Origin of the sequence: Pseudomonas sp. PA-1-3F, assembly GCF_021609665.1 — a bacterium.
Lineage (GTDB): Bacteria > Pseudomonadota > Gammaproteobacteria > Pseudomonadales > Pseudomonadaceae > Aquipseudomonas > Aquipseudomonas paracarnis.
Window position 1 is genome coordinate 1 of the sequence record NZ_WJZD01000013.1, and the last position, 114,928, is coordinate 114,928.

Here is a 114,928-nt window from a genome sequence, read left to right on the forward strand (position 1 = left end):
AAAACCCAAGCCCAAGCCCGTGCCTAAACCTGAGCCCAAGCCGGCCCCCAAGGCCGTCGAGCAGCCACCTGCACCACCGACGCCAGCGCCACCTGCACCGCCCGCACCTGCGGCGCCAGCGCCGGTGACGCCTGCTTCGGCCAACGCCGCGTACCTGAAAAACCCGGCGCCGGAATACCCGTCACTGGCTCAGCGTCGCGGTTGGGAAGGCACGGTGTTGCTGCGGGTGCAGGTGCTGGCCAGCGGTAAACCGGGTGAGATCCAGGTGCAAAAAAGCAGTGGTCGCCAGCAGTTGGATGACGCGGCATTGGCGGCGGTGAAGCGCTGGAGTTTCGTGCCTGCCAAGCAGGGCGATGTGGCCCAGAACGGCTGGGTGAGCGTGCCCATCGATTTCAAGATTCATTAATTATTCAGCGGCGCAGAGGGAAAACATCATGGCATTGGCATCTCCACTTGAATCCATCGAAAGCACGGTGATCTGGCTGCTGGTGGCCTTTTCGGTCGCCACTTGGGGCCTGGCCTTGCTCAAGGGCGTGCAGTTCGGTCGCCTCAAGGCCCAGGATCGCAAGTTTCACAAACAGTTCTGGGCGGCATCGAGCCTCGACTCGGCCGCCGAACTCGCCGAAACCCAGCCTGGCGCCGCCGCCCGTGTAGCCCAGGCCGGTTATGCCGCGATCCAGGTGGGCGATACCACCCACGCTGCGGATTTGAGCCAGGCGATCAATCACCAGGATCGCCTCGAACGCGCGCTGCGCCAGCAAATCGTGCGTGAACGTCGCTCCCTGGAAACCGGTCTGGCTGTAGTCGCCAGTATCGGCAGCACCTCGCCGTTTATCGGCCTGTTTGGCACCGTGTGGGGGATCATGGAAGCGCTGAAGGGGATCAGTGCTGCCGGGTCCGCCAGCCTGGAAACCGTGGCCGGGCCCATCGGCGCGGCACTGGTGGCGACCGGCGTGGGGATCGCCGTCGCGGTGCCTGCGGTGCTGGTCTACAACTACTTTTTGCGCCGCCTGAAGCTGACGGCGGCAGACCTGGATGACTTTGCCCACGACTTCTACAGCCTGGCGCAGAAAAACGCGTTCCGCGTGCTGCTGCACCCGGCGCTGACCAAGGCCGGCGCCGGCAGCCCGCAGAAAGTGAAGGAGGCGTCCTGACATGGCCTTCTCCACGCAAGACAGTGATGAGGTGCTGAGCGAGATCAACGTCACGCCGCTGGTGGACGTGATGCTGGTGCTGCTGGTGGTGTTTATCGTCACCGCGCCGCTGTTGACCAACTCGATCCCGATCAACCTGCCCAAGACCCAGGCCGTGGCACCGGTTGAGCAGAAGGATCCATTGGTGGTGAGCATCGACGGCGCCGGCAAATTGTTTATCAACAAGGACGAAATCCAGCCGGATCTGCTGGAGTTCAACCTGCAGGCGGCGAAGGCCAAGGACCCCGATGTGCGGGTGCAACTGCAGGCTGACGATGGAGTGAACTACGGCGAAGTGGCACGAGCCATGGCGTCGATTGAGCGTGCGGGCATCACCAAGTTGTCGGTGATCACTGCACGTTAGTTTCAAAAAGTCTCGACAGTTTTTGGGCCGCTTTCCTTGGCAGGGTGCGGCCCTTTTTTTATCTAAGCATTGCATGTTTACAGATGTTGCACAGGAAAAGAATTTACATGTATCCGAGCGTGCAATTCTCGGCTGCATGCTTATTCTGGTCGGCGCATAGAGTGATTTAATTAATGGAGTAATTGCATGTCTATACGCGTTCCTGTCCGAGTCGTGAATACGTTCGTTAATCCCAATTTAACGGTTGAAAAGCCTGAAGAAAAGCCTGCGGTAATGGCATCTTCGAACGATCGTATGGCCGGCCTGAGACATCCATCAGCCTGTATTTTGCCCACGCTGGCTGACTATAAGAGAAAACAGAGTTTACTGCAGGGCGCTGAAGCAAGCCCTACGCCAGGAAGTGGGAGCAACTCGGCATTCAAAAAAATGCTCGTTTAGAATCTTATATCAGCAAGCAAACCGCCGACTTTGTAACGCCCGAAAAAGAAATTTCCACTATTTTATCTGCAAAGATAAAGCAGCAATGGGGTGTGGATATTGATCCAGATAAAACCTATCTGGTGACATTTAAAGATGACAGTGAGGATGAAAAAGAGGTGGTAGAAAAAATCACCCTGACACAAGCGGCATTGAAAAACAGGCAAGATGTAACAATTAAGAAAGATGAAAGCTGGTTCGTAAAGATTGGCAAGTACTTTTCGCCAGCGATATATATTTACAACCAGATTGACGGTTGGGTGCAGGAAGCAAACACTCGACAAGGTATTTATCGGGAGCCCAGTGCGCCGGGCGATGCCCCCTATAACGACGACACCCGCGTTTCCATACCGGTGGATGACTTCAAGGCATTAGTCTGGGATACAGACCGGACCCAACTGTATAAGAAGACCCTTGATGGGTTTTGGGACAAGCACAGCGAATCTTATACGGCATTGAGTAAAATCTCGTTTGTCAAAGCCATCAATCTGCAGCGCCTGGAAGGGAGCCTTGGCCCTGCCGAGACGGCACTCGCTCAGCGAGCGTTGGGGCCTGTTGCGCAAAAGGATTGGTCCAAGCTGACGGTCCAGGATTTTGAAGGGCCTGCCGTGAAGGACCCGGATCTGGACATCGGGCTGCTGAGCATCAATGGGTTTGAGTCGACCGACTTGATGTGTGTGACCGATCGGAAAACCCAGTTGACGTTGCTTTACATCCCTGGCAACTCCTCGCCAATACATCGCTTCGATAATCCGCAGCAAATGACAACGTGGCTGGCCGGGCAAGCCTCGGACCCCGTAAAGCGCGCGTCCTTGTTGACGCACTTTTCCCTCAAGGATCAAGCTGACAGAACGTTTTCAGACGGCGTACGTCAGACCCTGCAAGGGATGGGAAACTGGTCCGATGCGCAGGCATCAGGCAATGCTTTCCTTGCGAGCCTCAACGGTTGGGTGCCGGATCGTTTCATCGCTGTTGAGCAGTTGCACGGCGATCCTTTCGAAGCGGTCAAGGTTCGGCAAAAAGCACGGTCCTATTCGGACGCCGACAATGCGATTGTCAGTGACGGGGACTACACCAAGAACCAGGTGCTGCATGTCGTGGAAGAGGCTACCAAGGTCGCTATGTTCATGACGCCGCTGGCGCTGGTGATGCCCGAAGTCGCTATAGGGCTGGATGTTTTCTTCCTCGCCGCCGGTGCTGCCCAGACAGGTATCGGTATTGATGACGCCGTCCAGGGAAAAGCAACGGCTTCCGACCGCATTGTGTTTGGCGTGTTGAACGCCGTACCGCCGTTGGCCACTCACGCGGGGGCACCACTGGCGAAAGCGCTGACAGAGAGGGTGTCCGGCGGTGGCGTTGCAGCAGGGGTTGATGCTGCAACCCGCACACCCACCCAAGTGACTGAACAAGCGCGCCCATTCTTCAGGCCACCACAACGTGTCAATGGGCATATCGGATACCCGATGGGGCCCGTCTCACCTCCAGTGATCCTTGAGGAGGTCAGGGTTCCCATGGATGACGTGAGGCGCATGATCGGGAAAGACTATATGGTTTATGTCGGTCAATACGGCACCAAAGTTACGTATGACGTCGAAGCGGGTCTTTGGCGCGGGCTCCAAGCCAATGGTCAGGTGAACGACATCTTTTATTGGCGTAAAGGTCAGGGACGGTGGCTGGGTGGCACTCAAGCCGAAGCGATTGAGGCCAGTAAAAATGCGCCTGCTTCGATGACAACCAAAGTACTGAAACTACCGAGAATGCCGGTACTGCCGTCCGGTGCTACAGACGTGCCGAAAGTGATCCACTATTTTTGGGCCGGCAATGAAATGCCGGAAAATCTACTCAATAATATTATGGAAAATTCCCGGAAAAGCCCCGGGTATAAATCGATTGTTCACGTTGATGCCAATGACGCGGATACTTTTCAGAAAATACATTCAGCGTTGGATCATAAAGTGGGCGGGCTTGAAGTTCATGATTTAAAGGCCGATGAAAGTTTTCAGGCTCTGAATGCAGGTCAATACGGCGAGATGTATCAGTTTTTCCGTTCAGGGCGTGGGCAGAATTTAGCGGCGTCATCGGACGTCATGCGCGCTGTGCTAATGAAAAAGTACGGTGGCATCTATCTGGATACGGATGATGCGCTGACCTTTAATGTGGGCGAGGTCACATTGAAAGCCACGCCTAATGATATCTTGATGAACGTGCCGGTTACTTACGAACCTACGGACTTCAATGGCTTCAACACCAGTAATTTTGCCAGTCATCCAGACAACCCTGTATTTGACGAGATTCTGGAGACGGCGTATGAGCGATACAAGGCAAACGAAGAATGGCTAAACGCTAATCGTCCCTTTCTGAAGGAAAACTCGACAGCCGCAGAGCGGCAAATTTATAACGAGTATGAAAAGAAAATTTTCGAGATCACTGGGCCGAGAATGTTTGGTGATGTATTGGCGCAAAAAGAGTATGGATTTTTTTCAGAAGTTGAGGAACTGACGGATCTGATGAATGCGCGTATTTTACTTCCGCAAGCGTATGCGGAAAAACTTACACAAGTGCGTGATTATTATATGGCGATGAATCATAAGCTCGGAGTTGCTATCGGCTCGGAACACTCTATGCATCATTCTCGCTGAGGTTGGCTCGGTCATTGCGCCGCGGTGGCAGGGGCGCAATGGCCGGTTTTAATGAAGGGCTTGGTAAAAGCAAGTTCTGAAAAGGGTGCAAATTCCTTTTGGTTATTAATAAATTCTTTTTTATTCCTTATTTGTGCGTGAGCCTCACCCTATACTGACCAGCAACGTTAAACGCTGCAGGAGGGCACACCCATGCACAGCGAGTCGATTCGTTATCTGATCGTGCCGGGCTGGCAAGGATCGCCAGAAGATCATTGGCAAACCCATTGGCAAAACAGCTTGCCCAACAGCGCACGGGTGGAACAGGCCGATTGGCTGACGCCGCGTCGCGAGGATTGGGTCGCCGCACTGGCCGAGGCCATCGCTGCCGACAGCACGCCGGTCATCCTGATCGCTCATAGCCTGGGTTGCATCACCGTGGCCCACTGGGCCGCCACTGCCCCCGTGCACTTCTTGCGGCAGGTACGCGGCGCATTGCTGGTGGCACCGGCGGATGTCGAGCGTCCTGCGTGTGCCCCTGCACTGCGCAATTTCGCCCCTATTCCAACTGACCTGCTGCCATTTCCCAGCCAGGTGGTCAGCTCCGACAACGACAGTGCCGTAAGCGCCCCCAGGGCTCTGGAACTGGCGCGTCAGTGGGGCGCCGAAGCCGGCATCTTGTCGGGCGCCGGGCATATCAATGTGAAGTCCGGCCACCGGCGCTGGGAGCAAGGGTTTGCTTACCTCTATCGCCTGCAACATCGCCTCGAGCACCACGCTCGGCGCAGCGCCTAATATTTTTCAACGCCCCGTCCCTGTGTGGATTGGGGCGGGAGCCTGCCATGAGTCTGCATGAAACCTTCGGCCAGCCGCTGCTGACCTTTCCAGATGCTGAAAAAAGCCCGTTGAGCATTCGCGCCAAGGCGCTGGTGTTCGTCGACCCACGCTCACGCCAACTGCGTGAAGAGTTGGAAAGCCTTGCGCCGCGCGCCTTACCCGTATTGATTCGAGGAGAAACCGGCAGCGGTAAAGAGTTGCTGGCGCGGCACATCCACCGTGGCAGTGACCGTACAGGCCTGTTTGTCCCGGTCAACTGTGGCGCCATCAGCCCCACCTATGCCGATGCCGAGTTGTTTGGCTATGCCGCCGGCAGTCACAGTGGCGCGGCGAGCAGCCGCGCGGGCTGGTTTGGCTCGGCCAATGGCGGCACCTTGTATCTGGATGAAATTGGTGACTTGCCGCTGCCGATCCAGGTGAAATTGCTCGCGGCCCTGGAGAACCACGAAGTCACCCGTGTCGGTGCCCAACAGCCCAGCCCGGTGGATGTGCGCCTGGTGGCCGCCACCAGCATCGACCTGGCCCAGGCCGTGGCCGTGGGCAAGTTTCACGAGCGTCTGTTCCATTATTTGAGTGAGGGCCGGTTGGACCTGCCGGCGTTGCGCGAGCGGGTGGGGGATATCTTGTCCCTGGCCGAATATTTCCTCGGCATCTACAGCCAGCGCCTGGACCTGCCGGTGCCACTGATCAGCGACGCCGCCCAGCAGGTGCTGGAACACCACACTTGGCCGGGTAACACCCGCGAACTGGAAAACGTCATTCACTTTGCCTTGCTGGTGAGCAGCGGCGATGAAATCTTGCCCGAGCATTTGAACTTGCCAGCGGCGGGTTCGCCGCTGGAGCAAGTGCGACGAATTTTGGCCAGCGCCAGCCCGGCCGAGCAGGAATCGGTGCGTAAAATCCTGTATGAGCAAAATGGAATATCAACGTGAATAAAAGATATTGTTCGGGAATAAAAAATCTAGGTATTGTCCTTTCCACGCCGCGATAGCACTTCGCTGGCACCTCACATAAAAACGGTCGTTAGAAGGACATTGCATGAAAAAGGTTCTGTTGTTTACCGCTCTGGCGGCTGCCCTGACTGCTGGCTTTGCCCAGGCCAGCGAGAAACTGGTGGTGGCTGCTACGCCGATTCCCCACGCCGAAATCCTCGAGCTGATCAAGCCGACCCTGGCTAAGGAAGGTGTGGACCTGCAGATCAAAGTCTTTACCGACTACGTACAGCCAAACGTGCAAGTCGCTGAGAAACGCCTGGATGCCAACTATTTCCAGACCCTGCCGTACCTAGAAAACTTCAACAAGGGTAAAGGCACCAATCTGATTACCGTGGTGGGCGTGCACGTTGAACCCTTCGGCGGCTACTCGAAAAAGATCAAGAAAATCGAAGATCTGAAAGATGGCGCCACCGTGGCGATTCCGAACGAAGGCTCCAACAGCGGCCGCGCCCTGTTGCTGCTGCAAAAGGCCGGTGTGATCACCCTCAAAGACCCGACCAACGCCCTGGCCACGCCGAAAGACATCGCCAGCAACCCGAAGAACCTGAAGTTCAAAGAGCTGGAATCGGCCCTGCTGCCACGGGTGCTGGACCAGGTTGACCTCGACCTGATCAACACCAACTACGCCCTGGAAGCTGGCCTGAACCCGGCCAAGGACGCGTTGATCATCGAAGACGCCAAATCACCTTACGTAAACTTCCTGGTGGCCCGCCCGGACAACAAGGACAGCGATGCTATCCAGAAGTTGGCCAAGGCCCTGACCAGCCCGGAAGTCAAAGCTTTCATCGAGAAGAAGTACAACGGCGCGGTGGTGCCAGCGTTCTGATGTAAGCCAAAACCCCCTTCAAGGTTTCAACGCCGACGGCTACTACAGCGTCGGCGTTTTTTTATCTGAAATACAGTCAAAACTGTGCGATTGCTCGTTCCCACGCTCCGCGTGGGAACGTCTCCTGTGACGCTCTGCGTCACGACTTTAGAGCGGACGCAGAGCGTCCTGGGCTGCATTCCCACGCAGAGCGTGGGAATGATCGACAGCTCCCGCAGGGGTTAGGTTTTTGGGTGATATCAATATGCTATTTTGGTATTTAAATTTTGATTTTTATACCTTTAAAGTTCGCGCTAGCTGACGTTATCCACGTCGGCACGGACTGCGCTCGCGGCATTACCCATGCGGCGATATGGACTGCACATGACCTTCGATTTCGCTTTTATCCTCAGCACCCTGCCGGCGTTTCTCAAGGCCGTGGGTGTGACGCTGCAAGTCGGCCTGATCGCCATTGCCACGTCCTTGCTGGTGGCGCTGATCAACGCTGCGCTGCTGGTGTTTCGCACGCCTTACCTGTCGCGCCTGGTGGCGCTCTATGTGGAGCTGGCGCGTAACACGCCGCTGTTGATCCAACTGTTCTTCGTCTACTTCGCGCTGCCGGCCCTGGGTTTCAATATTTCCGGGTTCTGGGCGGCGATCATCACCATGACCTTTCTGGGCGGCGCCTATCTCACCGAGGTGCTGCGCGCTGGTGTGGAAGCGGTGCCGCTGGCGCAAATCGAGTCGGGCAAGTCCATTGGCCTGTCCGATTGGCAGCTGTTGCGCCATGTGATCCTGCCCCAGGCCGGCATCCTCAGCCTGCCGGCGCTGTTCGCCAATTTCATCTTTCTGCTCAAGGAAACTACGGTGGTTTCCGCCGTGGCGGTGCCGGAAATTCTCTACACCACCAAGAGCTACATCGCCCTCTACTACAAGACCTACGAAATGCTCGCTGTGCTGACGCTGATTTGCGTGCTGTTGTTCCTGCCGTTGTCGCTGTTGCTCAGCCGCCTGGAAAGGAGGCTCCAGCATGGCCAGTTCGGGTCTTGAGTTGCTCTGGGTGTCGTTGCCGCAACTGGGCAAGGGCGCTGCGCAAACCCTGTCGATTTCGTTTTTGAGCATCGCCTTCAGTACGGTTGGCGGCGTGCTCTACGGCGTGCTGCGCACTTTGAATAACAAAGCGATCAACGGCGTGCTGCGGGTCTACCTGGAACTGTTCCGCGCCATTCCGGTACTGGTGTGGTTGTACCTGCTGTTTTTTGGCGTGCCGATCTTCTTCGGCCTGAGCATCCCCAGTTTCTGGTGCGCGGTGCTGGTGCTGTCGTTGTGGGGCGTCAGCGAGGTGGGCGAAGTGGTGCGTGGCGCGTTGCATTCGCTGCCCCGTGGCCAGCGCGAAGCGGGCTTGTCGATTGGCCTGTCCGGCCCACAGTTGTACGGCTATGTACTGCTGCCCCAGGCCCTCAAGCGCATGACGCCGCCGACCATCAATGTGTACACGCGCATCATCAAGACCAGCTCCCTGGCGGTGCTGATCGGCGTGGTGGATGTGATCAAGGTCGGCCAGCAAATCATCGAGCGCACCTATGAGTCGGTATTGATCTACGGTGCGCTGTTCCTGTTTTTCTTCTTTATCTGCTACCCGTTGTCAGCCGCCTCCAAGGTGCTGGAACGGCGCTGGGCCCAAGCATGAGCGTATTGATCGAGTTCCAGGGTTTCAACAAATTCTTCGGCGAGGCGCAGGTGCTCAAGGGTATCGACCTGAGCGTGCAACGCGGCGAAGTGGTGGTGATCCTCGGCCCCAGCGGCTGTGGCAAAAGCACCTTGCTGCGTTGTTTGAACGGGTTGGAAGTGGCACACAGCGGCAGTCTGCGGTTCGCCGGCAAAGAGCTGCTGGATAAAACCACCGACTGGCGCCAGGTACGCCAGGACATCGGCATGGTGTTCCAGAGCTACCACCTGTTCCCGCACATGAGCGTGCTCGACAACATCCTGCTCGGCCCGCTCAAAGTGCAAAAGCGCGACCCCCGGGAGGCCCGTGAGCAGGCGGAAAAATTGCTGGAGCGCGTGGGCCTTGCCGACAAGCGCGACGCCTTCCCACGCCAGCTTTCCGGCGGCCAGCAGCAACGCATCGCCATCGTCCGCTCGTTGTGCATGAACCCCCAGGTCATGCTGTTTGACGAAGTCACCGCGGCCCTCGACCCGGAGATGGTCAAGGAAGTGCTGGAAGTGATCCAGGACCTGGCCCGCGATGGCATGACCCTGCTGATCGTTACCCACGAAATGGCCTTCGCCCGCGCCGTCGCCGACCGCGTGGTGTTCATGGAGGCCGGTCGCATCCTCGAACACAACACCCCCGAGGCATTCTTTACGAACCCGCAGACCGCGCGCGCGCAGCAGTTCCTGGAGAAGTTCTCCTTTGTTTCAACACTGCCCAAAAAGATCAAGGAACTGGAGCTGATATGAAAAAGTTACTGCTGCCACTGTTTGCCGTCGCCTTGCTGGCCGGCTGCGATAAAAAGGCCGAAGAGCCGGTAAAACCCGCGGCTGTGAGCTACATCGACAAAATCAAAGCGCGGGACAAGCTGATTGTCGGCGTGTTTACCGACAAGCCGCCATTCGGTTTTGTGGACGAAGCGGGTCGTTATGTCGGCTTCGATACCGACATCGGCCGTCAATTCGCCAAGGACCTGTTGGGCGACGAAAACAAGGTGGAATTTGTCGCCGTGGAACCGGCCAGCCGCATTCCGTTCCTGCAAAGCGACAAGGTCGACCTGATTCTCGCCAACATGACCGTGACGCCTGAACGCAAGGACGCGGTGGACTTCACCAACCCCAACCTGAAAGTCGCGGTGCAGGCTCTGGTGCCGAATGACAGCGCCGTCAAAAGCCTGGATGACCTGGCAACCCGCACGACCATCGTCACCACCGGCACCACGGCGGATATCTGGCTGACCAAGAACCATCCGGACTGGAAGCTGCTCAAGTTCGAGAAGAACTCCGAGTCGCTGCAGGCGTTGTCGGCTGGCCGTGGGGATGCCTATGCGCAAGACAACCTGGTGCTGTTCAGTTGGGCCAAGCAGAACCCGGGTTACCGCGTGCTGGAAGAGAAGCTGGGTGATGAAGCGCCGATTGCCCCGGCGGTGAAGAAGGGCAATACCGAGCTGCGTGACTGGGTGAATGCCGAGCTGGCGAAGTTGGGCGAGGAGAAGTTTCTGCTCAAGCTTTATGACCAATATGTGCGAAAAGAACTGAGCGATGACACCAAGCCTGAGAGTGTGATTGTCGAAGGCGGTAAGTGGCAGGGCTGATTGATCACCCCGTCCTTGTAGGAGCGAGCTTGCTCGCGAAGAACGCACAGGCAACGCGGGCTACCAGATAGCGCTGCGTTATCGTTGACGTTTTTCGCGAGCAAGCTCGCTCCTACTCCGGCCAATGCCACGCCGGCGCATCCAAAATGCCCTGCCCTACAATTCGCGTTTCCCCCATCACCTTCTCCAACACAATCGAGTTACACCCCTCATCCTGCTGCAACGCTGCAATCAAGCGGCTGGCATGGCTCACCACCCACACCTGGCACTGCTTCGACGCCTGGATAATCAAGCGCGCCAGTGCCGGCAACAGGTCGGGATGCAGGCTGGTCTCCGGCTCGTTCAGCACCATCATGGTCGGCGGGCGTGGGGTCAGCAGTGCTGCGATCAGCAGCAGGTAACGCAGGGTGCCGTCCGACAGCTCCGCCGCCGACAACGGGCGCAGTAAGCCTTCCTGATAGAACTCAATGGCAAAGCGTCCGCCCTGCAACGGTTCGATATGCAACCGTGCGCCGGGGAAGGCATCACTGACCGCGTGCTGCAACGCCTCGACATCGCCCACTTCGCGAATCGTCTGTAACGCGGCCGCCAAATCCCGACCGTCGTGATGCAGCACCGGCGTGCGCGTGCCTAATTGCGGCTGGCGTACCGGCGCATCCACATCGCTGCGAAAGTGATCATAAAAGCGCCAGCCACGGATGCTTTCGCGCAGCAGCAACACTTCCGGCGAACCGCGCAGGCTGCCGACCTGATCGAACAGGCTGTGATAGTTGGGCGTGTGTTGGGCCAGCACGTCCCAGGCGCGGCCATCACGGGCGCGTACCATCGGTCCCGAGCGCTGAACCAGCAGGCTGGCCGGGCGATAGAGAGGGCCGGCCCAGATACATTCCTTTTTAATCTCCGGGTCCAGTTTGAACTCGCTGCCGGGAACCGGGATGGGCATGCCCAGGGAGATGGCGTAGCTGAAGTCCTCCCCGGCAAAGCCCAGGCGCAAGCGTTTGACGCCTTGGGCGACCACGGCCTCCACCGGTACTTCGCCATTGCGCATGCGCCGGCTGATGTTTTCCGGCCCGGCCCAGAATGTGGAATCCAGCCCGCCTTCGCGGGCCAGCGCATTGATCACCCCGCCCTGGGCAGTTTCGGCCAGCAGGCGCAGGGCGCGATACAGGTTGGACTTGCCGCTGCCATTGGGCCCTGTCACCAGGTTCAGCCGGTCCAGGGGCACCACCAATTTGTTGATCGAGCGGTAATTGGCCACCGCGAGGGTTTTAAGCATGTGTATTTAGTCAGCATGGGAACCATTGGAGTATGGGATCCTCCATGCAGATAAGGAACCCTGATCTAAGCTCACAGTCGCATACACACTTGAACGTCGGCATCACGCAAAAGGAGCCTGCATGGGCGGTCGCACCTCGACATTTATTTTCAGCCTTGGCCTCCTGGCGCTGCTCAGCGGCTGTGGCCAGGACAAAGCCGAGCCCAAGCAGCATTCACGGGTGTTCGTGCAAACCGTGCAGTCGGCGGATTTCGCCGCGGCGGTGACGCTGACCGGTGATATCCAGGCGCGGGTGCAAACCGATCTGTCCTTTCGCGTGGGCGGCAAGATCATCCAGCGCATGGTCGACGTGGGCGACCGCGTCACAGCCAGGCAAGTCCTGGCCAAGCTCGACCCCAAGGACCTGCAAACCAACGTCGATTCGGCCCAGGCCCAGGTCGTGGCCGAACAGGCGCGGGTCAAGCAGACCGCCGCCGCCTTTGTGCGCCAGGAAAAACTGCTGCCCAAAGGCTATACCAGCCGCAGCGAATATGACGCCGCCCAGGCCGCGCTGCGCAGCAGCCAAAGTGCCCTGGCCGCCGCCCAGGCGCAGTTGGCCAATGCCCGCGAACAATTGGGCTACACCTCGCTGATTGCCGATGCCCCGGGGATCATCACGGCGCGCCAGGCCGAAGTCGGCCAAGTGGTACAGGCCACCGTGCCGATCTTCAGCCTCGCCCGCGATGGCGAACGTGACGCCGTGTTCAACGTGTATGAGTCCTTGCTGGTGGAGCCGCCGCCCGACGCGCCGATTACGGTGAGCCTGCTGGACAACCCGAGCATCAAGGCCGTGGGCAAAGTCCGCGAAGTCACGCCCGCCGTGGCCGCCAATACCGGCACCGTCCAAGTGAAGATCGCCCTGCAAAGCCTGCCCAAGGGCATGGAACTGGGGTCGGTGGTCAGCGCCACCGCCAATGGCCCGGCCAAGGCGAGCATCGAGCTGCCTTGGTCAGCGCTGACCAAAGACCTCAACGAGCCAGCCGTGTGGCTGGTGGACGGCGAAGGCAAGGCGCAGTTGCACAAGGTCACCGTGGCGCGCTACCTCACCGGCAAAGTGATCATCGGCGAGGGCCTCAAAGGCGGTGAAAAAGTCGTGATAGCCGGTGGGCAATTGCTGCACCCCGGCATGGTCGTCGAGATCGCCCAACCCGGAGCGCAGCCATGAAGCAATTGACGCTCATTGTCGCCGCCAGCCTGTTGCTGATGGCCTGCTCCAAGGAAGAGGCGCCGCCCGAACCCATACGCCCGGTGCTGTCCATGGAAGTGAAGGCTGAAGAACAGGAAAACCTCGGTCGTTTCGCCGGCACCATCCAGGCCCGCTATGAAAGCAACCTGGGTTTCCGCGTGCCGGGCCGCATCGCCCGTCGCGCCGTGGATGTCGGCGCCGAAGTGGAGAAGGGCGCGCTGCTCGCCGTGCTCGACCCCACCGACCAGCAGAACCAATTACGCGCTGCCCAGGGCGACCTGGCGCGTGTACAGGCGCAGTTCATCAACGCCCAGGCCAACGCTCGGCGGCAACAGGAGCTGTTCAACCGTGGCGTCGGCGCTCAGGCCCAGCTGGACGTGGCCCAGACCGACCTGAAAACCACCCAGGCGACCCTCGACCAGGCCCGTGCTTCGGTCAACCAGGCCAAGGACCAACTCAACTACGCCGAACTGCGTACCGACCATGCCGGCATCGTCACCGCCTGGAACGCTGAGGCCGGCCAAGTAGTCAGCGCCGGCCAGCAAGTGGTGACCCTGGCCCGTCCCGACATCAAGGAAGCGGTGATCGACCTGCCCGCCGGCCTGGCTGAACGCTTGCCTGCCGATGTGGTGTTCCTGGTCGCCGGCCAACTGGACCCCAGCGTGCACACCACTGCCGTGGTACGTGAGATCGAGCCTCAGGCCCAAAGCGCCACGCGCACCCGTCGCGCACGCCTGAGCCTGGCCGAAACCCCGCCGGCGTTCCGCCTGGGCACGGCAATCAGCGTGACTTTGAGCACCGCCATCGCCCCGCGTATCGAACTGCCCCTGAGCGCCTTGCAGGAACTCGACGGCAAGACCCGTATCTGGCTGCTCGACACCCAAAGCCAGACCGTACAACCCCGCGAGGTCACGGTTATCAGCCGTGATGCTCACAGCGCCTTGCTCAACGGCAGCGTCAAACCCGGCGAGCGTATTGTCACTGCCGGCGTGAACAGCCTGAAACCTGGGCAAAAAGTCAAAATCGACGAGGACAGCCCGCGATGAAAGGGAGCTTCAACTTATCCGACTGGGCCCTCAAGCATCAGTCCTTCGTCTGGTACCTGATGTTCGTCGCGCTGCTGATGGGCGTGTTCTCGTACATGAACCTGGGCCGTGAAGAAGACCCGTCGTTCACCATCAAGACCATGGTGATCCAGACCCGCTGGCCGGGCGCGACCCAGGAAGAAACCCTCAAGCAGGTCACCGACCGCATCGAGAAAAAACTCGAGGAACTCGACTCCCTCGACTACGTGAAAAGCTACACCCGGCCCGGCGAGTCCACGGTGTTCGTATTCCTCAAGGACACCACCAGTGCCAAGGCCATCCCGGAAATCTGGTACCAGGTTCGCAAGAAGATCGACGACATTCGCGGCACCTTCCCCCAGGGTTTGCAGGGGCCGTCGTTCAACGATGAATTCGGTGACGTGTTCGGCTCGGTGTATGCCTTTACCGGCGATGGCCTGTCGATGCGTCAACTGCGTGATTACGTGGAGCAGGTGCGCGCCGAAATCCGTTCGGTACCGGGGCTGGGCAAGGTCGAAATGATCGGCCAGCAGGACGAAGTGATCTACCTGAATTTCTCCACGCGCAAACTCGCGGCTCTGGGGATTGATCAGCGCCAGGTCGTGCAAAGCCTGCAATCGCAAAACGCCGTGACCCCCGCCGGGGTGATCGAGGCAGGGCCGGAACGCATCTCCGTGCGCACCTCCGGGCAGTTCGCCTCGGAGAAAGACCTGGCCAACGTCAACCTGCGGCTCAATGACCGTTTCTACCGGCTGGCGGATATTGCCGACATCAGTCGTGGCTATGTGGACCCGGCGCGGCCGATGTTTCGCTTCAACGGCAAACCGGCGATTGGCTTGGCCATCGCTATGCAGAAGGGCGGCAATATCCAGTCGTTCGGCAAGGCCCTGCACGGGCGCATGGACGAGCTGACCGCCGACCTGCCGGTGGGCGTCGGCGTGCACAAGGTCTCCGACCAGGCCGAAGTGGTGGAAGAGGCAGTCGGCGGCTTCACCAGCGCATTGTTCGAGGCGGTGATCATCGTGCTGGTGGTGAGCTTTATCAGTCTCGGCATGCGCGCCGGATTGGTGGTGGCGTGCTCGATTCCGTTGGTGCTGGCGCTGGTGTTCGTGTTCATGGAATACAGCGGCATCACCATGCAGCGCGTGTCGCTGGGCGCGTTGATCATCGCTCTCGGCCTGCTGGTGGATGACGCGATGATCACCGTGGAGATGATGATCACGCGCCTGGAAAAAGGCGAAACCAAGGAACAGGCGGCGACTTACGCCTATACCTCCACGGCGTTCCCGATGCTCACCGGCACGCTGGTGACCGTCGCCGGCTTCGTGCCGATTGGCCTCAACGCCAGTTCGGCGGGCGAGTACACCTTTACCTTGTTCGCGGTGATTGCCGTGGCGATGCTGGTGTCGTGGGTGGTGGCGGTGCTGTTTGCGCCGGTGATCGGCGTGCATATCCTCAGCGCCAATGTGAAACCGCACAACGCCGAGCCGGGGCGCATTGGCCGTGCCTTCAATGGCGGCATGCTGTGGGCCATGCGCAACCGTTGGTGGGCGATTGGTATCACCGTGGCGCTGTTCGTGGCCTCGGTGTTTTCCATGCAATTTGTGCAGAACCAGTTCTTCCCGTCGTCGGACCGTCCGGAAATCCTCGTCGACCTGAACCTGCCGCAAAACGCCTCGATCAACGAGACGCGCAAGGCGGTAGACCGCCTCGAAGCGATCATCAAGGACGACCCCGATATCGCCCGTTGGAGCACCTACATCGGCCAGGGCGCGATCCGTTTCTACCTGCCGCTGGACCAGCAGTTGGAAAACCCCTACTACGCGCAACTGGTGATTGTGAGCAAGGGCCTGGAAGAGCGTGGCGCCCTGATCGCCCGCCTGCAACAACGCTTGCGCGATGATTTTGTCGGTATCGGCAGCTACGTGCAGCCGCTGGAAATGGGCCCGCCGGTAGGGCGGCCGATCCAGTACCGCGTGTCCGGCAAAGACATCGACCAGGTGCGCAAACACGCCATTGAACTGGCGACCTTGCTGGATCAGAACACCCACCTGGGCGAGATCATCTACGACTGGAACGAGCCGGGCAAAGTGCTGCGCGTCGACATCGCCCAGGACAAGGCGCGGCAACTGGGGCTTTCGTCGGAAGACGTGGCGCAGTTGATGAACAGCGTGGTCAGCGGCGCGGCGGTGACCCAGGTGCACGACGATATCTACCTGATCAACGTGGTCGGCCGCGCCGAGGATGCCGAGCGCGGTACGCCGGAAACCTTGCAGAACCTGCAGATCGTCACGCCCAACGGCACCTCGATTCCACTGCTGGCGTTCGCCACCGTGCGTTACGAGCTGGAGCAGCCGCTGGTCTGGCGTCGTGACCGCAAGCCGACGATTACCATCAAGGCCGCGGTGCGCGATGAGATGCAGCCGACCGACCTGGTCAAGCAATTGGCGCCGACCATCGAGAAATTCAGCGAAGGCTTGCCGGTGGGCTATAAAGTCGCCACCGGTGGCACTGTGGAAGAAAGTGGCAAGGCTCAGGGACCTATCGCCAAGGTAGTGCCGTTGATGCTGTTCCTGATGGCCACCTTCCTGATGATCCAGTTGCACAGCGTGCAGAAGATGTTCCTGGTAGCCAGCGTCGCGCCACTGGGGCTGATCGGCGTGGTGCTGGCGTTGATCCCCACGGGAACGCCCATGGGCTTTGTGGCGATCCTGGGGATCCTGGCGCTGATCGGCATCATCATCCGCAACTCGGTGATTCTGGTCACACAGATCCACGAGTACGAAGAGGCCGGCTACACGCCGTGGGATGCGGTGGTGGAAGCCACCGAACACCGGCGTCGACCGATTCTGCTGACGGCTGCGGCGGCGAGCCTGGGCATGATCCCGATTGCGCGGGAGGTGTTCTGGGGGCCGATGGCCTACGCGATGATTGGCGGGATCATCATTGCGACGTTGCTGACGTTGCTGTTTCTGCCGGCGCTGTATGTGGCCTGGTACAAGATTCGCGAGCCGAAACAGGAACATCAGCCACAACAGGATTAATTCTGTAGGAGCGAGCTTGCTCGCGAAAAACGTCAACGATAACGCGTGCTTCCTGAGTAAACGCGGCGCCTGTGAGTTTTTCGCGAGCAAGCTCGCTCCTACAAAAGAGCCTTAACTGACTGAGGCTGTGTGAAGTTTCTGAAAAATCCCCATGTCGTCCTGGCTCACTACTGCATGCTGTACCCTCTGGTCCTCATTCCAAACCCAGGTCGGTCCTCATGCAGTGCCTGCGTTTCACCTTGCTGTTTTGCGCGTTGCTCCTTGCACCGCCTGCCTTCGCCGCCACCGTACTGGAAAACGCCTTGTGGCGCGTCGAACTCGACCCCGCCACCCTGGCGCTGCGCGTGACACCCGCAGGCCAGACTTCGGTGCAGGCATCCAGCGGTGTGGCCACGCATGCCGTCAGCCAATTGCAGAACACGCCTGATCAAGCCACTTGGCAATGGGACAACGGCGCCTATCGCCTGACCGCCCGCCTGCAACAGCGCGACCTGGCCTTGACCATCAACGCCCGCGAGCCCGGTGAGCTGGCCCTGCTGCGCCAGCCTGCCGAGGCCATGGGGCGAGGGTTGATCTGGCCCTTGGCCGAGGGGCATTACGTGCCTGCCGGCAATGCCATCTGGAAGACGTTTCTGCTGGAGCGGGGTGAGTTCAATACCACCCAGGACCTGAGCCTGCCGCTGTGGGGCGTGGATCACGGTGGCTTCACGTTGAACTGGCTGTTGACCAACCCCTACAACAACCGCCTGCAATGGCAAGCCGACGGCAACGGCATGGCCCTCTCCGCGGCCCATGAATTCACCTCGCTGGCGCCTGATGCGCCGATGACGCTGCGGCTGTACCTGGGCGATGCCGACCCATTGGCTGGCGCCAAGCGCTACCGCCAGTGGCTGGTGGAGCAGGGCCGCTATGAACCGTTGGCGGACAAGCTGCGGCAAACACCCGAAGCCCAGAAGCTGCTGGGCGCCAGCCATGTGTACGTCTGGGACAACGGCCTGCTGGCTCTGGGCGATGTGCGTGATTGGCCAACATTGATCAAACGGCTGCGCAGCCATGAACTCAAGACGCTGATGGACAAAGAGAGCGCACAGCTGCTGGCGCAGTCCACTCCCTTGAATCGCTATGAGCAAACCGTGCTGCTGCGCGGTCTCAACGCGGCGATCAACACCAAGGCCCGGCAGGCCTGGCAGGTGGAAGAGCCCGACATGACCCGCCTTGCCGCCCGCTACGGTGAGCTGCGCAGTGAACTGGCCGTGGACTTTGCGGGGGCCTTGAGTGACAGCCCGCAAACCTGGGGCAGTAGCACGATTCAAACCCTGCGCGACGCCGGGCTGCAGCGTCTTCTGCTGACCTTGGGCGAAGGTTGGGAGGGTGGCCTCTGGCATCCCGAAGCGATTCGCGCGGGGGTGGAAGCCGGTTTTCTGATGGCGCCTTACGACTCCTATGAAACGGCCCTGTCCGCCACCGAAAACCCCGATTGGACCACTGCCCACTTGGGCGCCAAGGCCTATCGCGACTGCGCGATCGTGTTGAAAGACGGCAAGCTGAAAACCGGTTTCCAGAAGTCCGGCCATTACACCGACCCGCGGTGTGTCCGGCCGCTGCTGGAGGCGCGGGTGAAGGCGGTACACGCCAAGGCTGGCTTCAATGCCTGGTTTCTCGATGCTTACGCCACCAGCATGCTGTTCGACAGCTATCGCAGCAACGCCAGCATGACCCAGGCACAAAACGCCGAAGGCAATATCGACGCCTCCCGCTGGATCAACACCGTGCCGAAGCTGGTCACAGGCTCCGAAGACGGCAACGCGATCACCGCCCAGGGCATCCTGTTTGCCCACGGCATGCAGACCCCGGTGATCGGCTGGGGTGACCGCGAGATGACCCATGACCCGCAGTCGCCGTACTTCGTAGGCAACTGGTACCCCACGGAGCAACCGGCGGTGTTCTTCAAATCGGTGCCGTTGAAGGAGCCGTTTCGCACGCTGTATTTCGAACCGACGATGCGCCTGCCGTTGTATCAGGCGGTGTTCCACGGCTCGGTGATCACCACCCATCATTGGCTGTTCGACAGCCTCAAGCTGAGCAATGTGCAGGGCGACAATGAACTGACCCAACTGCTCTACAACGTGCCGCCGCTGTACCACCTCAGTGCTGCGACGCTCAAGGCGCGGCTGCCGATTATTCAGCGCCAGGACCGCTTCTTCCGGCCGTTGCACCAGCGCTTGGCGACCCAGGAAATGACTGGTTTCCGTTGGCTGACGGTGGACAAACAGCTGCAGCAAACCACCTTCGCCGATGGGACGCGGCTGGTGGCGAATTTCTCGGCGGTGGAAAAACAGGGGTATGCCGGGCGCAGTGTGACGGTGCTTGTGGAGGGGGAGGAGCCGGTGGTGTATCAGGTGAAATAACGCTGCCCGTTACGGCGCCATCGCGGGCAAGCCCGCTCCCACAGGGGAATGCATTCCAAAGGTGGGAGCTGGCTTGCCTGCGATGAGGCAGGTACAGGCGATGCAGCACTAAAGTTTACGCCACACACTCGCCAACCAAGGCTGCTGTTCCCGCGGCAACCCGTCCGGCCGGTAGTAATGCTCCAACTCTTCAAACCCTGCCGCGGTCAGCAAGGCCTGCCACGCCTGCAGGTCGTGATAAGAGCCATACCGCGGCCCATTCCAGCCCTCTTGGTTCTCACCCCGAGGGTTGGAGCTGAACAGCACGCCCCCAGGCTTCAACGCGCCGTGCAGCTCTTTGAGCACTCGGGGCAACTCCTGCTTGGGAATATGAAACAGCACCGCATTGGCAAACACCCCATCGAAGCGTTCGGCGGGCAGGTCCAGCTTGAGAAAGTCCTGCTGCAACACCTCACAGCCACTGTCTTCGCGGGCCATCTGCGCAAAACGCTCGGAGCCATCCAGGCCCACGGCGATATGCCCCATGCGCGTAAACGTCTGCAAATCCCGCCCTGGCCCACAGCCGAAATCCAGCACGGTGAACGGCGGCGTGCCCTGGATATGCCGCAACAGCGCGTCGATGTTCTGGCTCACATCGTGATCGCGAGTGCCTTCACGGAAGTCTTCGGCCACCTTGTTGTAATGGCCCAGGGTGGTGGAGGTGATCTGGTTGAGGTCGTCGGGAGCAAGTTTCATGGCATGGCGCACGGCTGCGGCTGAGGTAGCGGGACTATACCCCGGCCCACTCTTGAGTTGAAAACCGTGTATCCGCTGTAGGGCACTTCACGGCAGTCGCAATGCGCGCATCCGACAGACCGCCACGGGAAATTATGGGTAAGATTTGGCCCTCATTTGCAGAGGGCTACACATCCATGGAAGAGGAAAAATGTTCACCCGTTGGCAACGACACCGCACCGAACAAGGTAGACCAATACGCCACAAGATTGAGCAGTGGGCTGTTCTGGCTCAATGAGCGTGCCTGGCCGCTGACGGTGGGGGTTCTCTCGGTGGCGGGCCTGTACCTGTACCAGTACATCCAGGTGGAAAAGGTGCCGCTGAGTATCCTGTCGGCGTCGGCGTTCACTGCCCTGCCGGCCATGTTCGCCATGTTGGTATTTGTGATCGGCATGATGGGCGCGTCGATCCTGGTGCCCACGTTCATCTTGTTCACGCGCCTGAACGGCACCGGTGTGCGCCTGAGTGATCAACTCAATCTCCGCCCGCAGTCGCCCCAAGAGACGGCCCAGCATAGGCGCTTATTGGGGCATTGGACTGTCAGTCTGGTCGTAATGGGTGTTTTCTGGATGTCCGCTGTATACCTGTCTGTGAACGCCGAAAGTGGGTTTTGGCTGACCTTCAGCTGGATCGTCGCATTCATGGCGGCGATAGTGGCCTATGTCGGCATCATCATTCGTGCCCGGCCCGCCGATGTTGCCCTGCGTGAGCTGACCGGCGAGTTCTGGCTGGCCAGTGCTGGCGCCGGGGTCGTTCAAATGGTGGTCATTCTGATGGTGACGGTGCCGGTCTCCCGCGCCTTCAGCGAGTACTCCGATAGCGCCGTGTTCTTTGCGCCGTTCATGGCCGCCGAACTGGGCGTGCTGGTCTTGATCCAGGGGAGCGCCGCCTGCTTGGTGGTGCGCATGCGCGTCCAGAAAAACCCGGTTGCGTTCGCCTCATTGGTGGCCTTTGCGCTCATCGTTTTACTCGGGCTGATCCCGGCGAGCGGGGCCAAGTTGGGTGGCCTGCCGCTGCAAGGCTCCGCCTCGGGAGGGCGCGTTTGTACGTTGATGACCTGGGCGGCAGAGGCCAAGGTCCCCGGCGCGCTGGTAGACGCCGACAACCCCAAGCGCAGCGTAAAACTGCGAGTGATGGCCGACTCGGATGGCAGCTACATCGTGCGGCCCTGGCAGGCCAAGGAAAAAACCATCACCTTCGTGCCCCGTGCCAGCGTTGCCCAATTGGATGAGTGCCCGTGACGTCAGCGCTTGTTCAATACCCGCGCCAATCGGTCCCCGCTCAGCTGGATCACCGCCACCAGCACCACCAGCAGCACAATCACCGTGAGCATGATCTGCGTATCGAAGCGCTGGTAGCCATAGCGGTAGGCAATATCGCCCAGGCCACCGGCGCCGATCGCCCCGGCCATGGCCGATGAGTTGATCATGGTCACCAGGGTGATGGTGAAGCCGCCGACGATGCCGGGTAACGCCTCTGGCAACAGCACATGCCAGATGATGTGCCAGCGGCGGCAACCCATGGCCTGCGCGGCTTCGATCAGGCCATGGTCGACCTCGCGCAGGCTCACTTCAGCGATGCGTGCAAAGAACGGCGTGGCGGCGATGGTCAGCGGTACCACTGCCGCCCAGACGCCATAGGTGGTGCCGACGATCAGGCGCGTGAACGGGATGAGCGCCACCATCAGGATCAGAAACGGAATGGAGCGGAACAGATTCACGAACGCTCCCAGCACGCGGTTAAGGGCCGGTGCCTGGTAGATGCCGCCCTTGTCGCTGGTGACCAGAAAGACCGCCAGCGGAATGCCCACCAGCAGCGCGATCAGCGACGACACCCCCACCATCAACAAGGTGTCGATGGCGCCCTGCACTAAACGATCAAACCACATAGCCCAGCACCTCCACCTGTTGTGCCCAATTGGCCGCGCGTTTGCGCAGTTCTTCGGCGTTGTGCGGCGATCCATTCACCGCCAGCAGCAGTTGCCCCAAGGCATGCCCCTGGATGCGTTCCACGCCGCCTTGCAGTAAACGCACACGGCCGCCGAGGGCACTGAACAGTGCCGCGAGGTCTGGCTCCAGGGTGTCGCTGCCGGTGAACTGCAGGCGCAGTACCAGTGCGGCGTCGGCCGAGGCTGGCGTGGGTTGCAGGCGGCTTTGCAACTCTGGCGGCAAGCCGTGTTGCAGCGGTGCGAGCAGGGTCTTGCTGACCTCATGTTGCGGATCGCCAAACACCTGCCACACCGGGCCTTGCTCGACGATACGCCCGTGCTCCAGCACCACTACGCGGTGGCAGATGTCGCGGATCACCGCCATCTCATGGGTGATCAGCACGATGGTCAGGCCCAGGCGCTGGTTGATCTCGCGCAGCAGGCCGAGGATCGACTGGGTGGTTTCCGGGTCGAGGGCCGAGGTGGCTTCGTCGCACAGCAGAATCTCGGGGTCGTGCACCAGCGCGCGGGCGATGCCGACGCGCTGCTTTTGCCCGCCGGACAGCTGCGCCGGGTACGCCTTGTGTTTGTCTTGCAGGCCTACCAGCTCCAGCAGTTCATGCACCTTTCGCGCGCGTTGTGCCTGGGGTACACCGGCGACCTTGAGCGGCAACTCGACGTTCTGCCACACGGTCTTGGCTGACATCAGGTTGAAGTGCTGGAAGATCATGCCGATGCGTCGCCGCAGCGCCACCAGGTGGTCTTCATCGAAGCTGCCGATGTCCACCTGGTCGATCAGCACCCGTCCGCTGCTGGGTTGTTCCAGGCGGTTGATGGTGCGGATCAGCGATGACTTGCCGGCGCCGCTGCGGCCGATGATGCCGAACACTTCGCCACGCTGGATCGCCAGGTCAATGCCTTGCAGCGCATGCACCGTGCCGTCATAGGTTTTGCCCAGGTTGATGAACCGCACATGGGCGCGGTTCAAGTCCGGGTGCAGTTCAGTCTGTTCGGCGTGGCTGGGTGCAGGGACCAGATCGTGCAATCGGGCGTTGGCGGCACTCATGGTTTAGCTTCCCAGCCAACCTGATAGAGCTTGCCGAGGGACTTGTCCAAGGCCGCACGCACCACCGGCGAGTGCTGGTAGATATCGACGAACTTGATCACCCGTGGGTCGGTTTTGCTCTTGGGCTGGATGACGAACTGAATCACGTATTCCGGGTGGTCGAGGCCGTCGAACAGCAGCGCCGACTCGGCATCGAAGGTCTTGGACAGGCGGATGTACGCCGGGTAGCCCTGCACCAGATCGGCGTCGTCATAGGCGCGCACCAGTTGCACCGCTTCCACTTGCAGGATCTTGATGTTTTTCGGGTTGGCGACGATGTCTTCTTCGGTGGCTTTGTAGCCCACACCCGGCTTGAGGGTGATCAGCCCGGCCTTGGCCAGCAGTTGCAGGCCGCGACCGCTGTTGATCGGGTCGTTGGCAATCGCCACGCTGGCGCCTGCGGGCAGCTCGTTGAAGTTTTTGTACTTTTTCGAATACAGCCCGACGTTATTGATGATGCCTGGCGCATACGGCACCAGGTCAAACCCGGCGGCGGCCTTGGCGTTTTCCAGGAAGGGGATGTGCTGGAAGTAGTTCACGTCGATATCGCCGGCGGCGAGGCTGACGTTGGGCGCGATCCAGTCGGTGAACTCCACCAGTTCGACCTTCAGGCCCTGCTTGCCGGCCTCTTCTACGGCGGCTTCCAGCGGAATGGCGAAGGCAGCGGTGGTGCCGATTTTCAGCGGGGCGTCGGCGGCAAATACCGCCGAGCTGAATAAGCCGAAGGCCAGGGCCAGTGCTTTGACTGGGTGGTTTAGGAATGTCTTTTTCATAGTGGTTTTCCAGTCATAAGGTCTTAGGTAGCTAGATCGTTCCCACGCTCCGCGTGGTAATGCCGCCAGGGACGCTCCGCGTCCCACAAGCGAACGCAGAGCGTCCAAGAGGCATTCCCACGCGGAGCGTGGGAACGATCAAACAATGTGGCGGTAGGTAGAGCCGGTGTGTTGGCTGGGTAAGCGGGCCGTGTCGTGGAAGACTTTTTCCCGCAGCGTTCCCTGCGCATATTCCGTCTTGTACGAGCCCCGTCGTTGTAACTCCGGTATCACCAGCTCAATGAAATCCACATAGCTCTCTGGCGTCACAATGCGCGTCAGGTTGAAACCATCCAGCCCGGTTTCGCTGATCCAGGATTCCAGCTCATCGGCCACCTGTTCAGGCGAGCCCACCAGGGTGATATAGCGCCCGCCCAAGGCGTGCTGTTCAAGCAATTTGCGCCGGGTCCAGTCGTTGTTCTGCAGGTTCTGGGTGGCCGACTGGATCGCGTTGCTTTTGACGTACTGGATCGGTTCGTCCAACGCGTACTGGGCAAAATCAATCCCGGTCGAGGCCGAGAAGTGCGCCACGCCGGCTTCCGCGCTGGCGTAGCTGAGGTACTCGGCGTGCTTGTTCCAGGCCAACGCTTCAGTAGCGCCAACGATGACGTTAAGGCCCATGAACACCTTGATGTCGTCCGGGTTGCGCCCAGCCTCCACTGCGCTGGCGCGCACCTTGTCCACCTGGCGTTTGGTCGCGGCTTTGTTCTGCCCGCTGATAAACACGCACTCGGCATGCCGCCCGGCGAACAGCAAGCCGCGCTCGGAACTGCCGGCCTGGAACAACACCGGCGTGCGCTGCGGCGAGGGCTCGCACAGGTGGTAACCCTCCACCTGATAGAACTCGCCGTGGTGCTCTACCTTGTGCACCTTGCCCGGTTGCGCATACACCCGCGCTTGGCGATCGTTGCGCACCGCGTCGTCTTCCCAGCTGCCTTCCCAGAGCTTGTACAACACCTGCAGGTATTCATCGGCCTGGTCGTAGCGCCGGTCATGCTCGACCTGTTCGGTAAGGCCCATGGCCTTGGCGGCGCTGTCGAGGTAGCCGGTGACAATGTTCCAACCCACCCGGCCACGGCTCAGGTGATCCAGCGTCGACATGCGCCGGGCGAACAGGTACGGCGGTTCGTAGGTGAGGTTGGCGGTGAGGCCGAAGCCAAGGTGCTGGGTGACTGCGGCCATGGCCGACACCAGCAGCAGCGGGTCGTTGACCGGTAGCTGGATCGACTCCTTGAGGGGCACGTCAATGGAGTCCTGATAGACGTCATACACGCCGACGATATCAGCGATGAACAAACCGTCGAACAACCCGCGCTCAAGGATCTTCGCCAGTTCAGTCCAGTATTCGAGGGTCTTGTACTCGGTCGAGTTGTCTCGTGGATGAGCCCACAAACCGTGATTGATGTGCCCGATGCAGTTCATGTTGAAAGCATTGAGCAGGATCTTTTTTTTGCTCATCAGATGGTCCCCCGCAGCGGCGGGTTTTCATCGTTGAGGTAGTAGTTGCCAACCGCATGGTATTTCCAGCGCACCGGGTCGTGCAGGGTGTGCACCCGGGCGTTGCGCCAGTGGCGGTCCAGGCCGTGTTCGGCCAGGGTCGCCTGGCTGCCAGCCAGTTCGAACAGGGTGCTGCCGGCCGCCAGGGAGATTTCGGTACTCAGGGCGCGTATTTCGGCAACGGCGATGGAGGCTGCGGCGACGGTCTGGGCATTGCTGTCGGCCTGGGCGCGGTCGAGGAATTCACCCGAGCGTTCCAGCAAGGCTTCGGCGGCGTGCAGCCGGCTGCTCAGGTGGCCGAAGCTCTTGAGTGTCAGCGGGTCTTCGGTGGCCTTGTCGTTGCCGGCGTCGATCCATGGGCGGGTCTTGGTGCGCACAAAATGCAAGGCGTCCTCAAAGGCCGCGCGGGCGATGCCGGTGTCGATGGCTGCGTGGAGGATCTGCGCCAGCGGGCCGACGGTGGTCGGGCGTTCGAAAGCGCTCTGGAACGGCACCACGTCTTGCGCCGCGACCCACACGTTGTCGAACACTACCGAGCCGCTGCCGGTAGTGCGCTGGCCGAAGCCGCTCCAGTCGTCGATCACCGTCAGTCCCTCGCTGTCACGCGGTACGAAGGCCAGTTGCTGCACGCCATTTGCATCCACCACCGAAGTGGGGATGCGCTGGGCGTAGATCGCGCCGGTGGCGTAGAACTTGCGCCCGTTGATGCGAAAACCGTCGCCGTCGCGGGTGAGGCTGGTAATGCGGTCGTGGGCGGTCTTGGTGCCCAGCTCCGCCAAGGCGTTGCCAAAGCGTTGGCCGGCCAACACCTCGGCGTACAGGCGTTGCTGCTGTTCGGGGCTGCCGTTCACGCGCAGTACTTCGAGGGCATAGAAATGGTTTTGCGGAATCTGGCCCAACGAGCCATCGGCCTGGGCGATCAGTGCGATGACCTTGGCCAGGGTGACGTTGGACACGCCCGCGCCACCGTAGGCCTTGGGCACGCTGATGCCCCACAGGCCAGAGCGGGAAAACACGTCCAGTTCGGGCAATGGCAGGCGGCGTTCGCGGTCGCGTTGGGCGCTGTCGCGGCGCAAGTCTTCAGCAATATCGCTGGCGACAATAAGCGCTTGTTCGTCGCTGGTGATGACCGCGACGGGGTGAGAAAGGGTCATGAGTTTCTCCAGAAGCTCGTGGAAAAAGTGTTCTGGTTGGTTAAATCCACGAATGACGAGCCGGCAAGGTGCCGTTGAGCCGATAGGCGCCGATGGCGTGGTACTTCCAGCGCACCGGGTCGTGCAGGGTGTGCACCCGGGCGTTGCGCCAGTGACGGTCAAGGTTGAATTCGGCCAGGGTGGCGCGGCTGCCGGCCAGTTCAAAGAGCTTCTCGGTGACTTGTAACGCCACTTCGGTGGTCAGCACCTTGGCCTCGGCCACGGCAATCGAGGCGTGGGCGGCGGACTGCGCGGTGATCGGCGCAGCGCTGACCTGGTCAAGCACCTGGCCGGCCTTGCGCAGCAGGGCTTCGGCGGCGTGCAGTTCGATCTTCAACTTGCCGATATCAGCGATCACATACAGGTCGTCGCTGGCCCGTTCGACCTTGGCGTCGATCCACGGGCGTGAGCGTTCACGCACGAAGGCAATGGCATCGTCGAGGGCGCCTCGGGCGATGCCAGCGTCGATGGCGGCCTGGATCAGCTGCGACACGGCCCCCTGGATATTCGGGCTCTCGCCCAGGCGCCAGTTGTCGATGACCAGTTCCGGCTCCACGGCCACGCGATCAAGCAAGACGGTGCCGCTGGCGGTGGTGCGTTGGCCAAAGCCCGACCAGTCATCGACGATGCGCAGACCCTCGCTGCCGCGACGCACAAAGGCCATGACCTGCTTGCCGTCATCGTTCAGGGCCTTGATTGCCACCCAGTGAGCGAACAGGGCGCCGGTGGAGTAGAACTTCTGGCCGCTGACCACGTACCCATCACCTTCGGCCGTAAGGCGTGCCTTGAGCTCCAGGGTATTTTTGGTGCCGCGTTCCGGGCCGCCGTTGCCGATGCGCCAGCCGTCGAGCACGCTCTGGAACAGCTGCTTTTTCTGACGCTCGGTCGCGGTGCCCTGCAATACGTGCAAGATGCCGAAATGGTTCTGCGGGATCTGCCCGAGTGCCGGGTCGGCTGCGCTGATGATCGCGAAGACTTCGGCCAGGGTCACAAACGACACCTGTGGGCCGCCGTATTCACGGGGAATGGAAATACTGCCCAAGCCGCTACGGGTGAACTGTTCGAGCTGCGCCCAGGGCAGTTTGCGTTGCTGGTCGCGCTGGGCGGCGTGCAGGCGTGCAGCCTGGGCCAGTTCGCGGGCTGCACTCAGTGCCTGAGCGTCGTTGCGCAACACCGTGGCGGGCAACAGCAGGGGGGCTACGTCCAGATCACTCTGGGGGGGTGTTAGAGCCAAGTTAGACATCAGCGCCGCTCCTTGGCTGCACGCAATGCCCTGGCGTTGCGCACCGGGGTAATTCTGACCATACCGACCTCGCATTCAATGAAATAAACAGAAAAATCAGGAATGTCCGGTGGTCCGGTGCATATACCCTAAGCGTGTTAATTATTTAAATAAACTAACTTTTAGGAATATGCATAGAAGGGCTGTCACCCCGGTTCACAGGGTGAACCGAAGCGACGCGGTTGATAGCCCGGTGCGGGCGAGGCAGGGCGGGGCGGTGTGCAGGCGGCGATGCGCAGCGTGCGGGCGGGCGCCCAGCGGGAGTTGTTACCCACGCGGTCGAGAATGCAGTAGGTGACTTCCAACCGGCAGTCGTCGCCGGCTTCGACAATCACGTGGGGCGGCACCCACACCTGCACCGCCAGGCCGACGCTGTTGGCTTGGATGCGGGGCAGGTCCAAGCGTACATCGCCCCAGCGCAACGTAATGGCATCGCCCGTGCTCATGTTCAGGTAAGGCTCGATGGTCAGCGGAATGCCACGCCTTACCTGGCTGCTGTTGACGCCGTGGCGGCGAATCGTCTCGGGCAAGTTCACGGGCGCCAGATTCTGGTTTTCAGTGTCGCCTTCAGGGTTCAGGCGCGGCGAAGGCTGACCGCCCGGATAGCTGGTCTTGACCCGCACCAGCGTCACCGCCGAGCGCATCGGGCCATGGCCGATCTGCAAGACCTGGTAATGGACGCGTGCCGGTCCGTCCTGCACAAAGCTCTGCGGTACGCATAAGTGGGTACACGTGCCGATCCTGCAGGCCGTCACCTTGCGCGAGGCGGCGAAGCAGTTGTTCCAGAACAGTTCGATCAGGTCGCCTTCTTCCATGCTCGGGTAGGGTGAAATATCGACCTGCAAGTGGGCGGAGGCCAGGGCGCTGATGCCGTTTCCAATAGCCTGGGGAAGCCTTGGGGCACTGAGCGTGGCCGGGGTTTGAGTGTGTGTCATAAGTAATCTCCTTGATGCAGCCAGCAGCAATCGTTCCGAAACCTGGACGCACAGGCGCAAGGGGGTTCGAAAGGCACGATTCAGTCAGTAGCCGGGATAGGATCCAATCCTTAAGGCGCTAGATAAGAGGGTTGGCCAAGGAGCGTCAATGGAGGCAAAGGGCTAAACGGCGGGTTTGGCGAGATTCAGACGGGTCTGACGGGGAGGGGGATTTTAAGGCGCTTGCGACGGGGGCTTTTACACGCTCAACCTGCAACCCTTTGTAGGAGCGAGCTTGCTCGCGAAGAACGCCCAGGCAACTCGGTCAATCTGATTCACCGCGTTATCGTTAACGTTCTTCGCGAGCAAGCTCGCTCCTACACTGGGAGGCGTCAGTGGGCGAGGAATTTGCTCAGGAACTGCTTGGTACGTTCTTCCCTGGGGTTGGCAAACAGCGCCTTGGCTTCGCCCTGTTCGACGATCACGCCCTTGTCGAAAAAGATCACCCGGTTGGCCACATCACGGGCAAAGCTCATCTCGTGGGTGACGATGACCATGGTGCGGTTTTCTTCGGCCAGGCTGCGAATGGTCGCCAGGACTTCGCCCACCAGTTCCGGGTCGAGGGCCGAGGTGGGTTCGTCGAACAGGATCACCTCCGGCTCCATGGCCAATGCGCGGGCAATCGCCACACGCTGTTGCTGGCCGCCGGACAGGCGCCGCGGGTACGACGCTTCCTTGCCCGCCAGGCCGACCCTTGCCAACAGCTTGCGCCCCAGTTCGGCCGCCGCTTCCCGTGGCATCTTCTTGACCACAATCGGGCCTTCGATGACGTTTTCCAGCGCGGTGCGGTGGGGGAACAGGTTGAAGTTCTGGAACACAAAGCCCACATGCTGGCGCAGGCGCCGCACCAGGCCCTGTTGCTGGTTGAGCGGCCTGCTGCTGTCGATCTCGATGTCACCCACCTTGATACGGCCGCTGGTGGGTTCTTCGAGGAAGTTCAGGCAGCGCAGGAAGGTGGTCTTGCCCGAACCGCTGGGGCCGATGATGGCGACCACTTCGCCTTCCTTGACCTCAAGGTCGATGCCGTTGAGTACCACCTGGCCGTTGAATTGCTTGGTCAGTTTTTCAACCACGATCATGCTTCAAGACTCCAGGTCATGCCGGTTGACCCGGTCTTCCAGACGATTTTGCAGATGCGCCAGGATGCTCGCCAGGATCCAGTAGATCAGGGCCGCGGACAGATACATGGTGAAAATTTCGAAGGTACGTGCCGACACCAGTTGGGCCTGGCGGAACAGCTCGGGCACCTGGATGGTGGCGGCCAGCGCCGTGTCCTTGACCAGTGAAATAAAGCTGTTACCCAAAGGCGGCAACGCCGTGCGCATCGCCTGGGGCAGGATGGCCCTGCGCAACGTCTGCGCACGGGTCATACCGATACTGGCAGCAGCTTCCCACTGGCCACGCTCGATGGAGGCGATGGCGGCCCGCAGGATTTCACACGCATAGGCAGCCATGTTCAGCGAAAAGCCGATCATGGCGGCCGGGATCGGGTCCAGCTCGATGCCCACTTGCGGCAAGCCGTAGTAGATCAGGAACAGCTGCACCAGCAACGGCGTGCCGCGAAAGAACGACACGTAGACCCGGGCGGTCCAGCTCAAGAGCTTGAAGCGCGAGAGGCGCATCAAGGCCAGGCCGAAGCCCAGCAGCAGGCCGAAAAACATCCCGCCCAGGCTGAGGATTACCGTGTAGTACGCGCCCTTGAGCAGAAAGGGCGCGGAGTCCAGCGCGAGTTGGAAACCTGCTTCCATTATTGCGTGACGTCAGCGTTGAAGTACTTCTCGGACAGCGTCTTCAACGTGCCGTCGGCGCGCAGTTTGTCCAGAGCCTTGTTCACCGCATCGAGCAGCTCGGGCTCACCTTTGCGCAGGGCGATACCGGATTCCTGACGGGAGAAGGCGTCGCCGGCAGCGGCGGTGTCGGGGGCTTTCTTGGCGTATTCCAGGGCGGCCAGGCGGTCGATCAGGATGGCGTCGATACGGCCGATGCGCAGGTCCTGGAACTTGGTCGGGTCGTCGTTGTAGGTCTTGATAATGGCTTTTGGTTGGTTGTCCTTGAGCCATTGTTCGTAGTTGGTGCCCAGGCCCACACCGACTTTCTTGCCGGCCAGGTCGTCGGCTTTCTTGATCGAGTCGACGTTCTTTTTCAGCACCAGCGCCTGGATGCCGGACACGGTGTAAGGCTTGGAGAAGTCATACTTTTTCTTGCGCTCTTCGGAGATGGTCACCTGGTTGACCACGGCGTCCAGGCGCTTGGATTCCAGCGCGGCGAGGATGCCGTCCCAAGGGGTGGCTTGCAGCTTGACCTTGACGCCCAGCTCCTTGGCCAGCGCCTCGGACAGTTCCACTTCGAAACCGCTGAGTTTGCCGCTTTCATCGACAAAGCTGAACGGCGGGTAGGTGCCTTCCAGGCCGATCTTGATCTCGCCGGCCTTCTTGATGGTGTTCAATTGCTCGCCGGCAACCGCCTGGCCCAACCAGCCAGCGCCAAGCGCGAGGCCCAAAGTGCCAACCAACAGCGTGCGACGAAATGCAGAAATAGTCATGGAGAGCCCCTGTGTTTTTTATGGTGAGCGAAGCAGGTGACGCGGTAGTCGTATCCTGCCCTAAAGCGCGAAGCGCGTCTTCGCCTTCGGCGCGATGATAAGGTGGGTTTTTAAGTCTTGAAAATAATAAAAATACAATTTCATATTCTTTTTAGAAATATGTACACCTCCCACATCGACAGTATTCAATCAGTTGAATACTGAGTCATAGGCAAACAATGCCGGCGCGCCACCGGTATGCAGGAAAATGATCGGCCCCTCTTCAAAGCGCTGGCGCCCGATGCCGTCGAGCAAACCGGCCATGGCCTTGCCGGTATACACCGGGTCCAGCAACAGACCTTCCTGGCTGGCCAAAAGTTTGATCGCCGAGAGGGTGCCAGCGTTTGGCTCGCCATACCGCGGCCCGAAATACTCGTCCCACAGGGTGACCTTGAAGGCGTCGGGGATAGCCACACCGAGCAACTCGGCAGTGCGTTCGGCCAGGCCCTGCACTTTCGGGAATTGCGCTTGCTCGGAGCGCGACACCGTGATGCCGATCACTGGCAGCTGCGGCAGTGCTTCGCTCAAGGCCAGGGCCAGGCCGCTGTGGGTACCCGCACTGCCAGAGGCGAGCACCACGGCGGCGAATTGAATGCCGCTGTCTTCAATTTGCGCGGCCAACTCCAGCCCGGCGCGCACGTAGCCCAGCGCGCCGAGTGCATTGGAACCGCCAATAGGCACCAGGTACGGCTTCTTGCCGTTACTGCGCAGGCGGTCGGCGAGGGCGTTGAGTTGGTCGTCGGCGTTGTCGAGGTTTTCCACCAGCTCCACTTTGGCGTCGAACAGCTCCAGCAGCAGGCGATTGCCGTTGCCCAGGTAGTTGGGGTCGTCGGTGCCGGTAGGGTTTTCCAGCAGGGCAACACAGCCCAGGCCAAGCCTGGCGGCGAGCGCGGCGGTCTGGCGCACATGGTTAGACTGGATCGCGCCGGCGGTGACCAGGGTGTCGGCGCCCTGGGCGATGGCGTCGGCGGCCAGGTATTCGAGTTTGCGCAGCTTGTTGCCGCCCATGGCCAGCGGCGTGGTGTCATCGCGTTTGACGTAGATGTCCCTGCCCAGCCAAGCCGACAGCCGCTCGAGTTTTTCCAGGGCCGTGGCACTGCCCAGTAGTTCCAGACGGTTAAAACGGTCGAGCTGTTGTTTGATCATGGTTACGCACGGTGGCTGAGTGATTGGGGGACTATAGGCAGGCACTTTTCATCGGGCAACCGTCAATCGCTTATGACGAAATGTTCTTATGCTCACACCATTGGTTCTTAAGAGCTGCCTGGGTGCATACCGTAAAGTGATGGCCATTTCGTCAGGAGTGAATACCGTGAGTGAGCGTTCCAGTCATTGGCAATTGCAGACCATCGTCAGCCAACTGCGCGGCGCCCGCGACCAGTGGCGAACGCGCAATGGGCGCTTGAGTGGCGAGCATGGTGGCCGCGAGTTGCCGTCCCGCGAGGCGGTGGCACAGATTCTTGAGGCCTTGTGCGGCGCCCTGTTTCCGATGCGCCTGGGCCCGGCGGACCTGCGCGAAGAAAGCGAAGACTTCTACGTGGGCCATACCCTCGACGTCGCGCTCAACGCCTTGCTCGCCCAGGCGCGCCTGGAGTTGCGCTATGCCGCGCGCCAGAGCGGTGAGGACGACAGCGAAGTCAACGCCCACGCCATTCGCCTGATCCAGGATTTCGCCCTGGCGTTGCCATCCTTGCGCAGCCTGCTGGACACCGACGTACTGGCCGCCTACCACGGCGACCCGGCCGCACGCAGTGTGGATGAGGTGCTGTTGTGCTACCCGGGCATCCTGGCGGTGATCCACCACCGCCTGGCCCACCACCTGTACCGCGCCGGCCTGCCGTTGCTGGCGCGGATCAGTGCGGAAATCGCCCACTCGGCCACCGGCATTGATATCCACCCCGGCGCACAGATCGGCCCGAGTTTCTTTATCGACCACGGCACAGGCGTGGTGATTGGCGAGACCGCGATCATCGGCGAGCGGGTGCGCATCTACCAGGCCGTGACATTGGGCGCCAAACGCTTTCCGGCGGATGAAGATGGGCAATTGCAGAAAGGCCACCCGCGTCACCCTATTGTTGAAGATGATGTGGTGATTTACGCCGGGGCGACGATCCTGGGGCGGATCACCATTGGCCAGGGTTCGACCATCGGCGGCAATGTGTGGCTGACCCGCAGCGTGCCGGCCGGGGCGAATATCACCCAGGCGAATTTGCAGCATGATGATGGGGCGCAGAAGTAATACCTGAGTCAAACGCCGGTCAGTGTGGGAGCTGGCTTGCCTGCGATAGCGGTGTATCAGTCAACAGATGGGTGGCTGACCCAGCGCTATCGCACGCAAGCCAGCTCCCACATTTCGTATGTATTTCACCGTCGGGTTGCTGAACGATTCGTCTCCTTCACGCGTCATACCAATCCCTGAGCTAGTGTAGGAAACACCTACCACTCAGCCCTGCGATTAGTCCCAGACCGCCTATTCATGTTTAACTTGAACGTTCGTTCAAGTTAAACCGGTGGTTCGCTGCCCGCTCACAACAGGAGGCTTACCTTTGCTGAGTCCGTTTTTTACAGCCATATCCCGCAACCTTGAGGTGCATCGTTCATGAGTGCATCGTCCACCCCTTCCAGCGGCATGGTGCGCATGAATGCGCCCGTTTTCTATTTTGCCGCGACCGTCATCCTGCTGTTCGGCATCACGGTCATCGCTATCCCGCAACAGGCCGGTGCCTGGCTGCTGGCGGCGCAAAACTGGGCGGCCAATACGGTCGGCTGGTACTACATGCTGGCGATGACGCTGTATCTGGTCTTCGTGGTGGTCACCGCGCTATCGGGCTACGGCAAGATAAAACTCGGTGCCGACCACGACGAGCCCGAATTCAGTTACCTGTCCTGGGCTGGCATGTTGTTCGCCGCCGGGATCAGCATCACGCTGTTTTTCTTTTGCGTCTCGGAGCCGTTGACGCACTTGGTGCAGCCGCCCCAGGGCGAAGCAATGAACGCCGATGCGGCGCGCCAGGCCATGCAGGTGTTGTTCCTGCACTGGGGCCTGCATGGCTGGGGCGTGTTCGCGTTTGTCGGCATGGCCCTGGCTTATTTCGCCTACCGGCATAACCTGCCGCTGGCGTTGCGCTCGGCGCTGTACCCGCTGATCGGCAAGCGCATCAATGGCCCTATCGGTTACGCGGTGGATGGCTTTGGCATCATTGCCACGGTGTTCGGCCTGGGCGCCGACATGGGCTTTGGCGTACTGCACCTCAACTCTGGCCTGGACTACCTGTTTGGCATTGCCCATACCCAGTGGATCCAGGTGGGCCTGATCACCCTGATGATGGGCGCGGCGATCATCGTGGCCGTGGCCGGCGTCGACAAGGGCGTGCGGGTGATGTCCGACATCAACATGCTGCTGGCCTGTGCGCTGCTGCTGTTCGTGTTGTTCGCCGGGCCTACCCAGCACCTGCTCAACACCTTGATCCAGAACATCGGTGACTATCTGGGGGCGCTGCCCACCAAGAGTTTTGATGTGTACGCCTACAACAAGCCGAGCGACTGGCTGGGCGGCTGGACGGTGTTCTACTGGGCCTGGTGGATCGCATGGTCGCCGTTCGTGGGCCTGTTTATCGCGCGCATTTCCCGTGGCCGCACCATCCGCGAATTCGTGTTTGGCGTGCTGCTGATTCCGCTGGGCTTCACCCTGGCGTGGATGTCGATCTTCGGTAACAGCGCCATCGATCAGGTGCTCAACCATGGCATGGCCGCACTGGGCCAGTCGGCGATCGATGACCCATCGATGAGCCTCTACCTGCTGCTGGAAACCTACCCGTGGAGCAAGACGGTGATCGCGGTCACGGTGTTCATCAGCTTTGTGTTCTTCGTGACCTCGGCTGACTCCGGCACTGTGGTGTTGTCCACCCTCTCGTCCAAAGGCGGCAACGCGGATGAAGACGGGCCGAAGTGGCTGCGTGTGTTCTGGGGCGCGATGACCGCCCTGGTCACCAGTGCGTTGCTGTTCGCCGGCAGTATCGACTCGCTCAAGTCTGCGGTGGTACTGACCTCGCTGCCGTTCTCGCTGATCCTGCTGCTGATGATGTGGGGGCTGCACAAGGCGTTCTACCTGGAGTCGCAAAAGCAGATCGCGCAGTTGCATTCCCTGGCACCGATCTCCGCTTCGCGCAAAGGCCGAGGCGGCTGGCGCCAGCGTTTGAGCCAGGCGGTGCATTTCCCATCCCGCGATGAGGTATACCGTTTCCTCGACACCACGGTGCGCCCGGCGATTGAGGAAGTGACCGCAGTGTTTGTCGAGAAGGGCCTTACGGTGGTGACCCAGCCCGACCCGTCCAACGACAGCGTCAGCCTCGAAATCGGCCATGGTGAAGAACGTCCGTTCATCTACCAGGTGCAGATGCGTGGCTATTTCACACCGTCGTTCGCCTTGGGCGGCATTGGCAAGAAAGAGATCAACAACCGCCGCTACTATCGGGCCGAAGTGCATTTGAGTGAGGGCAGCCAGGACTATGACCTGGTGGGCTACACCAAGGAGCAGATCATCAATGACATCCTCGACCAGTACGAGCGCCATCTGCAGTTCTTGCACATGGTGCGCTGATAGCGTTCCTCTCAAGTAGGTCTTTGCTGTAAAAGGAAGAGGCAGACTTAAGCGATTCAGCTGCTTAAAAGGCCCGGGAATATGCCTATTCCCGGGCCTTATTTGCCCTAGATCAAGAGAGGATTCGATGACGTACATTGCTGCCGAAAACCGCTATGAATCTATTCCTTATCGCCGCGTAGGCCGCAGTGGACTGGTGCTGCCGGCACTGTCCCTGGGGTTGTGGCACAACTTTGGTGACAGCACCCCGATCGACACCCAGCGCGCATTGCTGCGCACGGCGTTCGACCTGGGTATCAACCACTTCGACCTGGCCAACAACTACGGCCCGCCCTACGGCAGCGCCGAGATCAATTTCGGTCGGTTGCTGCGCGAAGACTTCAAGCACTATCGCGACGAGTTGATCATCTCCAGCAAAGCCGGGTGGGACATGTGGCCCGGCCCTTACGGCCAGGGTGGCGGGTCGCGTAAATACGTATTGGCGAGCCTGGACCAGAGCCTGCAACGCCTGGGCGTCGATTATGTGGATATTTTCTACTCGCACCGCTTCGACCCCGACACGCCCCTGGAAGAGACCGCCAGCGCCCTGGCCACTGCCGTGCAACAAGGCAAGGCGTTGTACATCGGTATCTCGTCTTACTCCGGGGTTAAAACCCGCGAAATCGCAGCGTTGCTCAACGAGTGGAAAGTGCCGTTGTTGATCCACCAGCCGGCCTACAACCTGCTCAACCGTTGGGTGGAAAAAGACCTACTGGACACCACTGAAGAACTCGGCGCCGGGGTGATCGCCTTCACGCCGCTGGCCCAGGGTTTGTTGACCGATAAATACCTCAACGGGGTACCGGCCGATGCGCGGGTCAATCGTCCGGGTGGTGGCTCGTTGCAGGCCCAGCACCTGTCCGAAGCCAACATCGCCCATGTACGCGGCCTGAACGAAATCGCCAAGCGCCGTGGCCAGAGCCTGGCCCAGTTGGCGCTGGCGTGGACGTTACGTGATCCACGGGTAACCAGTGCGCTGATCGGCGCAAGCCGGCCGGAGCAGATTATCGAGAACGTCGGGGCGTTGAAGAACTTGAGCTTCAGTGCTGAAGAACTGGCGGAGATTGATCGGTTTGCGCAGGAAGGTGGGATCAACCTGTGGGAAAAGCCATCCACCGCTGAATAACCTTACACCACTGGGTGATCGTTCCCACGCTCTGCGTGGGAATGCAGCCCGGACGCTCGGCGTCCGCTCTAAAGTCGTGACGCAGAGCATCACAGGAGGCATTCCCACGCAGAGCGTGGGAACGATCTGTCGCCAAGCGTCAGAACGGCACATCCCCAAGAATCGTCGCCCGGTGCATCACCCGCCGCTGCGGCCGGTAGTCATCCACAGCGTAATGCTGGGTGACGCGGTTATCCCAGAACGCCACGTCATTTTCCAGCCAGCGCCAGCGGATGGTGAATTCCGGGCGGGTGGCGTGGGCGAACAGCAGCTTGAGAATGGCCTCGCTTTCGGCCGGTTCCAGTTCATTTATTCGGGTGGTGAAGCCGTCGCTGACGAATAGCGATTTACGTCCACTCACCGGATGCGTGCGCACGACTGGGTGCGATAGCGGCGGGTTTTTCTTGCGAGTTGCCTCCCAGCGCACCATGTCCTCGGCGGTGTTGCCAAAGCGCTCCAGCGGGAACGACTTGGTGAAGTCGTGTGTGGCGGTGATGCCATCGAGCAAGCGCTTTAGCGGTTCAGACAGTGCTTCATAAGCCGCAATCCCACTGGCCCACAAGGTATCGCCGCCGAACGCGGGCAACAGCTTGGCGCTGAGCACTGCGCCCAGAGCAGGCGTGGGCAGGAACGTCACGTCGGTATGCCACACCGCGTTATCACGCACATCCGTGACGGCGGTGTCGAGGATCAGCACTTCGGGCTGTTCCGGCACGTTGGGGTAGATCGGGTGGATGTGCAGGTCGCCAAAGTTTGCCGCGAACCGTGCCTGTTGTGCAGGGGTGATCGGCTGGTCACGGAAGAACAGCACCGAATAGTCGAGCAACGCCTGTTCAATGGCGTCGCGCTGTTCGGGAGTCAGCGGCTGGGTGATATCGACGCCGCCGATCTGGGCGCCCAGGGCGGAGCTTAATGGGGTAACGGTCAGGCTGCTCATTGTGGGTTCTTCACTCAGTGTGCCTGGCCATGCCAGGGCACTAATTTACGCTGCAGGGCGCGCAGGCCCATTTCCATGGCGAAGGCGATCAGGGCGATGACCAGGATGCCCAGCACCACCACATCAGTGACCAGAAACTGCGCCGCCGACTGCACCATAAAGCCCAGGCCGCTGGTGGCGGCAATCAACTCGGCCGCCACCAAGGTCGACCAGCCCACGCCCAGGCCGATGCGCACACCGGTGAGGATATCGGGCAGGGCGCTGGGCAGGATCACATGGCGAATCAGTTGCGCGCGGCTGGCGCCCAACGACTGCGCAGCGCGTAATTTGGCCGGGTCGACGGTGCGCACCCCAGTGGCGGTGGCGATGGCAATCGGGGCGAAGATAGCGAGGTAGATCAGCAGCACCTTGGACAGCTCGCCAATGCCGCACCAGATCACGATCAACGGCAGGTAGGCCAGGGGCGGAATCGGCCGGTAGAACTCGATCAGCGGATCGAGAATGCCACGGGCAATACGGTTGGCACCGATGGCGATCCCCACCGGCACGGCGGTCAGTACTGCAAAGCTCAGGCCCAGGCCGATGCGACTGAGGCTCGCGCCCAGGTGCTGCCACAAAGTGGAATCCATGTAGCCGGTGGTTGCCAGCAGCCAGCCTTTTTGCAACACGGCGGACGGTGGTGGCAGGAACAAAGGTTCGATCAAACCGGTGGCGGTCACCGCCCACCACAGGGCCAGCAAGGCCGCCAGGGTCAGCAGGCTGATCCAGCGCGTGCTCAGGCGACGGCGCAGCGGGATCACGGGATGTGTCGCAGGCTCGGTGGCCGTGGCGGGAAGTTCGTAACTGCTCATGCGTACACCTGCCGTTGGGAGAACACTTTGCCCAGCACATGCTCACGGGTTTCGATAAAGCGCGGGTCGGATTTGATTGCGCGGGCTGATTCACCGGCGGCGTAACGTTGGCCGAAATCCAGCTGCAGGCGTTCGACGATCTGGCCGGGGTTGGGCGCCAGCAAGATCAAGTCGGTGGCCAGAAACACCGCTTCTTCAATGTCGTGGGTAATCAGGAATACCGGCTTGGCCGTGCGCCGCCACACTTGCAGCAGCAACTCCTGCATCTGTTCACGGGTGAAGGCATCCAGGGCGCCGAAGGGTTCGTCCATCAGCAGTACACGCGGGTCGGCCGCCAGCGCACGCGCCAGGCCGACGCGTTGCTTCTGGCCACCGGAGAGTTGCCAGATGCGGCGGTTGTCGAAACCGGCCAGGTCCACCAGCGCGAGCATTTCACGCGCCCGCACGTCGCGCTGCGCCTTGGGCACGCCGGCCAGTTCCAGGCCGAAAGCCACATTGGCCAGCACGTCCTGCCAGGGCAGCAGGGCATCGTCCTGGAACACCACGCCGCGCTCGGCGCTGGGGCCTTTGACCGGCACGCCATCGAGGGTGATACGCCCGGCAGACGGTTCGACGAAGCCGGCAATCAGGTTCAACAACGAGGTCTTGCCGCTGCCGGACGGGCCCAGGGCGACCAGTAATTGCTGGGGCCCAAGCTCCAGTGAAATATCGGACAGTACCGGTTCCGGGGCGCCTGGGTACTGTGCGCTGATGCGCTCCAGTTGTAGCAAGGCCATCGCAGTGAACTCCTGAGTCAGTTGGTAATGAACTTGGCGCTGACATAAGGGGCGTAGTCGGGCAGCACGGCCTCGACCTTGCCTTGCTCCTTGAGGAACGCAGCGGTGTCGGTGACGGCCTTGGTGGTCGGTGCGCCCAGCAGCGTTACCTGGTCGGCGGCCAACGGGTAGACGTTGCCTTGCAGCAGCAACGGGATATCGCTGGCCTTGGCGCCGGAGAGTTTCACCAGTTTGTCGACGTTGCCGGAATCGGCGAGCCAGGCTTGTGGGTCTTTGCGGTAGGCGGCGTAGGCATCCAGAGTGACCTTGGCGAAGGCGGTGACAATCTCTGGGTGCTTCTCGGCGAAGTCCTTGCGCACGATCCAGGCATCGAACGTCGGCGCGCCGAACTTGGCCAGCTCCCCGGAGGTGATCAGCACCTTGCCGGTTTCCTTGGCCACGCCCAGGGCTGGGTCCCAGACATAGGTGGCGTCGATATCACCGCGCTTCCAGGCGGCAATGATGGCCGGCGGGGCGAGGTTGAGAATGGTGACTTTGGCCGGGTCGATGTTCCAGTGTTTAAGGGCGGCGAGCAGGCTGTAGTGGCCGGTGGAAACGAAGGGCACAGCGATTTTTTTGCCGACCAGGTCCTGAGGGCTGTTGATCCCCGAACCGTTACGCGCCACCAGGGCTTCGGCGCCGCCGATCTGGGTGGCGACGAGGAAGGTTTGCACCGGGACTTTACGGGTTATCGCGGCGGTGAGCGGGCTGGAACCGAGGTAGCCGATCTGCACGTCGCCGGACGCGATGGCAGCGATGATGTCGGCGCCATTGTCGAATTTGCGCCAGTCGATCTTGGCGTTGGTGGCTTTTTCATAGGCGCCGTCGGCTTGGGCGACTTTGGCCGGGTCCACGGTGGTCTGATACGCAATGGTCACGTCCGCCGCCTGGGCAAACAGGCTGGCACCGGCCAGGGACAATGCGGCCAACAGGCGCAGAGGGGTCAGCAGTTTCAAAGGGAAGCTCCTCAATCAGGCGGCCGAGAGTCGGCGTGAGAGGAGACTAAATGATCTAAGAATTCGAAAATAAATAACTTTTTCGAATTAGCTTATGAGGGTAAATGGCGAAGCCTGTTTTCAGGCTGGCAGAATAATGTGGGAGCTGGCTTGCCGCGATAGCGGTGTATCAGTCAACAGGTGGGTTGCTGACCCACCGATATCGCAGGCAAGCCAGCTCCCACACAAGCCAGCTCCCACAGGGGAGCGAGCCTGAGGTTAGTTGCTGATGGCGAGGATGCTTGCCTGGTACGAACCGACAAACACATCGAAATCGCCTACTTCGTTCTGCTCCAGCTCTGCCTGTTGCGCCAGCGACGCACGGGCCAGTTCTTCAAAGTGCGCTTGTTCCTCAGGCGCCAAAGGTTCTTTGCGGAAGTATTCGGCATGGACTTCGCTTTGATGCAGGGAGAACTGCGCAAAGCTTTCCTTGCGCTCAGCCATGGCTGCCAACACCTGGGCCGACGGCGTCAGGGACGGGTCCTTGACCTTGGCCAACTGGGCGTCCAATGCCTCGCTGTGCTCGGTGATGCCATGGCTCTGATCGAGCAGGGCGGCCAGCGGGGCAATCTTCTCCAGCAACTCGGCCGCCCACTCCTTCATGTCCACCGGCTGGCCGTCACGCTGCAATTGCAGGCCCGGACGGCGGCCTTCCTTGACCACGCTGAGGAAGTTGGAGGTGGCGTTGCCGCACTCGTTGTTGGCGAACAATGGGCTGTCGTTCAGCGCGCAGTACAGCAGGAATGCGTCGAGGAACCGCGACTCTGGCAGGTCGATACCCATCGGCAGGAACGGGTTGATGTCCAGGCAGCGTACTTCGATGTACTGGATGCCGCGCGCCATCAACGCCTGGATCGGCCGCTCGCCGGTGTAGGTCACGCGCTTGGGACGGATGTTGGAGTAGTACTCGTTTTCGATCTGCAGGATGTTGGTATTGAGCTGCACCCACTCGCCATCCTTGTGCGTGCCGACTTCGACATATGGCGCGTAGGGTGTTGCCACCGCTTCGCGCAGGCTGTCGGTGTAGCTGGCCAAATCGTTGTAGCACGGCGTCAGGCCGGCCTGGGCGTTGCTCTGGTAACCCAGGTCGCTCATGCGCAGGCTGGTGGCGTAGGGCAGGTACAGGGTGTCGGCATCCAGGACTTCAAGCTGATGCGAGCGTCCGCGCAGGAAGCCGGCATCCAGGGCTGGCGAGGCACCGAACAGGTACATCAACAGCCAGCTGTAACGACGGAAATTACGGATCAGCGCGATGTAGGCCGTGGATTGATAGTCACGGTCGGTGCCGACAAACCCTTCTGTTTCCTTGAGCAACGGCCACAACGCTTCCGGCAGGGAAAAGTTGTAGTGGATGCCGGCGATGCACTGCATGGTCTTGCCGTAACGCAGGGCCAGGCCCTTGCGGTACACGTACTTGAGCTGGCCGATGTTGGAGGTGCCGTAGTAGGCAATCGGAATATCTTCCTCGGCCGGCAACGGGCACGGCATCGAGGGGCTCCACAGGTATTCGCTGCCCAGCTTGGTGTAGGCAAAGCGATGGATCTTGTCCAGGCTGCTCAGAGTATCGGCCGGGTTCGGCAGGGCAGGGGTGATGAACTCCAGCAGCGATTCCGAGTAGTCGGTGGTGATCTGTTCATTGGTCAGCGCGGCGCCCAGGGCTTCGGGGTGCGGCGTTTGCGCCAGTCGACCTTCGTTGGTGACGCGCAGGCATTCGCGCTCGATGCCGTGCAAGCATTGCTCTAGCAGGGAGAGGTGTTCGCGCTTGCCGAGCAGGGCCAGGCGGCGGTTGAGAAGTTCGCTCAAGTTGGATTCCTTCACGCGTCAGTCGCCCCAATATGGGGGTGGGCAGGACGGTCTACAAGGGTGAAGTTGAAACTGGCGTGATCGCCTGGTTTTGAGTCGATTTGACCCGCTCTGAATCTGCCGACTTCACTCCATGAATTGGGCTACAGCGCAGCGAGAAAATTCCGACGCTGTTATCGCAGCGCCGAAATTAACTCAAATCGGGGGTGGGGAGCTATAGGACAGCGAACGTGCCCTGTGCTTTTGCGACAAGTCTTTCGCTCTGATACACGTCGGCCTCGACCACCAGGGTGCGGCGACCGGCGTGGATCACCCGGCTGGTGCACAGCACCTCACCGTCTTCCACAGCGCGAATATAGTTGATCTTGCATTCGATGGTGGCGCTCTGCTGGTCGAAACCATGGGCGCTGGAACAGGCCAGGCCCATGGTTATATCCACCAGGCTGAAAATCGCCCCGCCATGGAGCTTGCCCGCGCGGTTGCGCAGGTGCGGCTCCAGGGTCAGGGCCACGTCGGCAACGCCTTCTTCCAGGCGTTGCAGGCGGCAGCCGATCAGTTCGCTGAATGCGCTCTGGGTCAAACCGGCGGGAATTTCCATCAGCGCTTCTTCAACTGTTTAGCGTTGGCAAACAGCGACGCCATGGCGTTGTTGCTTGGCGCGGCGGTGGTGGTTTCCTTGCGCGGGGCGTTGTTCTGCGACTGGCGCGGCGCCGAACCGGGGCGAGCGCCACGGGCACCGTCGATTTTTTCGCCGGGGGTATCGCTCATGCGCATCGACAGGCCGACGCGTTTGCGTGGGATGTCGACTTCCATGACCTTGACCTTGACCACGTCACCGGCTTTCACCGCTTCACGTGGGTCCTTGATGAACTTCTCCGAAAGCGCGGAGATATGCACCAAACCGTCCTGATGCACGCCGATGTCCACGAACGCGCCGAAGTTGGTCACGTTGGTCACCACGCCTTCGAGGATCATGCCCGGTTGCAGGTCCTTGAGGTCTTCGACACCGTCCTGGAACTCGGCGGTCTTGAACTCGGGACGTGGGTCGCGGCCAGGCTTTTCCAGCTCTTGCAGAATGTCGGTGATGGTCGGCACACCGAAGGTTTCGTCGGTGTACTTCTTCGGGTCCAGGCGCTTGAGGAACGCGGCATCACCAATCAACGAACGGATATCGCGGTCGGTCTCGGCGGCAATGCGTTGCACCAGCGGGTAGGCCTCCGGGTGAACTGCCGAGGCGTCCAGGGGGTTATCGCCGTTCATGACGCGCAGGAAGCCGGCCGCTTGTTCAAAGGTTTTTTCACCCAGGCGTGCGACTTTTTTCAGCGCAGCACGGGTTTTGAACGCGCCATTTTCGTCGCGATGGCTGACGATGTTCTGCGCCAGGGTCGCGTTAAGGCCCGAGATTCGCGCCAGCAGTGCCACCGAAGCGGTGTTCACGTCTACGCCCACGGCGTTTACGCAGTCTTCCACCACCGCATCCAGGCCGCGTGCCAGTTTTAGCTGCGATACGTCGTGCTGGTACTGGCCGACGCCGATGGATTTAGGGTCGATCTTCACCAGTTCGGCCAGCGGGTCTTGCAGGCGACGAGCGATGGACACCGCGCCACGGATCGACACGTCAAGGTCCGGGAACTCCTTGGAGGCCAGCTCCGAAGCCGAGTACACCGAAGCGCCTGCTTCGGAGACCATGACCTTGGTCATCTTCATGGCTGGGTATTTTTTGATCAGCTCGGCGGCCAGCTTGTCGGTTTCGCGGCTGGCGGTGCCGTTGCCGATGGCGATCAGGTCCACCGCGTGCTTGGCGCACAAGGCGGCCAGGATCGCCAGGGTCTGGTCCCACTTGTTGTGCGGTACGTGTGGGTAAACGGTAGCGTGGTCCAGCAGCTTGCCGGTGGCGTCGACCACCGCGACCTTGCAACCGGTGCGCAGGCCCGGGTCGAGGCCCAGGGTGGCACGCGGGCCAGCCGGTGCGGCCAACAGCAGGTCGTGCAGGTTATGGGCGAACACGTTGATCGCTTCGGTTTCGGCGCCGTCGCGCAACTCGCCCAGCAGGTCGGTTTCCAGGTGAGTGTAGAGCTTGACCTTCCAGGTCCAGCGCACCACTTCGCCGAGCCACTTGTCTGCCGGGCGGTTCTGGTTCTGGATGCCGAATTGTTGACCGATCATGCCTTCGCACGGGTGCATGGTGCCCGGCAGCTCGTCACCGACTTTCAGCGCGGAGCTGAGAATGCCTTCGTTACGGCCGCGGAAAATCGCCAGGGCGCGGTGGGACGGCATGCTTTTGAGCGGCTCGTCGTGTTCGAAGTAGTCGCGGAACTTGGCGCCTTCTTCCTCTTTGCCGGCGATGACGCGGGCGCTGAGGATGGCTTCCTGCTTGAGGTAGGTACGCAGTTTTTCCAGGAGGCTGGCGTTTTCGGCGAAGCGCTCCATCAGGATGTACTTGGCGCCTTCGAGGGCGGCCTTGACGTCGGCGACGCCTTTTTCCGCGTCGATGAAGCGCGCGGCTTCGGTTTCCGGGGTCAACGATGGGTCGTTGAACAAGCCATCGGCCAAATCACCCAGGCCGGCCTCCAGGGCGATCTGGCCCTTTGTACGACGTTTCTGTTTGTACGGCAGGTAAAGGTCTTCGAGGCGGGTCTTGGTGTCCGCGAGTTTGATGTCGCGTTCCAGTTGCGGGGTCAACTTGCCCTGTTCCTCGATGCTGGCGAGGATGCTGATACGCCGTTCGTCGAGTTCTCGCAGGTAGCGCAGGCGCTCTTCCAGGTGACGCAGTTGGGTGTCGTCGAGGCTGCCGGTCACTTCTTTTCGGTAACGGGCGATGAAGGGCACGGTGGAGCCTTCATCCAGTAGAGCGACGGCCGCTTCGACCTGTTGTGGGCGTACACCGAGTTCCTCGGCGATGCGGCTGTTGATGCTGTCCATAAAACCACCTGAAATTCTTAAAATCAGCGCGCCGGCCCGTAAAAACAAGGCTCGGCGAGGCTGGTTGAGCGGCCCGACTGGCGCCGCTGCCTGGGTCAAGAGGCTGGCTATTGACCCTCGAAATCGAAAAATTCACGACAAGCGGGTAAAAAAAGCCCGGCAGCAAACGGTAACGATCTGACGTTGCCCTGCACGGAGGCGCCGCATTATAACCAGCGTTCTGCCCTTGGGGGCTACTGCGCCGCAGCTTGTAGGGCGCGGGTTCGCTGGCAGTAGATGAAAAATCTGCTAACAATGCACACGGTGCGTATAACGGCAGCTACGCCATAATGCGCGCCGAGATAAGAGGAGCATCCAATGAGCAGCACCGCACAAACTGCTGAAGGCGAAAAAATTCTCATCGTTGATGACGATCCGGGGCTGAGCAGCCTGCTGGAGCGTTTTTTCAACTCCAAGGGCTATCGTGCCCGCGCGGTGCCGAACACCGAACAGATGGATCGTCTGTTAGGGCGTGAAGTTTTCAACCTGGTCGTACTCGACCTGATGTTGCCCGGTGAAGACGGCCTCACTGCCTGCAAGCGCCTGCGCGGTGCGAACAATCAGATCCCGATCATCATGCTCACCGCCAAGGGCGATGAACTGAGCCGCATCAAGGGCCTGGAGCTGGGCGCTGATGACTACCTGGCCAAGCCGTTCAACCCCGATGAGCTGATGGCGCGGGTCAAGGCCGTGTTGCGTCGCCAGGCACCGGCGGTACCGGGTGCACCGGGCAGCGAAGACGAAAGCGTCACCTTTGGCGATTACGAATTGTCGCTGGCCACCCGTGAGCTCAAGCGCGGTGAAGAAGTGCACATGCTCACCACCGGCGAATTCGCAGTGCTCAAGGCCCTGGTGATGAACGCTCGCCAGCCGCTGACCCGTGACAAGCTGATGAACCTGGCCCGTGGCCGGGAATGGGACGCCCTCGAGCGCTCCATCGACGTGCAGATTTCCCGATTGCGCCGGATGATCGAGCCAGACCCGTCCAAGCCGCGGTATATCCAGACGGTGTGGGGTGTGGGTTATGTGTTTGTGCCGGATGGCACCGCAACCAAGTGACCGATGATTTGCAGGGGCGGGTATCCTGGCGTTTGACTCCATGAGGGGCGACGGGATGCCCGGCGTCTGCAATTCTGCGAGCGCCGCTCGTTCCTGCAAGGTGTGCAGCTTTCATCTATGAAAACCCCGCTGTGGTTCCCACAAAGTTTCTTCTCCCGCACCCTCTGGCTGGTGCTTATTGTCGTTCTGTTTTCCAAGGCGCTCACGCTGGTTTATCTGTTGATGAACGAAGACGTGCTGGTGGACCGGCAGTACAGCCATGGTGTCGCCCTGACGTTGCGTGGCTATTGGGCGGTAGACCCTGAGAACCGCGAAAAAGTAGCCAAGGCGTCGACGCTGACGCGGGTTGACGGCGCTGGTGTGCCTGAAGGCGAGCAGCATTGGCCTTACAGCGAGATCTACCAGCGCCAGATGCAGGCCGAGTTGGGTGCCGACACCGAGGTGCGGCTGCGTATGCATGTTTCGCCTGCGCTGTGGGTGCGAGCGCCAAGCCTGGGGGATGCCTGGATCAAGGTTCCGCTTTATCCGCACCCGCTGCGGGGGCAAAAAATCTGGAACGTGTTGGGCTGGTTCCTGGCCATTGGCTTGCTTTCAACGGCGTCCGCGTGGATTTTCGTCCGCCAGCTCAACCAACCCCTCAAGCGCCTGGTGTTTGCCGCTCGCCAACTGGGCCAGGGGCGCAGTGTGCGCTTGCCGGTCAGCGACACGCCCAGTGAGATGACCGAGGTGTACGGCGCCTTCAACCAGATGGCAGAAGATGTCGAACAGGCCGGGCGCGAACGCGAGTTGATGCTGGCGGGGGTGTCCCATGACTTGCGCACGCCACTGACGCGATTACGGTTGTCCCTGGAGTTGATGGGAGACCATACCGACCTCACCGATGACATGGTGCGCGACATCGAGGACATGGACGCTATTCTGGACCAGTTCCTGGCGTTCATCCGTGACGGGCGGGATGAAGTGGTCGAGGAGGTCGACCTCACCGACCTCGTGCGTGAGGTGGTTGCGCCCTATAACCAGAATGGTGAGCAGGTGCGCACGCGCCTGGAGCCGATCCAGCCGTTCGCATTACGCCGGGTGTCGATGAAGCGCCTGCTGAACAACTTGATTGGCAACGCCTTGCACCATGCCGGTTCCGATGTGGAGGTGGCGGCGTACGTATCCGGCGACAGTGCAGCACCTTACGTGGTGCTGAGCGTGATGGACCGTGGCACAGGAATCGACCCGGCGGAATTGGAAGGTATCTTCAACCCCTTCACCCGTGGTGACCGCGCCCGAGGAGGCAAGGGCACGGGGTTGGGGTTGGCGATTGTGCGGCGTATTGCGTCGATGCATGGCGGCAATGTCGAGTTGCGCAACCGTGAAGGCGGCGGGTTGGAAGCGCGGGTGCGGCTGCCGCTGGGGTTGATGCTGCCTCGAGACGCTGTCTAACAAGCAATATGAATGCAAATGTGGGAGCTGGCTTGCCTGCGATAGCGGTAGTTCATTCAACGACGATGTTGAATGTACCGGCGTCATCGTAGGCAAGCCAGCTCCCACAGTGGTTTGCGGCGTGTGGCAGATGTGGGTATTCAGCCCTTTCCCTTGGTCCGAGTCATATTCGGCCCGCCATTCTTTTCCAGATGCTGAATGATGATCCCCGCCACATCCTTACCGGTGGTGGTTTCGATCCCTTCCAGGCCAGGCGATGAGTTTACTTCCATCACCAGGGGGCCATGGTTGGAGCGCAGGATGTCCACACCCGCCACGCTCAGCCCCATCACCTTGGCCGCCCGTAGCGCGGTCATGCGCTCTTCCGGGGTGATCTTGATCAGGCTGGCGCTGCCGCCACGGTGCAGGTTGGAGCGGAACTCACCGGGCTTGGCCTGGCGCTTCATGGCTGCGATCACCTTGTCGCCCACCACGAAGCAGCGAATGTCCGCGCCGCCCGCTTCCTTGATGTACTCCTGCACCATGATGTTCTGCTTGAGGCCCATGAACGCCTCAATCACCGACTCCGCCGCCGTTGCTGTTTCACACAGCACCACCCCGATGCCCTGGGTGCCTTCCAGTACCTTGATCACCAGCGGCGCGCCATTGACCATCTCGATCAGGTCGGGAATGTCGTCCGGAGAGTGGGCAAAACCGGTGACCGGCAGACCGATGCCCCGGCGCGACAGCAGTTGCAGGGAGCGCAGCTTGTCCCGCGAGCGCGCAATGGCCACGGATTCATTCAGCGGAAACACCCCCATCATTTCAAACTGGCGCAATACCGCGCAGCCATAGAACGTCACCGAAGCGCCGATACGCGGGATTACCGCATCAAAGCCTTCCAGGGGTTTGCCCCGGTAGTGGATCTGCGGCTTGTGGCTGGCAATGTTCATGTAGGCACGCAACGTGTCGATCACCACCATTTCATGGCCACGTTCAGTGCCGGCCTCGACCAGGCGACGGGTGGAATACAGACGCGGGTTTCGCGACAGCACAGCAATCTTCATGCAGCACCTGGGGCAGAAATAGTGGAGACCGGGAACACCGGCTTGTCTTGAACGTACTTGAGGCCTGGATTGACCACCAACTGGCCGTCAATCAGCGCCTTGGAGCCCAGCAGCAGGCGGTAACGCATGGCTTTGCGACAGGCGAGGGTGAACTCCACCCGCCATACCCGATCACCCAGGGCCAGGGTAGTGCTGATCACGTAGCGCACCTGTGCATGGCCGTTGGAGCTCTTGATGGTTTTCATCGTCACCAGGGGCGCTTCACAGCGGCGGTGACGTAGTTGCACCACGCTGCCCAGATGCGCGGTAAAACGCACCCACTTTTCACCGTCGCGCTCAAAAGGCTCGATATCGGTGGCGTGCAGGCTGGAGGTGCTGGCACCGGTGTCGATCTTCGCCCGCAGGCCCGCCACTCCCAAGTCGGGAAGTGCCACCCACTCACGCAGACCCACAACGGTCAAATGGTCAAATGTCTTCAATATGGTTAACCGGTCAATTCGCCCAGGCTTGAGGAGATACCTCAGCCAACGCTTTGAATGCAGGCTTGGCGAACCAGAAGCCCTGCATCAGAAATATTCCGCAGTCGGACAGGAAGTCGCGCTCGCCGGCACTTTCGATGCCCTCGGCGATGACAGTAACCCCCAACTGCTCACAGATTGTGACAATCCCCCGGACGATCACCTGACGGACACGATCCTGATCGACATCGCGAATCAGCGCCATGTCGAGCTTGATCAAGTCAGGTTGGAAATCGGCCAGCAGGTTCAGCCCCGAATAGCCCGCGCCGAAATCGTCGATGGCGGTCTTGAAGCCGAATTCGCGGTATTCACGCAGAATATTCGTCAAATGGCGATAGTTATCTACGTGCTCGCTTTCCAGGGTCTCGAAAATCAGCCGGTCCAGCGGGAAATTGTGCGCCCGGGCGGCCTCCAGAGTGCTGCGGATACACAGCTCCGGGCGATATACGGCATTGGGCATGAAGTTGATGGAAAGGTGAGTCTGCATGCCCAGGGCTGCGGCACCGGCAATGGCCTTGGTCCGGCAGCGCTGGTCGAAGCGGTAGCGATTGGTTTCGTTGACCTGAGCCAGCACCGACAGCGCGCCTTCTCCCTGGGGACCGCGCACCAAGGCTTCGTTGGCGAAGATCGTATGGTCACGCAGATCTACGATAGGCTGGTAGGCGAACGCAAAATCGAACCCCAGAGGCTCGCTTTGCTGGCAACCCACGCACCGCTGGTTGGGCGAGGTGAGTGAGAGGGGAAAGTCGGTCACGGCGTATCCTCGCGAAAACAGGGTGCTACCTGGCGTATCTTAGGTGAGCCTTGGGGTTTATGCGTCGAAGGGTTTCAACGGTAAAGTTGCGACATTTTTCAGAGCGAGGAATTCAAGTGGCTCAAAAGCAGGAAGATGAAGAGAAGGTCCGGCTGGACAAGTGGTTGTGGGCAGCGCGGTTCTATAAGACCCGCGCTCTGGCCAAGGCCGCTATCGAGAGCGGCAAGGTGCATCATCGCGGCGAGCGCTGCAAGCCGGGAAAGGAGCCGCGCGTCGGCGACGAGTTTCAGATTCGTACAGGCTTTGATGAAAAAACCATCGTAGTACAGGCGCTTTCCATCGTCCGCCGCGGCGCGCCTGAAGCGCAGGCACTGTATGCCGAGACCGAAGCCAGCATCGCCAAGCGCGAAAACGCTGCGGCCATGCGCAAGGCAGGGGCTTCAGGCCTGACCACTGACGGCAAGCCGAGCAAGAAGCAGCGCCGCGATCTGTTCAAGTTTCGCGGCAGCGGCAATGACGATTGATTGCACGAGTCGCCCATGCAAACTCGATCAAATGTGGAAGCGGGCTTGCCCGCGAATACGGTGGGTCAGGCACAGATGCATTGATTGACACCCCGCATTCGCGAGTAAGCCCGCTCCCACTTTTAGCCCTGGGGGTTACGGAGTTGTGCGCATGACACTCAACCGCCCAATAACGGGCAACTTGCTCAGTAGCCCGAAAAGCGGCGCCGTCATCCGCAACAAAGCGCCCGACACCTTCGCCGCAAACGGCGTGTAATACCCCCACCCCAGCGCCAACAGCGCCAGCAGTACGCCACCGATATAATCGTCCTGGCCCCAGTGCGCGCCGGCTACCAGCCGCGGCATCATGAACAGCAGCGCCAGGCCCCAGATCACCAGCACCTGGCCGATGCGCCGGGCGAACACGCTCATGAACATCGCCCAGATCAATAGCACCGAAGCATGGTCGCCGGGGAAGCTCTGGCTCGAGCGGTCCTTCAATTCCCAGGTTTTCTCCAACCCTGGGAAAAAGTCGCTCATTTGAATCGCGCCGCTGATGACCATCGACGGGCTACTGTGCTGCCAGCCCATGTGCGCCGCGAGTTTTGAGAACAGCATGCGGATAAACAGCAATAGCAGCAGAATGCCGAGGAAGCCAAAAAACGCCTGGCGCACCTGTACGGCCTTGAACACCCAGTCGCCGCGGATCAACAGCGCCAGCAAAATCACGCCGACCACTGCATCAAACGGCCGCAGGCTGGCCACGGCCCACACATGTAGCCAGGTCGAGTTCGTGGCCAATGGGCCATTGAGCAGATGAAACAGCCACTCGTCGAAAATCACACAGAGCATCTGGCCCGTGGGCCACAGCCAAAAACACAGCAGTCCGATAGCGAGTAGATTGCAAAGAGCCCATCGCCGGAGGTTCCAGTTGGCTTGGAACAAACCCGGATTGTTCATAAACTGTCCCTCATCGCTCTATTCAGCTCCTTGAATTCAGGAGAAGTCGCACCAAGATGGTGCTAAAGCGTTTAATTTTATAAACCTTGTAATCATTTTGTCATCACTTCAGATACCCAGACCTATGACTGATCTACCGGATACCGACTTCACCCAACGCTTCATCTTCGATGAGAGCGATGCCCGCGGCGAGATGGTTTCGTTGGAGCTCAGCTATGCCGAAGTCCTTGCCAAACACGCCTATCCGGAGCCGGTCGCGCAATTGCTCGGCGAGTTGATGGCCGCCGCGGCGCTGCTGGTGGGCACCATGAAGTTCGACGGTTTGCTGATCTTGCAGGCTCGTTCCGAAGGGCCAGTGCCCATGTTGATGATCGAGTGCTCGAGCGAGCGCGAGATCCGTGGCCTGGCCCGTTACGAGGCTGACCGGATTGCCGCAGATGCCACCTTGGCCGACCTGATGCCCAACGGCGTCCTGGCACTGACTGTCGACCCGACTGAAGGCCAGCGGTACCAGGGTATTGTCGACCTCGACGGCCAGACCCTGTCGGAATGCTTCACCAACTACTTCGTTATGTCCCAGCAAGTGGGCACCAAGTTCTGGCTTAACGCCGACGGCAAGCGCGCCCGTGGTTTGCTGGTGCAACAACTGCCGGCCGATCGCATCAAGGATGAGGATGATCGTGCCGAAAGCTGGCGGCATATCATCGCCTTGGCCGACACCTTGAAGGCCGAAGAACTGCTGGGCCTGGACAACGAAACCATCCTGCACCGCCTCTACCACGAAGAGGCCGTGCGCCTGTTCGACGCACAGGGCCTGCATTTTCACTGCAGTTGCTCGCGCGAGCGTTCCGGTAACGCGCTGGTCAGCCTGGGCCTGGAAGATGCGCAAAATCTGGTGGTGGAACATGGCGGCCATATCGAGATCGACTGCCAGTTCTGCAACCAGCGCTACCTGTTCGACGCGGCTGATGTAGCGCAATTGTTCGCCGGCGCAGGCAGCGACACCCCTTCCGGCACCCGCCACTAAAACGTTTAAGCACAGGTAAATCACCTGACAAACGCCGGATTAGAGGTGTTCTGACGGGAGGGCCCTACTCTTTTTGGGCTTTTCTGGCATAATCCGGCCCACTTTTTTCGCGGTAGTAGTGCGCAACTTTCTACTACAAAACGTTTGGAGCACTCGGCCATAGGCCGACGGGGAACCTCATGACGCAAGCCAATAACGCCGTATACACCGATCTGAGTGTTGACGATCTGGTCAAAGAAGCCCTGCAGCGCGGTGAAGGCGTGCTTGCCGATACTGGCGCGCTGGTCGTAGAAACCGGTCACCGCACCGGTCGTTCGCCGGTTGACCGTTTCATCGTTGAAGAGCCTTCCACCCAGGACGCCATCGCCTGGGGCCCGATCAACCGCAAGTTCCCGGCCGACAAGTTCGATGCCCTGTGGGCTCGCGTCGAGGCGTTCAATAACGCGCAAGAGCATTTCGTTTCCCATGTTCACGTAGGGGCTGCAGAAGACCACTACCTGGCCGTGAAAATGACCACCCAGACTGCCTGGCAGAACCTGTTCGGTCGTTGCCTGTTCATCAACCCGGCCCAGTACAACCCGGCCGGTCGTGAAGAGTGGCAAGTGCTCAACGTGGCCAACTTCGAGTGCGTGCCAGAGCGTGACGGCACTAACTCCGACGGTTGCGTGATCCTCAACTTCGCCCAGAAAAAAGTACTGATTGCCGGCATGCGTTACGCCGGTGAAATGAAAAAAGCCATGTTCTCGGTGCAGAACTTCCTGCTGCCGGCTGCCGACGTGCTGCCGATGCACTGCGCCGCCAACATTGGCGAAGCAGGCGATGTGACCCTGTTCTTCGGCCTGTCAGGCACTGGCAAGACCACCCTGTCCGCCGACGAAAGCCGTTACCTGATCGGTGACGACGAGCACGGCTGGGGCGAAGGCGTGGTGTTCAATATCGAAGGCGGTTGCTATGCCAAGTGCATCGACCTGTCCGAGAAGAACGAGCCGGTTATCTGGAAAGCTATCAAGCACGGCGCTGTGCTGGAAAACGTCGTGATCGACGAGGCCAAGCACGCCGACTACGCCGACGTCAGCCTGACCCAGAACAGCCGTGCCGCCTACCCGCTGGAGCACGTTGCCAAGCGTTCCGAGAAGAACCTGGGCGGCGAGCCAAACGCGGTGATCTTCCTGACCTGCGACCTGACCGGCGTACTGCCGCCTGTGTCGATCCTCAGCGAAGAACAAGCGGCCTACCACTTCCTGTCCGGCTACACCGCTCTGGTGGGCTCGACCGAAATGGGTTCGGGCAGCGGCATCAAGTCGACCTTCTCCACCTGCTTCGGCGCGCCGTTCTTCCCACGCCCGGCTGGCGAATACGCAGAGCTTCTGATCAAGCGTATCCGTGGTTTCGGCTCAAAGGTCTACCTGGTCAACACCGGCTGGACCGGCGGCGGCTACGGCGTCGGCAAACGCTTCAACATCCCGACCACTCGCGGCGTGATTGCAGCGATCCAGAGCGGTGCGTTGATCGGTGCGCAAACCGAACACCTGGACACCATCAACCTCGACGTGCCGTTGGCCGTACCGGGCGTTGAAACCGGCCTGTTGAACCCACGCAACACCTGGGCTGACAAGGCTGCCTACGACGAAGCAGCGAAAGCGCTGGCTGGCCTGTTCATTGAGAACTTCAAGAAGTTTGAAGTCAGCGATGCGATCAAGGCGGCGGGTCCTAAGTTGTAAAATTCGCCGGTTGTAAAAAAGCCGCCTCTTAGGCGGCTTTTTTATGGGCGAACGATTAGTCGGCGATGTGCAGTACCACTGCACCGACCAGCACCAGTACAACGCCTGCCACCTGCACCGCTGACAAGCGCTCTTTGAAAAATACGAACCCCAGGATCGCCGCGATCCCTCCAGAGAGCGTACTGATCACCGTCACCACCGACACCGAGCCGGCCATTGCGCCCCACGAAAACGCCGAAAAACCGCCGAGGTTCATCAAGCTCGCACCGGTCAAAGTCGCGCAGTTTTTCAGTGGCGGGATCTTCAAGCCATCCTTGATCTTCAGCACCATCACCACCAGGACGCACAGGCCTACCAGGTAACCCAGCCACAACATGGTGATTGGCCCCAGCGCTGGCAGTGTGTAGCGACCTTGCAGCCAGAAACTGGTGCCATACAAGGTTGCGGCGAACATGGCGTAGGCAATGGACAGGCGCGGGTTGTTGTGAAGCGTGCCGTTGTCCTTGTGAATGCTGGACAGCAAAACGCCGATCACGCACAGGGCGATGCAGCCCAGTTGTATCAGGCTGATGTGTTCACCGCTGGCCCAGGACAGCAGGGTGGTCACCACGCCATAGGACGTCACCAGCGGCGCGACGATGGCTGCTTTGCCCATGGCAAAGGCTTTGGATAGCGCAAGGGCGCCGGACACCGTCAGCAGAGCGGCGGCGACGCCCAGGAGCCAAACGCTTAAAGTTGCATCAAGGGCTTTGAAAAGGAAGGCTGGGAAAATGACCAGCAGGAGGGTCATGATCAAAAAACCGAGGGCTTGGCCGAAATACACCGCGCGTTTTACGCCAACGGCTCGGGCGTTGAGGCCCACCAGAAAGTCCGTGCCGCCCCAGAGCAGGGCGGCCAGCAGGCCCATTGTTACGTCCATGTAAGGTCCTTGTTATTTATACGGCTCGCCAGATTAGCGCAGATCCAGTGTGGGAGCGGGCTTGCCCTAATACTGTAGGAGCGAGCTTGCTCGCGAAAAACGTCAACGATAACGCGTGCTTGCTGAATGAACGCGGCGCCTGTGAGTTTTTCGCGAGCAAGCTCGCCCCTACAAAAAATCCTTCATTGGATTCAGCTCAGGTTTTCCAGCGTCTGCGTGTCCCAGCGGTGGGTCTTGATCGCCAGGTAGAGCATGCCGATGGTCAGCGGAATCTTGTCACCACGGCCTTTGGCGCGACGCTTCAGGAACACGTCGAACACCGGCGGCTGGAAGTAACGATAAGCGTCGTAGTCGCTCAGGTCGACACCAAAATCCTGCTCCAGCGCCTCCATGAATTGCTTGGCCTCAGCACCATCGCACCCGAGGTCGAAGTTCAGTGAGGTGTGCAAGCCAATGGTCTTGTGTGTTGGCAAGCCGATTTCTTCATGCAGCAATTGCACAAGTTGCTGCATGGCAGGGTCTTCTGGGAAGTTGGGGGCCAGGTTCATGGTGGGGGCACGCAGGAGTGGGTGAGGGGGCCTGTCACGTTGCAGGCGGTATTTGTTTCGCGTGATGAAGAGAACCAAGCCTATCAAGAACAAGGTCAGGGGTAGAAGTTGAATGTTCAGGACAATGGCGATGTAGGGTAGCCAGAACAACAGAAGCAATCCCGTTACGATGAAGGTAACGGCGAAACGCGTTCTTAACGTGCCGTCAGTGATTTTGTAATACAGCAGCAGATGGAGAGCGAACAATAGCGCTGTTTGTAGGTAAAGCCATTGACTAAAGTTCATCTGGAGTGCACATGCATTGAGACACTTGAGCGCTGCGGGCCTATGCCACCGCTGACCTGAGCATCCAGGCCGATGACGATGTCTGCGCTGTGAAAGTTGCGGATCCTGCGAGAAATCAAATCGCTGATAGCGTTCTCGACTATCGATTCTGCTTTGCTGGATATGATCCCGACAGGGGCTGCAACTGCGCCAGAAATGATTTCTTTTATGAGGTTGTTCCGATTGTTCGAGCTATCTGCCTGCTTCCTGGTCAGTGGCTTTGAGACGGCCACTGTCATGACGCAGGGTAGATCTCGGGCGAGCATCTTTTCGTACAACTTCTGAAGCCGCAAGCGGACCTCTATCGCTGAAGCTTTTGCTTCCAGCAAGCAAAGTGTGGCTAGCTCTTGTCGATTGCTTGGCATCACGGTGAGTCGAATTACCGTGAAAGTGATGCCATAGTGGCCGATATATTGAGTCCTTTCCATGTTCACGGTTTTTTCCGAGACAGTTGATAGGAGGTTATGTTCAGTCGGCTACGCGTAACTGGTATAGAGGGTTGAACGGGTATTTGAAGCAGTTTGGGAAACGGATGGCGTGACGTTTGGCGGTGTCTTACAAAAGCCTCCGGCATTTATGGCTTGCAACGATGTGATGGGTAAAGCTGATCAGTTGTAGGAGCGAGCTTGCTCGCGAAAAACTCAAGGGCGCCGCGTTTTTTCTGATTTACCGCGTCATCGTTGGCGATTTTCGCGACCAAGCTCGCTCCTACACAGGTGTTGCTTAGACTTGCGCTTGTTCAGGTTGCAGCTGAACGTGTTGCGCGGCTTCCAACAAATCACAGCCGTCCTGAACGAGCAGGTACAGCGCATTAATGATGTGGGAAATGTCTTTGAGGTCAGCGTGTTCGAAGGTCAGGCAAGAGAAAGTTTCCAATCAGTCGCTGGCGGCGCGGATACGCTGGTGGGCGGCGGATTGGATGTCTTTGGCTGATGCTTGAGTGTCGATGAGAAGCGGGTGACAGGCGATCAAGGTCGTAGGGCGGCGCAAAGAGTGGAAGGTTGCCTACGGCGATTTCGGATAATTCCCGCTCGGCCTGGTGCAGGCGTGCCTCATCGAGCAAATGGAGGCGGTTGCGCAGAGTGCTGCTACCGGGGTAGCAGTATGGGGCCTGGCCCACCCCGTATTTGTCGAGCATCAGCTAGAGGTGTTGCGGTACTTGGCAAGGACGGCTTCGCGTGTCGGCAGGGGTTTGTCGACGTCGGTCGGTTGGGTATCCAACCCTTCCAGGCGCAGGCTGGCCAAGTAATTGGAACGCCGGATCTTGTGATAGTGATCCTGTTTTTGCTCAAACGTCAGTTCGCTCATCGCTGCGTCCTCTTGGAGAGCAAGGCTTGAATGTAGCGCAATGCGTAGCTCGGTAGGCGGGATAAAACGCCCGTCACAACTTGTATAAAAAGTCTGCCAGCGAGCTCATTTCAGCGTATGTTTCACCGCAAAATCTTGTAGGGCGATTCCGCCCACTACTTAAAGGGAGTTAAGCATGGGTTTGCTTCGTGTCGCCTCGGCGATGTCTTTGTGTGCGGTGGCGTTTTCTGCCCAGGCCGAGCAGTTGCCGATTGAAGTGCTGAGCGCGGTGGTCAAGGACCAGAAAATCGCCGATGCCGAGGTGCTGCTGCAACGTAATGGCGCGCAGAACGTGGTGGGCCGTACCAACGCGCAAGGCCAGGTGACGCTGACCAGTGAAGTGGCTGACGATGCCAGCAACCTGCTGATCATCAAGAAGCCTGGCTATTCCAACCTGGTGGTGAAGTGCCCGTGCAAAGGCATGACCTATGCCATCAGCCCGGTGATGGAAAATCTCGACGGCCTGCGTGTGGTGTTGACCTGGGGCAAGGCTCCGCGCGACCTCGACTCCCATATGATCTTCCCCGGCAATAACATCTTCTTCAACAATAAAAAGGGCACCGACGCCGAACTGGACGTGGATGACACCGATAGCTATGGCCCGGAGACCATCACCCTGCAGAAAAAGCATTACGGCGAAAGCTACGTCTATGCCGTGCACGACTATTCCAACAGCGGCTCTCCCACTTCCAGCGAGTTGTCCAACAGTGAGGCCAAGGTGTTTGTGTACATGGGGCAATCCCTGGTACGCACCTACTATGTGCCGCAGAACCGCACGGGCAACCTGTGGACTGTGTTCCGCATGACCGGCAGTGGCGACTTCCAGGACATCAACACCTTCACCGGCGTGAGAGTCGGCGCCGAAGATGTACTCAACGAGGTCAAGCCTTTGCTGGACGACAGCGTGGCCGTCACCGCCGTGACAGTGAGCTCGTCGGTACAGGCCGATGCGAAGAGGCTGAACCTCAAGGGCGAAGCGGCCTACCAGGCCGGTAACCTGGACCAGGCCATCGACTTCTTCCGTCAAGCCATCGAGCTGGATAACAGCTTCGGCAAGGCTTACGGCAACCTGGGCCTGGCGTATCAGAAAGCCGGCAATACCGCGGAGTCGATCTGGGCTAACCGCAAGGCTATCGCCCTGGCCACCGGTATCAATGCCGCGACTGTGCGCGCCGGTGCTTACTACAACATTGCACGCATCTACGAAGCGGCCGGGCAGTTCCCGGATGCGCTGCGTCATTACCAGTTGGCCAAGGAGCAAAAGGCCAACCCGGTGTATGACACGGCGATCGAGCGGGTGCAAAACCGCTGATTCAGCAGTAGCACGGTTTTGAAATGTGGGAGAGGGCTAGCCAGCTCCCACATTTGTATCTGCTGCGTCTTGTTACTTTCTAGGAAAAGTCCCACTTCGGCCCTGAGCCATCCTTCCCTCTGTGTATCATCCTGTCTCTTTTTTCCTCGCGACCTTTCTCGATTCGCTGAGAATCCCGGGCTATGTTTTTGAGCCAACTCAGCGGTCAATGGAGTGACAGCCTTATGCACGACACCCTCCAGCAGGTCTTTGGTTACCCACACTTTCGCTTGGGCCAGGAAGAGACGGTCAGCGCCGTGCTGGCTGGGCGATCTGCCGCCGCCATTTTCCCTACGGGGTCGGGCAAATCCTTGTGTTACCAGCTGTCGGCCGTGTTGCTGCCGCACCTGACGCTGGTGGTGTCGCCGTTGCTGGCGTTGATGCAGGACCAGTTGGGTTTCCTGCAGCGCCATGGCATTTCGGCGGGCAGTATCGACTCGGCCCAGAGCCGTGATGAGGCCAATGATGTAATGGCCCGTGCGCGATCGGGCGAGCTCAAGATTCTGATGATTTCCGTGGAGCGTTTGAAGAACGAGCGTTTCCGTAATTTCCTGAACAGCGTGCAGATCTCGTTGCTGGTGGTAGACGAGGCGCACTGTATCTCCGAATGGGGCCACAACTTCCGCCCGGATTATTTGAAGCTGCCGGACTACCAGCGCCAGTTCAACATCCCTCAGGCGCTGTTGCTGACGGCCACGGCCACGCCCCAGGTGATCGCCGACATGCAGGCCAAGTTCGCCATTGCTGCCGAAGATGTAGTGACCACGGGCTTCTATCGCCCCAACCTCAACCTGCTGGTGGAACCGGTCAGCGGCCACGACAAACGCCGCAGGCTGCTGGAATGGATGAAAGCGCGGGCCAACCAGCCGAGTATTGTCTACGTCACCTTGCAGAAAACCGCCGAACAGATTTCCGAGCATCTGAACCGCCACGGTATTCAGGCCGAGGCTTATCACGCGGGGCTGCCCCATGAAAAACGCGAAGGTATCCAGCAGCGTTTCATGGGCGGGCGTTCCAATTGCATTGTCGCAACTATCGCGTTTGGCATGGGCATCGACAAGAGTGACATCCGCAATGTCGTGCACTTCGACCTGCCCAAGTCAATCGAGAACTACAGCCAGGAAATCGGCCGCGCAGGGCGTGACGGGCAGCCGTCGGATTGCCTGGTGTTGGCCAACCGCGACAGCCTCAATGTGCTGGAAAACTTCGTGTACGGTGATACGCCGGAGCAGGACGGCATTTTGCGCGTACTGGAGGAATTGCAGGCCGCGCGTAGTGAAGGGCAGTGGGAGTTCCTGCTCAGGTCGCTGTCGGACCACAGCAATATTCGCGAGTTGCCGCTCAAGACGCTCCTGGTGCAGTTGGAGCTCAAGGGCGTGATCGCGCCGCGCTATGCGTTTTATGCGGAATACCGTTTCAAATACCTGATCGAACCCGAAGCCTTGCTGGCGCGTTTTTCCGGCGAGCGGCAGCAGTTTGTCGCGGCGATCATCCAGGTGTGCAAGCGCGCTAAAACCTGGGCGACGGTCGATTTCGATGCGCTTTATCAACAGCACAATGCCGAGCGTAGTCGGGTGGTGAAGGCACTGGATTATTTTCAGGAGCAGGGCCTGATCGAGCTCGAAAGCAAGCAAATGACTGAGGTCTACAGTTTGCTCGACACCCATTTCGACCCCCACGCGTTAAGCGCCGAGTTATACACAGGCTTCAAGCAGCATGAGGTGACGGAGGTCGCGCGGATTCACGCCATGCTCGACCTGTTCGCCACCGACCACTGCCTGGGGCAACGTCTGGCGCACTACTTTGGTGATGATAATGCGCCCCGGCGTTGCGGGCATTGTTCGGTATGCCACGGCCAGGTCGCCCATCTGCCGGCGCCGCCGAGCTTGCCGCCGCTTGTGGATAAAAACTTCATGGGGCTGTGCGGTGATTTTATCCACAGGCATCATGAGCACACGGGGCACTTGCCGAATGCGGAGCGTTTGACGCGTTTCCTTGGCGGTATCAGCGTACCGTTGTTTACCAAGTTGAAGGCGCGAGGCATTCCCGGTTTTGCTGCGCTGGAAGACTACCCCTACGCCGAGGTGCGCGACTGGGCCCATGCTCAATTGGATCAACTTTGATGAGACTTGCCGATGCCTGACTCAACGCCTGTGCGCGACGATTACCGCCACTTCCAACCGATCACCACGCGTTGGCACGACAACGATGCCTACGGCCATGTGAATAACGTCACTTACTACAGCTTCTTCGATACAGCCGTTAATACCTACCTGATCGAACAGGGCGGGTTGGATATTCATGACGGTGAAGTGGTGGGGTTTGTGGTGAGTTCGGCCTGCGATTACTTCGCCTCGATCGCTTTTCCCGAGTGCATTGAGGTCGGTCTGCGGGTGGGCAAGCTGGGCAATAGCTCGGTGCAGTATGAGCTGGCGGTATTCAAGGCGGGCGAGGAGGAGGCGCGTGCGGCGGGGCGCTTTGTCCATGTGTTTGTGGACCGAGCCTCGAACCAGCCAGTGCCGATTCCGGGAATGTTGCGCGAAGCGATGCAGCGGCTGCTGGTTTGACGCACCTACAAGCAATACAGACCAAATGTGGGAGCCGGGCTTGCCCGCGATGGCGCAGTATCAGGCAGTACGTCTAAACCTGATTCACTGCTATCGCGGGCAAGCCCGGCTCCCACATCGGATGTGTTCGTCAGAGCGCGGGTTTATCAGTCGCGATAACGATGCTTGTTCTTGCGATGCCCATAGGCATGGCCGCGACCTGGGTGGCCATCGCGGTAGTAGCGACGATCATCACGGTCGCGATCGCGGTAATGGCGGCTGTCGCGATCACTTTCGTTACCCATGTAGTTGCCTAGCGCGCCGCCCGCGCCACCGCCGGCTGCGGAGCCGATCAGTGCACCGGTGCTGCCGCCAACGCTGCGCCCTACGACGTTACCGCCGGCTGCGCCCAGTGCGCCACCAATGGCGGCTTCGCCACGGCTACGTTTGTCGGCGCCGACTGCACTACCGCCTGCGCCGCCCAGGGCCGCGCCAATGGTCGAACCGGTGTTGCCGCCCAACTGCTGGCCGACAACAGAACCTAGTACCCCACCCAATGCGCCGCCTACACCGGCTTCGGTGGTGCCGCCTGCCATGGCTGCGCCACTGACCAGGCCAAGGGACAACAAGAGAATCGAGGAGAACTTCATTCAGGGAAACCTCAAGGGATGACGGCGCGATCCTGAGGTTGTATCGAGGCGCTGACAATCGAAATCCGACCGGCGGCAGAGGTTGTATACAATTTGCTAAGTTGCTGTTTTGTATGGGGAACTTAAGTCGTTTTTACGGGTCTTTAGCTACTTCGGAACGGCCGTTTTTATGCAAAAGCGGCCTTTTTTTGTGCCTGCAGAATGTGCGGTGCTTGTGCTGGTCTCTTCGCGGGCAAGCCCGCTCCCACATTCGATCGGTCCACACAGTCTCAATGGTGAACCCATCCCAGTGTGGGAGCGGGCTTGCCCGCGAAAGCGGTAGTTCAAGAAACACATATCTCGGATCAAGTCAGGCCGAGCGCGCCATGATCAACCCATTGTCACTCGCCGCTTCCAAGCGAATCGCAACAAACTTGGACGTTGGCGTATGGCTACCATCGCCAGTGCTTTCCAACGGCACCAACGGGTTCACTTCGGGGTAGTAAGCCGCCGCCTGCCCCGCCGGAATATCAAATGCCAGCAGCGTAAAGCCCTTCACGCGGCGCTCACGACCGTCTTCCCACAGAGACACGATGTCTGCCTTCTGCCCCGGCTTGAAGCCCAGGCGGATGATGTCGGCTTCGTTGACGAACAGCACGTCACGCTGGCCTTTGACCCCGCGATAACGGTCGTCCAGGCCGTAGATGGTGGTGTTGTACTGATCATGGGAGCGCATTGACTGCATGATCAGGTCCGGCACCCGGCCCGTGGCGTGGGTGCGCTCGTGGATCAGGTCTTTGGGCAAGATGTTCGGGCGGAAGTTGGCGCGACCTGACGGAGTGTTCCAGCGCCGTGCGCCGGCGGAGTTGCCCAGATAGAAACCGCCTGGATGCTTGATCTTCTCGTTAAAGTCCTTGAAGCCTGGGATGGTGTCGGCGATCAGGTCGCGGATGCGCCCATAGTCGGCCACCAGCCAGTTCCAATCCACGGGCTTGCTGCCCAGAGTGGCGGCAGCAATGCCCGCCAGGATCGCCGGCTCGGACTTCATCAGTTTCGACAGCGGTTGCAGTTGGCCGTTGGAGCCGTGGACCATGCTGAACGAGTCTTCCACCGTCACCGCTTGCGGGCCGTCGGCCTGGATGTCTATGTCGGTGCGGCCCAGGCACGGCAGGATCAACGCATCTTTACCGTGCATCAGGTGGCTGCGGTTGAGCTTGGTGCTGATCTGCACGGTCAGGTCGCAATTTCGCAGCGCTTCAAAGGTACGCGTGCTGTCTGGCGTGGCTTGGGCAAAGTTGCCGCCCAGGCCGATAAAGACTTTGGAGCGGCCTTCAAGCATGGCGTGAATCGCTTCCACCACGTTATGGCCATTGTCGCGAGGCACCTGGAACTGGAAACGACGCTCCAGCGCGTCCAGAAACGCCACCGGTGGGCGTTCGTTGATGCCCATGGTGCGGTCGCCCTGTACGTTACTGTGGCCACGCACCGGGCACAGCCCGGCACCTGGGCGGCCGATATTACCGCGCAGCAGCATCAGGTTGGCGATTTCCTGGATGGTCGGCACCGAGTGGCGATGCTGGGTAATCCCCATCGCCCAGCACATGATTACACTCTTGCCTTTGGCGTACATGCGTGCCGCTTGCTCGATCTCCACCAGGGTCAGGCCGGACTGCTCGACGATCTCCTCCCACGAGGTATCGTCGATCTGACCCAGGTATTCCAGGACGTTGGCAGTGTGCTCATTGAGGAAGTCGTGGTCGAACACCGCTTCCTTGCCTTCGGCCAGGGCTTGGCGTTCCCACAGCAGCAGGAACTTGGCCATGCCACGCAAGATAGCCATATCGCCACCCAGCGCCGGGCGGAAGTAGGCGGTGTTGGTCGGCTTGTCGCCGTTGGTGAGCATTTCCAGCGGATGTTGCGGGTGCTGGAAGCGCTCCAGGCCGCGCTCTTTCAGGGGGTTGATACACACCACCTGAGCGCCGCGTTTCACCGCTTCGCGCAGCGGCTCGAGCATGCGTGGGTGGTTGGTGCCGGGGTTCTGGCCCCAGACGAAAATGGCATCGGCATGTTCGAAGTCATCAAAGGTTACGGTACCTTTGCCCACGCCGACACTCTGCGCCAGGGCTACGCCGCTGGCTTCGTGGCACATGTTCGAGCAGTCCGGGAAGTTGTTGGTGCCAAAGGCGCGTACGAACAACTGGTACAGGTAGGCGGCTTCGTTGCTGGCGCGGCCCGAGGTGTAGAACTCGGCCATGTTCGGGCTGGGCAGCGCGTTGAGGTGCTTGCCGACCAAGTCGAAGGCGGCTTCCCAACTGATGGGCATGTAGCGATCGGTCTCGGCGTCATAGCGCATCGGCTCGGTCAGGCGGCCCTGGTATTCCAGCCAATAGTCGCTTTGCTCCAGCAACGCTGTGACGCTGTGCTTGGCGAAGAAGGCCGCATCGACGCGGCGCTTGGTGGCTTCCCAGTTGACCGCCTTGGCGCCGTTTTCGCAGAACTTGACCATGCCGCTTTCCGGCGAGTCGCCCCAGGCGCAGCCCGGGCAGTCGAAGCCGCCGTTCTGATTGGTCTTGAGCATCATGCGCAGGTTTTTCAGGGCGTTGTCACTGGTCAGCCAGGCTTGCGCCACACTGATCAGAGCGCCCCAGCCACCGGCTGGGCCTTTATAGGGCTTGTAGCGTGGGGTTGGGGTCTGGTCGGCTTGGTGGTGAAGGCTCATGGCTGGTGCTCCATCGCAGGGCTATAGACCCGTGGCGCGCTTTTTTGCGGCAGGTGGATAAGGTTGAGGTTGTGCCGGCGCGCCCATTGCAAGGCCAGGCCGGTGGGCGACGACAGGCTGACCAGGGTCTGGATACCCGCGCGCAAGACTTTCTGAATCAATTCGAGGCTGCAGCGGCTGGTAACAATCGCCAGGCCGCCGTCGGTCGGAATCTTTTGGCGGATCAACGCGCCAATCAATTTATCCAGAGCGTTATGCCGGCCGATGTCTTCGCGACCCATCAGCAATTCCCCCTGGCTGTTCATAAAAACCGCCGCATGCACGGCGCCGCTGTGCTGGCCCAGGGGTTGGAATGCGCTGATACGCTGGCGCAGGCCGTCGAGCCACTGCGCCGGCGGCAAGGGCGCGCCGGGCAGTACCTGGAGGTCGGGCAATGCTTGCTCTACCGCTTCCACGCCACACAGGCCGCAGCCGCTGGTGCCCGCCAATTGGCGGCGTTGCTGCTTGAGGTTCCAGAACGCACGGCTGGAAACCTGTACCTGGGCGTACTGGGCTGCGCCTGACCCGCTGATTTTCAGGTCATAAATGTCGTTAACGTCGGTGATAATGCCGCTGCCGAGGCTGAAACCTACAATGAAGTCTTCCAGGTCCGTAGGCGTCACCAGCATCACCGCCTGGCTGATATCGTTGTAGGCAATCGCCAACGCCACTTCTTCGGCCAGCGCAGTGCTGGCGACTTCAGTGTGTTCAAGATTGCAATAGTGATAGCTCTGGCTGGCGACGGGCGCGGTCGATTCGAGAGCGGGCGCCGCGCAGTGAGGGCGCTTGGCGTTCATGGGGCAGTACCACCGGCGGATTGATCAGTGTTTAGACTAGGCGCGACAAAGGGTCACGTCTAATCGCCAGTATTGATCTATTGATAGAGGGCGTCGATCAAGGTTCACCCGCGTTTTCGTCGGGCTTATTCCAAGCAGGGGTGAGTTGGATACTTTTGAGTCTTTAGCCAGTCTGGAACCCAAGTCGGCAGGACTGGTCTAGTCTTGGGCATCTGGAAATTAAATCCCAAGGAGAGCGCACCATGAGTATTTTTAGCTTTATCAAAGAAGCCGGCGAAAAGATTGTCGACCTGTTGACGCCGGGTAATGCGAACGCCAGTGAGCAGTTGAAGGAGCATGTGAGCAAGGTGGGCCTGGGTAATCCAAACGTGCAAACCACGGTGGATGGCGACAAGGTCACAGTGACCGGTGAAGTGGCCACGCAGGAAGAGAAAGAAAAGATCCTGTTGGCGCTGGGCAACATTGCCGGCGTGGCAAGTGTGGATGACCAGATTACTGTCAGTGGTCCAGTCGTGGTGGCTTCACGCTTTGTTGTTGTGAAAAGCGGTGACACTCTCAGCGCAATCTCTAAAACGGTCTATGGCGACGCGAATAAGTACAACAAGATTTTCGAGGCTAACAAGCCACTGTTGTCGCACCCGGACAAGATCTACCCGGGCCAGACACTGCGCATCCCTGAGTAATACGCAGGATAAAATGAGCAAGCTCGCCCTTTTGTAGGAGCGAGCTTGCTCGCGAAAAACTCACAGGCACCGCGTTTATCCAGGAAGCACGCGTTATCGTTGACGTTTTTCGCGAGCAAGCTCGCTCCTACATAAGCCCGGCGATGAGTTCTCGATAATCCCCGACGGCCGCAAATTCTGCGGTGTCCTTTGAGCCTTTTTTGCTATCAGGTTCTTTCACTGCCAGTAAATGTCCCACGCCGAAATCCCGGGCACTGCGCAGGATCGGCAAAGTGTCATCTATAAACAGGCTACGGGCCGGGTCAAAGTGGATATCCGCTTGTAAGGCCTCCCAGAATTGCGGGTTTTCCTTGGGGAAACCGTAGTCGTGAGAGCTGATCAATCGCTCGAAATACGGCGCCAGTTCAATGCGCTCCAACTTCAATGACAGCGAATCACGATGAGCGTTGGTGATCATGATCACGCGCTTGCCGGCCTGTTTGATCGCCGCCAGGAAGGTATCGGCATCCGGACGCAGGGCAATCAGGTGGGCGGTTTCCAATTTGAGCTCGCGCACCGGGATCTTGAGCTCGGCGCTCCAGAAATCCAGGCAATACCATTGCAACTGTCCGGCGTTACGCTCGAACAGTGGCTGCAACTCCATCTCGGCCATGGCTCGGCTTACGCCGTGCAGTTCGGCATAGCGTTGCGGCAGGTGTTCCATCCAGAAGTGGTTGTCGTAATGCAGGTCGAGCAGGGTGCCGTCCATGTCCAGCAGGACGGTGTCGATGGCGTGCCAGGGCAGAGAGGACATGGTGGGGTCTCATGTAAGTAAAAATATCCGACACAGACAATCGGAAAAGCCACGGTATAGTAACCCGATCACGCCAAGGAGCCGTTTATGCGCCAGAAACCCACTGTCCTCGCCCGCGAAATAGTCGCCAGTAGCCGTTTGTTCCGCGTGGAGGAAGTGCAATTGCGCTTTTCCAATGGCGTTGAGCGGACCTATGAGCGTCTTGTCGGGCGTGGCACGGGCTATGGCGCCGTGATGATTGTGGCGATGATCGATGAAGATCATGCAGTGCTGGTGGAAGAATACTGCGGCGGCACTGACGAATATGAATTGTCGTTGCCCAAAGGCCTGATCGAGCCCGGCGAAGACGTGCTTGCAGCGGCAGACCGCGAACTCAAGGAAGAGGCCGGCTACGGTGCACGGCAGTTGGAGCACATCACCGAGCTGTCATTGTCGCCCGGCTATATGAGCCAGAAGATCCAGGTGGTGTTGGCTACCGATCTCTACGAAGAGCGTCTTGAAGGTGATGAGCCCGAACCAATGCGGGTAGACCGGGTCAACCTGCGTGAGCTGTCGGCGCTGGCGCAAAACGAGCAGTTCAGCGAAGGTCGCGCCCTGGCTGCGCTGTATCTGGTGAGAGACCTGTTGACCCAGCGTGGAGCGTTCACCGCATGAGCGAACTGTTTTTAGGCCACCCGTTTATCGCACCGGTCATTGAACTGGCTCGGCAGGCGGGTGAAGCCATCCTGCCGTACTGGCGTGCCGAGGTAGCCGTGACGTCCAAGGCGGATGATTCTCCCGTGACGGCTGCCGACCTGGCTGCCCATCATCTCATTCTCGCAGGCCTCACCGCGCTGGACCCAAGCATTCCAGTGCTGTCTGAAGAGGACGCCGATATCGATCAGAGCGTGCGTGCCGGCTGGCAGCGTTGGTGGTTGGTGGACCCTCTGGATGGCACCAAGGAATTCATTTCTGGCAGTGAAGAGTTCACCGTCAATATTGCATTGATCGAACAGGGCCGCGTGGTGTTCGGCGTGGTGTCGATACCGACCACTGGCCGTTGCTACTTCGGCGGCGCGGGCCTGGGGGCTTGGCGGTCGGACGTCAATGCAGCGCCCAAGCAGATTCAAGTACGCCAGGCCCCGGCCTCGGGTGAGGCCTTTACGGTGGTGGCCAGCCGTCGTCATACCAGCCCTGAGCAGGAGCGCCTGCTCAATGGCCTCAGTGAAGGCTTGGGCGAGTTGAAACTGGCGAATATCGGCAGCTCCTTGAAGTTTTGCTTATTAGCCGAGGGCAGTGCCGATTGTTATCCGCGCCTGGCGCCGACCTCGCAGTGGGATACCGCAGCGGCCCAGGGTGTATTGGAAGGAGCTGGGGGTGAAGTATTGGAGTTGAATGGCAAGCCGTTCAGTTACCCGGCGCGGGAGTCGTTGCTGAACCCGTTCTTTCTGGCGTTGCCGGCCAAGGCGGCGTGGCGTGAGCGGCTGTTGACCCTGGCCAGATCTTAAGGCCACTGCAGAGCAAAATGTGTGCGGGCTTTCCCGCGATGGCGGAGTGTCAGTCATACAGGTATTGGCTGATCCACCGCTATCGCAGGCAAGCCCGCTCCCACAGTTGTTTTGTGTCATGGCTGCTAGCGATGCAGGACGTATTGGCCGGTGAAGACAACGGCACGCTCTGCACTGCCTTCATTCACAATCCACGTCTCCAGCGCCAACCGCGCCCGCCCATAGCGCTGGTAGGTCGCCACAAAGCGCTTCCAAATCTTTTCATCCGGCGCCGCGCAAATGGCTGTCGCGTCCTGGGTCACCGGCAGCGGGTAGCTGATCTGACCTTCCTGAATCACGATGTGCCCGTCTTCAATCCCGGCTTCACGCAGCTTCAGGTGCAGCCAACCCCAACCCGCCAGCACCGCGCCGCAGTAGAGGCTGCCGCCGAACATGGTGCTCTTGTGGTTGATATTGGCTTGCAAGGGCAGGTGCAGTTGCAGTTGGTCGTGTTGCCAGTCGAGCACCCTGAGGCCCATTTCCCGGGTGAGTGGGATGTCGTGGTGGAGGATGGATTCCAGGTAACGGCTATCACGGCTCATGGCGGCCTCTTTGTAGGTGGACGATGTCATTCGTCATCGGCGCTCTGGCCGGCACTGTCGGCGAAGTTCAGGCCGTGTTTGCGCAGTTTGTCGTGCAAGGTTTTGCGCGGTACGCCCAGGGCTTCGGCGAGGCTGCGCACAGAGCTGTGGGGGCGGGTCAGTTCGGCGGCGATCAGGCTTTTTTCGAACTGTTCGACTTGCTCGCTCAGGCCTCCGGGTGTGGAGGTCAGCACACCGGCCGCGGGGTGGTCCTGGGTGTTATCCAGGGCCAACTCCAGGCCGAGGGCGAAACGCTCCGCGGCGTTTTGCAGTTCCCGCACATTGCCTGGCCAGCTGTGGCGCAGCAACAGCGCGCGCTGGCCCGGTTGCAGTTCGTGCAAGGGCAGGCCGTGGCGGCTGCTGGCCTCGTCGGCGAAGTGCTGGAACAGCATCAGCGCATCTTCACCCCGTTCCCGTAGCGGGGGAATGCGCAGCGGCGCCACATTGAGGCGGTAATACAAGTCGGCACGGAAACGGCCCTGGTCGGCGGCCTGGCGCAGGTCTTCCTTGGTGGCGGCGATAATGCGGATATCCAGCGGGATCAACTGATTGCCACCCAGGCGTTCCACGACGCGCTCCTGTAAAAGGCGCAGCAACTTGACCTGTACATCCAGGCTCATGCTTTCAATTTCATCCAGAAACAGCGTGCCGCCATTGGCAAACTCGAACTTGCCGATGCGGCGCTTTTGCGCGCCGGTAAACGCGCCGGGTTCATGGCCGAACAGTTCGCTTTCCACCACCGATTCCGCCAGCGCCCCGGCGTTGATCGCCACAAACGGGCCGCTGCGTCGGCTTGAGAGGTCGTGCAGGGCGCGGGCGACGACCTCCTTGCCTGCCCCGGTTTCGCCGAGGATCAGCACATCGGCCTTGGTCGCGGCCAGTGCACCGATTTGCTCGCGCAGGCGCAACATCTGTGGCGAGTGCCCTACCAGGCGCGTACTGAGTTGCTGGCGGTCGCTGAGAGCCAGGCGCAGGCTGCGGTTGTCCAGCACCAGCCGGCGCAGGGCCAGGGCACGGCGCACGCTGTCGAGCAGCGCGTCGCTGGCGAAGGGTTTTTCCAGGAAGTCATAGGCGCCGGCACGCATGGCTTGCACCGCCAGCGGTACGTCGCCGTGGCCGGTGATCAGCAGCACCGGCAGGTCGGGGTCCTGGCCGTGCAGTTCAGCCAGCAGTTCCAGGCCGTCCATGCCGGGCATGCGAATGTCGCTGACTACCACGCCCGGCCAGTCGCGGGACAGGCGTGCGGTGAGCCCGTTGGCTTCTCCCAGGGGCAGGACTTTCAGGCCGGCCAGGTCCAGGGTCTGGCACAGGGCCTGACGCAGGTGTGGATCGTCGTCGATCAATACCACCTGAATCGAGTTGTCGATACTCATACACTGCGGTCCTCGGACGGTTGCAGACTGACGCCCGGCGAGCCGGCGCGCAATTTCAAGGTTAACAGCGCGCCGCCCTCCTTGTGGTTGGCGAACAACAGTTCGCCGCCGAAGGCGCGCATCAGGGTGTCGCAGATCGCCAGGCCCAGGCCCAGGCCCTGGGTGCGCGTCTTGGTGGTGTAGAACGGCTCGCTGGCGCGGCCCAGGGCTTCCATGCAAAAGCCCGGGCCATTGTCGCGAATGTACAGGTTGACGCCCTGGGGCGTGGTTTCGGCACTCAGCCAGAGTCTGCGTGGCGGGCCTTTTTCGGTGAGGGCGTCCAGAGCATTGGCCAGCAAGTTACCCAGCACCTGGCGCAGACGGGTTTCACCGGCCTGCACCCACAAGGTCGCCTCTGGCAAGTCGCGAATCAACTCCACCTCCATCGAACGCCGACGCTTGGCCAGTAATGCCAGGGCGTCATCCAGTGCCGGTTGCAGGGCCACGCTCTCCGGCGCGTGACGGTCACGGCGGGCGAAGGCGCGCAAGTGGGCGATGATCGAGGCCATACGCCCGGTCAATTCACTGATCAGCTTGAGGTTGCCGCGGGCATCGTTGGTGCGCTCATGGTCGAGCAGGATCTCGGCGTTTTCGGCATAGCTGCGAATCGCCGCCAGTGGCTGATTCAATTCATGGCTGATACTCGCCGACATGGTGCCCAGCGCCGAGAGTTTACCGGCCTGGACCAGATCATCCTGGGCGCGCACCAATTCTTGCTGGGCATGCTCGCGCTCCAGCACTTCCTGTTTAAGGCGCCGGTTAAGGCCCTCCAGGTCGCTGGTACGCTCGGCCACGCGCATTTCCAACTCGCGGCGGGCCTTGGCTTCGAAGGCGATGCGTTCCAGATAGTGCCGGCGGCGCTGCATCAGCAACCCCAGCAACAGCATCAGCACCAACAACGTGGCACCGCCCACGGCGACGACCGTGCGCACCGGACGGTTGATCAGCGAGCGCGGCGCGAGGATTTCCACGTTCCAGCCGGTCTCGGCGATAGCCGTGGACTGGCGCAGCCAAGCGCTGCTGCTGAGGCTCAACGGCTGCGGGTCGCGGGTGGGGTAGGGCTGGATAGCAATGATGGCCTGGCGTTCTTCGGCGGTCAGTGGCCGCGTGGCGCGGAATCGCCATTGCGGGCGCGAAGTGAGGATCACCACGCCGTTGTGGTCGGTGACCAGCAATTGTTCCGGGGTATTGCCCCACAGGCTTTCGGTGTGGTCCAGGTCGACCTTCACCACCAGCACGCCGATGATGGTATCGCCGTCACGCACCGCGGCGGCGAAGAAGTAGCCGCGCTTGGCCGAGGTGGTGCCCAGGCCGAAGAACCGTCCGAGGCGCCCGGCCATGGCTTCGCTGAAATACGGACGGAAGGAAAAGTTGCGCCCCACAAAGCTGTCTTGCTTGTCCCAGTTGGACGCGGCGAGGGTCTTGCCGGTGGTGTCCATCAGATACATCACCTCTACCCCGGCCTGGGCGGCGACGTCCTTGAGCAACTGGTTGGCATTGACCAGGTGGGTGCTGACGTGGGGCGCGCCCAATGCAGTGCGCAGGGCCGGTAAGTCCCCGAGGATCTGCGGCAGTATTTCGTAGCGATGCAGGGTGCCCAGCAAGTTGGCGACGTAGAGGTCGAGGGTCTGGCGGTTTTGCCCGGCCAGCTCGCTGCGGTAATAGCGCTCGGCCAAATGCTCCAGCGGCCACAACAGCGGTGCCAGGCACAGAGCCAGCAGGGCGAGGCTGCGCCAGCGGGGTCTTCGCGGAAGGGGTGGGGTCATGGAAGTCGCGCCTGTGGGTACAGGCGCATTATGCCTAGTGCTGCTGTGCAAGACACTCGTGCAATGCGTCTTGCCACTGTGGCTGGCTGACGTGCCATTGCTGTTGCAGGCGGGTGCAGTCCAGGCGCGAGTTCAGCGGGCGCTTGGCGGGGGTCGGGTAGGCGCTGGAAGGGATCGGCTCCAGCTCGGCACAGGCCTTGCCCTCGGCGCGCAGTTGCTCGCCAATGGCTTGGGCAAAGCCGAACCATGAAGTCTCCCCCTGGGCAGTGAGGTGGTAAACACCCCAATCCCCTGCCTTACCGGCCTGCCACTGCTCGATCAGCACGCGGGTGCTGTTGGCGATAGTCCCGGCCCAGGTCGGTGCACCGAACTGGTCGGCCACGATGCGCATCTGCGGTTTTTCCTGCAGGAGGCGCTGCATGGTCAGCAGGAAGTTCTTGCCGTGGCTCGAATAGACCCAACTGGTGCGCAAGATCAGGTACTCGCCGCCTGCAGCCGCAATCGCCTGCTCGCCCGCCAGCTTGCTCTGGCCGTAGACACCCAATGGGTTCGGCGTGTCGCTTTCGGTGTACGGGGCAGGTTTGGTGCCGTCGAACACGTAGTCGGTCGAGTAGTGAATCAGCGGGATACCCAACGCCTTGGCCTCTTCGGCGAGGATTCCGGGGGCGATGGCATTGATGGCGAACGCAGCGTCCGGCTCGCTCTCGGCCAGATCGACGGCGGTGTGGGCCGCCGCGTTGATGATCAGGCCAGGGCGATGGATGCGCACTTGCTGGCGGATAAGGTCTGCGTCTGCCAGGTCAAGCTGGTCGCGGCCCAGGACGAGGAGTTCGCCCAGGCCCTTGAGCCGCTGTTGCAGCTCCTGGGAGACTTGGCCGTGTTGGCCGGTGATGAGGATTTTCATGGGAACAAGTCAGCTTCCATCAGCAGTTTGCCGACCTGATCCTTGGCGGAGAGTTGCGGCGGTTCGGCCAGCTCCCAGTCGATGGCCAGCGTCGGATCATTCCAGAGAATGCTGCGCTCGGCGCTTGGCTGGTAGTAGTCGGTGGTTTTGTACAGGAACTCTGCGTACTCACTCAACACCACGAAACCATGGGCGAAGCCTTCTGGCACCCAGAGTTGGCGATGGTTCTGTGCCGACAAGCGGACACCCACCCACTGGCCAAAGTTGGGTGAGCTGCGACGGATGTCGACCGCCACATCCAACACTTCACCGTAGGTGACACGCACCAGCTTTCCTTGAGTGTGTTCAAGCTGATAGTGCAAACCTCGCAGCACGCCTTTTTGCGAGCGTGAGTGATTGTCCTGCACGAAATTACGCTTGAGCCCGGTGGCCATTTCAAAGGCGCGCGCATTGAAACTTTCGTAGAAGAAACCGCGTTCGTCGCCGAATACCTTTGGCTCGAGGATCAGTACGCCGGGTAGTGTGGTTTCAACTACATTCACTGGGTCTCTCCGGCAAGCGAGTAGAGGTATTGGCCGTAGCCGGTCTTGCCAAAGTACTTGGCGCGCTCCAGCAGATAATCACGATCGATCCAGCCATTTTCATAGGCGATCTCTTCCAGGCAGGCCACTTTCAAGCCCTGGCGGTGCTCGATGGTCTGAACGTAGGTCGAGGCTTCCAGCAGGCTGTCATGGGTGCCGGTGTCGAGCCAGGCGAACCCACGGCCGAAGCGTTCAACGTGAAGATCGCCACGCTGAAGGTAGGCATTGTTGACGTCGGTGATCTCCAGCTCGCCGCGTGGCGAAGGCTTGACCGCCTTGGCGATCTTGATCACGTCGTTGTCGTAGAAGTACAGGCCGGTCACGGCATACGGTGACTTGGGCTTTGCCGGTTTTTCTTCGATGGAAAGGGCGCGGCCCTCTTTATCGAAATCAATCACACCGAAGCGCTCCGGGTCTTTCACCCAATAGCCGAAAACAGTAGCGCCCGAGGAGCGCTCGGCTGCGGTGCGTAACTGATCGCCAAAATGCTGGCCGTGGAAGATGTTGTCCCCCAGAATCAGGCACACCGCGTCATCACCGATGAACTCTTCGCCAATGATAAATGCTTGAGCCAGCCCGTCCGGGGAAGGCTGTTCGGCATACGTGAAACGCACGCCAAACTGGCTGCCGTCTCCCAGCAGGTTTCGGTACTGCGGTAGGTCTACCGGAGTGGAGATCACCAGAATGTCCTTGATGCCTGCGAGCATCAGCACGGATATCGGGTAGTAGATCATCGGCTTGTCATACACCGGCAACAGCTGTTTGGACACTCCCAACGTAATGGGGTGTAGGCGAGTGCCGGAGCCGCCAGCCAATACAATTCCCTTCATCATGCGATTAGATCCTTCAAGTCGGTGTTGCCCAATCGTTCTCCCTGATAACTGCCGTCCTGGACCCTGCTGCACCATTCCAGATTATCGAGGTACCACTGTACGGTTTTGCGCAGGCCGGTCTCGAAGGTTTCTTCCGGGACCCAGCCCAGTTCGCGTTCGATCTTGCTGGCGTCGATGGCGTAGCGTTGGTCGTGGCCTGGGCGATCCTTGACGAAGGTGATCAGGTCAGTGAATTTCTCCACACCGGCTGGGCGTTGCGGCGCCAGTTCTTCCAGCAGGGCGCAGATGCCACGTACCACGTCGATGTTCTTCTGTTCGTTGTGGCCGCCGATATTGTAGGTTTCGCCCACAACCCCAGTGGTGACCACTGTGAGCAGCGCACGGGCATGATCCTCGACGAACAGCCAGTCACGCACCTGCAGACCATCGCCATACACCGGCAGTGGCTTGCCCGCCAGGGCGTTGAGAATCACCAGCGGGATCAATTTTTCGGGGAAATGGAACGGCCCGTAATTGTTCGAGCAGTTGGTCAACAGCACCGGCAGGCCATAGGTGCGCTGCCAGGCGCGTACCAGGTGGTCGGACGCTGCCTTGCTCGCGGAATACGGCGAGCTCGGTGCGTAAGGCGTGGTCTCGGTGAAGAGGTCGTCCACGCCGTGCAGGTCGCCATACACCTCATCAGTGGAGATGTGGTGGAAACGGAATGCGCCTTTTGCCGGCTCTGCCAGCTTCTGCCAATAGGCTCGCGTGGCTTCCAGCAGGCTGTAGGTGCCAACGATGTTGGTCTGGATAAAATCCGACGGGCCGTCAATGGAGCGGTCGACATGGGACTCGGCCGCCAAGTGCATGATCGCATCGGGTTCGAAGCGTGCGAGCAAGGCGCTGACGGTGACCTGGTCGATGATATCGGCCTGGACAAACTCATAGCGGCTGTTGGACGCGATGCTGGTCAGCGACTCGAGGTTGCCGGCGTAAGTCAGCTTGTCCAGGTTGAGCACCTCGTGCTCGGTGTGCTGGATCAGGTGGCGGATCAGGGCTGAGCCGATAAAGCCAGCGCCGCCAGTAACGAGAATGCGCATATCGGAGGGCCCTTTCCTTTGATAGACATTATGCGGATGAAGCATAGCTTGAGTGGTGCGAGCCGGGTGGTGCAAGCGCTGTATTACTGGGGGGTTGCCTTGTGCCCCTGAACAATGGCGATATAGACGCCTGAAAAAACAAAGGTCGTCACAATGTCGTTAGCCACGTTGACCCACCGTGCCAGCTTGCCTTGCCCACAAGTAACCCCCGAGCAAGCAGCATGCCTGCTCGAGCGGCACTATGGTATGGCGGGCAAATTACACTCATTGGGCAGTCAGCAAGACCTCAACTATCGAATTGACAGCACACGGGGCCGCTTCGTTTTGAAAATCTGCCGGGGTGACTACGCCGCGGTTGAACTTCAAGCCCAACACGCAGCGCTCAACAGCCTGGGCGCGCATGCCGGCCTGCGTGTTCCCAAGGTCATCCAGACCTTGGCGGGTGAGGAGTTGCTGACGGTCAACGTCGATGACCAAACCCTGCACCTGCGGCTACTGGACTACATCGACGGCCAGCCCCTGACGCATTTACCCCACCTGAGCCGCACCGTGATCGAAGGCTTTGGTGAGCTGTGCGGGCAGATGAGCCTCGCGCTGGCAGGTTTCGAGCACCCTGGCCTGGAGCGCACCCTGCAATGGGACCCGCGCCACGCGCAAGCATTGATCACCCACCTGCTGGCAACCTTGCCCGACCTGCCGCAGCGTGCTGCTTTGGAGCAGGTGGCCAGGCAGGTCGAGGCGCATGTCCAGCCGTTGGCGGCACACCTGCCTTGGCAAGCAGTGCACATGGACATCACCGACGACAACGTGATGTGGCAGCGTGATGCCCAGCGGCACTGGCGCATACAAGGCGTGATCGATTTCGGCGATCTGGTGCACACCTGGCGAATTGCCGACCTGTCGGTGACCTGCGCGGCGTTGTTGCACCATGCCGACGGTGATCCGTTTGCCCTCTTGCCGGCGATCCAGGCCTGCCACGCGGTCACGCCGTTGCAGCGTGAAGAGCTGGAGGTGTTGTGGCCGTTGATCGTCGCTCGCGCGGCGGTGTTGGTGCTCAGCAGTGAGCAGCAGCAACGCCTGGACCCGGACAACGTTTATCTAAAGAAAAACGCCGAACACGAGTGGGAAATCTTCCATATCGCCACGTCGGTGCCCTTCGAACTCATGCAAGCGGCGATTCTGCGCAGCGTCGGCAAAACATTACCGCCCGTCACCAACCAAGACTTCGCGCCTTTATTGCCAGGCTTGGTGGGCCGCGAGTTTGCGCTGATCGACCTGGGCGTACTCAGCCCGCATTTCGAGGCTGGCAATTGGGAGACTCCCGGCATCGATCGGCGCTTGCTGGATCAAGCAGCGACGGTGCATGGGCTGGCGGCCAGTCGTTATGGGCAATACCGCTTGTCGCGCACCCGCCCCGACAGTGCGCTAGAGCCCGAGACGTTCCCCCTGCATGTCGAACTGCATCTGCCCCACGGCACAGTGCTGGAAGCACCCTTTGCGGGAATGCTGCGTGAAGGTACCGACGGCTTGCTGTGTTTGCACGACGAAGGTCTGAGCTTGCGCCTGTGGGGCGTGCGCACATCACTCAAGCCGGGCGCAACCCTGGTCAAAGGGCAGGTGCTGGGCGAGGTTCATGCGCCGTTGACTGTGCAGTTGTGCCGCGCCGACCTTGAGCCACCGCTGTTCTGCACACCTTCCCGGGCGTTGGCTTGGCAGGCGCTGTGCCCGTCACCCGCAGCGCTGTTGGGCCTGGCCTGTAATGCGGAGCCGGAACTGGACCCAGAAGCCCTGCTGGCCCGGCGTGATGCCAGCTTTGCCCGCTCCCAGAAGCACTACTACGCCGACCCACCGCGTATCGAGCGCGGCTGGCGTAACCACCTGATCGATATGCAGGGCCGATCGTACCTCGACATGCTCAACAACGTGGCCGTGCTGGGCCATGGCCACCCGCGCATGGCTGAAGTGGCGGCTCGGCAGTGGTCGTTGCTCAACACCAACTCGCGGTTTCACTACGCGGCGGTTGCCGAGTTCTCCGAGCGCCTGCTGGCGTTGGCACCGGAGGGCATGGACCGGGTGTTCCTGGTCAACAGCGGCACCGAGGCCAATGACCTGGCGATTCGTTTGGCCTGGGCCTACAGCGGCGGGCGCGACATGCTCAGTGTGCTGGAGGCCTATCACGGCTGGTCGGTGGCGGCGGATGCCGTGTCCACGTCGATTGCCGATAACCCCCAGGCCTTGAGCAGCCGCCCGGATTGGGTACACCCGGTGACCGCGCCCAATACCTACCGCGGTGAATTCCGCGGGCCAGACAGCGCGCCGGACTATGTACGAAGCGTGGAGCATAACCTGGCGAAAATCGCCGCGAGCCAGCGTCAATTAGCCGGGTTCATCTGTGAGCCGGTGTACGGCAATGCCGGCGGCATCTCCCTGCCACCGGGTTACCTGCAACAGGTGTATGGCCTGGTCCGTGCCCAGGGAGGCGTGTGCATCGCCGATGAAGTGCAGGTGGGTTACGGCCGCATGGGGCATTTCTTCTGGGGGTTTGAACAGCAAGGTGTGGTGCCTGACATCATCACCATGGCTAAAGGCATGGGCAACGGCCAGCCGTTGGGTGCAGTGATCACCCGCCGAGAAATTGCCGAGGCGCTGGAAGCCGAGGGTTACTTCTTCTCCTCATCAGGAGGCAGCCCGGTCAGTTGCCGGATCGGCATGGCGGTGCTGGATGTGATGGAAGAGGAAAAGCTGTGGGAAAACGCCCAACTGGTAGGTGGGCATTTCAAGGCACGGTTGGAGGAATTGATCGATCGCCATCCACTCGTCGGTGCCGTGCATGGTTCGGGCTTCTATCTGGGCCTTGAACTGGTGCGCGATCGCCAGACCCTCGAACCTGCGACTGCAGAAACCGCCTTGTTGTGTGACCGGCTGCGGGAGCTGGGGATTTTCATGCAGCCTACCGGTGATTATCTGAATATCCTCAAAATCAAGCCGCCGATGGTGACGTCCAGACGCAGTGTGGACTTCTTTGTGGACATGCTGTCGAAAGTGCTGGATGAGCAACTGTGATTTATCGATTGTTATCGGCTATTTTTTGCAGGCGCGAGCACCTATCATGTTTTTAGTCTGTTAAAGCCGATTTTTATCCATTATAAAGTTGCCCTTCACCCCATTCGGAGCCCTGATCGCCATGACCACCTTGCACAGCAAACCTCGCGCCGATGGCTTTCACATGCCTGCCGAATGGGCGCCCCAGACCCAGACCTGGATGATCTGGCCCGAGCGCCCAGACAACTGGCGCCTGGGCGGTAAGCCTGCTCAGGCGGCCCATGTGGCGGTGGCCAAGGCTATCGCACGTTTTGAGCCGGTGACCGTCGCGGTCTCCGCCAGCCAGTACGAAAACGCCCGTGCCCGCCTGGACGTACCCAATATCCGCCTGGTGGAAATGTCCAATGACGACGCCTGGGTTCGCGACACCGGCCCCACTTTCGTGATCAACGGCAGTGGAGAAGTACGGGGTGTGAACTGGGACTTCAACGCCTGGGGTGGTTTTGACGGCGGCCTGTATGCACCGTGGAACCGCGATTCCCAGGTGGGAGGCAAGATCCTCGAGATGGAGCGCGCACCGCGTTACCGCACTGAAGGCTTTGTGCTTGAAGGCGGTTCGATTCATGTCGACGGCGAAGGCACCCTGATCACTACCGAAGAATGTCTGTTGAACCGCAACCGCAACCCGCACCTTGATCGTGCGGCCATTGAGGCGGTGCTCAGCGATAACCTGGCGGTAGACAAGATCATCTGGTTGCCGGATGGCCTGTTCAACGACGAAACCGACGGCCATGTGGATAACTTCTGCTGCTACGTGCGCCCGGGCGAAGTGCTGTTGGCCTGGACCGATGACCCGCAAGACCCGAACTACCCACGCTGCCACGCAGCCATGGACGTGCTGCAAAGCAGCACCGATGCCCAGGGCCGCTCGTTCATCGTGCATAAAATGCCGATTCCGGGTCCGCTGTATGCCACTGAGGAGGAATGCGCCGGGGTAGACCTGGTTGACGGTAGCCAGGAGCGTAATCCGACCGTGCGGTTGGCCGGTTCCTACGTCAACTTCCTGATCGTCAATGGCGGCATCATCGCGCCGAGTTTCGATGACCCGTTGGACGATCAGGCCAAGCAAATCCTGCAGAACCTGTTCCCACAACATGAAGTGGTGATGGTGCCGGGCCGCGAATTGTTACTGGGTGGGGGCAATATCCATTGCCTGACCCAACAGCAGCCAGCTCCGCAGCGAAAGTGAGTGCAGTTGTAACAGCGCCTTGATGGCGTACGAGCACCGCGCGTTTGCAGTGTTCCCCGCAAGCCCGCGACCCAGCCCGGTCGCGGGCTTTTTCATGCCTGCATGCCGGTGAACAGGGCACATTGGCATAGCTCTTGTATCGCTGTGGTTACAGTGGCCCAAGGGGGATGACCGTGCAGTTCTGTCACAAACCTTGAGTAAGTTAGCCGCTCACGCAGCAGGAGAGAGCGCTGAAATGAATGCCGATGTCCACCTGATGAACACGCGTACGTTCCACCCTTTGCGGGTCGACGCAGACGCCATCCATGCGTTGGCCCTTTGGTTGAAGGCGAACGGCTCGCCACAGGTCAGGCAATTGCCTGATTTGCGCAGCGTGATGAGTGAGCGCTACCCGGTTGGGTTGTTTACGGAGGACGAAGTGCAGGCGTTGTGCGAGTTGATGAGCAACTAAAGAACACCTGAAACCGACTGTGGGAGCTGGCTTGCCTGCGATGGCGGTGGCTCAGTTGAAGATTGGGTGACTGGCACACCGCTATCGCGGGCAAGCCCGCTCCCACAGGGATCTGCGCCAGGCGCTGATGTTGTGGGCAATACCTAACCAGTGTGGGAGCTGGATTGCCTGCGATGGCGGTGGTTCAGTTGAAGATTGGGTGACTGGCACACCGCTATCGCGGGCAAGCCCGCTCCCACAGGGATCTGCGCCAGGCGCTGATGTTGTGGGCAATACCTAACCAGTGTGGGAACAGGCTTTGGTTCCCATGAGGTGTGTCAGAAGCTGTAGGTACCGGTGACTACCAGGCTTCGCGGCTCGCCTGGTTGAATCTGCGCCGCACTGGTCGCCGAGGCGTAGTAGTTTTTATCAGCGATATTGTTCAGTGCTGCCCGCACGTCCCATTCTTTCTGACGGAACCCGGCCAGCGCGTCCCAGCGGCCATAACCCGGCAACACCACGGTGTTGAGGTTGTCGGCGTAACGATCGCCCACCAGGGTCAAACCGGTTTCCGTGTACCAGCCCATCTCCGGCTTCCAGGTGATGAACAGGCTGGCATTGCGCTTGGCCACGTCGCTGATCCGTTTGCCCTCAAAGCCGTTGTTGTCCTTCTCTACCTTGGCATCTTGCAGGCCTACGCCGCCGCGCACATACCAGTTGTCGACGATCTTGCCGGTGGCGGTCAGCTCCACGCCGCGTGAGCGTTGTTCGCCGGTGAGCAGGGTAATGGTACGGTCCAGCGGGTCGCTGGTGCGGCGGTTGTAGAGTTCCAGCTCGTACACAGCCAGGGTGGTGCTCAGGCGCTCATCGAACCAGTCGCTCTTCACGCCGATTTCTTTTTGCTTGGTCAACTCCGGGCTCAGGTCGTTGACGTTGCCGGTGGCGTTCGGCGTGATGCCGATCAGGCCGCCGCCTGCTGGGGTGAAAGTCTTGCTCCACGAGGCGTAGAACGAGTGGTGCTCCAGGGGCGTCCACACCAGGCCGACGCGCGGGCTGGTGCTGTGGCTTTTCACGTTCTGTTGGATGTCGAGCAGCTTGTTGGTGGTGTCCACTTCGAAGCGGTCGTAACGCAGCCCGCCCAGCAGTTGCCACTGGTCATTCAGGCGCAGTTGGTCCTGTATGTAGAGGGCGCGGCTTTCGACTTCGGTGTGGTTGTTACTCGACAGTCGCATGCTCCCGGTGTGGCTCAGGCGGCGGTTGGGCTGGTTGAGGTCCAGGCTCGGCACCGTCTTGCCATCTCGAGCGGAGTACAGCTTCGGATCACGGCGCTGGCTGCCCAGCTCAATACCGGTGAGCAGGCGGTGCTCCAGGCCAAAGGTGTCGAAACCGCCTTCCAGCTCCAGGTTGTTGAACACGTTGCGGGTGGTCAGGTCCTGCTGCCAGTGTTGGCGGCTGACGGTGTTGGTTTTCGGGTCATAGCCGGTCTGGTAAGTATTGTCGAAATCGCTGTCGAGCTTGAACACGCCGAGGGTGTGGCGCAGCTGCCAGTCGGCGTTGAGCTCGTAGGCAAGTCTGGAACGCAGCGACTGGGACTTATCGTCTATGTAATCGCCGTGATCAAAGTAAGTGGTGCTGCGGCTGACATCCGCCGGGCGCCCGTTGACACCAGGAATGCCACGGTCTGGGGTGCGGTTGTAGCGGCTGTATTCGTATTGCACCAGCCAGTTCAGCTCTGGAGTGAGCTGCCAGCTCATCGACGGCGCGAACAACTGGCGGTTGCCGCTGACGCCATCGCGAAAGCTATTGTTGTCCTGGTTGCCCATGTTCAGGCGCAGGCTGATGTTATCGGTGGGGTCGGTACTCAGGTCGGCATACAGGCTGCGCAAATCGTTGCTGCCGCCTTGGGCTTCGATGCTGGACTTTTGCCCTGGGCTTGGCAGTTTGCTCACCCGGTTGACGATCCCGCCCTGGCCGCCTCGCCCGTAAAGCACGGCGGCCGGTCCCTTGAGCACTTCGATACGCTCGATGTTATGCAGGTCACGTACGTACTGGCTGTCGTCGCGAATGCCATCCAGATAGAAGTCATTGCTGGCGTCGAAACCGCGTATGCGCAGGCTGTCGAAGCGTGTATCGGCGCCGCTGCTGACGTTGGGGATACCGCTCAATGCCTGGCCCAGATCGTTGGTGCCATAGGAGCGCAGGCTCTCGGTTTTGACTGAGTCGATCGCCTGGGGCACGTAGCGAACAGCCGTCGCGGTGCGTGTGGCGGTGCTGGTCTCTTTGACCCGTGGGTCGTCTTCGTCTGCTTCCACGCTGATCGAGGTTTCGGGCAGGACCGTGGCCGCACCGGCAAAACTAGCAGACAGCAGGACAGAGAGCCCAAGGGAGAGGGGCGTCAGGCGAGGGGCAGGCATGGGAGTGTATCCAAATGATGTGGCAGGAAAATTGTGCGCGAATGGTAATGCTTTGCATTTGCGCGCGTTATCTATTCCCTAACGCATTGCATGCGGATTTGTTACTTAATGTGTTTACAAGGGCTGATCAAGGTGTTTTCAAGGCTTTCATCCCGCCGCTTTAGCCCGCTGCTTAGACGAATATCGCCTAAATACAGACGATTCACGAAATTGACACATAGTTCAACGCCCGCATAGGATTGCGCCCAACGCCTGTGGCTAACCACCATGACTAAATCCAATAAAAAAAGGCCCGCGGCAGTTCAGTCGTCCGCGGGCCTTCTTTTTGCTGGCAAGGTCGACACCAGAAAAGCAACAGGAGCCTGGTGTCACAGCGCGTACTCAACCCGTAATAAGGAATATAAGAAAATGTTGAAGCAACGGATGAGTCTGATCGCTCTGGGGATTTTGAGCGCATCGACAGCAATGGCAAACGACCAGGAGCAATCCAAGGGTTTCGTTGAAGACAGCCACCTGAACATCGCAGCACGTAACGCCTACATCAGCCGTGACTACAAAAACGGCAAGCAGGACAAAGCTGAATGGGGCCAAGGCTTCATCGGCAAGTTCGAGTCCGGCTTCACCCAAGGCACCGTCGGTGTGGGTGTGGATGTGATTGGCCAATACGCTATCCGCCTGGATGGTGGTAAAGGTCGCAGCGGCGCTGGCGGTATCGACTTCTTCAAGCAAGGTGACAGCGGAGAAGCCGCCAACGACCTGGCCAAAGGCGGCGCAGCCGTCAAGGCGCGTATCTCCAACACCGTGATCAAATACGGTCAGCAGATGCCGGCCGTGCCGGTCCTGCAATACGACAACTCGCGTCTGCTGTCGGAAACCTACGAGGGCACCTCGATCGTTTCCAAAGAAATTGCCGGCCTGCAACTGGATGCTGGTCACTTCACCAAGGAAGCTCGCAAGAGCGCCGAGGGCAGCGACAGCGGCCGTTTGAAGAGCATCAACTACATCGGTGGTAGCTACAAATTCACCGAAAGCCTGTCGGCTGCTTTGTACGCCTCCGACATGCAGGACGTGCTGAAGAAGCAATACGTCAACGTCAACTACGTGCTGGCCCTGCCAGAACAACAGTCGCTGACATTTGACTTCAATGGCTACAAAACCAAGCTGGACCGCAGCTTCGCCCTGGAAAACCAAGGTGATGCGGACGCTCGCGACAACAAGATCTGGAGCCTGGGCGCTACCTGGGCCGTTGGCGCGCACAGCTTCACCCTCGCTCACCAGCGCAGCACCGGTGACACCGGCTACCTGTACGGTGGCTACCGCAACGCTGGCGGCATTGGCGACGGCGGCAATACCATCCTGCTGGCCAACTCCTACTGGTCCGACTTCAACGGCAAGGACGAGCGCTCCTGGCAAGCAGGTTATGGCATCGACTTCGCCACCTTCGGCGTACCGGGCCTGACCTACAACATTGCCTACGTGCGCGGCACCAACATCGACGACGGCACTGGCCGTGGCGATGGCACCGAGCGTGAAATCTGGAACCAGTTCAAGTACGTGGTACAGAGCGGCCCAGCCAAAGACCTGAGCCTGCGTGCCCGTGCCTCGTGGTTGCGCGTTTCCAACAACGCCAGCAACTACAACGTAGGCGGTAACGAAATCCGTCTGTTCGCCGACTACCCGATCAACGTTTTCTAATTGATCGAATGTCGTGCCTGATGCCAGGCGATAAAAAACCCCGACTGGTTCGGGGTTTTTTATTGTCCGCTCGCGGGGGCGTCAGGCTTTGACCGGTGCGAGCTTTTTGCAGTTCTCTTTGCGCGTCGGGTACTGCTCGCATTTGCGCAACACCGTTTGCACCTGCTGCGCATTCTGCAGTTGCTGGTTGGCCAACAGCTTCTCGGTAATAAACAGTTCCTCCGAGCCCAGGTTGCGTTCCGCCTTGTCGATCATCGCCAGGGCCGATTGCCCGTCACCGCGCTTGAGGTGGTAGCTGATCATCAAGTCATAGGTGGAAGGTCCTGCCAGGGACCAGTCCTTGATCGCCTGCAACTCTTTCACCGCTTCGCTGTTTTTGCCCTGGGCCAGGCGCACGGTATAGGCGGTGCGCCGAATGCTCGGCTGGTCTTTTACCGGCGAGGCCAGGGCCTTGCGGATGAAAGCGTCAGCCTGCGGCACCTTGTTTTTTTCCAGGGCATCAATTGCGAAGTACGCGTCTTTATAGCCCTGCAAAGCCTTCGCCACCTGGGGCGTATTCTTCATTTTCGACCAGCTTTGCGGGTTGACCCGGGCGCGGCGTTCCTGGCGATACTCGCGTTGCAAGTACTGGCGCAGCTCGGTGTCGCGGTCCATCGCCGACATATGTGAGCGGTTGAAGTATTGGCTGGTCGCGGTGATGCCGGTGGTCAAGCCATCCTTGACCAGCACGTCCAGCTCTTTGGTGAACTGGTTGAGATTGAACTGCTGCAGCGAATCCTGCATGGCATTCTTGCGCGCCGTGAGGAACCCCGTGAGCAAGGGCTTCTGCTTGCCCTGGAAGTCGTTGAGGCGCTCCAGACTATGGGTGGCGGCTCGTGGCGCGTAACCGGCGCGGATCATCAAGTCGGTGCCCAGCAAGTCGGCCTGGTCTTCCTGGCTGCGGCCCCAGGCGGTGCTCCATACCTGATCGGAAAAGGTATTGGCCAGGGCGGTGTACAGTACGGTGTTACCGATGGTCTTCTGGGTGCCGGCTGGGTCCTTACTGAACAGTTTCATCGTACCGGAGCTGCGGTCCACGCCCGTATCGGCAGCCATCGTGGCCAAGGCGACCGTGGAGGCGACGGTGGTGAACATGTCTTTCTGCTGCTGGAAAGCGGCCATGCGGTCATGGTGATGCAGCAATACGTGGCTCATTTCATGGCCCAGCATCGCGGCGATTTCGTCTTCGCTGGCGACGTTGTCCAGCATGCCCAGCGGCACGAACAGGTTGCCGTAGGGGTCTGCCGACGGCCCGAAGCCATAGCTGTCGGTGATCTTCACCTGCAGCGGCGGCAACTCCCCCGGCCAGCCCTTGGACAAGCGCGTGACGATGCCCTGCAAGTAGCCTTGCAGCATCGGGATATCCACCAGGTTCTGCTGGCGCGCTTCAGCGGCCGGTACCGCACGCCCGTCGTAGCTCAAACGCTGCTGGCTCTGGCGCTGTGGGTCGAGCTTGTAATACTGGCGTACGTCGCTGTTATCCACGTAATGGCCCTGAACCCGGGACTGGGTCGAGGGCCCCACCAGGTTCATAAACGCCTGGTCTGCGCCTTTCAAGGTGGCGCAACCACTGAGCACCGAACTGGCCAACAGGCTGGCTGCTACTAGATATCCCTTCACCGCAACGCTCCTTTTATTGATTGCAGCCGGCACCAAAACCGATGGTGGAGTTGTTGCGGCTGTCCTTGGCCTGGCTTTTGGTCAGGCCCTGGCAGGGCAGGTCGACGACGTTCAGCGGGGGCTCGATGCGCAAATCCATGGTGTCCAGCCACACCTTCTGGCCTGCCAGTTCTACCTGCACCAGGTCCAGTGCCTGGTTGTACTGCAACACCGGCAGGGGCTGGGTGGGCGCGTCCTTTTTCGCCAGCTCACGTTGTTGCTTGCCCTGCTCGTCCAGCACTGTCACCGGGTCGGCGAGGAACGCCTTGATACTGTGGGTTTCTGCCCAGGCGCCCTGGGTGAAGAGGGCGGCGAGCAAGACGATGAGGCTTCTGTTCATCCTTGGTTTCCTTGAGTCAGATAGCAGAGCGGTGCACTCAGCGATCGCGGTCGAAGAAGGCTTCGATCCGCTCGCTGAACAGCACCAACGACAGCAACACAATGCCCAGCACGTTGACCGGGGTGATGTCATTGAGGCTCAGCAACACACTGACCCCCGCCAACATCGACATCACCAACAGCCACGACGGGCACGGCGAGGTAAAAAACCAGATTTCCTGGCGCCGCCACCGGCTCCAGGTGCGATGGCCCGCCAGGCGACGTGCGTGCAGCGCCTTGAGCACGGCGATCAACGCCAGCAGCCCGAGCTCCAGCAGGTCCAGCCAATTGAACGGCAGGTGGGGGAAATTGGCCGGTTCATGGTCGTAGTCCATGCCCGCATTGATCAGGTTGTCCAGCGCCATGGCGTGCAGGTAAACGCCGGGGAGTTGGCCGTGTACCGGCGACTCCACCAGGTCCCCGGTGGAAGCAATATTGGCGCCCACCAACACCAGGCGGTCGCGCAGTAACTCGGCGACCAATGCCTGGTCGTCGGGGTCGCTGACCTCCAGGTCACTGGCCGACAACGTCAGCGTATAAGGGCAGCGCGCCTGGGCCGAGTCGTCGAGCTTCCAGAACACCGCCTGAAATAACTGCGCCACCCCATCCAGCAAAAAATGCCGTGCCGGCGCGCAGTGGCGGATATCGGCAATACGTGCCTGTTCGGGCGCCAGCTTCAGCCCCCACTGCACCGCGATGGGCTGGCGCTGCGCAGCGGCTTGCACATCCACCGGCGGCTGCTTGCAGTGCTGCGTGGCACAGAACACTCGATACAGCGACAGGGCGGGAGTTTCCATCAGCCCTGCCTGTGTGCGCATCGCCAGTGGATACTTGTCATCCACCCCTTCCCATACAACCAGCGCCGGCTGGCTCACCTGCATGAACGGCGCCAGCGTATTCGCCTGGCCCGCCTCTGCGCGAGTCAACCCAGTATTGGCCAGCCACAACGGGATGCCTTGGCGTTGATAACGCTCAAACACATTCGCCAGCAACTGGCTGCCCCGCGTCGGGTCGCCAAACGAGTGGTCGTGGCTATAAAGCAAATCCACAAATACCGCCTGGGGCTTGTACGCCAGCAAGCGCTTGAACAACTTGCTCTGCTCGCCATAGGGCATAGGCCACGAACTGTTATTGCGCATCAGGTAGGCATCATCGATCAACACCACCGCCACCCGCTGCTGCCCAAGGCTCGGGTAGTGACTGGCGAACATACGATTGAGCCACTGCGCCGACGCCTTGTCGCTGGAACTGGCCAGGCCGAAAGGATCAAGAATCGCCAGCAACACGATGATGACCGCCAGCCAATAGCGGCGGTATTTGAACAGCGGGGGTTTGGACAACATCCATGTCTCGATAAAAACGCAAGCAAGGCGGGGTTTTTAACGGAGTGGGGAGGGGGTGTCAATTGGAAAAGTGGCTATGTGCCATATCGCTATGGGCGCATGGGTTGTCATTCGTAAAAAGCCCTGGCCTATCCAGGCCAGGGCTTTGCGCTGTGGGCGCCGGGCTTGCCCGCGATGAAATCAGCCCGCGTCCCGCACGAGTTCTTGTCGATGACTCGTCGCATCTCCCCTGAGCGCTCGCGGGAGTGGCACCGGGTTCTCTGACTCAGGCATGATGTGAACCTGAGCCAACGGAGAGGCGCTATGGGCAGTCACGATAACCCAGCGGTTTCACTGGCCCTTCGTTCGTATTCGGGCCAAGTCGAATTGCACGATCACGACTTTCATCAGCTCGTGCTGCCGCAGTCCGGCTCCATGGACATCGAAGTCGACGGTCGGGCCGGCAAGGTCGACTGGAGTCAGGGCGTGGTAATTCCTGCCGGTGCTCGCCATGCGTTTCTGGCGCAAAAGGCCAATATCTTTCTGGTACTCGACGTGCCGGCCACGACGTTCGGCGGGCCCAAGAATCTCGACCTGTCGACCAGACTCCAGGCCGACAAACGCTTTTTCCCAGTAGGCCCGGAAATCCGCCATTTACTCGAATACGCCAGCCGCAGCGCGCCCTTGCTGACCAGTTCACCTCAGGTGGCGGAGTCCTGGAGTACTTTGCTGCTGTCTTCGCTGACGCTGCCGCCCGGAATCATCCCTGAGCATGGTCAGTTCACCCTGGCACGGGCACTCGCTTACATCGAAAGCCATCTGGACAGCCGGCTTAGCGCCACCGAGATTGCACGGGTGGCAGGCACCAGCGAGCGGCAACTCTACGTGCTGTTCGCTCGGCATTTGAATAGCACGCCTTTTGCGCATATCGCCACCTTGCGTCTCAACCGTGCCATCGACTTGCTGTGCGAAACCGCGCTGTCGATCACCGAGATCGCCCACCGCGTCGGTTATGCCGATCAAAGTGCACTCACCCACGCCCTGAAAAAGAACCGCGACCTGACGCCGGCCACGGTGCGACGAAGTTCGCGGGTAAGGTGAATCCGGCAGGCCTGAACAAATCTTCAGCAGTGCTCATCAATACCCGCCCGGCCGGACCTTTCTATGATTGCCCCACCGACAAGGATAAATCAGACGGGGCGTAGATGACCGAAGTGACGCGCATTGCCAAAACACAGGTGTCTGTCAGAGCCGCAGCCTCGGCCACAGCCATCGGCGTGATCGCGGTGTTCCTGTGGTCATGCCTGGCGTTGCTGACCAGCCTCACCGAAGGCATTCCACCCTTCCAACTGCTGACCCTGAGTTTTGCCGTCGCGTTTGTCGCGAGCCTGTGCATCCTTGGCCGCAACGGCATGGCGGGGTTTCGCAGCTGGCGTCAGCCCTGGTCGGTATGGGCGGTCGGTTTTCTAGGGATATTCGCCTACCACGCGCTGTATTTTTTCGCCCTCAAGGCTGCCCCGGTTGCCGAGGCGAGCCTGATCGCCTACCTGTGGCCACTGTTGATTGTGCTGCTCTCGGCCTTCAGCGCGGGGGAACGGCTGCGCAAACGCCAGTTACTCGGCGCGCTGCTGGGGTTGGCCGGTACGGCGTTCATCATGCAACAGCGCGCCTCGGATGAAGCCGCCGCCATGCCGGTAGCCGGCTACCTGGCCGCCTTCGCCTGCGCGCTGGTCTGGTCGTCCTATTCGGTGATCAACCGCCGTTTCAGTGACGTGCCAAGCAGCATCATTGGTGGCATCTGTGGCCTCGTCGCAGTGGCCGGCCTGGTCTGCCATCTGGCGTTTGAAACCGCGGTCATTCCAAGCGCCGGGCAATGGGCGGCCATCGTCGGCCTTGGCCTGGGGCCGGTGGGCCTGGCGTTTTTCGCCTGGGACCACGCCACCAAGCACGGCAGCCTGGCGATGCTCGGCGCTCTCTCCTATCTGGCCCCCCTGATCTCGACCCTGCTGCTGGTGGCCATAGGGCAAAGCCATGCCAGCCCGATCCTGATTATTCCCACACTGCTGATTATCGTTGGCGCTGTTATCGCCACCTCGAAAACAGGCCAGCCCAACGCCGACATCACTGTTGTAAAGGAGCTTTGAGATGGACCTGATTGCCTCTGAAGGCGCCACAAGAATTGAACGCGACCTGCCACGATTCAGCGTGGCGCCCACTCGTCCTGCGCTCCAGCATCTGGGACTACCGTCATTGAAGTCCAGCCGCAGCGGCATTCGCCGCCGCGCAAATGGCGAAGCGCCACGTGTGTTGCTGTTCGTGCCGCCTTACACGCGGCTGATTGAGCCGGTACCGCTGGGCAGCGCATTTGCCGACATCGGCATCGACACGTTCGAAGTAATGAAACGCGCCGGCACGCCCATTGGCCTGTTGCGCATCGCCACGGTGGCCAAGCGCGCCGGCTACGACGTGCAGATCGTCGACGCGCCATTCGCCGGCTGGTCCCAGGAAAACACTCTGGTGAACGTCGATCAGGGCCATTTGGTCCGCTATGGCCTCACCGATGTGCAAATGCGCAAGATCATCGAAGATGCACAACCGGACATCGTCGGCATCCAGTGCAACTACACCGTGCAATGGGGCAACGCCCGGGCGCTGGCCGACCTGGTGAAATCCATCGATCCAAATTTGCTGCTGGTGACGGGCGGTGCCCATTCCAGCGGTGACTGGCAGAATGCCTTGCTGGACTCGCCTTTCGATTTCACCCTGATCAACGAAGCGGATCGCGCCTTCACGCTGCTGCTCGACGCGGTCACCCATGAAGGCGGCAATGTCGACGCGGTGCCGGGCATTGCCTATCGCAGCTACAGTGGCCAACTAGTTCGACCGACTCGCAAATCCAGCTACTTGAGCATTGTCCCGGCCCGGCAGGATCTGGATGAGCGGCTGGGCGTCATGCCGTTGCCGGATTTCAGTTTCCTGAACATGAACAACTACTTGCAGCCCTATCATTCCTCCGGTGCGCGGGTGCGCAAGACCGGCGCCTGGGCGCAGATCTTTTCCACCATAGGCTGCAACGTCAATTGCAACTTCTGCTATATCCCCAAAATCAACGGCCCCTGGCGGGCATTGGGGCTGGACTGGTTCGACCTGCATCTGGCGGATTTGGTCAAACAAGGCGTGACCGAAGTGTTGATCGAAGACGATCACTTGATGCATGACCCGCTGTACGCTATGGAGGTCGGCAAGCTGTTGAAGAAACACCATTTGCCGTGGGTCGAGGAAGGTGGGCTGAGCCTGTTCAATCTGGTGCTGCTGCACAAGGGCGAGCGATTTCTGGCGGAACTTGATGAGCAGGAACTCAAAAGCCCGCACTACCGCAACGTCATCGCTGCCATTCGCGGCGGTCTCACGGCGAAGACGTTTATCCGTTCAATCGCCGACAACGGTTGCTACAACATTTACCTTGCGGTGGAGAGCGCCAACGAAGAGAGCCTGGTGAACTCCAACAAGTCGCGTTTCAACGCGATTCAGCAGGCAACCTTTGAGATCATCCAGATGTTTACCGAGTGCGGAATTCAGGTGACGGGCGGCTTCATGCTCGGCTTCGTCAACCCGCCGGCCTCGGCTGCCGAACAGCCGTTCATCGAAAGCCTGGGGCAAATCGGTAATACCATTGACTATGCCGTCAGCCTTATGGGCGCAGGCATGGCCTACGCCAACCCGTTTATCGTGACCCCGATTCCGGGCACCGAGATGTGGGCATACCAACAGCAGTATGTGGTCCGTCACTACGACAATGGCTGGTCTCACGAAAAAGCCACCATGGCCACCGAGCAATGGAGTGCCGAGGACATCGAAAAAGCCCGTATGGAATTGCTGGTACGCGCCAATGGTGCTGATCGGGTGCGGGAAATGGTGCGGCGCGGAACGTGGCCAGTGGATGTCTGATTTTTTACGCAGCCCTACTCGTTCAATGACTTCGAGCGAGTAGCCAAACAACCTCACACGTCAATTGAACCACTTACACCATCAGCCTGCTTCTGACCGGTTTTTGACCTTCATCTATAGGTTGAATTTTCCTAAGCGAAGAGTGAGCAAATGCGCGGTCAGTAGCCAGTAATAGCGCGTCGATTCAGCGTGCTGGCTCACGTGACGGTTTAGAAACCATGCGAGATGCTTTCGCTGCCAGGTCCATGGATTATCTTTGTGCAAGCGATTAGAGATCTCCGCTTGAATGATCTTTGCTTGGCGTAGGTGACGTTCACGAATGGCATGCGACCCGGTGAGAAGATCCGCCAGGAACAGCGCCATGTCGACTGTTTTGCTCGTGCTCGATCATCGTTATAAGCCGATACCACGTCGAGACGACCATGCCCCAGTTCGTCGCTGATTTGTGTGCAGGCCTGCTGATGAAGGATGGGGCGGGCAGGGCGGACGATTGCCCGTGAAAATCGAGGTGGTTTTCGGCTGGTATCCATAAGATTTTGGCGGAATCCGACGGAATGTCAAAACGAAAAAACCCGCCAGAAGGCGGGTTTTTCGGGGGTTCCAGAGATTTTGAAAGCTTTCTTTGGAACCTTGTATGGTGCCGGCACCAGGAGTCGAACCCGGGACCTACTGATTACAAGTCAGTTGCTCTACCAACTGAGCTATACCGGCGTGTTAGGGCGACGATTATAGCGATTGGAAAGGTTCTGTAAACCCCTGAATTCTGACTATTTTTGCAAAGTCTGAGGTTTCTTGCGATTAGGCTGTCTTGAGCACGTTTTCACAGGTTGCAAGCCTGTGGAAAAACACATGCTGAAAAGCCATTAAATTGACTATCTACCGTCCATCTAAAAGGCCGAGCATAAAAACAGCAAAATAATGACACTTCAAACCCTTTGTCACAGAATGCCCCCAACAAGGGCGCCTATAAAAAGACCTGCGGCAAGTGCCCGCACTTGCTGACCTTCACGTCTTTAAGCTGCGTCGTGAGGAGCAGGCTATGAGCCTAAGCAAAGAAATTCTGGCGTTGTTTGGCAAAGACGTTACCCATGATGCCGACGGCATCAATGCAAGAATGCACTTTTTCGGCAGTGTTCCTGACGAAAGTATTTACCAACAGCCCCTCAATGCCCCGGAGCTGCGCCCTAAAATAGTGGCGTTGGTGTCTATCAATGGCGGTGTGGGCCGCAGCACGCTGGTCACGGCCTTGAGCAGTGGGTTGCAGCGCCTGGGCGAGTCGGTGGTGGCGCTGGACCTGGACCCGCAGAATGCCTTGCATCATCACTTTGGGGTCAGTTCCACCTTGCCCGGAATCGGCCGCACCAGTCTGGAGCATGGGCAATGGGCGCCCTTGCAGCAGTTGGGCTTTGCCGGTTGCCAGGTGATGACCTTCGGCGATATCGATATCCAGCAGCAGGAAAGCCTCGAGCGCTGGCTCAAGCAGGAGCCCGGTTGGCTGGCGCAGCGTCTTGGAGGCCTGGGGCTCAGCGAGCGGCACACGGTGATCATCGATACGCCTGCGGGTAATAACGTCTATTTCCATCAAGCGTTGAGCGTTGCCGATGTGGTGCTGGTCATCGTGCAGGCGGACGCTGCTTGCCTTGGGACCCTGGATCATCTGGACCTGCTGCTCGCTCCGCACCTTGAGGGCGAGCGCCCGCCGGTTGTGCAGGTGGTGATTAACCAGGTGGATGAGAGCAACCCCTTCAGCCTGGACATGGTCGAGGCGTTCAAGCATTGCTTGGGCAAAGACCCGTTGGAAGTTCATCGCGATATGGCCATCAACGAGGCGTTGGCCTACTCATCCGACCCGCTGGATAACGTGGCGAAACGGCTGGCCAGTGATGATATCAACGAGGTTTGCCTGTGGCTGAAGGCGCCAAAACAGACCGCATAAAGCGCCCGTTATGCGCGTGGCGCCAGATGCTTATGCACAATCGGTTGGTAACGGGTGTCACGAAACAGCCATTTTGTGCAGCAGTTCTCAGCACGCTGCAACTGCCTGTTTTGTGTGCACTTTATTTTGTGAACAAAAAATGACCAGGCCGGCTTTGGGTGTGAAGTGCCGATATCTAGGGCCTCTGCAAAGTATTTATCAACAGAGTTATCCACAGGGCGCTTGTAGGATTTTTTGCCCTTTATTCGCGCTCGGCCAGCACCATCAGGTTGCGAGGGGTCAACGATGGTTCGCAGAAGCTGCCGACCTCGACGTTGTAGCCCTGTTCCACCATGAACAGTGCCCGGTCCAATACCAACCACAGTTCCAATGGGCGTCGAAACAAGCCTCTCACTAACTCAAGGTTACGCACCTCGGCCAGGCGTTGCCAGCCGTGGGCTTCCAGGGCCGGCCAGTTCTGCTCGCCTGTGGATAAGCCCTTGAGGCTTGCCAGTTCCTGGCAATAGTCGGCAAAGGGTTTATCCAGCCAACTGGCGGGCAGGGAAGGTGTTGGCAGGTAGTCGTCGCAGCCACGCAGTTGCCGTTGCAGTTGGTCAAAGCCCAGGCGGCGGGCCATGGATGTGTCCCGTTGTTGGCGTACACGGTTGCCGGCGGTGACGGTTTCGCTCAGTGGCAGGCCCAGGTCCTCAATCGACAGTTGCAGCAAGGAGGCACGCCCGGCGGCGGAGAGGGGTTGATAACGGTCGGCGGTGATGCGGTTGTAGCAGCAGGGCGCCAGGGCCAGTTGTTTGCAGCCGGCGGCGCTGGCCAGTTGTAGCAGGCGCACATGCAGGTCGCCGCAGGCATGCAGGGCGACCGGCGTGTGTTCGGGCTGGATCGCGACATCCGCCATCACGTCTTGCAGATGATGGGTTGCGGGCAGGTCGTGGCGATCACTCAAGGCTTGGCCGGACGCAATCAGGGCGGGGTCATATTCCAGGCAAGTCAACCGTTGGCCGGGTTGCAGCAGGCGGCGGCCTAGGTGGCCTTTGCCGGCGCACCAGTCCAGCCAGTGGGCAGGCGTTTGGGTAAAGGTCAGCGCGGCGCCGAAGGCTTCGATCTGTTGCCATTTGCGCCCTGGCACGTCGACATTCAAACGATGGCGAGCGGGCTCAAGGGTGTGCGTGGGTAACTTATCCACAGTAGCGAGGCGCAGCGCGTGAGCGGCCAGCTGTGGAAAAGGTGCGGGCGCGGGCAGGTCGTGGGGTTGGTTGTGACTGGCTTCAGCTTCGGCCAGCGAACGCTTGCGCAGCCACTGGGATAACTCGGGATGCTCGGTTTCCCAGGGCAACTGCAACTGAGTAAAGGGCCGTGGTCGCCACAGCTCTTGGTGTTCGGTCAGGAATGCATCCAGTGCCTGGAAGCGTGCCTCAACGTCCTTGGCATGCATCGACGCGCAGCCATTTTTCCAGCAGTTTGAAGCCGCGCACCAGCACGTAGGCCATCAGCAGGTAGAACAACCCTGCGGCGAAGAAAATCTCCACCGGCAGGTAAGTGCGGGCAATGATGGTGCGCGCCATGCCGGTCAGTTCCAGCAGGGTCACGGTACTGGCCAGGGCGCTGGCCTTGAGCATCAGGATCACTTCGTTGCTGTAGGCCGGCAGGCCGATGCGCGAGGCGCGTGGCAGGATAATGTAGAACAGCGTCTTGGGCTTGGACATGCCCAGGGCCCGCGCTGCTTCGATTTCGCCCGGCGGAATGGCCTGGATCGCACCGCGCAGGATCTCGGCAATGTAGGCGGCGGTGTGCAGGGTCATGGTGGCGGTGGCGCACCAGAACGGGTCGCGCAGGTACGGCCACATGAAGCTGTTGCGCACGGCGTCGAACTGCGCCAGGCCGTAATACACCAGGAACAACTGCACCAGCAGCGGCGTGCCACGGAAGAAGAAAATATAGCCGTAGGGCAGGGCGCTCACGTACCAGCGGCGCGAAGAGCGGGCGATGCCCAGAGGGATCGCCAGCAGCAGGCCGGCGATCACGGCGATTGCCACCAGCTCCAGGGTCAGGGTTGCGCCCTGGGCCAACTTCGGCAGCCACTTGATGATCACGGCCCAGTTCAGGCCCAGGTCAAAGTGCGATAGCCAGCTGTAGTCGCCGCTCATTGGGTGCTCCTCGCAAAGCCGCGGGCGGCGCGTTTTTCCAGGAAGTGCATGCTGGTCATCGCCAGTACGGTCAGGCCCAGGTACATGAAGGCGGCGACCATGAAGAAGGTGAAGGGTTGCTTGGTCACGGTCACGCCGATCTGCGCGTGGCGCATGATTTCTTCCAGGCCGATCACCGACACCAGCGCGGTGTCTTTCATCAGGATCATGAACAGGTTACCCAGGCCCGGCAGGGCGATGCGCCACATCTGCGGCATGATCAGCCGGGTGAAAATCCGAAACTTCGACAGCCCCAACGCCACACCGGCTTCGCGGTGGCCCTTGGGAATGGCGAGGATCGCGCCGCGGAACACTTCCGTTGCATAGGCGCCGAAGCACAGGCCCAGGGCGATGACGCCGGCGGCGAAGGCACTCAGCGACAGGTCGGGGTTGCCGAAGAACTCACCGAGCGCACGCATCAGGTTGACGGTGCCAAAGTAAATCAGCAGCACCCACAGTAATTCGGGAATACCGCGAACGATGGTCGAATACGCACCGCCCAGCCATTGCAGTGGCTTGTACGGGGAGGTCTTGGCCAAGGCGCCGGCAAGGCCGAGCACCAGCCCCAGGCACAGGGCCGTGAGCGCCAGTTTGACGGTCATCAGCGCGCCGGCGGCAAGGGCCGGGCCGAATCCGTAGAGATCGAAATTCATGGTGTTTTCATATCGCGGCAGGCATTGCTAAAAGCCAGCGCGCTCGCAGGAGCGCGCCGGGCAGGCCGTTCAGATCATTCGATGCTGAACGGGAAGTACTTGTCGTTGATCTTCTTGTAGGTGCCGTCTGCCTTGATCTCTGCCAGGGCTTTGTTCAGGCGCTCGCGCAGCGGGTCGCCTTTGCGTACGGCGATACCAATCTTGTCGCTTTCTACCACCGGGTCGCCTTTGAATTCATAGGCCGAACCGTCTTTGCTCTTGAGCCATTCGTACTGCACGTACTTGTCAGCCAGGATGCCGTCGAGGCGACCGGAGGTCAGGTCGAGGTAGGCGTTTTCCTGCGTGTCGTAGAGCTTGGCTTCGGTGTCCGGCAGCTTGTCTTCCAGATAGGTACCGGCCAGCGTTGCGCGCTGTGCACCGATCACCTTGCCTTTGAGGTAAGTGGCGTCGGTCTTGAAATCCGCAGTGGCTTTGGGCGCAATGAACTGCAGCTTGTTGGAGTAGTACGGGTCGGTGAAGTCAACCGCCTGCTTGCGCTCGTCGGTGATCGACAGCGAGGACACCAGGAAGTCGAACTTCTTGGCGTTCAGGGCAGGGATGATGCCGTCCCAGTCGGACACATACACTTCGCACTTCTCGACTTTCATCTTGGCGCACAGGGCGTCGCCGATGTCCTTGTCGAAGCCGACAACGTTGCCGCTGGCGTCTTTATTGTTGAACGGCGGGTAGGCCGCTTCGATCCCCATCTTCAAGGTTTCTGCCATGGCCGTGGCGCTGAATGCCATCGAGACGGCCGCGGCCAGAAGGAATTTCTTATAGGTCTGCATGCATGTTGCTCCGTTAGCGGTTGCTGGACATGAATTGTTTGCAGCGCGCCGAAAGCGGGTTTTCAAATACCTGCTGTGGCGATCCTTGCTCTTCGACCAGGCCCTGGTGCAAAAACACCACTTCGCTGGATACCTGGCGGGCGAAGCCCATTTCGTGGGTGACCAGCAGCATGGTGCGGCCTTCTTCGGCCAGCGCGCGGATCACATTAAGTACTTCCTGGACCATTTCCGGGTCAAGCGCCGACGTCGGTTCGTCGAACAGGATGACTTTAGGCTGCATCGCCAGGGTACGCGCAATCGCTGCGCGTTGTTGTTGGCCGCCAGAGAGTTGCGCAGGGTAGGCGTGGCGCTTGTCGGCGATACCAACCTTGGCCAGCAGGGCCTCGGCCACTTCTATCGCTTCGGCCTTGCTCTGGCCGAGCACGCGCCGAGGAGCCTCGATGATGTTGTCGAGGATGCTCATGTGCGGCCACAGGTTAAAGTTTTGAAACACAAACCCGATTTCGCTGCGCAGACGGTTGATCTGCTTGCCGTCGGCGGCCATCAGTTCGCCGTTTTTCGCGGCCTTTAGCTTGAGTTCTTCGCCGGCCACTAGGATCTGGCCCTGGTGCGGGTTTTCCAGCAGGTTGATGCAGCGCAGGAAGGTGGACTTGCCGGAACCGGAGGAACCCAGGATCGAGATCACATCGCCGTCGCGAGCGGTCAGCGAGATACCTTTGAGTACCTCAAGCTCACCATAGCGTTTATGCAAGTTGCGGATTTCAAGCGCGGGCGTGGCCTCGGCCATGTGCGGTCCTCATTGTGTTCGTTGCGATCTTCGCTGTTGGGCCGCCTTCCTGGCGAGGCGCCAAGCTAGCATAGCGTTTGGATGACAGCCAACAGCGCTGCGGACGGTTAACCGGTGGTCTGCGGCAGGGTGTCGCATCGGCGCAGCAGTGTGTCGCGCCATCAACAACCTACAGACGTTTGACCCGGAAAGATCCACAGGCTTCGCGTAAAAAAGGGCGCGATGGTGCCAGCTTTGGCCGGGTGTTGGAAGGGTTAACCGGGCAAACGGTCCATATCAGCCCGGTTATGGGGCGTCACGTAATTTTTGTGTGTGTTTTTGGTGCGTCGCAATGCCACGAATGTGAGTCGCACGGTAACGCTATAGCGGAATGCCATTGTTCTCAATGACTTGCGATGAGTAGTGAATTGTCCTACAGCCCCCGCCAACTGTGGTTCTGAAATATTTTGGCGCAAATCTTGCGTAAAAAATAAAGAACGCCCTGTTGGATTCTTTTCACGAGAAAGGCTGCAAGCCGGGCGAACCGTTTTCGCAATTCCTCGCAAAGGTGTGTCAATGAGTAGTACGCAAAGCTCCAATGACCTCGAACAGGGGCTCAAACCGCGTCACGTCACCATGCTGTCGATTGCCGGTGTCATCGGCGCCGGTTTGTTTGTCGGCTCCGGCCATGCGATCGCTGCTGCCGGCCCGGCTGTGCTGTTGGCCTATGCAGCCGCCGGTACGCTGGTAGTCCTGGTGATGCGCATGCTGGCCGAGATGGCCGTTGCGTCACCGGATACCGGTTCGTTCTCTACCTATGCCGACCGGGCAATCGGCCACTGGGCCGGTTTCACCATTGGCTGGCTCTACTGGTGGTTCTGGGTGCTGGTGATTCCACTGGAAGCCAACGCGGCGGCGACCATCCTGCACGCCTGGTTCCCCGACGTGGCGATCTGGGTGTTCACCCTGGTCATTACCTTGCTGCTCACCGCAACCAACTTGTTCAGCGTGAAGAACTACGGCGAGTTTGAGTTCTGGTTTGCGCTGATCAAGGTCGTGGCGATCGTGGGCTTTGTGACCCTCGGCCTGGCCGCGATCTTCGGCTTCTTGCCCACCAGCCAGGTCAGCGGTGTTTCGCACCTGTTCGATACCCAAGGGTTCATGCCCAACGGCATGGGTGCCGTATTGGCGGCGATCCTGACCACCATGTTCTCGTTCATGGGCACCGAGATTGTCACCATCGCCGCAGCCGAATCGAAGAACCCGGGCCAGCAAATCACCAAGGCCACCAACTCGGTGATCTGGCGGATTGGTTTGTTCTACCTGTTGTCGATCTTCATCGTGGTGTCCCTGGTGCCTTGGAACGATCCGACCTTGGCTGCCGTAGGTTCCTACCAGACCGTGCTGGAGCGCATGGGCATTCCGAACGCCAAGCTGATTGTCGACCTGGTGGTGCTGGTTGCCGTGACCAGCTGCCTCAACTCGGCGCTGTACACCGCGTCGCGCATGCTGTTCTCCCTGGGCCGTCGCGGTGACGCACCGGCCGTGGCCAAGCGCACCAACAAGAGCGGCACGCCTTACTGGGCGGTGTTGCTGTCTACCGGCGCCGCGTTCCTGGCGGTATTCGCCAACTACGTCGCTCCGGCGGCGGTGTTCGAATTCCTGCTGGCCAGCTCCGGCGCCATTGCGTTGCTGGTGTACCTGGTGATTGCGGTGTCGCAACTGCGCATGCGCCAGAAGCGTGCGGCAGCGGGCGAGAAGATCGTCTTCAAGATGTGGCTGTTCCCAGGCCTGACGTACGCGGTGATGGTGTTCATCGTCGGTACGTTGACCATCATGTTGTTCCAGGAAGCACACCGGGTCGAGATCATCGCCACCGGGGTTCTGAGCTTGCTGGTGGTATTGGCGGGGTTGGTGGTGGCGAGCCGTCGCAAGGCCCAAAGAGTGGGGGCTGCGGCGCTTAACTGACGAGAGACGGTGGTAGCGCACCGCGCAACAATGTGGGAGCCGGGCTTGCCAGTCAGTTAAGACAGAATCGGTAACTGTGGCGAGGGAGCTTGCTCCCGCTGGGGCGCGAAGCGGCCCCAAAAAAGGGACTGCTACGCAGTCCAGCGGGAGCAAGCTCCCTCGCCACAAGTCACTGGTTGTCTGCTCTAGCTCTTAACTGACTGGCATTAGGGCAAGCCCGGCTCCCACAGGGATCTCTACACGTCTGACGGTCTTTTAAAAGGCAAAGGCGCCATCAAATACCGGCTTGTCATCCAGCGCCAACACCCCACTGGCAAAGATCAGGTCCAGGTGATGACTGCCTTTCTGCCCGCCACCCAAGCCCAGGTGCAGCCCGCAGTGACGCTCTTCAAACCCGGCATTGCGCGCATACAGGTCCTTGACCCCTTCATTGGTGCCAATCCCCAACTCCTCCACGCGACGGTTGGACGGGTTGGCATTCAGGTACTTGTTGAAGTCATCTGCCAGCCCCGGCACTTCGCTGGCCACGCTGCAAACGGTGGAGTTCTCGATCCATAACTCCAACGGGGATTGCAGCACGCCATATTTGCGTGCAAAGGGGATGGTACTGAGGAAGGTGCCGACAAACCGCACCTGGCCGTTGATGGCTTCGCTGTGGGTGGCGATTTCGCCGGGCGCCAGGTCGTGGTTGCCGACGCCGTTGATATTGGTCCACTTCTTGATGCTGCTCATCGGCGCTTCCAGGCGCGAACCGTGTTTGTCGGTAAAACTCAGCACGTTGGCCTGGGCCATGCGCCGGATCAGTGTGGCGTTGAGGTCGGCGATGCGTTGGGGCTCGACGCTGAAGGTGTCGTAAAAATAGTCGCCGTAATCCTTGAACAGCAGGGATTTCTTCCAGTGCTCGGCCATCACGCCTTGCAGAGCGCGGATAAAGTCAGGGCCTTCGGCGCGTGGGTTGGGCAGCGTGGAGGAATCGTAGAGAAACAGGTACAGGTCACAGGTTTGAATGGCTTGTGCCAGGGTGTCGCTGGGCGCCAGGTCCAGGCGTTGCAGTTGGAAGTTGAAGCGGGCGGCGCTGCCGTGGGTGATCGCCTGGGCGATGGCTTCATAGCGCTCGGTATGGCCCAGCAACACGGTGGGGCGATTCAGAGCGTTGAGGGCCGGGTGGTGAGCAAGGTAGTAGAGAAAATGTTCGACGGCGCGGGCCTTGTCCATGACGGGTGTCCTTCGGTGCCTTGGGTAAGGGGGCAGGCGCCGTGCACAGCGCCTGCCGGATGCCTGCCGGTTATTAGAAAGGCCACATCGCGGTGCCAAAAGGCACAACGGCATCGGCTTGCATCATTTCAACGGCGGCCTCATGGGTCGGCGCTTCAAACCAATCGTCGAGTTGCAGTTCGGTTTCCAGGTCGTTTTCCAGTGCTTGCATGGTGTATCTCCTAGAGGACGTTGATTGAGAACGGCTCACCCACGGGCTTCGCGGGCAAGTGGAAAGAACCTAGAAGAGAGTGTTTCGAAATGCAAAAAATTTATTGACACGGTTTCATTTGGATTTTTTCTTCTGTTTTTTGGCGGATTTTTTTTATTCAGGCAAAACAGTAAATTGGCTGAAGCGATTCTTCAGACGTGGCCTTCCGACAGAATTCCGTTGAGGGCTGCCAAAGTCTGGCTGTAACGCAGGATTTCCGTGGTGTAACGATAGATTTACGTAACTGCCCTGCCGTTGTTGGGGGGCGCGCCGATGTAAGCATTAGCTGACAGAATTGCCTGTGCACTTTCCCGGTGCGTGCCGAAGCTGTCGAGCGGTGTACAATGCGCCGCGTTTTACTGTGACCCCCCTTGCGTACCCACGCAAAAGGCCAAGACCTCAGGGTTTGATCCCCCTGATCACTCCGCCTGGCCACGAGCCGGACGGGTTCGATTTCGTCACAGATAAAAACAAACAGGTGACGCATGACCGTTAGAAAGAAGCTGTACTCCTGGTGCCTGCGCTGGGGTTTGAGCGGCGCTGCTTGAGTCGGTAATTCAAGGCAGCAACCTGCATTCAACTCTTCAAACCTTGCGTGAGACCCTTTTCATGAGTGGACCCCATTCCTCTTCAGGCGAGCTGAAACGCGGCCTGAAAAATCGGCATATCCAGTTGATCGCCCTCGGTGGCGCCATCGGCACCGGCCTGTTCCTGGGCTCGGCCGGGGTGCTCAAATCCGCCGGCCCGTCGATGATCCTGGGCTATGCCATCTGCGGCTTTATCGCCTTCATGATCATGCGCCAGCTTGGCGAAATGATCGTCGAGGAGCCCGTCGCCGGCTCCTTCAGCCATTTTGCCCACAAGTACTGGGGCGGTTTCGCCGGTTTTCTGTCGGGCTGGAACTGCTGGATTCTGTACATTCTGGTGGGTATGTCGGAGCTGACGGCCGTCGGCAAGTACGTGCATTACTGGTGGCCGGAGATTCCGACCTGGGTCTCTGCGGCGGCCTTCTTCGTGCTGATCAACGCGATCAACCTGGCCAACGTCAAAGTCTTCGGTGAAGCCGAGTTCTGGTTCGCCATCATCAAGGTAGTGGCGATCGTCGGCATGATTGCCTTGGGCAGCTACCTGCTGGTCAGCGGCAGCGGCGGCCCGCAAGCCTCGGTCAGCAACCTGTGGGAGCATGGTGGTTTCTTCCCCCATGGCGTCGGCGGCTTGGTGATGGCCATGGCGATTATCATGTTCTCCTTCGGCGGCCTGGAAATGCTCGGCTTTACTGCTGCCGAAGCCGACCAGCCACGTACTGTTATCCCCAAGGCGATCAATCAGGTGATCTACCGCATCCTGATTTTCTACATCGGTGCCCTGGTGGTGCTGCTGTCGCTCACACCGTGGGACAGCCTGCTGGCGACCCTCAACGCCTCCGGCGATGCCTACAGCGGTAGCCCGTTCGTGCAGGTGTTCTCGATGCTGGGCAGTAACACCGCCGCGCATATCCTCAACTTCGTGGTGCTGACCGCCGCGCTGTCGGTGTACAACAGCGGTACCTACTGCAACAGCCGCATGCTCTTGGGCATGGCCGAGCAGGGCGACGCGCCCAGGGCCCTGGCGAAGATCGACAAGCGCGGCGTGCCGGTGCGTTCGATCCTGGCCTCGGCGGCGATCACCCTGGTGGCGGTGCTGATGAACTACCTGATGCCCCATGACGCGCTGGAACTGCTGATGTCGCTGGTGGTGGCCACGTTGGTTATCAACTGGGCGATGATCAGTTTCTCCCACGTCAAGTTCCGCCAGCACATGAACCGCACCGGCCAGGTGCCGCTGTTCAAGGCGTTGTGGTATCCGTATGGAAACTACATCTGCTTGGCGTTCGTGGTGTTTATCCTGGTGATCATGCTGATGATGCCGGGGATTCAGGTGTCGGTATATGCGATCCCGGTGTGGGTAGCGTTCATGGCAGTATGTTACTGGATCAAGAACAAGCGCACGGCGCGGCCGGCTATTGGCGCAACGGGTCCGGTTCTGGAGTAGGACTTTTCCCCTTGCAGAAAACCCGGCGCCCTGCCGGGTTTTTTGTGGGTATGGCAGGTTAGAATCGCCCCCTCTTTTTTCCGCATGCCCGGAGGCCCCGATGCAATACACCGACGTCGCCGATAGCGCCTTGCAGCGCGATGAGCTGGAAGACTTGATAGACCGGCACAGCGGCCCTTTGCGCTTGATCGGAGTAGATTTAAGTGGCGTCGACCTGTCGCGCATGGCACTGGACAACTGGGTGTTCGAGCGCTGCACACTGGTCCAGACCTCGTTTCTCGGTTCTCGACTGGAAGGGACTCAGTGGAAAAACTGCCGAGCCAGCCTCGCCATTTTCGAAGCGGCCAACCTGCTCGAGGCGCAATTCCACAGTTGCGATCTGAACAACACTCGTTGGCAGCGCAGCAAACTGTCCCAGGCGACTTTTACCCAGTGCAAGCTGACGGGCGCCAATTTCACCCATTGCGCGTCACTGGGGCTGAGCTTCAGCGAAACCCTGCTCAACAGTGCCTTTTTATCCGGGTTGTCGTTTGCTCGAAGTGTGCTCAAGAATCTGGATTTTTCCGACAGCGACTTGTCGGATACGGACTTTCGCAAGGCTGAACTGGTCGACTGCAGCCTCGCACATGCCCGCATCAACGGCGCTAATTTTGCGGGTGCCGACTTGCGCGGTGCAGATTTGAGCGGTTTTCGTCTCAATGATGCCAAACTGTTCAAAGGCGCCGTGATTTCCAAAGCCCAGGCGTCGATATTGTTGTCCGAGTTGGGCTTGTCCGTTGCCTAAGGTTTTGATTGATGCTGGAAATTTCCAACAATGTGCACCTGCCCGACGCCGAGATCGAGCTGACCGCCATTCGTGCCCAGGGTGCCGGTGGGCAGAACGTCAATAAAGTGTCGAGTGCGGTGCACCTGCGGTTTGATATTCCGGCCTCGTCGTTGCCGGAGTTTTACAAGGAGCGCCTGCTGGCGCTGCGTGACAGCCGGATCACCAGCGAAGGCGTGCTGGTGCTCAAGGCCCAGCAATATCGCACCCAGGAGCAGAACCGCGCCGATGCGCTGGAGCGCCTGGTGGAGTTGATCCAGAGCGCCACCAAGGTCGAGAAAAAACGCCGTCCGACCAAGCCTACCCTGGGCTCGAAGAAACGCCGCCTGGAGTCCAAGACCAAGCGCGGCAGCATCAAGGCCGGGCGCGGCAAGGTCGACTTCTAGGCGTCGCGTGTTTCGCGGGCCTTGGGCGCCTGGCGGTACAGGTAGACGCTCAGCAGCAAACCGGCGAAAGCTGCGAGGGCGGCGAACAGGAAGATTGAGGCAAAGCCAAAACCTGCCGCCACGGCGCCCGCCAGCGGCCCGGTGATGCCCAGGGACAAGTCAATAAACAGCGAATAGGCGCCCACCGCCGAACCTCGGCTGGAGGCTGGCACCAGGTTGACCGCCTCTACCCCCAGCGCCGGGAACACCAGGGAAAAGCCGAAACCGCTCAACGCCGCACCCGCCAACGCCAGTTGGGCATCCGGCGCCAGCCACAGCAACAGCAGGCCCAGCACTTCCACTGACAGGCAGGCGATTGCGACGCGAAAACCGCCAATGCGGTTGATCAAATTGCCAAACAGCAAGCGTGCGCCGATAAAACTGGCACCGAACAGGCTCAAGGCCCACACCGCGTTATCCCAGTGCTGGGTGCTGTAATACAACGTGATAAAGGTGGCGATGGTGCCAAAGCCGATGGAGCCCAGCGCTAGCGCGCAACCATGGGGCAGCACGCGGCCCAGCACGTTCATGAACGGCAAACGGATGCCGGGCACAATCGGCGCCGCTTGTTTTTTCCAGGCCAACAGCACACCCAGCACGGCCAACAGAATGATGCTGACGCCCATGCTCCACAGCCCAAAATGGCTGACCAGCAGCACCCCCAGCGGCGCACCGACCGCCAGCGCGCCGTAGCTGGCGATGCCGTTCCAGGAAATAACCTTGGCCGTGTTCGCCGCGCCGACACGGCCAATGCCCCAGCCAATCGCGCCCGAACCCACCAGGCTTTCAGCGCTGCCCAGCACCAGCCGCCCGACCAGCAGGCAGCCGAGGCTCATAGCCGGCAGGCTGGAAAACCACGCCGCAAACAACATGAACACGCCACTCAAACCGCAGCCCACCAAGCCGAGCATCACGGCGCGCTTGCTGCCCAGATTGTCGATGATCTTACCGGCATAGGGGCGGCTCAGCAGGGTTGCCAGGTATTGCACGCTGATCACCAGCCCGGCGATGACGGCGCCATAGCCCAGCTGGCTATGAACATAGCCCGGTAATACGGCCAGGGGGATGCCGATATTCAAATAGCCGATGAAGGTAAACAGCACGATGGAAACAACTTGCAGCGTGACCGCCATGGGGCGCTGGGTATCTGGCATGGGAGGGATCCACTGTCGCAGCAGGTAAAGATAGGCTGCTAATGATACCGGCGCGCAGGCCGGGCAGGGCGGCAAAAATGTAAAACGTCAGCTCTAAAGCCGATCAAGCTTGGGTGGGGGCCAGCAATTGAGTGGTCACCAGGGCAGCCAAAGCGTTTTCCTGGGTGCCAAAGCGCTTGAGCAGTGCTGCTTGCTTGTCGGCACTGAGGCGGTTCCAGACTTCGACCATCTGCAAGGCAGCGTCGAGTACAGCGGCATCCGGCGTGTCGGAAGGGGAAGTGGTCATAGTGACGGTCTCGGATGATTCAGGCAGTGTGGAAAGCGCTCAAAGGCGCGCTTTCCACACGGTCTGGTACGGCGTCAGTCTCGGCTTTCGCGCTCGACTGGTTTTGCTTCTTTGGCCTCAGGCTGCTTGTCGCTGGCCTGCTGCGGTGTTGGCTGCTCAGTTGGGTGCAGGCTTGGGAAGGGGAGATTAGGTATCTCGTGCATCGTGGTCGCTCCTCGCAAGGTCTGTTTTTTCAATCGCAGGTGATTCCGCGCTCTCAAAAAGCCTTGGCAGGATACAGCACCGTAAATGACAAAAAGACTTTTATCTCGACGTATGCACAATTTTAATGGTTCAGACGCAAGTGACATGAGGTCACACCCCTAGAACGGCACCTTGCCCAGAATCATGTCGCGGTACATCACAAAATCCCCCAGCAAGCTGTAGAACGGGTGCTGAAAGGTGGCGGGGCGGTTCTTTTCGAAGAAGAAGTGGCCAATCCAGGCAAAGCTGTAGCCCGCCAGGGGCAACGCCAGTAGCAGAACCAATGAGCCTCTGCCGATGGCGTACGCGAGAATGCCTATTACCAGGGTGGTGCCGATAAAGTGCAGGCGTCGGCAGGTGCTGTTGCCATGCTCGGCCAAGTAGTACGGGTAGAACTCGGCAAAACTGTTGTATTTCTTGATGTTTTCCACGGTCACCGGCCCTCTGGTTGTTGTGCCGCCAACGGGTGTGCGGCGGGGAGTTTATTTGAGTCTAGAGTGATCAGTGGTAACAGCCAGTGACAATAGATGCCACTTTAGTATCCTTGGCTTCCTGGCTGCCGTTTGAGCCTGCTTTCAACAAGAAGACGCCATGAGCGAACGAACAACTTCTGCAAGCTGGGCGATGGGCATTGTCAAGGCGCTGGAAATGGATGGCCTGGATTGCCGTGCCTTGTTCAAGCAACTGGGCCTGGATTATGCGGCCCTCAGTGATCCCGATGCGCGCTTCCCGCAAGACGCCATGACCCGCCTGTGGCAACGCGCGGTAGAGGTGTCGGGTAACCCGGCGATTGGCCTGAACATGGGCAAGGTGGTGCGCCCGGCCTCGTTTCACGTTGCCGGTTATGCGTTGATGTCCAGCAACACCCTGGCCGAAGGCTTTATGCGATTGGTGCGCTACCAGCGCATCATCGCCGAAAGCGCTGATTTGAGTTTTCGACTGTTACCCGAAGGCTATGCGTTGATTCTGACGGTGCATGGCGATCACCTGCCGCCCACCCGTCAAAGCGCCGAAGCCTCGCTGGCCAGCGCCCTGGCCCTGTGTGGCTGGCTCACCGGGCGCACCCTGCAGCCCCGCAAAGTGCTGCTGCAAGGCGAGCAGCCAGCGGACCTGGCGCCCTACCAACAGGCCTTTCATGCGCCTTTGCAATTCAATGCACCCTATGACGCGCTGATTTTCGAGCAGGCTGACATGGAGGCGCCGCTGCCCACGGCCAACGAAGCCATGGCGCTGTTGCATGATCGCTTTGCCGGTGAATACCTGGCACGTTTTTCCGAAAGCCGCGTGACCCATAAGGCGCGTCAGGTGCTGTGCCGCCTGTTGCCTCAGGGCGAGCCCAAGCGCGAAGCGGTGGCCCAGACGCTGCACCTGTCCCAGCGCACCTTGCAGCGGCGTTTGCAGGAGGAGGGCACCAGTTTCCAGGCCTTGCTTGATGACACCCGGCGCGAACTGGCCGAGCAGTACCTGGCACAACCCAGCATGACCTTGCTGGAAATCGCCTACCTGTTGGGGTTTGCCGACCCGAGCAACTTTTTCCGCGCGTTTCGCCGCTGGTTCGATGCCACGCCCGGCGAATACCGGGCGCGGTTGCAGCAAATGTCGACCGTCAGTGACGCCAGAACGCCGGAATGCACAACACAAACACGGTGATGATCTCCAGGCGTCCCAACAACATGCCCAGGGACAGGATCCACTTGGCGGCATCCGGCAGGGTGGCGAAGTTGCCGGCCGGGCCGATGGTTTCGCCCAGGCCGGGGCCGACGCCGGAAACGGTACTGGCGGCGCCGGTCAATGCGGTCATCCAGTCCACGCCCAGCAGTGACAGGGCCAGGGCGATCATGCAGATGGTAATGGCGAAGAAAAACGAAAAAGTCAGAATCGAGCGCACGATCTCCTCATCGAGGCGATGGCCGTTGTACTTCTGCTTGATCACCGCGCGGGGATGGATCAACTGATTCAAGTTGGCTTTGAGCAGGATGTAGGCCACCTGGAAACGGAAGATCTTGATACCGCCTGCGGTGGAGCCCGAGCAGCCGCCGATAAAGCCCAGGTAGAAAAACAGCATCAGTGAGAAGTTGCCCCACAGGCTGTAGTCCCCCAGTGCAAAGCCGGTGGTGGTCACCACAGACGTCACGTTCAGCGCAACATGGCGCAAGGCATCGAGCCAATGCAGGTTGGTGGTCCACCAGTACCAGGTGCCGAGTACCAGCCAGGTCACCAGCAACAGGCCGAGCAAGCCTTGCACCTGCTGGTCCTTGATCAGCGCTCGACGGTTACCGCGCAAAGTGGCCACGTACAGGGCGAACGGCAAGCTGCCAAGGATCATTACCACCACCGCGACCCAGTGCACCGCCGGTTGTTTCCAATGGGCCAGGGACTCGTCCGAGGTGGAAAACCCACCCGTGGAAATCGCCGACATCGCATGGTTGATCGCATCGAACACGCCCATTCCGGCCCACCAGAAGGCTAGGCTGCCGAAGATGGTGATGCCCACATACGCCGCCACGATCAGGCGCGCCACCATGTGTGAACGAGGCATGACCTTTTCCGAGCGGTCCGAGGATTCGGTCTGGAACAGGCGCATGCCACCAATGCGCAGCAGCGGCAGGATCGCCACCGCCATGCCGATAAAGCCGATACCGCCGAGCCAGTGCAGCAACGAACGCCACATCAAAATGCCCGGCGACATGCTGTCCAGGCCGCTCAACACGGTGGAGCCGGTGGCGGTGATGCCGGACATGCTTTCAAAGAACGAGTCGGTGTAGCTGATGTGCTGGGTCAGCAAAAAGGGCAGGGCGGCGAAGATGCACACCACCACCCAACTGCTGACCGTCAGCAGGTACATGTCCCTGGGGCGCAGGTGCACGTGCTCGGGGCGGCCAGGAATGACCAACGCCAACCCGGCGATAAAGGTGATCAGGCTGGCCCACAGGAACGAGGGCAGGTCGCTGGTGCGTTCGAAGATCACCAGGGTCGCCATCGGGATCACCATGGCGACCGCAAGGGTGATCAGGAAGATGCCGATGATGAAACCGATGATGCGCAGGGTCGGCAACGCCATGAAGTTCGCTCGGGTGATTGGGCAGAGGCGCCATTCTACCTGCGGTGCAGGTCTTGTAAACCAAGGGCAGCCGGTTGATGGAGAACCCCTGTGGGAGCTGGCTTGCCAGCCGGCGGATATCCACCTGACGCCCCGCAATCCAATGTGGGAGCAGGCAAGCCAGCTCCCACAGGTATAACGGCGGCAGTTATTGCGCGCATGAAAAAGGCGACCCGCAGGTCGCCTCTTTCAACTGCGCTTGATCAGAACTCGTGATCAGCGCTGTCCGGGTTCAGGTCGCTGATGCCCAGCTTGCCAGCAGCGGCTTCGATCGAGCCGGTCTGCTTGACCAGGGCGGCAATCGAGTCACGCACGATCTGGTTGCCCTTTTCATTGTCAGCGGCGATCAACTGGTCGTAGTGCTCGCCGTTGTTGGCGTGGTCAACCATCACCTGGATCTTCGCTTCGGTGGCTGCCAGGTCAGCCTTGAGGGCTGCGTCGGCTGCCGGGTCGACCTTGGCCACCAGAGACGACAGGCTGGCGCCGGTCAGCTTGGTGCCGTCAACACGGGTGTATTCGCCCAGGTAGACGTTACGGATGCCCTTGGCGTCGTAGAAATGCGAGTAATGGGTGTTGTCGCTGAAGCAGTCCTGCTCGTCTTCCGGCGAGTTGGCTTCCAGGGACACTTTCATGCGCTCCCCGGCGAGCTCGCCCAGGGACAGGCTGCCCATGCCGAACAGCATTTTACGCAAGCCGTCGGTGCCCGGTTCCGACTCCAGGGTGGCGCGGTAGTTGTCTTCGACGTTGGGCTTCCAGTTGCCGACCATTTCCTGCAGGTCGCTGACCAGCAGTTGGGTGACGGCGCGCAGGTAGGTGCGGCGACGCTCGTTGTGGCCGCCGGTTGCACCGTCACCGGTCATGTAGTCCGATGCCGGGCGGTTGCCCGCGCCTGGGCCGGTGCCGTTGAGGTCCTGGCCCCACAGCAGGAATTCGATGGCGTGGTAGCCGGTGGCGACGTTCGCTTCGGAACCGCCCAGTTCATTGAGGCTGGCGAGTTTTTCCGGAGTGATCTCCTTGACGTCGACCTTGTCTTCGCCGACCTGGATCTCGTTATTGGCGATGATATTGGCGTTCGCACCTGGGTTGCCCAGCGCGTGCTCGTAGGACTTGTCGACGTAGTCGATCAGGCCTTCGTCCAGGGGCCAGGCGTTCACCTGGCCTTCCCAGTCGTCGATGATGGTGTTGCCGAAGCGGAATACTTCGCTCTGCAGGTAGGGTACGCGTGCGGCGATCCAGGCGGTACGGGCCGCTTTCAGGGTTTCGTCGTTCGGGTTGGCGAGGAAGGTATCGATTGCGGTCTGCAGGGTTTTTGCGGTGGATTCGGCATCGCTGTACACCGCAAACACCATGTCTGCGTAGTGCGCGACCACGGCCTTGGCGGCCGCTTCGTCGACCTGGCCAGCCGGGGCAGCCGCCGGTGCGGTAGTGCTGGCGGCAGCGGGTGCCTGGGGCGCGGCGGCCTTGTCTTTACCTTCGCCGCAACCGGCGAGAGAAATGGCAATGGCCAGCAGACTGGCGGTGGCCAGGGGCATACGAATCATGGCGAACATCCTGCTTCGGTTGTTGAAAGGGCGCGCGGGGAGCGCAAACGCTGCGACATAATGCGAAAGATTTGCATTTTGTGTAAAGGCTTATACGCGGGAAATATTGAGTATCGAAGTGTAAATTCAAAGACTCAAGGCGTTATTGCGCTCGGACTGCTTCAGATAAGCCGTCAACTCCCGGGCCTGCAGCGGTTTGCTGTAGTGATAACCCTGCCCCTCATGGCACCCCTCGGAGATGATGTAGGCCTCCTGTTCGGCAGTCTCCACGCCTTCGGCAATCACCTGCATGCCCAGGCTTTTGCCCAATTGGATAATGGCGCGCACGATGGTGGCGTCATCGTCGTCGTCCTGCAGGTCCTGGACGAAGCTCTTGTCGATCTTGATCTTGTCCAGGGGCAGGCTCTTGAGGTAACTCAGGGATGAGTAGCCGGTGCCGAAGTCATCAATGGCGATCAGCGCGCCGGAGCGACGCAGGCTCAGCAGGTGCTGGGCGGCGGTGCTGATGTCTTCCATCAGGCCGGTCTCGGTCACTTCCAGCTCCAGGCTGCGGGGCGGCAGGCGATAGATCTGCATCAGGTTGTTGACCACCCGCGGCAACTCGGTGTGGTGCAGTTGCACGGTGGACAGGTTGACGGCCATGCGCAGCGCGGTGAAACCCTGGTCATGCCATTCGCGCAGTTGCCGACACGCCTGGTCCAGCACCCATTCGCCGATGGGAATGATGGTGCCGTTCTGTTCCGCCAAAGGAATGAACAAGTCCGGCGGTACCAGCCCATGTTCCGGGTGTTGCCAGCGCAGCAGGGCTTCCACACCGACCACGTGATGGTCGAGATAGCTGATTTGTGGTTGGTACACCAAGTGAAACTGCTCGCGGCCCAAGGCGTCTCGCAAGTCTTTCTCCAGTTCACGACGCCGGCGCATTTCGCTGTCGACGCTGGCGATATAAAACTGATAGCGGTTGCGCGAGCGGCTCTTGGCCAGGGTCATGGTCTGCTCGGCTTTCTGGAGCAACTTCTCGGTGCTGTCGCCATCTTCCGGGAACAGCGTGATGCCGATGGTGGCGCGCAGGCGGATCAGGTCATGCTCAAGGGCGAACTCTGCTTCCAGGTCATCAAGGATGCTTTGCGCCAGTTCGGCGGCTTCGTAGGGCTGGTCGATATCGGCTTGCACCAGGGCGAACTGGTCGCCGCCCAGGCGGGCGAGCGTGCCCAGGTGGCCACTATGGGCGCGCAAGCGATCAGCCAGCGCCAACAAGAGTTTGTCGCCGGCCTGGTAGGTGAATTGCTCGTTGACGCTCTTGAAATCATCCAGCCCCACGCACAACACCGCGACACGGCGTTGCCGGCGGCCGGCGTCCGTGAGGATTTTGTCCAGTTGCGCCTGCAACTTCTGGCGGTTCGGCAGGCCGGTCAGGAAGTCGTATTGGGCCATGCGCAACAGGCTCGATTCGGCCTCGTGGCGCAGGTGGGTATTGCGCTCGATGGATTCGAGCAATTGGTTGGCGGTGTTTATCCACTGCCCCAGTTCGTTGCGTTCGTGGCCCTTGAGCTGAGGGATCTTGTGCTCGCTGGGGCGGTCCGGGTTGATCGAGGTCAGGTGCTCGATCATCCGCGACAGCGGTTTGGTGAGCATCCAGTGATACACCAGGTACAGCACCAGCCCCATGACCAGGGCGCGCAATACGCCCGAGATAAAGATGATGACCGAGCTGACCAGAAAACTTCGACCATAGGTGGCGGTGTCGAGGGTGATGCTCAGGTCGCCGTAATATTCGCTGTAGGGGCCCTTGCCCACCAACGCAGTAGTAAAGGAGCGTTCCTGGCCAAGAATCAGGTCGGTCAACCAGCGGCTGGGCGACTGCTGTAAAGGACGGCTTTTTTCCGCCAGCATGGTCTCGTTGGGGTGCCCGATGGAAGCCATGCGCACAGCGTCGTCCTGGAACAGACCTTCGATCACCTGCATGCCCATCTCGCGATCCAGGCTGTACACGGCCTGGGTCGAGGGGTCGCGAAACATGTCGAGGATGCGCTGGGCATCGCCCGCCACGGCCTGGCGCGTTTTGTAGGCATCAAAAACGATCTGCGCCACGCTCAGCGCCACACCCACGATCAATGCCGACAGCAGCACAACCCGTAGCAACTTCACCGACAAGCTGTTCTTGAGTTCCAGCTTCAAAGGGGCATTCCTTGTCTCATGCGGGTGGCCGTCAATATGCCATGAGTATTGGCAATCTGGTGATGGCAGTCAAAGGGACATTCGGGCTTGAGATTAATTGAGGGGGGCTGGATAAACGTGGAGGGATACCCGCTTATGTCAGGACGTTTGAGGCGTGGGCAAAGGGCCGGGCGTGGGCTGGACGTCGGGCAGAGAAGAAGAAGGCGGAACAGATCCGCCCTCTGTTTGGCGACGCTCTCAAAAATTGATCTTACCCTCTGGCTGTTGCTCTTCCCCTCCGACCTTTGACTGTTCACCCGCTATGTCTACGAGTTTGCCCGTCAAGTCCAGTGCGCTTTTCGCCAGGTCCATTCCCTTCTCAAGAAGACCGGATAACATTGGCACTGCACCCGCGGCCGTTGAAATAGGATCCATTGTCATTCTCCACATTGATTCAGGAGGTTTATTCCTCCTGGCGTTTGTGTGGTGAATAGTTACCGTTGGGTTCCGGGATTTCTGGCATGGCAATCAGGGCGCCCATGAAAAAGCCCGGCAATCGCCGGGCTCTTTTTACTGCAAGCGTCGCTTAGGCAGTGAAGGTCTTGCCTTCGAACTGCTCAGCCACGAACTTCCAGTTGACCAGGTTCCAGAACGCTTCTACATACTTTGGACGCACGTTGCGGTAGTCGATGTAGTAGGCGTGTTCCCAGACGTCGCAGGTCAACAGCGGGGTGTCGCCGTTGGTCAGCGGGTTGCCGGCGCCGATGGTGCTGGCCAGGGCCAGGGAACCGTCAGCCTTTTTCACCAGCCAGCCCCAACCGGAACCGAAGGTGCCGACCGAAGTCTTGGTGAACTCTTCCTTGAACTTGTCGAACG

The 114,928-nt window shown here is 60.0% G+C and carries 102 protein-coding genes, 1 tRNA gene and 2 pseudogenes (1 of these 105 cut by a window edge); 44 read left to right on the forward strand and 61 right to left on the reverse strand.

The genetic code is table 11. From position 1 onward, the window contains the following. The 12 genes from GIV26_RS11025 to GIV26_RS11080 all read left to right on the forward strand — a co-directional run. Positions 1-406, forward strand: a 406-nt coding sequence (locus GIV26_RS11025; protein WP_236280483.1) for an energy transducer TonB, incomplete at its 5' end; no start/stop codon positions are given. Between the two features lie 25 nt (positions 407-431). Beyond that, positions 432-1,154 carry a MotA/TolQ/ExbB proton channel family protein gene (locus GIV26_RS11030; RefSeq protein ID WP_087149534.1) on the forward strand — a complete coding sequence of 241 codons (723 nt, stop codon included), beginning with the start codon at positions 432-434 and terminating at the stop codon, positions 1,152-1,154. A 1-nt stretch (position 1,155) separates the two neighbouring features. Continuing rightward, complete coding sequence (locus GIV26_RS11035; protein ID WP_034125467.1) at positions 1,156-1,557, forward strand: ExbD/TolR family protein; 402 nt, start codon at positions 1,156-1,158, stop codon at positions 1,555-1,557. A gap of 186 nt (positions 1,558-1,743) precedes the next feature. Next, complete coding sequence (locus GIV26_RS11040) at positions 1,744-1,995, forward strand: hypothetical protein (RefSeq protein WP_236280486.1); 252 nt, start codon at positions 1,744-1,746, stop codon at positions 1,993-1,995. Between the two features lie 92 nt (positions 1,996-2,087). Beyond that, complete coding sequence (locus GIV26_RS27220) at positions 2,088-4,673, forward strand: glycosyltransferase family 32 protein (protein ID WP_236280489.1); 2,586 nt, start codon at positions 2,088-2,090, stop codon at positions 4,671-4,673. Between the two features lie 192 nt (positions 4,674-4,865). After that, complete coding sequence (locus GIV26_RS11050; RefSeq protein ID WP_034125468.1) at positions 4,866-5,447, forward strand: alpha/beta hydrolase; 582 nt, start codon at positions 4,866-4,868, stop codon at positions 5,445-5,447. A gap of 47 nt (positions 5,448-5,494) precedes the next feature. Then, positions 5,495-6,421: a sigma 54-interacting transcriptional regulator gene (locus GIV26_RS11055; protein ID WP_236280492.1), complete on the forward strand. Its 927-nt coding sequence runs from the start codon at positions 5,495-5,497 to the stop codon at positions 6,419-6,421. 106 nt (positions 6,422-6,527) lie between these two features. Beyond that, entirely contained in the window at positions 6,528-7,310 is a 783-nt protein-coding gene (locus GIV26_RS11060; protein WP_034125470.1) for a MetQ/NlpA family ABC transporter substrate-binding protein, read from the forward strand. A 363-nt stretch (positions 7,311-7,673) separates the two neighbouring features. Further along, positions 7,674-8,339: an amino acid ABC transporter permease gene (locus GIV26_RS11065; protein ID WP_003187615.1), complete on the forward strand. Its 666-nt coding sequence runs from the start codon at positions 7,674-7,676 to the stop codon at positions 8,337-8,339. Then, entirely contained in the window at positions 8,320-8,979 is a 660-nt protein-coding gene (locus GIV26_RS11070) for an amino acid ABC transporter permease (protein WP_060764940.1), read from the forward strand. Before GIV26_RS11065 ends, GIV26_RS11070 begins: the two co-directional genes overlap by 20 nt. Continuing rightward, positions 8,976-9,752, forward strand: a complete 777-nt coding sequence (locus tag GIV26_RS11075) for an amino acid ABC transporter ATP-binding protein (protein ID WP_236280495.1) — start codon at positions 8,976-8,978, stop codon at positions 9,750-9,752. The genes GIV26_RS11070 and GIV26_RS11075 overlap by 4 nt, the downstream gene beginning before the upstream one ends. After that, positions 9,749-10,597, forward strand: coding sequence for a transporter substrate-binding domain-containing protein (locus GIV26_RS11080; protein WP_034125473.1), 849 nt, complete (start codon positions 9,749-9,751; stop codon positions 10,595-10,597). Before GIV26_RS11075 ends, GIV26_RS11080 begins: the two co-directional genes overlap by 4 nt. 112 nt (positions 10,598-10,709) lie before the next feature. Here GIV26_RS11080 and GIV26_RS11085 read toward each other — a convergent pair whose 3' ends face one another. Then, entirely contained in the window at positions 10,710-11,873 is a 1,164-nt protein-coding gene (locus GIV26_RS11085; protein ID WP_034125474.1) for an AAA family ATPase, read from the reverse strand. Positions 11,874-11,994: 121 nt separating this feature from the next. On the opposite strand from GIV26_RS11085, the gene GIV26_RS11090 reads away from it, so the two are divergent. The 4 genes from GIV26_RS11090 (at position 11,995) to GIV26_RS11105 (ending at position 19,614) form a co-directional block, all read left to right on the forward strand. Continuing rightward, complete coding sequence (locus GIV26_RS11090; RefSeq protein WP_034125475.1) at positions 11,995-13,077, forward strand: efflux RND transporter periplasmic adaptor subunit; 1,083 nt, start codon at positions 11,995-11,997, stop codon at positions 13,075-13,077. Beyond that, positions 13,074-14,144 carry an efflux RND transporter periplasmic adaptor subunit gene (locus GIV26_RS11095; RefSeq protein ID WP_236280498.1) on the forward strand — a complete coding sequence of 357 codons (1,071 nt, stop codon included), beginning with the start codon at positions 13,074-13,076 and terminating at the stop codon, positions 14,142-14,144. Before GIV26_RS11090 ends, GIV26_RS11095 begins: the two co-directional genes overlap by 4 nt. Beyond that, on the forward strand, positions 14,141-17,206 hold the full coding sequence (locus tag GIV26_RS11100; protein WP_032894148.1) for an efflux RND transporter permease subunit: 3,066 nt from the start codon (positions 14,141-14,143) through the stop codon (positions 17,204-17,206). The genes GIV26_RS11095 and GIV26_RS11100 overlap by 4 nt, the downstream gene beginning before the upstream one ends. Positions 17,207-17,424: 218 nt before the next feature. Next, on the forward strand, positions 17,425-19,614 hold the full coding sequence (locus tag GIV26_RS11105) for a glycoside hydrolase (protein ID WP_236280501.1): 2,190 nt from the start codon (positions 17,425-17,427) through the stop codon (positions 19,612-19,614). 108 nt (positions 19,615-19,722) lie between these two features. Here GIV26_RS11105 and GIV26_RS11110 read toward each other — a convergent pair whose 3' ends face one another. After that, on the reverse strand, positions 19,723-20,349 hold the full coding sequence (locus tag GIV26_RS11110; protein WP_096143911.1) for a class I SAM-dependent methyltransferase: 627 nt from the start codon (positions 20,347-20,349) through the stop codon (positions 19,723-19,725). Between the two features lie 176 nt (positions 20,350-20,525). Here GIV26_RS11110 and GIV26_RS11115 point away from each other — a divergent pair, with 176 nt between their 5' ends. After that, the gene (locus GIV26_RS11115; RefSeq protein WP_236280504.1) at positions 20,526-21,629 is read left to right on the forward strand and encodes a hypothetical protein; all 1,104 of its coding nucleotides are present in this window, start codon (positions 20,526-20,528) and stop codon (positions 21,627-21,629) included. 2 nt (positions 21,630-21,631) lie between these two features. On the opposite strand, the gene GIV26_RS11120 is transcribed toward GIV26_RS11115, so the two are convergent. The 11 genes from GIV26_RS11120 to GIV26_RS11170 all read right to left on the reverse strand — a co-directional run bounded on the left by GIV26_RS11120 (position 21,632) and on the right by GIV26_RS11170 (position 32,905). After that, positions 21,632-22,276, reverse strand: a complete 645-nt coding sequence (locus GIV26_RS11120) for a methionine ABC transporter permease (RefSeq protein WP_003187635.1) — start codon at positions 22,274-22,276, stop codon at positions 21,632-21,634. Further along, complete coding sequence (locus GIV26_RS11125; RefSeq protein WP_236280507.1) at positions 22,266-23,381, reverse strand: methionine ABC transporter ATP-binding protein; 1,116 nt, start codon at positions 23,379-23,381, stop codon at positions 22,266-22,268. Before GIV26_RS11125 ends, GIV26_RS11120 begins: the two co-directional genes overlap by 11 nt. Continuing rightward, positions 23,378-24,193, reverse strand: coding sequence for a MetQ/NlpA family ABC transporter substrate-binding protein (locus GIV26_RS11130; protein WP_054896665.1), 816 nt, complete (start codon positions 24,191-24,193; stop codon positions 23,378-23,380). Before GIV26_RS11130 ends, GIV26_RS11125 begins: the two co-directional genes overlap by 4 nt. A gap of 138 nt (positions 24,194-24,331) precedes the next feature. Next, complete coding sequence (locus tag GIV26_RS11135) at positions 24,332-25,690, reverse strand: LLM class flavin-dependent oxidoreductase (RefSeq protein WP_034125483.1); 1,359 nt, start codon at positions 25,688-25,690, stop codon at positions 24,332-24,334. Continuing rightward, on the reverse strand, positions 25,690-26,883 hold the full coding sequence (locus GIV26_RS11140) for an SfnB family sulfur acquisition oxidoreductase (protein ID WP_236280510.1): 1,194 nt from the start codon (positions 26,881-26,883) through the stop codon (positions 25,690-25,692). The genes GIV26_RS11135 and GIV26_RS11140 overlap by 1 nt, the downstream gene beginning before the upstream one ends. A gap of 40 nt (positions 26,884-26,923) precedes the next feature. Beyond that, complete coding sequence (locus tag GIV26_RS11145; RefSeq protein ID WP_236280513.1) at positions 26,924-28,165, reverse strand: SfnB family sulfur acquisition oxidoreductase; 1,242 nt, start codon at positions 28,163-28,165, stop codon at positions 26,924-26,926. Between the two features lie 185 nt (positions 28,166-28,350). Further along, the gene (locus GIV26_RS11150; protein ID WP_054896661.1) at positions 28,351-29,139 is read right to left on the reverse strand and encodes a hypothetical protein; all 789 of its coding nucleotides are present in this window, start codon (positions 29,137-29,139) and stop codon (positions 28,351-28,353) included. A 371-nt stretch (positions 29,140-29,510) separates the two neighbouring features. Beyond that, positions 29,511-30,257, reverse strand: a complete 747-nt coding sequence (tcyN, locus tag GIV26_RS11155; protein ID WP_014716461.1) for an L-cystine ABC transporter ATP-binding protein TcyN — start codon at positions 30,255-30,257, stop codon at positions 29,511-29,513. A 3-nt stretch (positions 30,258-30,260) separates the two neighbouring features. Continuing rightward, positions 30,261-30,926 (reverse strand): cystine ABC transporter permease, encoded by a 666-nt coding sequence (tcyL, locus tag GIV26_RS11160; RefSeq protein ID WP_003187646.1) that lies wholly within the window; start codon positions 30,924-30,926, stop codon positions 30,261-30,263. Next, entirely contained in the window at positions 30,926-31,720 is a 795-nt protein-coding gene (gene tcyJ / locus GIV26_RS11165; protein WP_014716462.1) for a cystine ABC transporter substrate-binding protein, read from the reverse strand. Before tcyJ ends, tcyL begins: the two co-directional genes overlap by 1 nt. A gap of 189 nt (positions 31,721-31,909) precedes the next feature. Then, positions 31,910-32,905, reverse strand: coding sequence for a D-cysteine desulfhydrase (locus tag GIV26_RS11170; protein ID WP_034125487.1), 996 nt, complete (start codon positions 32,903-32,905; stop codon positions 31,910-31,912). 166 nt (positions 32,906-33,071) lie between these two features. Here GIV26_RS11170 and epsC point away from each other — a divergent pair, with 166 nt between their 5' ends. The 3 genes from epsC to mgrA all read left to right on the forward strand — a co-directional run bounded on the left by epsC (position 33,072) and on the right by mgrA (position 37,524). Next, entirely contained in the window at positions 33,072-33,998 is a 927-nt protein-coding gene (gene epsC / locus GIV26_RS11175) for a serine O-acetyltransferase EpsC (RefSeq protein ID WP_014716464.1), read from the forward strand. Positions 33,999-34,397: 399 nt separating this feature from the next. Next, positions 34,398-36,359, forward strand: a complete 1,962-nt coding sequence (gene betT / locus GIV26_RS11180; protein WP_167514232.1) for a choline transporter BetT — start codon at positions 34,398-34,400, stop codon at positions 36,357-36,359. A gap of 127 nt (positions 36,360-36,486) precedes the next feature. Next, a complete protein-coding gene (gene mgrA, locus GIV26_RS11185; protein ID WP_034125489.1) occupies positions 36,487-37,524 on the forward strand; it encodes an L-glyceraldehyde 3-phosphate reductase in 1,038 nt (345 codons plus the stop codon). A gap of 139 nt (positions 37,525-37,663) precedes the next feature. On the opposite strand, the gene tauD is transcribed toward mgrA, so the two are convergent. The 7 genes from tauD to GIV26_RS11220 form a co-directional block, all read right to left on the reverse strand. Beyond that, positions 37,664-38,500: a taurine dioxygenase gene (gene tauD / locus GIV26_RS11190; RefSeq protein ID WP_236280516.1), complete on the reverse strand. Its 837-nt coding sequence runs from the start codon at positions 38,498-38,500 to the stop codon at positions 37,664-37,666. A gap of 14 nt (positions 38,501-38,514) precedes the next feature. Further along, entirely contained in the window at positions 38,515-39,351 is an 837-nt protein-coding gene (tauC, locus tag GIV26_RS11195) for a taurine ABC transporter permease TauC (protein ID WP_236280518.1), read from the reverse strand. Beyond that, positions 39,348-40,127, reverse strand: a complete 780-nt coding sequence (gene tauB / locus GIV26_RS11200) for a taurine ABC transporter ATP-binding subunit (protein WP_054896655.1) — start codon at positions 40,125-40,127, stop codon at positions 39,348-39,350. The genes tauC and tauB overlap by 4 nt, the downstream gene beginning before the upstream one ends. Before the next feature lie 17 nt (positions 40,128-40,144). After that, on the reverse strand, positions 40,145-41,122 hold the full coding sequence (tauA, locus tag GIV26_RS11205) for a taurine ABC transporter substrate-binding protein (protein WP_034125493.1): 978 nt from the start codon (positions 41,120-41,122) through the stop codon (positions 40,145-40,147). Between the two features lie 258 nt (positions 41,123-41,380). Further along, entirely contained in the window at positions 41,381-42,964 is a 1,584-nt protein-coding gene (gene gshA / locus GIV26_RS11210) for a glutamate--cysteine ligase (protein WP_054920278.1), read from the reverse strand. A gap of 214 nt (positions 42,965-43,178) precedes the next feature. Next, positions 43,179-43,562: a PaaI family thioesterase gene (locus GIV26_RS11215; RefSeq protein ID WP_181124525.1), complete on the reverse strand. Its 384-nt coding sequence runs from the start codon at positions 43,560-43,562 to the stop codon at positions 43,179-43,181. Continuing rightward, positions 43,562-45,886 (reverse strand): Tex family protein, encoded by a 2,325-nt coding sequence (locus GIV26_RS11220; protein ID WP_054896653.1) that lies wholly within the window; start codon positions 45,884-45,886, stop codon positions 43,562-43,564. Before GIV26_RS11220 ends, GIV26_RS11215 begins: the two co-directional genes overlap by 1 nt. A gap of 357 nt (positions 45,887-46,243) precedes the next feature. Between GIV26_RS11220 and ompR the strand changes: the two genes are divergently transcribed. Both ompR and GIV26_RS11230 read left to right on the forward strand, forming a co-directional pair. After that, the gene (gene ompR / locus GIV26_RS11225; RefSeq protein WP_003187669.1) at positions 46,244-46,984 is read left to right on the forward strand and encodes an osmolarity response regulator transcription factor OmpR; all 741 of its coding nucleotides are present in this window, start codon (positions 46,244-46,246) and stop codon (positions 46,982-46,984) included. A gap of 117 nt (positions 46,985-47,101) precedes the next feature. After that, positions 47,102-48,415 (forward strand): ATP-binding protein, encoded by a 1,314-nt coding sequence (locus GIV26_RS11230; protein WP_003187671.1) that lies wholly within the window; start codon positions 47,102-47,104, stop codon positions 48,413-48,415. A 140-nt stretch (positions 48,416-48,555) separates the two neighbouring features. Here the strand turns inward: GIV26_RS11230 and rimK are convergent, their stop codons facing one another. The 3 genes from rimK to rimA are packed head-to-tail and all read right to left on the reverse strand — an operon-like array spanning position 48,556 to position 50,733. Then, a complete protein-coding gene (rimK, locus tag GIV26_RS11235) occupies positions 48,556-49,461 on the reverse strand; it encodes a 30S ribosomal protein S6--L-glutamate ligase (RefSeq protein WP_003187674.1) in 906 nt (301 codons plus the stop codon). Next, entirely contained in the window at positions 49,458-49,940 is a 483-nt protein-coding gene (gene rimB / locus GIV26_RS11240) for a retropepsin-like aspartic endopeptidase RimB (protein ID WP_003187676.1), read from the reverse strand. Before rimB ends, rimK begins: the two co-directional genes overlap by 4 nt. A 13-nt stretch (positions 49,941-49,953) precedes the next feature. After that, positions 49,954-50,733, reverse strand: a complete 780-nt coding sequence (gene rimA, locus GIV26_RS11245) for a S6 modification regulatory phosphodiesterase RimA (protein ID WP_060764953.1) — start codon at positions 50,731-50,733, stop codon at positions 49,954-49,956. A gap of 116 nt (positions 50,734-50,849) precedes the next feature. Here rimA and GIV26_RS11250 point away from each other — a divergent pair, with 116 nt between their 5' ends. Continuing rightward, complete coding sequence (locus GIV26_RS11250) at positions 50,850-51,257, forward strand: RNA-binding S4 domain-containing protein (RefSeq protein WP_200583225.1); 408 nt, start codon at positions 50,850-50,852, stop codon at positions 51,255-51,257. Positions 51,258-51,392: 135 nt separating this feature from the next. Here GIV26_RS11250 and GIV26_RS11255 read toward each other — a convergent pair whose 3' ends face one another. Then, the gene (locus GIV26_RS11255) at positions 51,393-52,196 is read right to left on the reverse strand and encodes a phosphatase PAP2 family protein (RefSeq protein ID WP_034125497.1); all 804 of its coding nucleotides are present in this window, start codon (positions 52,194-52,196) and stop codon (positions 51,393-51,395) included. Positions 52,197-52,320: 124 nt separating this feature from the next. Here GIV26_RS11255 and hslO point away from each other — a divergent pair, with 124 nt between their 5' ends. Together hslO and GIV26_RS11265 are read left to right on the forward strand one after the other, a co-directional pair. Then, a complete protein-coding gene (gene hslO / locus GIV26_RS11260) occupies positions 52,321-53,223 on the forward strand; it encodes an Hsp33 family molecular chaperone HslO (RefSeq protein ID WP_236280521.1) in 903 nt (300 codons plus the stop codon). Positions 53,224-53,402: 179 nt separating this feature from the next. After that, on the forward strand, positions 53,403-54,944 hold the full coding sequence (locus GIV26_RS11265; protein ID WP_005783824.1) for a phosphoenolpyruvate carboxykinase: 1,542 nt from the start codon (positions 53,403-53,405) through the stop codon (positions 54,942-54,944). A 55-nt stretch (positions 54,945-54,999) separates the two neighbouring features. Here the strand turns inward: GIV26_RS11265 and GIV26_RS11270 are convergent, their stop codons facing one another. From GIV26_RS11270 to GIV26_RS11295, 6 genes and pseudogenes are all read right to left on the reverse strand, one after another. After that, complete coding sequence (locus GIV26_RS11270) at positions 55,000-55,863, reverse strand: DMT family transporter (protein ID WP_233098149.1); 864 nt, start codon at positions 55,861-55,863, stop codon at positions 55,000-55,002. Between the two features lie 191 nt (positions 55,864-56,054). Then, positions 56,055-56,411 (reverse strand): DUF1493 family protein, encoded by a 357-nt coding sequence (locus GIV26_RS11275; protein WP_034125858.1) that lies wholly within the window; start codon positions 56,409-56,411, stop codon positions 56,055-56,057. 281 nt (positions 56,412-56,692) lie between these two features. Next, positions 56,693-57,163 carry a hypothetical protein gene (locus tag GIV26_RS11280; RefSeq protein WP_236280594.1) on the reverse strand — a complete coding sequence of 157 codons (471 nt, stop codon included), beginning with the start codon at positions 57,161-57,163 and terminating at the stop codon, positions 56,693-56,695. A 295-nt stretch (positions 57,164-57,458) separates the two neighbouring features. After that, a pseudogene (locus GIV26_RS11285) lies at positions 57,459-57,725 on the reverse strand (hypothetical protein). Then, positions 57,682-57,873 (reverse strand): annotated as a pseudogene (locus GIV26_RS11290) (cell filamentation protein Fic); the annotation flags it as partial. The pseudogenes GIV26_RS11285 and GIV26_RS11290, both read right to left, overlap by 44 nt. Next, entirely contained in the window at positions 57,873-58,043 is a 171-nt protein-coding gene (locus GIV26_RS11295; protein WP_186526720.1) for a YhfG family protein, read from the reverse strand. The gene GIV26_RS11295 and the pseudogene GIV26_RS11290, both read right to left, overlap by 1 nt. A gap of 175 nt (positions 58,044-58,218) precedes the next feature. Here GIV26_RS11295 and GIV26_RS11300 point away from each other — a divergent pair, with 175 nt between their 5' ends. The 3 genes from GIV26_RS11300 to GIV26_RS11310 all read left to right on the forward strand — a co-directional run bounded on the left by GIV26_RS11300 (position 58,219) and on the right by GIV26_RS11310 (position 62,000). Next, a complete protein-coding gene (locus tag GIV26_RS11300) occupies positions 58,219-59,394 on the forward strand; it encodes a tetratricopeptide repeat protein (protein ID WP_236280524.1) in 1,176 nt (391 codons plus the stop codon). 224 nt (positions 59,395-59,618) lie between these two features. Beyond that, entirely contained in the window at positions 59,619-61,556 is a 1,938-nt protein-coding gene (locus tag GIV26_RS11305) for a RecQ family ATP-dependent DNA helicase (protein ID WP_054896646.1), read from the forward strand. 12 nt (positions 61,557-61,568) lie between these two features. Beyond that, positions 61,569-62,000, forward strand: a complete 432-nt coding sequence (locus GIV26_RS11310; protein WP_054896645.1) for an acyl-CoA thioesterase — start codon at positions 61,569-61,571, stop codon at positions 61,998-62,000. 146 nt (positions 62,001-62,146) lie between these two features. Here GIV26_RS11310 and GIV26_RS11315 read toward each other — a convergent pair whose 3' ends face one another. From GIV26_RS11315 to fdhD, 3 genes are all read right to left on the reverse strand, one after another. Next, positions 62,147-62,629 carry a glycine zipper domain-containing protein gene (locus GIV26_RS11315; protein ID WP_034125502.1) on the reverse strand — a complete coding sequence of 161 codons (483 nt, stop codon included), beginning with the start codon at positions 62,627-62,629 and terminating at the stop codon, positions 62,147-62,149. 349 nt (positions 62,630-62,978) lie between these two features. Then, positions 62,979-65,327 (reverse strand): FdhF/YdeP family oxidoreductase, encoded by a 2,349-nt coding sequence (locus tag GIV26_RS11320; protein ID WP_236280527.1) that lies wholly within the window; start codon positions 65,325-65,327, stop codon positions 62,979-62,981. After that, positions 65,324-66,163, reverse strand: a complete 840-nt coding sequence (gene fdhD / locus GIV26_RS11325; protein ID WP_003187702.1) for a formate dehydrogenase accessory sulfurtransferase FdhD — start codon at positions 66,161-66,163, stop codon at positions 65,324-65,326. Before fdhD ends, GIV26_RS11320 begins: the two co-directional genes overlap by 4 nt. A 242-nt stretch (positions 66,164-66,405) precedes the next feature. Between fdhD and lysM the strand changes: the two genes are divergently transcribed. Continuing rightward, positions 66,406-66,846 carry a peptidoglycan-binding protein LysM gene (gene lysM, locus GIV26_RS11330; protein ID WP_032894105.1) on the forward strand — a complete coding sequence of 147 codons (441 nt, stop codon included), beginning with the start codon at positions 66,406-66,408 and terminating at the stop codon, positions 66,844-66,846. 127 nt (positions 66,847-66,973) lie between these two features. Here lysM and yrfG read toward each other — a convergent pair whose 3' ends face one another. After that, positions 66,974-67,639, reverse strand: a complete 666-nt coding sequence (yrfG, locus tag GIV26_RS11335; RefSeq protein WP_236280531.1) for a GMP/IMP nucleotidase — start codon at positions 67,637-67,639, stop codon at positions 66,974-66,976. Positions 67,640-67,726: 87 nt separating this feature from the next. On the opposite strand from yrfG, the gene nudE reads away from it, so the two are divergent. Further along, entirely contained in the window at positions 67,727-68,293 is a 567-nt protein-coding gene (gene nudE / locus GIV26_RS11340; RefSeq protein WP_014716485.1) for an ADP compounds hydrolase NudE, read from the forward strand. Beyond that, entirely contained in the window at positions 68,290-69,126 is an 837-nt protein-coding gene (gene cysQ, locus GIV26_RS11345; protein WP_034125507.1) for a 3'(2'),5'-bisphosphate nucleotidase CysQ, read from the forward strand. The genes nudE and cysQ overlap by 4 nt, the downstream gene beginning before the upstream one ends. Positions 69,127-69,251: 125 nt before the next feature. Here the strand turns inward: cysQ and GIV26_RS11350 are convergent, their stop codons facing one another. Genes GIV26_RS11350 through rfbB form a run of 7 tightly spaced genes read right to left on the reverse strand, consistent with a single transcriptional unit; the run spans position 69,252 to position 76,321 of the window. Next, a complete protein-coding gene (locus tag GIV26_RS11350) occupies positions 69,252-69,707 on the reverse strand; it encodes a thioesterase domain-containing protein (RefSeq protein WP_034125508.1) in 456 nt (151 codons plus the stop codon). A 26-nt stretch (positions 69,708-69,733) separates the two neighbouring features. Beyond that, on the reverse strand, positions 69,734-71,119 hold the full coding sequence (locus GIV26_RS11355; protein WP_034125509.1) for a sigma-54-dependent transcriptional regulator: 1,386 nt from the start codon (positions 71,117-71,119) through the stop codon (positions 69,734-69,736). Next, positions 71,116-72,924: a sensor histidine kinase gene (locus GIV26_RS11360; protein ID WP_034125510.1), complete on the reverse strand. Its 1,809-nt coding sequence runs from the start codon at positions 72,922-72,924 to the stop codon at positions 71,116-71,118. The genes GIV26_RS11355 and GIV26_RS11360 overlap by 4 nt, the downstream gene beginning before the upstream one ends. Before the next feature lie 34 nt (positions 72,925-72,958). Continuing rightward, on the reverse strand, positions 72,959-73,828 hold the full coding sequence (gene rfbD / locus GIV26_RS11365) for a dTDP-4-dehydrorhamnose reductase (RefSeq protein WP_060764958.1): 870 nt from the start codon (positions 73,826-73,828) through the stop codon (positions 72,959-72,961). Further along, positions 73,825-74,370: a dTDP-4-dehydrorhamnose 3,5-epimerase gene (gene rfbC / locus GIV26_RS11370; RefSeq protein ID WP_034125512.1), complete on the reverse strand. Its 546-nt coding sequence runs from the start codon at positions 74,368-74,370 to the stop codon at positions 73,825-73,827. Before rfbC ends, rfbD begins: the two co-directional genes overlap by 4 nt. Beyond that, on the reverse strand, positions 74,367-75,242 hold the full coding sequence (gene rfbA, locus GIV26_RS11375) for a glucose-1-phosphate thymidylyltransferase RfbA (protein ID WP_003187717.1): 876 nt from the start codon (positions 75,240-75,242) through the stop codon (positions 74,367-74,369). The genes rfbC and rfbA overlap by 4 nt, the downstream gene beginning before the upstream one ends. Further along, positions 75,239-76,321, reverse strand: a complete 1,083-nt coding sequence (gene rfbB / locus GIV26_RS11380; protein ID WP_236280533.1) for a dTDP-glucose 4,6-dehydratase — start codon at positions 76,319-76,321, stop codon at positions 75,239-75,241. Before rfbB ends, rfbA begins: the two co-directional genes overlap by 4 nt. Positions 76,322-76,474: 153 nt before the next feature. Here rfbB and GIV26_RS11385 point away from each other — a divergent pair, with 153 nt between their 5' ends. The 3 genes from GIV26_RS11385 to GIV26_RS11395 all read left to right on the forward strand — a co-directional run bounded on the left by GIV26_RS11385 (position 76,475) and on the right by GIV26_RS11395 (position 81,063). Then, entirely contained in the window at positions 76,475-79,384 is a 2,910-nt protein-coding gene (locus GIV26_RS11385; RefSeq protein WP_236280536.1) for an aminotransferase, read from the forward strand. 121 nt (positions 79,385-79,505) lie between these two features. Then, positions 79,506-80,612: an agmatine deiminase gene (aguA, locus tag GIV26_RS11390; RefSeq protein WP_236280538.1), complete on the forward strand. Its 1,107-nt coding sequence runs from the start codon at positions 79,506-79,508 to the stop codon at positions 80,610-80,612. A 235-nt stretch (positions 80,613-80,847) separates the two neighbouring features. Beyond that, positions 80,848-81,063 (forward strand): hypothetical protein, encoded by a 216-nt coding sequence (locus GIV26_RS11395; protein WP_054922627.1) that lies wholly within the window; start codon positions 80,848-80,850, stop codon positions 81,061-81,063. 317 nt (positions 81,064-81,380) lie between these two features. On the opposite strand, the gene GIV26_RS11400 is transcribed toward GIV26_RS11395, so the two are convergent. Then, on the reverse strand, positions 81,381-83,456 hold the full coding sequence (locus GIV26_RS11400; protein WP_236280540.1) for a TonB-dependent receptor: 2,076 nt from the start codon (positions 83,454-83,456) through the stop codon (positions 81,381-81,383). Between the two features lie 408 nt (positions 83,457-83,864). On the opposite strand from GIV26_RS11400, the gene GIV26_RS11405 reads away from it, so the two are divergent. Then, entirely contained in the window at positions 83,865-85,151 is a 1,287-nt protein-coding gene (locus GIV26_RS11405) for an OprD family porin (protein WP_034125518.1), read from the forward strand. Between the two features lie 81 nt (positions 85,152-85,232). Here the strand turns inward: GIV26_RS11405 and GIV26_RS11410 are convergent, their stop codons facing one another. From GIV26_RS11410 to GIV26_RS11420, 3 genes are read right to left on the reverse strand one after another with little or no spacing between them, the layout of a single operon-like run. Further along, entirely contained in the window at positions 85,233-86,810 is a 1,578-nt protein-coding gene (locus GIV26_RS11410) for a M48 family metallopeptidase (RefSeq protein WP_236280544.1), read from the reverse strand. 13 nt (positions 86,811-86,823) lie between these two features. Then, entirely contained in the window at positions 86,824-87,189 is a 366-nt protein-coding gene (locus GIV26_RS11415; RefSeq protein ID WP_014716500.1) for a hypothetical protein, read from the reverse strand. A 37-nt stretch (positions 87,190-87,226) separates the two neighbouring features. Continuing rightward, positions 87,227-88,570, reverse strand: coding sequence for a CHASE2 domain-containing protein (locus tag GIV26_RS11420; RefSeq protein ID WP_236280546.1), 1,344 nt, complete (start codon positions 88,568-88,570; stop codon positions 87,227-87,229). Positions 88,571-88,873: 303 nt separating this feature from the next. Here GIV26_RS11420 and GIV26_RS11425 point away from each other — a divergent pair, with 303 nt between their 5' ends. The 3 genes from GIV26_RS11425 to GIV26_RS11435 all read left to right on the forward strand — a co-directional run bounded on the left by GIV26_RS11425 (position 88,874) and on the right by GIV26_RS11435 (position 92,497). Then, positions 88,874-89,650 (forward strand): helix-turn-helix domain-containing protein, encoded by a 777-nt coding sequence (locus GIV26_RS11425; RefSeq protein WP_054896634.1) that lies wholly within the window; start codon positions 88,874-88,876, stop codon positions 89,648-89,650. A gap of 104 nt (positions 89,651-89,754) precedes the next feature. Beyond that, complete coding sequence (yddG, locus tag GIV26_RS11430; RefSeq protein WP_034125522.1) at positions 89,755-90,693, forward strand: aromatic amino acid exporter YddG; 939 nt, start codon at positions 89,755-89,757, stop codon at positions 90,691-90,693. 1 nt (position 90,694) lies between these two features. Continuing rightward, a complete protein-coding gene (locus tag GIV26_RS11435; RefSeq protein WP_186526734.1) occupies positions 90,695-92,497 on the forward strand; it encodes a B12-binding domain-containing radical SAM protein in 1,803 nt (600 codons plus the stop codon). 114 nt (positions 92,498-92,611) lie between these two features. Here the strand turns inward: GIV26_RS11435 and GIV26_RS11440 are convergent, their stop codons facing one another. Both GIV26_RS11440 and GIV26_RS11445 read right to left on the reverse strand, forming a co-directional pair. Next, positions 92,612-92,860, reverse strand: coding sequence for a hypothetical protein (locus tag GIV26_RS11440; protein WP_236280550.1), 249 nt, complete (start codon positions 92,858-92,860; stop codon positions 92,612-92,614). Between the two features lie 272 nt (positions 92,861-93,132). Then, positions 93,133-93,208 (reverse strand) — tRNA-Thr (locus GIV26_RS11445). A gap of 328 nt (positions 93,209-93,536) precedes the next feature. On the opposite strand from GIV26_RS11445, the gene bcsQ reads away from it, so the two are divergent. Then, a complete protein-coding gene (gene bcsQ / locus GIV26_RS11450) occupies positions 93,537-94,433 on the forward strand; it encodes a cellulose biosynthesis protein BcsQ (protein WP_198790464.1) in 897 nt (298 codons plus the stop codon). 241 nt (positions 94,434-94,674) lie between these two features. Here bcsQ and GIV26_RS11455 read toward each other — a convergent pair whose 3' ends face one another. The 5 genes from GIV26_RS11455 to GIV26_RS11475 all read right to left on the reverse strand — a co-directional run bounded on the left by GIV26_RS11455 (position 94,675) and on the right by GIV26_RS11475 (position 98,880). Further along, positions 94,675-95,862, reverse strand: a complete 1,188-nt coding sequence (locus tag GIV26_RS11455) for a methyltransferase (protein WP_236280553.1) — start codon at positions 95,860-95,862, stop codon at positions 94,675-94,677. After that, positions 95,843-96,532: an ABC transporter permease gene (locus tag GIV26_RS11460; protein ID WP_032803763.1), complete on the reverse strand. Its 690-nt coding sequence runs from the start codon at positions 96,530-96,532 to the stop codon at positions 95,843-95,845. The genes GIV26_RS11455 and GIV26_RS11460 overlap by 20 nt, the downstream gene beginning before the upstream one ends. A gap of 38 nt (positions 96,533-96,570) precedes the next feature. After that, positions 96,571-97,266: an ABC transporter permease gene (locus tag GIV26_RS11465; RefSeq protein ID WP_005783890.1), complete on the reverse strand. Its 696-nt coding sequence runs from the start codon at positions 97,264-97,266 to the stop codon at positions 96,571-96,573. Between the two features lie 74 nt (positions 97,267-97,340). After that, positions 97,341-98,093: an ABC transporter substrate-binding protein gene (locus tag GIV26_RS11470; RefSeq protein WP_014716503.1), complete on the reverse strand. Its 753-nt coding sequence runs from the start codon at positions 98,091-98,093 to the stop codon at positions 97,341-97,343. 13 nt (positions 98,094-98,106) lie between these two features. Continuing rightward, the gene (locus GIV26_RS11475; RefSeq protein ID WP_010213906.1) at positions 98,107-98,880 is read right to left on the reverse strand and encodes an ABC transporter ATP-binding protein; all 774 of its coding nucleotides are present in this window, start codon (positions 98,878-98,880) and stop codon (positions 98,107-98,109) included. Between the two features lie 555 nt (positions 98,881-99,435). Between GIV26_RS11475 and gabP the strand changes: the two genes are divergently transcribed. Further along, positions 99,436-100,827 carry a GABA permease gene (gene gabP / locus GIV26_RS11480; protein WP_236280556.1) on the forward strand — a complete coding sequence of 464 codons (1,392 nt, stop codon included), beginning with the start codon at positions 99,436-99,438 and terminating at the stop codon, positions 100,825-100,827. Between the two features lie 255 nt (positions 100,828-101,082). On the opposite strand, the gene GIV26_RS11485 is transcribed toward gabP, so the two are convergent. Both GIV26_RS11485 and GIV26_RS11490 read right to left on the reverse strand, forming a co-directional pair. Further along, the gene (locus tag GIV26_RS11485; protein WP_236280559.1) at positions 101,083-102,042 is read right to left on the reverse strand and encodes a leucyl aminopeptidase; all 960 of its coding nucleotides are present in this window, start codon (positions 102,040-102,042) and stop codon (positions 101,083-101,085) included. Between the two features lie 73 nt (positions 102,043-102,115). Further along, positions 102,116-102,253, reverse strand: coding sequence for a hypothetical protein (locus tag GIV26_RS11490; RefSeq protein WP_003175756.1), 138 nt, complete (start codon positions 102,251-102,253; stop codon positions 102,116-102,118). Between the two features lie 648 nt (positions 102,254-102,901). On the opposite strand from GIV26_RS11490, the gene GIV26_RS11495 reads away from it, so the two are divergent. The 3 genes from GIV26_RS11495 to arfB all read left to right on the forward strand — a co-directional run bounded on the left by GIV26_RS11495 (position 102,902) and on the right by arfB (position 105,532). Beyond that, on the forward strand, positions 102,902-104,323 hold the full coding sequence (locus tag GIV26_RS11495; RefSeq protein ID WP_072448466.1) for an amino acid permease: 1,422 nt from the start codon (positions 102,902-102,904) through the stop codon (positions 104,321-104,323). Between the two features lie 100 nt (positions 104,324-104,423). Continuing rightward, on the forward strand, positions 104,424-105,107 hold the full coding sequence (locus GIV26_RS11500; RefSeq protein ID WP_054918208.1) for a pentapeptide repeat-containing protein: 684 nt from the start codon (positions 104,424-104,426) through the stop codon (positions 105,105-105,107). A gap of 11 nt (positions 105,108-105,118) precedes the next feature. Next, positions 105,119-105,532, forward strand: coding sequence for an alternative ribosome rescue aminoacyl-tRNA hydrolase ArfB (gene arfB / locus GIV26_RS11505; protein ID WP_034128536.1), 414 nt, complete (start codon positions 105,119-105,121; stop codon positions 105,530-105,532). Here arfB and GIV26_RS11510 read toward each other — a convergent pair. The 3 genes from GIV26_RS11510 to GIV26_RS11520 form a co-directional block, all read right to left on the reverse strand. Beyond that, complete coding sequence (locus GIV26_RS11510; protein ID WP_236280561.1) at positions 105,529-106,725, reverse strand: MFS transporter; 1,197 nt, start codon at positions 106,723-106,725, stop codon at positions 105,529-105,531. The genes arfB and GIV26_RS11510 overlap by 4 nt on opposite strands. Positions 106,726-106,828: 103 nt before the next feature. Then, positions 106,829-107,011 (reverse strand): hypothetical protein, encoded by a 183-nt coding sequence (locus GIV26_RS11515; protein ID WP_014719677.1) that lies wholly within the window; start codon positions 107,009-107,011, stop codon positions 106,829-106,831. 362 nt (positions 107,012-107,373) lie between these two features. Next, a complete protein-coding gene (locus GIV26_RS11520; protein WP_060763606.1) occupies positions 107,374-107,685 on the reverse strand; it encodes a DUF962 domain-containing protein in 312 nt (103 codons plus the stop codon). Between the two features lie 160 nt (positions 107,686-107,845). Here GIV26_RS11520 and GIV26_RS11525 point away from each other — a divergent pair, with 160 nt between their 5' ends. Continuing rightward, positions 107,846-108,904 (forward strand): AraC family transcriptional regulator, encoded by a 1,059-nt coding sequence (locus GIV26_RS11525; protein WP_096144820.1) that lies wholly within the window; start codon positions 107,846-107,848, stop codon positions 108,902-108,904. Here GIV26_RS11525 and GIV26_RS11530 read toward each other — a convergent pair. The 4 genes from GIV26_RS11530 to GIV26_RS11545 all read right to left on the reverse strand — a co-directional run. Then, positions 108,861-110,315 carry a TrkH family potassium uptake protein gene (locus tag GIV26_RS11530; protein WP_003193780.1) on the reverse strand — a complete coding sequence of 485 codons (1,455 nt, stop codon included), beginning with the start codon at positions 110,313-110,315 and terminating at the stop codon, positions 108,861-108,863. The two genes, GIV26_RS11525 and GIV26_RS11530, sit on opposite strands and share 44 nt — an antisense overlap. Positions 110,316-110,557: 242 nt before the next feature. Beyond that, a complete protein-coding gene (locus GIV26_RS11535; RefSeq protein ID WP_236280564.1) occupies positions 110,558-111,895 on the reverse strand; it encodes an imelysin family protein in 1,338 nt (445 codons plus the stop codon). A gap of 126 nt (positions 111,896-112,021) precedes the next feature. Then, complete coding sequence (locus GIV26_RS11540) at positions 112,022-114,073, reverse strand: putative bifunctional diguanylate cyclase/phosphodiesterase (RefSeq protein WP_236280567.1); 2,052 nt, start codon at positions 114,071-114,073, stop codon at positions 112,022-112,024. 565 nt (positions 114,074-114,638) lie between these two features. Next, a protein-coding gene (locus GIV26_RS11545; protein ID WP_003175739.1) for a superoxide dismutase crosses the window boundary here: on the reverse strand, positions 114,639-114,928 show its 3' end. It continues 307 nt past the right edge of the window; 290 of the gene's 597 nt are visible here — the last part of the coding sequence; its start codon lies off the right edge, out of view; its stop codon occupies positions 114,639-114,641.

Bases quoted from the DNA above. Each gene is read 5' to 3' on its own strand.
- GIV26_RS11035 (WP_034125467.1), top strand. From the start codon at position 1,156: ATGGCCTTCTCCACGCAAGACAGTGATGAGGTGCTGAGCGAGATCAAC.
- GIV26_RS11040 (WP_236280486.1), top strand. From the start codon at position 1,744: ATGTCTATACGCGTTCCTGTCCGAGTCGTGAATACGTTCGTTAATCCC.
- GIV26_RS11050 (WP_034125468.1), top strand. From the start codon at position 4,866: ATGCACAGCGAGTCGATTCGTTATCTGATCGTGCCGGGCTGGCAAGGA.
- GIV26_RS11055 (WP_236280492.1), top strand. From the start codon at position 5,495: ATGAGTCTGCATGAAACCTTCGGCCAGCCGCTGCTGACCTTTCCAGAT.
- GIV26_RS11060 (WP_034125470.1), top strand. From the start codon at position 6,528: ATGAAAAAGGTTCTGTTGTTTACCGCTCTGGCGGCTGCCCTGACTGCT.
- GIV26_RS11065 (WP_003187615.1), top strand. From the start codon at position 7,674: ATGACCTTCGATTTCGCTTTTATCCTCAGCACCCTGCCGGCGTTTCTC.
- GIV26_RS11070 (WP_060764940.1), top strand. From the start codon at position 8,320: ATGGCCAGTTCGGGTCTTGAGTTGCTCTGGGTGTCGTTGCCGCAACTG.
- GIV26_RS11075 (WP_236280495.1), top strand. From the start codon at position 8,976: ATGAGCGTATTGATCGAGTTCCAGGGTTTCAACAAATTCTTCGGCGAG.
- GIV26_RS11080 (WP_034125473.1), top strand. From the start codon at position 9,749: ATGAAAAAGTTACTGCTGCCACTGTTTGCCGTCGCCTTGCTGGCCGGC.
- GIV26_RS11085 (WP_034125474.1), bottom strand. From the start codon at position 11,873: ATGCTTAAAACCCTCGCGGTGGCCAATTACCGCTCGATCAACAAATTG.
- GIV26_RS11090 (WP_034125475.1), top strand. From the start codon at position 11,995: ATGGGCGGTCGCACCTCGACATTTATTTTCAGCCTTGGCCTCCTGGCG.
- GIV26_RS11095 (WP_236280498.1), top strand. From the start codon at position 13,074: ATGAAGCAATTGACGCTCATTGTCGCCGCCAGCCTGTTGCTGATGGCC.
- GIV26_RS11100 (WP_032894148.1), top strand. From the start codon at position 14,141: ATGAAAGGGAGCTTCAACTTATCCGACTGGGCCCTCAAGCATCAGTCC.
- GIV26_RS11105 (WP_236280501.1), top strand. From the start codon at position 17,425: ATGCAGTGCCTGCGTTTCACCTTGCTGTTTTGCGCGTTGCTCCTTGCA.
- GIV26_RS11110 (WP_096143911.1), bottom strand. From the start codon at position 20,349: ATGAAACTTGCTCCCGACGACCTCAACCAGATCACCTCCACCACCCTG.
- GIV26_RS11115 (WP_236280504.1), top strand. From the start codon at position 20,526: ATGGAAGAGGAAAAATGTTCACCCGTTGGCAACGACACCGCACCGAAC.
- GIV26_RS11120 (WP_003187635.1), bottom strand. From the start codon at position 22,276: ATGTGGTTTGATCGTTTAGTGCAGGGCGCCATCGACACCTTGTTGATG.
- GIV26_RS11125 (WP_236280507.1), bottom strand. From the start codon at position 23,381: ATGAGTGCCGCCAACGCCCGATTGCACGATCTGGTCCCTGCACCCAGC.
- GIV26_RS11130 (WP_054896665.1), bottom strand. From the start codon at position 24,193: ATGAAAAAGACATTCCTAAACCACCCAGTCAAAGCACTGGCCCTGGCC.
- GIV26_RS11135 (WP_034125483.1), bottom strand. From the start codon at position 25,690: ATGAGCAAAAAAAAGATCCTGCTCAATGCTTTCAACATGAACTGCATC.
- GIV26_RS11140 (WP_236280510.1), bottom strand. From the start codon at position 26,883: ATGACCCTTTCTCACCCCGTCGCGGTCATCACCAGCGACGAACAAGCG.
- GIV26_RS11145 (WP_236280513.1), bottom strand. From the start codon at position 28,165: ATGTCTAACTTGGCTCTAACACCCCCCCAGAGTGATCTGGACGTAGCC.
- GIV26_RS11150 (WP_054896661.1), bottom strand. From the start codon at position 29,139: ATGACACACACTCAAACCCCGGCCACGCTCAGTGCCCCAAGGCTTCCC.
- tcyN (WP_014716461.1), bottom strand. From the start codon at position 30,257: ATGATCGTGGTTGAAAAACTGACCAAGCAATTCAACGGCCAGGTGGTA.
- tcyL (WP_003187646.1), bottom strand. From the start codon at position 30,926: ATGGAAGCAGGTTTCCAACTCGCGCTGGACTCCGCGCCCTTTCTGCTC.
- tcyJ (WP_014716462.1), bottom strand. From the start codon at position 31,720: ATGACTATTTCTGCATTTCGTCGCACGCTGTTGGTTGGCACTTTGGGC.
- GIV26_RS11170 (WP_034125487.1), bottom strand. From the start codon at position 32,905: ATGATCAAACAACAGCTCGACCGTTTTAACCGTCTGGAACTACTGGGC.
- betT (WP_167514232.1), top strand. From the start codon at position 34,398: ATGAATGCGCCCGTTTTCTATTTTGCCGCGACCGTCATCCTGCTGTTC.
- mgrA (WP_034125489.1), top strand. From the start codon at position 36,487: ATGACGTACATTGCTGCCGAAAACCGCTATGAATCTATTCCTTATCGC.
- tauD (WP_236280516.1), bottom strand. From the start codon at position 38,500: ATGAGCAGCCTGACCGTTACCCCATTAAGCTCCGCCCTGGGCGCCCAG.
- tauC (WP_236280518.1), bottom strand. From the start codon at position 39,351: ATGAGCAGTTACGAACTTCCCGCCACGGCCACCGAGCCTGCGACACAT.
- tauB (WP_054896655.1), bottom strand. From the start codon at position 40,127: ATGGCCTTGCTACAACTGGAGCGCATCAGCGCACAGTACCCAGGCGCC.
- GIV26_RS11215 (WP_181124525.1), bottom strand. From the start codon at position 43,562: ATGGAAATTCCCGCCGGTTTGACCCAGAGCGCATTCAGCGAACTGATC.
- GIV26_RS11220 (WP_054896653.1), bottom strand. From the start codon at position 45,886: ATGGACAGCATCAACAGCCGCATCGCCGAGGAACTCGGTGTACGCCCA.
- ompR (WP_003187669.1), top strand. From the start codon at position 46,244: ATGAGCAGCACCGCACAAACTGCTGAAGGCGAAAAAATTCTCATCGTT.
- GIV26_RS11230 (WP_003187671.1), top strand. From the start codon at position 47,102: ATGAAAACCCCGCTGTGGTTCCCACAAAGTTTCTTCTCCCGCACCCTC.
- rimK (WP_003187674.1), bottom strand. From the start codon at position 49,461: ATGAAGATTGCTGTGCTGTCGCGAAACCCGCGTCTGTATTCCACCCGT.
- GIV26_RS11255 (WP_034125497.1), bottom strand. From the start codon at position 52,196: ATGAACAATCCGGGTTTGTTCCAAGCCAACTGGAACCTCCGGCGATGG.
- hslO (WP_236280521.1), top strand. From the start codon at position 52,321: ATGACTGATCTACCGGATACCGACTTCACCCAACGCTTCATCTTCGAT.
- GIV26_RS11265 (WP_005783824.1), top strand. From the start codon at position 53,403: ATGACGCAAGCCAATAACGCCGTATACACCGATCTGAGTGTTGACGAT.
- GIV26_RS11270 (WP_233098149.1), bottom strand. From the start codon at position 55,863: ATGGACGTAACAATGGGCCTGCTGGCCGCCCTGCTCTGGGGCGGCACG.
- GIV26_RS11275 (WP_034125858.1), bottom strand. From the start codon at position 56,411: ATGAACCTGGCCCCCAACTTCCCAGAAGACCCTGCCATGCAGCAACTT.
- GIV26_RS11280 (WP_236280594.1), bottom strand. From the start codon at position 57,163: ATGGAAAGGACTCAATATATCGGCCACTATGGCATCACTTTCACGGTA.
- GIV26_RS11295 (WP_186526720.1), bottom strand. From the start codon at position 58,043: ATGAGCGAACTGACGTTTGAGCAAAAACAGGATCACTATCACAAGATC.
- GIV26_RS11300 (WP_236280524.1), top strand. From the start codon at position 58,219: ATGGGTTTGCTTCGTGTCGCCTCGGCGATGTCTTTGTGTGCGGTGGCG.
- GIV26_RS11305 (WP_054896646.1), top strand. From the start codon at position 59,619: ATGCACGACACCCTCCAGCAGGTCTTTGGTTACCCACACTTTCGCTTG.
- GIV26_RS11310 (WP_054896645.1), top strand. From the start codon at position 61,569: ATGCCTGACTCAACGCCTGTGCGCGACGATTACCGCCACTTCCAACCG.
- GIV26_RS11315 (WP_034125502.1), bottom strand. From the start codon at position 62,629: ATGAAGTTCTCCTCGATTCTCTTGTTGTCCCTTGGCCTGGTCAGTGGC.
- GIV26_RS11320 (WP_236280527.1), bottom strand. From the start codon at position 65,327: ATGAGCCTTCACCACCAAGCCGACCAGACCCCAACCCCACGCTACAAG.
- fdhD (WP_003187702.1), bottom strand. From the start codon at position 66,163: ATGAACGCCAAGCGCCCTCACTGCGCGGCGCCCGCTCTCGAATCGACC.
- lysM (WP_032894105.1), top strand. From the start codon at position 66,406: ATGAGTATTTTTAGCTTTATCAAAGAAGCCGGCGAAAAGATTGTCGAC.
- yrfG (WP_236280531.1), bottom strand. From the start codon at position 67,639: ATGTCCTCTCTGCCCTGGCACGCCATCGACACCGTCCTGCTGGACATG.
- nudE (WP_014716485.1), top strand. From the start codon at position 67,727: ATGCGCCAGAAACCCACTGTCCTCGCCCGCGAAATAGTCGCCAGTAGC.
- cysQ (WP_034125507.1), top strand. From the start codon at position 68,290: ATGAGCGAACTGTTTTTAGGCCACCCGTTTATCGCACCGGTCATTGAA.
- GIV26_RS11350 (WP_034125508.1), bottom strand. From the start codon at position 69,707: ATGAGCCGTGATAGCCGTTACCTGGAATCCATCCTCCACCACGACATC.
- GIV26_RS11355 (WP_034125509.1), bottom strand. From the start codon at position 71,119: ATGAGTATCGACAACTCGATTCAGGTGGTATTGATCGACGACGATCCA.
- GIV26_RS11360 (WP_034125510.1), bottom strand. From the start codon at position 72,924: ATGACCCCACCCCTTCCGCGAAGACCCCGCTGGCGCAGCCTCGCCCTG.
- rfbD (WP_060764958.1), bottom strand. From the start codon at position 73,828: ATGAAAATCCTCATCACCGGCCAACACGGCCAAGTCTCCCAGGAGCTG.
- rfbA (WP_003187717.1), bottom strand. From the start codon at position 75,242: ATGATGAAGGGAATTGTATTGGCTGGCGGCTCCGGCACTCGCCTACAC.
- rfbB (WP_236280533.1), bottom strand. From the start codon at position 76,321: ATGCGCATTCTCGTTACTGGCGGCGCTGGCTTTATCGGCTCAGCCCTG.
- GIV26_RS11385 (WP_236280536.1), top strand. From the start codon at position 76,475: ATGTCGTTAGCCACGTTGACCCACCGTGCCAGCTTGCCTTGCCCACAA.
- aguA (WP_236280538.1), top strand. From the start codon at position 79,506: ATGACCACCTTGCACAGCAAACCTCGCGCCGATGGCTTTCACATGCCT.
- GIV26_RS11395 (WP_054922627.1), top strand. From the start codon at position 80,848: ATGAATGCCGATGTCCACCTGATGAACACGCGTACGTTCCACCCTTTG.
- GIV26_RS11400 (WP_236280540.1), bottom strand. From the start codon at position 83,456: ATGCCTGCCCCTCGCCTGACGCCCCTCTCCCTTGGGCTCTCTGTCCTG.
- GIV26_RS11405 (WP_034125518.1), top strand. From the start codon at position 83,865: ATGTTGAAGCAACGGATGAGTCTGATCGCTCTGGGGATTTTGAGCGCA.
- GIV26_RS11415 (WP_014716500.1), bottom strand. From the start codon at position 87,189: ATGAACAGAAGCCTCATCGTCTTGCTCGCCGCCCTCTTCACCCAGGGC.
- GIV26_RS11420 (WP_236280546.1), bottom strand. From the start codon at position 88,570: ATGTTGTCCAAACCCCCGCTGTTCAAATACCGCCGCTATTGGCTGGCG.
- GIV26_RS11425 (WP_054896634.1), top strand. From the start codon at position 88,874: ATGGGCAGTCACGATAACCCAGCGGTTTCACTGGCCCTTCGTTCGTAT.
- yddG (WP_034125522.1), top strand. From the start codon at position 89,755: ATGACCGAAGTGACGCGCATTGCCAAAACACAGGTGTCTGTCAGAGCC.
- GIV26_RS11435 (WP_186526734.1), top strand. From the start codon at position 90,695: ATGGACCTGATTGCCTCTGAAGGCGCCACAAGAATTGAACGCGACCTG.
- GIV26_RS11440 (WP_236280550.1), bottom strand. From the start codon at position 92,860: ATGGCGCTGTTCCTGGCGGATCTTCTCACCGGGTCGCATGCCATTCGT.
- bcsQ (WP_198790464.1), top strand. From the start codon at position 93,537: ATGAGCCTAAGCAAAGAAATTCTGGCGTTGTTTGGCAAAGACGTTACC.
- GIV26_RS11455 (WP_236280553.1), bottom strand. From the start codon at position 95,862: ATGCATGCCAAGGACGTTGAGGCACGCTTCCAGGCACTGGATGCATTC.
- GIV26_RS11465 (WP_005783890.1), bottom strand. From the start codon at position 97,266: ATGAATTTCGATCTCTACGGATTCGGCCCGGCCCTTGCCGCCGGCGCG.
- GIV26_RS11470 (WP_014716503.1), bottom strand. From the start codon at position 98,093: ATGCAGACCTATAAGAAATTCCTTCTGGCCGCGGCCGTCTCGATGGCA.
- GIV26_RS11475 (WP_010213906.1), bottom strand. From the start codon at position 98,880: ATGGCCGAGGCCACGCCCGCGCTTGAAATCCGCAACTTGCATAAACGC.
- gabP (WP_236280556.1), top strand. From the start codon at position 99,436: ATGAGTAGTACGCAAAGCTCCAATGACCTCGAACAGGGGCTCAAACCG.
- GIV26_RS11485 (WP_236280559.1), bottom strand. From the start codon at position 102,042: ATGGACAAGGCCCGCGCCGTCGAACATTTTCTCTACTACCTTGCTCAC.
- GIV26_RS11490 (WP_003175756.1), bottom strand. From the start codon at position 102,253: ATGCAAGCACTGGAAAACGACCTGGAAACCGAACTGCAACTCGACGAT.
- GIV26_RS11495 (WP_072448466.1), top strand. From the start codon at position 102,902: ATGAGTGGACCCCATTCCTCTTCAGGCGAGCTGAAACGCGGCCTGAAA.
- GIV26_RS11500 (WP_054918208.1), top strand. From the start codon at position 104,424: ATGCAATACACCGACGTCGCCGATAGCGCCTTGCAGCGCGATGAGCTG.
- arfB (WP_034128536.1), top strand. From the start codon at position 105,119: ATGCTGGAAATTTCCAACAATGTGCACCTGCCCGACGCCGAGATCGAG.
- GIV26_RS11510 (WP_236280561.1), bottom strand. From the start codon at position 106,725: ATGCCAGATACCCAGCGCCCCATGGCGGTCACGCTGCAAGTTGTTTCC.
- GIV26_RS11515 (WP_014719677.1), bottom strand. From the start codon at position 107,011: ATGACCACTTCCCCTTCCGACACGCCGGATGCCGCTGTACTCGACGCT.
- GIV26_RS11525 (WP_096144820.1), top strand. From the start codon at position 107,846: ATGAGCGAACGAACAACTTCTGCAAGCTGGGCGATGGGCATTGTCAAG.
- GIV26_RS11530 (WP_003193780.1), bottom strand. From the start codon at position 110,315: ATGGCGTTGCCGACCCTGCGCATCATCGGTTTCATCATCGGCATCTTC.
- GIV26_RS11535 (WP_236280564.1), bottom strand. From the start codon at position 111,895: ATGATTCGTATGCCCCTGGCCACCGCCAGTCTGCTGGCCATTGCCATT.